Raw genomic sequence first — 83644 nt, forward strand, 5'->3', positions numbered from 1 at the left:
GATTCGGCTTCACCAACTTCAACAACTACAAAACCAGAGTCCTCCTCTACGCCGGCAAACCCCACTGGAAAACACTCGACTCAATCACCATCCCCTAACCCACACCCCACCAAAGTCCGAAGAGCCGGTTTAGTCGGGGGGATAGTTTGTGGAGTGTGTTCAGAAACGAAGCTGAGCCCGCGGCCTGGGCGATGTGGTAAGTGCCTGGGCGGTATAAGTCCCGGTGTACAGTTTTATGACCCCGTACGCGGCGGAGATGAAATGGAGCCCCCTAAGGGATTCGAACCCTTGACCTGCCGCTTACAAGGCGGCTGCTCTGGCCAGCTGAGCTAAGGAGGCGCGGCACCTATCTTGCCTTGGAAGATAGGTGCCGGTCAAACTGAATCCGTTACTTTTCTTACGACTGTGACGAATTACCTGTCTGAGCGTCTGCAATCTGTTGCATTGCAGTTGTGATGTTCTGGTACATCTCAGAGGGAGTGTTCCCTGTCCACGGGATTACTGTTCCCATGAATACCATTTCCGGCGTTGCAAGTCCGTCGCGTCCTTCGGCCGGGAAGTTACGCCAAATCTCTTGTGAAGCGGCGATGTATTCTGTTGCCTCGTCACCGAACTGGTCAATGATGTCTTGTGGTACGCCGACCTCTTTAGCCATTTCCGCAACTTTTTCTTTGGAACTGGCAATATTTTGGACGATAGTTCCGTCTTTCTTGACGTTTACTTCTTCGTTGAGGAAGAGCATGAGCGCCCTGTGGAATGCAACAAAGTTCTCAGGATCTTGTTCAGCTACGATAAGGGCCGCATTGGTTGCTGGCCCTTGGAATGCCATAGTCGCAGTATCCACTGGATGAAGTACCAGGTTGTATTGGCCGTCTAAAGCATCCTTGGTAAGGCTGTCGCCAACGGCTTCTTCCAGTGAGGCACACGCGTGGCATGTGTATGAGAAGAACAAGTCAAGGTTCGGGACGTCTGGATTCGCTTTCCCAACCCCAAGGTCAGAGATTACGATCGGCCCTCCATTTGCGATGGGAAGGATTTCTCCTGACTGAGCTCCAGACTGCGCTCCAACAAATCCACTCTTCGTGCGGTCTTTATCTACAGTCGTGATGACAATAATCAGCGTTGCGATGACCGCTACCACAATTACGGAAACGATTGCGATGATAAGGTTCCGCACGCGCTTTTCTTTTTTCTGCTGAGCCTCACGCATAGCTTTCGCTTTGTCGCGAGTGCTGCTCGGCTGGTTCTTAGCCATACAACTCCTTGGGTTTTAGCTGAACTTAGTCTAGTGGCGTTTCTTGAGAAGAACCTGAGAACGCTCAAATGAGAAACACTACAATTCCCGCAAGAATGAAGGATCCCAGAACGAAGGTGCTCCAAATGCGAAGGCGAGTCCTAAGGAGCGCACGAAAAAGGTAACTTGGTGAGTCGCGAAGCGGTGATGAAAACGGCATTATATACACGACAAGAAGACCAATAAATGAGGCTAGCCACGTTGTTTTCCGGTCAAGAAATGGATCCCACAATGCCCACACGCCATAAGCTGCAGCGCAAGCGAGTGCCAGTCCGGGGAGTAGACGTGCAGCAGCTAACAGAATGTTAATAGGAATTGCGACAGTGCGGAGCAAAGGGTGCTTATGCTTCCAGGCTTGAGCTTCTGACACGGTAGCAAGCGCAACTATGAAAACTAGAGCTGCAGCCAGGCCTGGCCACTGGAACAATGCAGGTAGTAGGGCAACGAACCCGAGTGTAAGGATCCCGATTTGCGGCATCCGTCGCAGAGAAGTCGGAGGCTTGTGAGCTCGCGTGGCTTCAAGATGGTCTAAGACCGTGCCAGGGGAGAGCCGCGCGGAAGGATCTGGATGCAGAGCTTGACGCATTACGGTGGCAACCTCGTCCGGAATAGAGCCAACCACTGGCTCGCCCCGAAAGACTCGATCCAGCACGCCTTGCGTAGTGCCCGAACCGAAAGGGGCCTCTCCGGTCATGGCTGATAGGAGGAGCGCGGACCACGCCCACCAATCGCCCAATCTCCAAAGTTCAAAGGATGGGGTCGTGGAAGAACTCAGCAGCTCTGGACTGACATATCCAGGTGTGCCATTTACCACACCCGTTTGTGTGAGACGCTCGTTTCCGTCACCTTGGGCAATACCGAAGTCGATCAGGACCGGCCCCTCGTCTGAAAGAATGACATTGGACGGTTTCAGATCACGGTGCACAATGCCGGATGCGTGTATTCGAGAAAGAATGGTGCGTAGTTGTTGCCCTAGGAATAATGCCTCATCTAGAGACAAAGGTTCCTGTCGGATAATGTCTTCAAGGGTTGGCCCTTCAATAAGCTCGGTAACAACGAAAGGTTCTGCTGCATCTGCTTCGAAATCGAGGACTCGTGCTATCCCTTCTCCGGGAATTTGGTTGACGAGGCGGGCTTCGCGAATGAGACGAGCTCGGCTTGATTCTGTGGCGGCAATAGCAGGATGTAATAGTTTGAGCGCGCATATGTTTCCCGCTCCGTCGCGGGCTTTCCATACAGTTCCAGAACCGCCGATGCCGAGGCGGCCTATTAGTTCGTATCCGCCGACGGTGTGTGCCATAGGGTCAGCTTAGTGCTATTCTGGTGGAGGTTTCGCGCGTAGAGGCGTAGACCCGAAAAAATCGAAGATGATCTCTACAACGGATCGTCCGGCACGTACCTGCCGGTGGAGGGAAATATGGCAAGTGTAACTTTTGATAAGGCCACCCGGATTTACCCTGGGGCGGATCACCCCGCTGTTGACCAGCTTGATCTCAAGATTGAAGACGGCGAATTTCTTGTTCTTGTTGGCCCATCGGGCTGTGGTAAATCCACATCGTTGCGTATGCTGGCAGGACTTGAAGATGTCAATGCGGGCCGGATTTTCATTGGTGACCGTGACGTCACTGATGTGCAGCCAAAGAACCGCGATATTGCAATGGTTTTCCAGAACTATGCGCTCTATCCTCACATGACTGTGCGCGACAATATGGGTTTTGCCCTCAAGATCGCTGGCAAGCCAAAGGATGAAATCAAGCAGCGTGTTGAGGAAGCAGCCAAGATCTTGGACCTCACTCCCTACTTGGATCGGAAGCCAAAGGCTCTCTCTGGTGGTCAGCGCCAGCGTGTAGCAATGGGACGCGCCATCGTGCGTAAACCCCAGGTATTCCTCATGGATGAGCCGCTGTCGAACTTGGACGCGAAGCTGCGTGTGCAGACGCGTACTCAGATCGCATCTCTGCAGCGTTCTCTTGGTGTTACCACCGTGTACGTGACCCACGATCAGACTGAGGCTCTGACAATGGGTGACCGTATTGCAGTGCTGAAGGACGGTTTGCTGCAACAGGTTGGGACACCTCGCGACATGTATGATCGTCCCGAAAATGAGTTCGTAGCTGGATTTATTGGATCTCCTGCCATGAACCTCGGGAAGTTCACTATTGACGGCGATGTTGCAAAGCTAGGAACCGCGGTAGTACCTCTCAAACGGGAGACACTTGACGCCGTCGTTCCAGAAGACGAAGGCAAGATTACTATTGGCTTCCGTCCTGAGGCCCTCCGTTTGGTTGACTCGTCGGTTGCTGGAACGATCCCAATCGAGGTTCAGCTGGTTGAGGAACTTGGCTCAGATGCTTACATTTACGGCAAGCTAGCTGGGGCCGCTGAAGGTCACGGTTTGGGTTCTGGTGTTGAGGGCGGCGGAGAGCAACTTGTTGTTCGCGTCCCACCGAATTCGGCACCCGCGATCGGTTCCGTGATCTACGCTGAGATCAAAGAGGGGCATCAGCATAACTTCTCTTACTCGACAGGCAAGCGCTTGCCAGACTGAAGCTAGACGCTGAAAATGGCTGTTGTCTCTTATGAGATGACAGCCATTTTTGTATCAGGATTGAGCATGCGCTGCGCTGGACTAGATGGCAATTCCAATGATGCCAAGAACAAGAGCCGCAATCGCTATGACGGCTCCGGGAATTGCGACGCTGAGCGCGGCAATAGCCGTGCGTGAAGCCCGGGGGCGATCTGACGTTGGAGGGAGTTCACGTTCTGAAATCAGGCTGTTGAAAAGGAGTTCCTCTTCAATATCCATGTCAGCAGCAAGATAGGGGATGGTAGACCCTAGAGTCGAAACAAAATCGGCTGCAGCGCGGGGAGAATCAAATCTCACGTGTATCTCATCCTCCGTAGTGGCAGTGATTTCGCCGGGAAGCTCACCTAGCAAGGTGACAATACCCTCCTGTGACAAGGTCACAGTGGCAGGCATACCCTCAAGACGGAAGGATTGGGGGAAACGAATAATCATGAGTACCTCTTTTCTACAGGAAGTATAGGCGCAACTATGTCTACCCGGGAGTTGACTTCTGCAAAGTGTCTCGACACTCTCAACAGACGACGTAGCATGACTGCCAGAAAGAGCCGCGTGACAGGTCAAACCTTCGCGACCGCGCGGCACAAAGGTATGGTGAGTCTATGACGACTGGTGCAATTTGGTTGGCTGCAACTCCTATTGGCAACTCCGACGACGCCTCACCTCGGCTTCGCCATCTGTTAGAACATGCGGATCTGATAGCGGCTGAAGACACACGGCGGCTCAGGGCATTATGTTCTCGGCTAGGTGTATCGCCAACAGGTGAGATCATTGCCGTCCACGACCACAATGAAGCTTCCAAGGCCGAAGGCATAGTGAGTCAAGCAGCTCAGGGATCCACAGTGCTACTGGTATCTGATGCGGGTACTCCCACAGTGTCTGATCCAGGATTCCGCGTTGTCCAGGCGGCAATTGGTGCGGGAGTAGCTGTTCATCCACTGCCCGGTCCCTCAGCGGCGTTAGCGGCTCTTTCAGTGTCAGGTCTGCCATCGGATCGTTTCGCTTTCGAGGGGTTTTTGCCGCGCAAAACAGGAGAAATACTACGCAGACTTGAATCGGTTCGCGACGATCCCCGTACCCTCATTTGGTTTGAGTCCCCAAAGCGCCTGCGCGCAACCTTGGAACATATGGGTAACGTTCTGGGGGCGGATCGACCCGCGGCTGTGTGCCGGGAACTCACTAAAACCTACGAAGAGGTTGTGCGTGGCAGCCTGGAAGAAGTTCTTTCAACCATGCCCGAAGAGCCCAGAGGAGAAATCACGATAGTCACCGCTGGGTATCGAGGGCATATGTCGGTGGACGAGGCGTTGCCTGAAGTCCAAGAACTAGCCGAAGAACTGGGGCTCAAAGAGGCATGTGCTCAGGTTGCACAGCGCACGGGCCTTCGCAAGAATGCTTTGTATAAGGCCGCTCTCAAAGAGTTGGCGTGACTTCTGCACCTTTGAGAAATTGGGTGGGGATCAAGCAGCTGAACCCACTAAAGTCACTCCAGACTTGCGCATAGCTTCAATGGCTTCTTGCCCGGATTCGGGTGATACGGGTTCAGTGAGGTCAAGAAGGACCCTTACGCGGACGCCTTTGAGTCGCACCGCATCGAGGGCCGTCTCTTTGACGCAGTGAGAGAGGGCTAGCCCAACGACATCAACCTGGTCGACCGCCTCGTCCATGAATACTTCTGCAAGTGTCGTCCCGTCGGGAGTTTCACCTTCAAAGCCAGAATATGCCGCTGCGTATGCTCCCTTTTTTACGCAGTAGTCGCGGGGGATTCCGTTGATTGCCCGGTGCAGCTCTGCTTCTTCTGTTCCGGCCACGCCGTGCGGGGGCCACGTGTCCTTGTAGTCGGGGTTATCTGAAAAATGACTTCCGGGATCAATATGCCAGTCTTGAGTAGTGATAATGAGGTCATACTCGTCACCGTGGCGGGCCACATAGTCAGCGATTCTTTCCGCGCACGCGTTCCCTCCATCGATGGGGAGCGCGCCCTCTTCGCAGAAGGTTGGTTGGACATCGACAATCAGCAATGCTCGACTCATGAGACCACCCTAATGCCTCTTCGGTTTCCGCACTAACGATTCGGGGAACTATCCTTAGAGTATGAGCACAATCCTCTCCGCAGTTGCATGGCCGTATGCGAACGGTCCTAGACACATTGGACACGTTGCAGGCTTCGGCGTTCCCTCTGACGTATTCTCTCGCTATATGCGTATGGCCGGGCACGATGTCCTCATGGTGTCAGGAACGGACGAGCATGGTACACCCATTTTGGTGGCCGCCGATGCGGAGGGAACCACCCCTCAAGACCTCGCCGATCGCAACAATGAGCTCATTGTTGACGACTTGGTGAATCTGGGTCTGTCGTATGATCTTTTCACCCGAACAACTACGGGGAACCACTATGAGGTGGTTCGGTCAATGTTTGACGTTGTTCGTGATAACGGATACATGATCGAAAAGACGACCTTGGCGGCTATTTCTCCCTCGACAGGAAGAACGTTGCCTGATCGCTATATTGAGGGAACCTGTCCCATTTGCGGATACACCGGAGCGCGCGGCGATCAATGTGATTCTTGTGGAAATCAGTTGGATCCCACTGACCTGATTGATCCTCGCTCCAAAATCAACGGTGAAACCCCTGAGTTTGTTGAGACGACACACTATTTCTTGGATCTGCCAGCATTGGCCGATGCCCTCACCCAGTGGCTGGATGGTCGCGAGCAAGCTGGATGGCGCCCGAATGTGATTCGCTTCTCGAAGAACTTCCTAGAAGAGATTCGCCCGCGAGCTATGACCCGCGACATTGACTGGGGTATTCCTGTGCCTGGATGGGAAGATCAACCCAGCAAGCGCCTCTACGTGTGGTTCGATGCTGTCGTAGGGTACTTGTCGGCATCGATTGAATGGGCCCGGCGCAGCGGCGATCCTGACGCGTGGCGCAAGTGGTGGAACGATCCAGAAGCACTCAGCTACTACTTTATGGGTAAGGACAATATTGTCTTCCACAGTCAGATATGGCCCGCGGAGCTTTTGGCATATAACGGCGAAGGAGACAAAGGCGGGCAACCGGGCGCATACGGCACACTCAATCTGCCAACGGAAGTTGTCTCTTCAGAGTTCTTGACCATGGAAGGCAAAAAATTTGCTTCTTCTAGGGGGATTGTCATCTATGTGCGGGACATGCTTTCCCGCTATCAGCCCGATGCACTGAGGTACTTCATCTGCGCTGCGGGCCCTGAAACCTCCGATGCGGACTTTACATGGGAAGAGTTTGTGCGGCGCACCAATAACGAACTTGTGGCGGGCTGGGGAAACCTGGTTAACCGAACAGCTTCCATGATCAATAAGAGATTTGGTCATATCCCTGAGCCGGACGCTCTTGAAGAACTGGACCAGGTTCTTCTGGACCAAATCGAGGCAGGTTTCGTGGAGGTGGGTGATTTGATTCGCTCTCACCATCAAAAGGCTGCTTTAGCGGCGGTTATGCGCTTGGTGGGAGAAGCAAATACTTACGTCACTCAGACAGAGCCTTTCAAGCTAAAATCCGAAGAGCAGCAGCCACGTCTGCGAACAGTGCTGTGGACGCTGGCTCAGGTAGTTGCCGATCTCAACCTTATGATGTCGCCGTTCCTTCCGCATAGCGCAAACGCTATCGACAAGGTGATGGGTGGTGATGGCCACGTTGCCCCCATGCCGAGGGCTGAATGGGTTGACGACCTGGACATTCCAGGACGGCGATATCCGATCATAGTAGGGGACTATACGAATGTTCCCAGCTGGGGAAGACACAGCATTGAAGTTGGCCGAGAGATTGCCAAGCCTACCCCGGTTTTCCACAAACTAGACGCCGCCATTATTGACGAGGAACTGGCCAGGTTCTCGGGACAGGCCCAGTAAGGCGCTCACATAAGCAAATGTCCCAGGGTGATCATACCCTGGGACATTTGCTTATCTGCGTAGAAAGTTAGGAGTCTTTCTTCATAGCCACTGCAATAGCCCCGACGATGAAAATGATTCCAAAAATTCCCAGGAGACTAGCAAGGGTGATTCCTACACCTGCACCGGGGAAAGCCAAGAGAAACACTATCCACAGCCCGCCAATGATCAGCAAACCAGCCCAGATCAACAGGCCAACTCGCACGCGGCTTCCCTTAGACACAGGCGCCGGGGCTGGCGTGGCTGGAGGATTTGCATCCCACACCGGAGGAGCTGGTTGCTCGTGGTATTCAGTATGGGGCAGAGGCTGGGTGGAATCATTGTTCTCTGCTTCCCGCCAGTTCTGTTCTGGAGAAGGTATAGATTCTTCACGAGGCGAATCTGAGATAATTTCTTTGAGCTCAGCGAAAAGCTCTTCAGTAGTCGGTTGAGATTTGTCGTTGCGTTCCATCATCAGTTATGTCCCTCGGATTGCGAGATTTCGGGTGTGTGCTTATCGACGACCTGCCAGTCAACGTTCGAGGCATCCATGTCGATTTCCAGACGGATTCCTTCCCCGTCATATGTGGGTGACTCGCCAGACCAGGTGAAGAAACCTGCCAGCCGTGACGGCGCGTCATTACCCCATATAGGTACGCCTTGTTTCTGAGAGGAAAAATTAGAGATACTGCCGTCCAGAGTAAGCGATATGGGTTGGTCTTTTCGAGTTATTACTGTCAGATTTGAGGCATCAAGATCAACATGAATATCATGGTCATACTCTTTCGGAGCATTCGATAGGTCAAGAGTGACACTTGAAGCATCGGCGTCAATCTCGCTATCGGTATGGTCTGCGTAGATGACCCCAGCTTCGTTGAAGTTATACCCAAACGCGGTGAATGGAAGGTCGTAGAAGGGGCCGTTCACCACGGCTGCAGAACCTGCGCCAATGGGAAACAAGACCATCGCTGCGACAATGCTGAATCCTAGAAACCAGCCTCCGCGCCTTCCCCGTAGGGCTCCGACCGCTAGAACGACTCCCATGATGATGAGAGCTGCGGCAGCCCAGATTGCCCATCCGACCCCCGCAAAAGCATTGAGGGCCGGCCAACCAGTTACATGAGCCAAGACCAGTGCAGCACCTAAGAGAAAGAGTACCCCCAAGACGGCTAGACCAACAGCACTTGATATGGGTTTTGACTGCTGGGTGGGTGGTTGAGAATAGGGGCGTGGAGGTACCGGTGCGTAGGTGTATGCACCCTGATATGGAGCAGTGTTGGCAGTGGGGCGAGGTTGAGGTTGAGGATGCGGCGGTGTTGCCGGAGATGGTGGTGGGACCGGAGGTGTGCTCATCTGATCGGGTCCTTTCTGAGCCTGATGAGAAGTCTTATTATTACGGTTTTGACTGATAAGGATGACAGCTGCGATGATCGCGACAGTAATCACGCCAAAGGTCCAAAAATGCCATCCGAAGGGGGGCATAGGATTTGCGACGCCTACAATGATCGCAATGATTGCGCCTACCTGGGCACCCTGAAAACGCCCTCGCATGAGTTCTTCTGCGAGGATTTCCCCATTTCGTGCGTCGGGAAGGAGAAACCAAGCGGCACCGTAGAGCGCTAACGGAAACCAGAAGACAAGCGTCGCGATAACCACAAGCCCGCGGATAAGTGAAACATCCCAGCCTGACTTTCGGGCCAGCTCAGCGCACACACCGCCAATCCAACGGTCTTCTGGGCGTACCCATCCAGTGCGTCGGATTCCTGTGAAGAAGGGGTTTTCTTTCATATTTCTACTGTGCCTGTCTTTTGTAGCAAAAGATATGAGGGTTTCCCCTGAACCCTCCCTGATTTGACTATTCCTTCCCCGATGCATCTGAGACTATAGATGGGTGGAAATGAAAACGACGCCTCGTCCAGGCACTCCCAGGCCGCCTCTTGTGCGAGCACGCCAGGACACCTCAGACATGGCTAGTCCTTGGGTGGCAGGCGTTTGTTCTGGGCTTTCCTTGCATCTAGGCATTCCTGTTGCCTGGGTGCGCGGCCTCATCGTTGCTGGCACGTTTCTTTTCGGTATGGGAGCGTTGCTCTATGTCTGGCTGTGGGTTACCGTTCCCCAAGAATCGGCGGTACGTGAGCGTGTAGGATCCCTCGCTGCGCCACAGGCAAAGGTGCAGAAAAAGCGCTCTTTCAAGACTGTTTCTGGGCAAATGGTTCTCACGGGAGCAGCCTTCCTTATGGTCGCATTCGCCGTGTTCACCTATCAATGGTGGGGGCCTCTCGACGGATACGCAGTATTTCCCGTGGTCGGGGTCGTCACTGGTCTGGTTATGGTGTGGACGCAGGTTCCAAACTTGGCTCACTGGAAAACACCCAAGGTTCTCTCGCTCATTGGGTCGGGCACAGCCATCGTTGTCATCTCAGCCGTATTCCTTGTGGCGCGAAATGACCCAACCGATGTGCTTCTTAGAGGTGCGTTGATAGGAATAGTGGTTTTGGCTGGGGTCGGGCTAGCTCTTGCACCCATCTGGCTTGGACTATTGCGGAACCTTTCCCAATCGCGAACTCGTGAGGCACGTGAGACCGAAAGAGCTGATATTGCCGCACACCTCCACGATTCGGTCCTGCAAACCCTCACCCTCATACGCGCCGCCGCCGACGATCCGGCACGGGTGCGATCTTTAGCACTCACGCAGGAAAGAGAGCTGAGAGCGTGGCTTTACACCGGGCATGCCGACGCTGGAGAATCAGTTGCGCAAGCATTACGCGAGCAGATAGAGACCGTCGAATCCGTATACGGTGTAGAAATAGACGTGGTCACTGTTGGGGATCGTGTCCCAGGTCCCGGTGACTTAGCCGCGATAGCTGCTGCAGGAGAAGCCGCCACAAACGCGGTGCGTCACGGAGAACCACCAGTATCGGTCTATATGGAACTCACATCAGACGAATTGCAGATATTCGTTAAAGACTCTGGCCTGGGATTTGACGTGAACGAGGTGCCAGAGGATCGTCACGGTGTGAAAGACTCAATCATAGGACGGGTTCAACGAGTGGGAGGAACCGTGCGCTACCGCACCCGCGAGGACGATTTTATCGGTACTGAAGTGCGCATTTCGGTGCCACTAAATAAGGCTAGTGAGGACAACAATGACTGATATTTCGGTTCTAATAGTTGACGATCATCCGCTGGTGCGTGCCGGTGTCCGAGGAGAACTTGAAAATGCTGGTCTACAAGTTGTGGGGGAAGCCGCCGATGTTGACCAGGCAATCGCGGCCGTCCGGGCGCTTCAACCCGACGTAGTATTACTCGACGTACATATGCCTGGAGGCGGCGGGGGAGGCGGCGCCGAAGTGGCTGCAGCCTGTCAGGATTTGAAGAACACCAGATTCTTGGCTCTTTCAGTGTCTGATGCCGCCGAGGACGTTGTTGCGGTTATTCGCGCAGGTGCTCGCGGATACGTGACTAAATCCATTGCGCCCAAAGAACTGGTAGAAGCCATCAGCCGCGTTGCAGAAGGCGATGCTGCCTTTAGTCCGCGCCTAGCGGGATTTGTACTCGACGCATTCGGTACCGGACAGGTGGCACCCGCCGACGCCGAGGACGAACTAGATCTGCTCTCAGCGCGCGAGCAAGAAGTTATGAGATTGATCGCGCGCGGATACGCGTATAAAGAGGTAGCCTCTGAACTCTTCATCTCTATCAAGACGGTAGAAACCCATGTTTCTGCGGTTTTGCGGAAGCTGCAGCTGTCCAACCGACACGAACTTACGCGGTGGGCAACACTTCGCAATATTGTCTGAGAGAAGCTGCAAGTGCTACACTTCCTCAAGTACCTGGGGCTATGGCGCAGTTGGTAGCGCGTCTCGTTCGCAATGAGAAGGTCGGGGGTTCGAATCCCCCTAGCTCCACTCTAGTTTTGTTATGAGAACCCCCGTCATGGGTTATTTCTGCTGGTTGTCCGGTGTTTCTTTCGTTTTGTATTGCTTCTTGGTGTTTGACAAGGGCGTGCATGGGGTCTTGGTAGATGGGGACCATCGGCGATGGGTACGACAACGCGCTCATCGAATCCTTCTGGGGCAAAATGCAAGTCGAACTCCTAAACCGGCAGGAATGGACCACCCGCACCGAACTAGCGAACGCAGTATTCGACTACATCGAGATCTACCACAACCGATGGCGACGACACTCAGCCATCGGCAACCACACCCCCGCAGAATACGAACAGCAGCACCCGAAACTACAAATCGCGTCCTAACCTCTCACAAACCAGAGGAACCAAACCCGGACCCCGTCAGGAACAAAACCTGGACCGCTTCAACTAGCGAGATGTTGGGCGGACGCTTGGACTCGTGGGATCAAGCTTAGAGGTCAATTCTTCATCCGAAGTAGCTCTCGACGGTCGGCTAGACGTGGATTGTTCGAATACCAAAGAATGACGTCACATACCCTCAGTGGAGTCACCTGGTCAGGCAGATTCAGCTTGATCTTCAGGTTACTAAAGTGCTCATGCAGAGGCGTTCCATTCAGTTCCGTCAGTACTAGGTCGCGGTAAACGGTCCAATAATGGTTTGCATTCTTTCGTCCTAAGGCTTTTGCTACCCATTTGTCGTAGACCGGAAACAGGCTTGGACGTTTCCTGGCCATGAGTTTGCTTGCTTTGGTAGATCCGATGCCGTTGTTGTCGGGGGTTTTGAGTAGTTCCCATAGGCGGTTTCCTGGGCTTCCGGCTTCCTCAATTTTGACTTGGTCATCGGCCCACAGCTTAGCGTCTGGCTTCATGTTAGGGTCATTCAGGATCTTGGCAATATCTGTCTTCTTTTCCTCTATCAGTGCAATACATTGATCACCAGTGAAGCCGACGCCAAGACATTGCACTGCAACGATATCTTCCGCCGTGATTTCAAAGGCGTGCCGGGCATTGTGATCAGAGCCGAGCGACTCGAAACAGGCCCCGGAAAAGAGAGGCGTATTGCCAGTCTTCTTGGTTGTGAAGAAATAATCCTTCAGCAGCTTCGCTGCGAATGATTCCTCGGACAGATCCAAGAGGATATCTGGAACCTTAATCTCAGTCATTTTGAAACGACCTTTCTGGATTCATGTTAGTTTTGCGGCTCCCACAAGCTTATGCCCGGCCCATGACAAGTGTTATGGCTCAAGGAAAATTCCTCGCCACAAGAGGGCAGCTCTCCTAGATGTGCGCCGGAGGGTTCTCCATGATTCTTGTACTCAGGACGTGAACTGCGGGGTATGGAATACGTCTTGACTGGATGTGGCTACCTCGAGTCTATTGCTGCCCTCTGAGGTCATAGCAGCTAGAGTCTTGGGGGTTAATCGATAGCCATATTGGCCGCAAAACCCTCCGCGTTCCCGATGCGAGAGCAAAAGCCAGACGGGGAAACTACCGGCCGATAATCCGAGCATAGGTTTGCCACATGATCAGGCGGTATCTGTGGCCTGGGTTCTGTTGGATACGGAACTTTGATCACTGAATCGCCCTGGGTTTGGTGGGGGGTTTGATTTCACGAAGGGATGATGGCTGTGCCAGTACCGAGGGAGTATTCAGATGAGTTGAGGGATCGGGCTGTTCGTCTTGTGTGTGAGGCCTAGAAGGAAGACTCCGGGTTGTCGCTAAGTAAGGCCATGGCCTGTATTGGGATGCGGGTGGGGGTCAATAAAGACACTCTGCGTGGCCGGGTGAAAAGAGCCCGGATTGACGCGGGGGAAGCGTCTGGGATTACGAGCTCGGAGGTGAAACGGATCAAGGATTTAGAGTCCGAGAATCGTGAGTTGAAGAGAGCCAATGAGATCCTTCTTGCGGCTTCAAGTTTCTTCGCGTGGGAGCTCGACTCGCGTTTGCCGTGGTAGTGACTTTTGTGGATGACTATCGTGACTGGTTCGGGGTCGAGCCGTTTTGTCGTGTGCTCACTGAGTATGGGATCAAGATCGCTTCGTCTGGCTATTATGCGTTCAAGAAGCGCCCGCTATCGCAATGAGCAGTACAGGACGCGTGGCTGATGGAAGAGATTGAGCGCGTGTTCTGGGACCGCAGTCTTGGGCGAGGGGTCAGTGGGGCTAGAAAAGTGTGGTGCTTTCTGAGCCGCGAAGGAGTGCGGGTGGCTCGCTGCAGGGTGGAGCGGCTCATGAAAGAGCTAGGTCTTCAAGGAGTGCGCCGCGGAAAGACCTTCAAGACCACCGGGTCGGATGAGTCGATTCTAAGGCCCCTTGACCTAGTGAAACGCGACTTCCACGCTTGGGGGCATAACGAGTTGTGGGGCGTTGATTTCATCTACGTGCCGACTTGGTCTGGGATGGCATTCACCGCGTTCGTCACCGGCGTGTTCTCCCGGAGGATCGTTGGCTGGCGAACCATGAACCGAATTCCTACCGGCCTGCCCTTAGACGCCCTGGAAATGGTGTTATGGGTGCGAGATGAAGCAGGCCAGGACGTTACTGGCTTGGTTCAACATTCCGATGCGGGAAGTCAATACACCGCGATTCGGTATGCCGAAAGGCTCGCCCAGGCAGGGGCACTGGCCTCGATCGGAACCGTCGGAGATTCGTATGACAATGCTCTCGCAGAGACCGTGGTCGGCCTATACAAGACTAAGTGCGTCAAGACGGACGGGCCGTTCCGCACCGCTGATGAACTCGAGCTGGCGACCCTTTCCTGGGTGCACTGGTTCAATCACGACCGCCTCCATTCCGCGATCGGATACCGGACACCAATCGAATGCGAAACCGACTACCAGTACCTTCAAAACAGCACCCAGGCCGCAATGGCCTCAGGATAAACAACCCCCCCACCAAACCCGAGGCGATTCACTTCCGGTGATCGATGGCTTCCGCACTCTTCGGCGGGAGTGGCAGCCGGGAAACGAGCGGGTGTCGGATCTGATTACTCGAAGACTGAGCGAGAAGCCGCAGAGCCTACGTGAAGCAGCCCAACTTATCGCTGTGCTTGGGGAGGTTTCCCGCGACGTAGCTGAGCGACTGATCGGCATCGAGGCGCTCGACCAGGCCATTGATGACGGTTTGCTGCTGATCACCGACGCCGTTCCCGTGTTCGACATCGCGCAGAGCTTTGATGGCCCAGGTGCCGTGGCTGATCTGCGGTCGGAGTCTGATCTTGTCAGACTGGGAGCCGAACTCACCCCACATCTAGTGCTCGCTGCAATGGGGCGAGCGGAGTTGCGTGAGCGCGCCGCGCACATCCGCAGCGAGCTTGGCCGGGAAGAACTTTCGGCCACTGCACGCCTTCACCTGAGCTACCACCTGCATCGTCTCGGAGAGCGAGCCGATCTCTTAACCTTGAGAGAGGACGCGGAGGTCGCAGCAGCCGCAGGGATGAGCGATGCCGTGGTCGCGTTCACCGACGATCTACCGACCTTTGACCCGAATGCCAAAGACCAAGAGATCATAGCCGAGCTACTGTGTATGCGCGCCGACGCGCTCTCAGAGCTCGGCAGACCTGAGGAGGCACTCAGAGTCCTTGCACCGTTGCTTGGCATAGGTGATCCTGAGGCCGCCCTGCGCGCGGCGCGCATCGACGTTGACTGGCTTGGTGAGATCGAGAGGTCAACAGAGCGTCTAGCTGCCCATGATCAGGCGGTGCCCGAGGCAGCCGCCATGCGACATCTCATCATCGCGCGAACCTCCTCTCGAACAGAGATTGAGCCGCTGCGGACGGCAGCTGCCGACGACCGAGTTACTCCGGCATTGAGGCTGTCCCTGCTCGCACAACAGATCGTCGAGGAAGTACGCCGCGGGGATCCGCAAGCGGGTGTCAGAATCTTTGCCGAACATGTCGAGGGGCCGCTATGGCACCTTGCACCGCCATCTGCACGCGGCGAACTTGTGTACAGGCCATGTTCCATGCGATGCTCGGTGAGGGGGCGCCGCTGGCCGATTTTGACCGTTACTTTTCCACGATCGATTGGGCCAGCCTCGCCCTCGACCATGCGTTCTTCCTTAGCGGTCGAGGGCTCATGTTTCTCGATGCAGGTGATGCGACGGAAGCGACAGACCTGCTTGGGCAAGCCTCGGCGCTGCTCGCCATGAGGGATTCGACGAACTTGGCAGGTTTCACCGCTGCCCTCGACTCGGTTGCCGCGACGATGACGGGCAACCTTGAGCGGGCACGGGAGCGTTATCAGGCCTGGCTTGCCGCCAGTTCGACCTCGGGGAGACTATCGCGGCCGGAGGCCGACAGATTAACACTGCACACGATTCTCGCATTGGACGGTGAACAGGCTGCGAGAGAGCGTTTCGAAGAGCTTGTTGCGGAGGCGGAGCATGCCGAGTACTGGCACTCGCTGATGCGTCTGCTGCACGACGGCTGGCGTCTGCAGTTGGTGCCCCCAGAGCACGACCGATGGGGTCTGCCGCGCCTTGCGGAAGTAGCGGGTCGGGTGCAGGGAACCCTCGCAGGTCTGCTGCGTGTTTATGATGCCGCATTTTCTGAGGTGAATGGGCAAGGCGGGGTTGACGATGTTGCGGGTACCCCACGTACGGCCGAGATGTTGATTGCCGATCATCTGCGGACTGGCAGGCCTTTGTTTGCGGCCGAGGTTGCCGCACGTGCGGCTGAACTTGCAAGTGAGGTTGGCGCTAAGGGGCGTGCCTCTCGCCTGCTTGATCTTTGTGCCGAGGCTGTTGCGCCCCTGGGTGAAGTGAACACCCCGTCGCTTGGCCGGGTGAGGGTGCGCGAGGCGCCGCTGAGTGAGCGTGAGCTGGAGGTCTGTGAGCTGGCCGCCACAGGGATGAGCAATGGTGCTATCGCAGAACAGCTGTTTCTTTCCCCTCGCACAGTCGAAGGGCATCTTCAGCGGGCGTACATGAAGCTCGGAGTAACTGATCGGCGCCAACTCATCGCATAGCTGAAAGCACCGGCGTGGCTGTAAGACCCAGGGGCCTGGTCACTGCAGAACACGTTTTGTATCGCCAGATCAACCGAACATCGCTTGGGTTTTGGTTGGGTTTGTTGGGAATATCCTCTTCCCACGTACGGTGTCATAAAACCGTGCACTGGGCCGTATACCGCCCCGGCACACACCACATCGCCCAGGCTGCTGCATGAAGCTGCTTGGGGGATCGTGCGCCAGCTGGTCATACAAGGGTGTCCGGGCAACTGGCATCGCGGAAGAGCATGAGCTAAGGCATTTCCGCGAGTGACTGTTTCTTTTAGCATTTTTCCTTGATCCAATCAATAAAGACGAGCACTCACCGGTTGAGAGAATGTAATGTGAGCAAACTTCACCGCAAAGCTGTGGGCTAAAACGCCTCCACATCGGGCCAAAGTCTGAGGAGCCCGGCTACTGCGTCTCCCATAGTTAGTGCGGCAGGCTTACGCTTCCGGTCTTGATCTCACTGGTTCGGATGGGTTGTTGAAACGGTTCTGATATGCAGGAGACTGCGAACTCGAGGAACGCGCAACATCAAAGACATCGGAGACTGATAGTGCTTGAGAGGCTCAGATCGAGGTTCCTTAGGACCGTGAAAAGACGTCCAAAACTATGGTCGTGAGGACACGGCAAAGCAAATGGAGTGATGTTGACGAGGTGGTGCGCTCGCTTCATGTCAAAGGTTCCTACCACGGAGGAGATCAGCGGTCACTTCCAGAATATTGACGAAGCCAGCATTTCACGAGAGACGATTAGTCAGAGCACAAGCTGGGTCGTGGAGGAAATGCGCAGGTAACCAGTCGCCGTTTGGACGCGGCAGATGCCAGAGACCATCTCATTAGTCAGGGCAGCAAACTCTGACGGGCAATGTGTATCGCACCGTAAATCTCTGAGCGCTGATGTAAAGCTGGGAGGGTAATCTGTACAGATTCTCCGTTAGGTACGATCGCTGTGTTCTGTACAACCTGGGTGACAGTGTCGGTAAAATCGTTGCCAATGGTTGGCATTCTTCCTCCCAAAATGACCATGTCAGGGTTGAGCAGGTTGCACATCATGGATACCGCCTTGCCGATTTCTCTTGCCGCCTCGTGTACTGCCCGCACGACGGAACGATTGTCTCGTCTGTATTCGTCGAATAGCATTTGAGGTGTGGGGTTGTCTCCCAGCACTAAATCCAGTGATGAGAGTACTGCAGGGATAGAAGCGACTGTTTCTAGGCAGCCGCGGCATCCACAGTGGCAGATTCGTCCATGAGGGTCTGTGGGAATATGGCCGATTTCTCCCGCCGTTCCGCGACCACCCATGTATACGTGTCCTTGTGTCAAAATGCCAGCCCCAATGCCGGTAGACACCTTGAGATAAATGACGTTCTCAATGCCCTGCGCCACGCCATAGTTAGCTTCACCAATCAGACCCAAGGTGGCGTCATTGAGAACATGGAGCGGGACAGGAAACTCCCTGTGAACCATTTCTAAATAGTCCACTCCAGCCCACTCAGGCAGCACGCTTTTTGCGGTAACGATACGTGAGGAGGTATCAATGGGTCCAGGTAGCCCTAGCCCGATACCAAGAATACTTTCTATTGTGCCGGAGTTTGTGGTGAGGAGATCGTGGAGAAGACGATTACCGCGAGCTGCGATCGCGCCCGCCGTTTCTCCTAGAGCTACGGCTTCTTCACGGGTTTCTATCAGCTCCCCGTTCGCATTAGCTAACCCGGCACAAATGTGGCGGCGCCCCACGGTAATGCCCCCGAGAAACCCCGTAGGAACTCGCAGGCGGTAGAGCAGAGACGGGCGTCCGCGCACAGGTGAGTTTCCTTGAGTACCGGGAAGCTGCTCAATCAAGCGCAGCTTCTGAAGTTTCTTCAATGCGCCAGCGACTGTGGTGCGTGTGAGGCCAAGATGAAGCGCTAGAGCGTTGCAGCTGAAGGTGGCATCGGTTTTAAAAGCGTCGAGAACTCTTCGCTGACTGCGTGTGAGCGGAAGACTATCTAAGGATCTATTTTCGGGCGAGATCACATACACATTATAGTAAATTTTGATCAAAAATCTGACGTTATTGTGGTTGATTTTGCATAATCTATCGCCTAAAGTCAGACAGTAGTTGGGCGCACAGCGCTCAACGTGCAACGTAACAGTATTAACAGGCCTCAAAGGAGATGGTCTTACTGCGAACGACACCTATTGAATCGGATTTTGCGAGTGACTGGGACGGCGTCCCGTATCTGTCCGCTCCCAACAACATAAACAACGCTGCGACCTTCGACTATGTCAATCCCTAACCGACGAAACATTATTGATGGCACTCTCTCGGTGCAAGGCAATTCTCCCCGCGCGTAAGCCGGGGCTGCAGACAACAGAATCTGGCAACAAAAGAAGGAAAAGAGAATGAGAGAAACAGGGTACCGAAAACGATTCCCCAAAGCTGCAATCGGAACACTTGCTACGGCAGCTATTGCTATGTCAGGCATGGTTATGGGAGCTCCCGCCAGCTATGCTACGCCCTCGAACGAATGGTCAACATCCTTCGAAGAAGGTGAGCCTCAGATCGATGGAGGTCGGTATTCGGATCCTGAAAATATCACTGGCGAACGGGCTAGGCCCGGTTCTCTGCTAAGGAAAATCGTCTCTGTGGCCGCCTCGGGAGAAAATGCGCCCAACGAAACGAAAGAAATGCTGGCAGACGGTGATAAGAGCACAAAATGGTTGGTCTTTTCTGGAGCTGACCAATGGGTGAGCTACACACTTGATGAGCCGGCGTCCATCGCCAGTTATACTCTGACGTCAGGCGGTGATGCCCCGGAGCGCGATCCCAAGCATTTTCGCGTAGAAGCTTCCAATGATGGAACCAATTGGGAAACTATTGATGAACAGACCAACGCCAGTTGGAATGGTCGCGGAGCCACCAATGAATATGAGCTAGGTACGCCTTCGGCCGCGTTCCCGTATTGGCGAATATATGTTGTCAGCAATAGAGGCGCCTCCATTATTCAAATCGCAGATTGGGAGCTATTTACACCCTCTGACGACGAACCAGAGGCTTCAGATCTCGCGTTGGAGACCTCTGATGGCCCTACAGCTGCGCTCAATGCCAAAACAAGAGTGGGGTTCACCGGCCTTAAATCAGCGAAGTATTCTGCGCGACACTTAGCAGATGGACCCGCTAAATCTGAAGTATTTGTACACAAAGATGTCAACGTCACCCTTGATGGTGACTCGGAGCTGTCCTATAAGATCTTTCCCACGCTCGATGCGAACCTCGACAATGCCTCCACCTTCGTAGGGGTGGATCTACTCTTCAATGATGGCTCTCGTTTGTCTGAGTCTGGACTCAAGGACATATACGGATATGATGCCAACGCCAAGTCATGGGGTGGCAGTAATCTGTTGGTTCCTGCGGAATGGAACTCAGTGCGCGTGGACGTGAGTTCTTTGGCTGGTAAAACCGTGAAAGACGTTATCTTCGTCTATGACAATGACTCGGGCAGTAGCGACAGCCAGATCCAAGGGTGGCTTGACGATGTTTCAATTGCGCCAGCAGACCGCCTCGACAGGAGTAACCCTGACGGCCTAGTTTCCTTCGTCGATACGCGCAGAGGTACAAATGCTTCAGGTGGTTATTCGCGGGGACTCAATATCCCCGCTGTCAGCGTGCCCAATGGCTTCAATTTCGTGACGCCAATGACGCAGGGCAGCTCAACCGGGGAACTTTACAAGTACCACAAAGACAATAATGTCAATAATCGTCCTGCTTTAGTTGCTATCGGAGTGTCACATGAGACATCCATCTGGATGGGCGATCGCAATCAGTTGGCAGTCATGCCTTCACTGCAAAGCGATCCGTCGGCGTCTTTTAATGATCGGCGTCTGAGTTTCAGTCACGACAATGAGACCGCACGTCCGGACATTTACGAGGTCACATTCGACAACGGTCTCAATGCCAAGGTGACCCCAGATGACCATTCAGTCATTTATCATTTTGACTTCGGACAGGACTTTGGATCTGTCATTCTCGATCAGGTCGGTGGGCAAGCAAACGAAGCAAATCTCAACATCGATGCGGGTAGTGGTGCGGTGACAGGATGGGTTGACCACGGCTCCGGTCTGTCTGTGGGCCGCTCACGCATGTTCGTCTATGGCGTTTTCGATCAGCCAATTTCTTCAAGTGGAGCTGGGAACGGGCGGGAGAACTCGGTGTCTGCAAGCTTTACAGACCTACCAGAGAACACCGTTGAGCTGCGTTTGGCAACCTCGTTCATCTCCCAGGATCAAGCACAGCGAAATCTCGAGTTGGAGGTGGCACAAGCATCATTCGATCAAGTCAAGGCCCAGGCAACCAAAGCGTGGAATAAGCGACTCGGGGTCGTAACTGTTAACTCTGATGCGTCCGATCATGAGCTGGTAACTCTCTACTCGAACCTCTACCGCCTCAACATGTACCCCAACTCTCAACACGAAAACACCGGCTCTGCTGACAGTCCGGTCTGGATGCACGCCAGTCCTGTCGCAGCCAAGAACGGGCAGGCCTCTGATACGCAGACAAATGCTGCTGTTGTTGAAGGAAAAATATACGTCAACAATGGATTCTGGGATACCTACCGGACTGCCTGGCCCTTGTACTCGCTGCTGTATCCTGAGATCGCCAACGAACTCATAGATGGGTTTGTGCAGCAATATCGCGAAGGTGGATGGATATCGCGGTGGTCTTCTCCAGGATATGCCAACCTGATGACTGGCACCAGCTCTGATGTCTCTTTTGCGGAAGCCTATATTACTGGTGCATTGGATCCTGAACTGGCTTTAGAGGCCTACCAGGCAGCGCTGCGTAATGCCACCGTGTTACCGGTTAAGTCTGAGAACGTGAGTGACGCGGGTGCGGTGGGACGCAAGGGGATAGACACCGGAATCTTCTTGGGATATACCAGCTCCGCTACAGGACAGAGTGTCTCATGGGGCATGGAAGGCTTCATCAACGATTTTGGCCTTGGACATATGGCAGAGAAGCTGTCGACTGATCCGGCCATAATTGCGGCACATCCTGAAATGGTGGGCCAGCTCAAAGAGGAGGCAGCGTACTTCCAGGATCGTGCAACCAATTACGTCAACATGTTTAATCCGGAGGTTGTGTTACCCAATCCTCATGGCGAAGATCTTCATGGAGCATTCGCATCGCGAAATGCCTCTGGTTCATTCGAGCAGGGTGAAGACTTCGACATCAAGGATTGGGGAGGAGCCTATACGGAAGGTAGTGGCTGGACCTTCGCTTACCACGCGTTCTTCGACGTGGATGGGATGGCGGCCTTGTATTCAAAGGCTAACGGCTACGACGAAACGTCCAATGAAGCAATCTTGTCTACATTGGATGCATTCTTTGGCCAGCCGGATTGGCATTCGACCAACAACTCTTCAGGTATTCACGAGGCGCGAGAGGCACGCGATGTGCGCATGGGGATGCTAGGCATTTCCAACCAGATTGCCTATCACATTCCTTATATCTATGCTGCTGCCGGTCGTCCCAGTTCAACGCAAGAGATCGTGCGTGAAGTGCTGCAACGCATATTTCAGGGAGCCGATATAGGTCAGGGATACATTGGCGACGAGGACAACGGAGCATACAGTTCGTGGTACGTTTTTTCAGCTCTCGGATTTTATCCACGTCAGGTCGGTTCGGGCGAATATACTATCGGATCGCCATTATTTGACTCCGTGACGTTGTGGAAGGGAAGTGAACGTGAACTGACCCTCAATGCTCCAGGAACTCACGCGGGTAATATCTATGTTGCTGGAGTCAACGCCAATGGAACCGAACTCAGAGATGCTGTTCTTCCAGGAGAACTGGTTCGCAGTGGTGGCTCTATTGATTTTGCGATGTCTGCGACACCAACGTCTTGGGGTGAACGCGTGATTAGTGCGGAAGTTCCCCAGCCGATGAAAGACGTTTCCGGCGCAGGTCTGGGAACACTCACTTCTGAGGATGCTACGTCAGTCGCAGCATTAGTAGACAATACCTCGCGTTCTACAGTGACCTTTAATTCCTCTGAAGCAACCCTAGTGTGGAAATCGGCAGTTGGTCCCGTGGCTCTAAAGGGCTACACCATTACCAGTGGCACGGGAAACAGCCCTTCGTCATGGACACTAGAGGGCTCGAATGACAACGGCCTTACCTGGACGCAAATTGACTCACGGTCGAATCAGTCATTCACCTGGCAAACTCAAACCCGGCCTTTCATGCTGGCAGATACGGAGTCCGAATCTCACGCGTGGTACCGATTGGTGCTTTCATCTGTGGCAGAAGACTTCTCTTTAGCAGAGATAGAGCTCTTTGGCGCAGCAGCGGCCGGTGATTTGACGGTCAGTCCAGCGTCGACAATTAGTGTTCGCACTGACCAAGAGATTTCAGATGCTCTTGCGAACATTTCGGGCGGAAGTGGCGACTTTTCTGTCGAACTTACCTCACCAGGGATCAGCGAACTACCCGGTGCTGCTGTCAATCCAAACGGAGTAGGCGGATGGCACGTCACTGCACCTGGCCTCCGATTCGCTGAGCCCGGTGTCTATGACATCATCATCACTGTGACAGACAATGACGGTGGCGTAGTTGCTAGCGAGAAGGTCCGGATCGAAGTTCAGCGAGTGAACTCCTTTGAAGGAAGCTTCACACACACCTGTATCACTGACATAGGTGCAGGGCAGGCGAACTGCGACGGACAAGGGTGGCAGTTTGGACGTGAAGACCTGGTGAATGCCGGTTATCGTGCTGGCGAAACTGTCCTCATCAACGGACTTCACTTCGCTTTGCCAGCTCCGGAACCCGGAACGCCGGATCACGTGACAGATGAGGGGCAGGACGTCTACTTGGATATTCCAGAAGGCGCCACTCAACTAGCGTTGCTTGGAACAGCTACCGAGTCCAAACAAAGCGGATCGGTAACAGTGGTCTATTCCGATGGAACGCAGCAACAATACGATGTGGAATTCGCCGACTGGGTCGGAGGAGCACAGCAAGAGGGTGCGTTATTCCAGGTGCCTGGCCGTTACAATGGCACCTCAGAGTCGCATGACGGCAAGAAATCTGCCATGTACATGTCGGCGGTACTCCCATTACTAGGTGAGAATGCGGAGGGTGAAACAATTCATCCAGTCAAAATAGTGATGCCGAAGTCGGAGAATGGAGAATATATACGAGGTCGCATGCATATATTCGCTTACGGTACGGACGTAGAACCCGTCTTAATCAAACCGCTTGACGTGGTTGGTGCAGACTCTGCCGAAGCGGTTGCCGGCGAAGAATCGGAATTCGTTTTAGCTAATGCCAGCGGCGGCTCACTTGACCAGGGCAGAGGTATCGCCTTGGTCAATTGGGGTGATGGAAGCGCACTGTCTTCGGCACAGTTAGTGGCAGAGGATGGAGTGACGGAAGTCCAAGCTACGCACCGGTATGCCGAAGCAGGCGAATACGAGGTAGCTGTTGTTGTTGATGACGGACGCATGTCGAAGACGGTATATGTTCCGGTAACAGTGAAGAACGCAAGTGGTCCGGTCTACAGTCCGGCGATCGAAGTCCCGGCTTCAATATTGGCCGGTGAGACCTTTGCTGTCATCGGTGTTGGATTTGCTCCAGGTGAGAACGTCACAGTTTCTTTGGGAGGTGGAGAACAGCTGGCGCAAACACAAGGAATCGCTGACTCTAATGGGAATCTGCCAGCTGTGAATCTCACTGTTCCAACGGATACCAGCGAAGGAACATATCCAGTTGAGGCTATTGGAAACGTGTCCCAAATTGTGGCTCAGGGCCAAATCGCAGTAACTGTGCCAGTGAGCTACACTCCGACCATTTCAGTGCCAGCAGTCGTCGCAGCCGGTGATGCCCTTGCAGTGGATGGCTCTGGGTTTGCTTCTGGTGAGAGTGTCACCGTGAGTATGGTGAAATCTCAGTCGCGTACCGGCGGTGAAGAAATCGTCACTGTTACAGCGAACGCTGATGCGAATGGCGCATTTAGCAGTGTCATGCTTGACGTTCCGCAGACTCTCGAAGCTGGCGACTACACAGTGATTGCGGTAGGTGCGCAGTCGCAGATCCCTGTACTGGCAGATGTCAGCGTGACCGTTCCCGGTGGCCCCGTAGATCCCGATGACCCAGATAATCCGGGCAGTGGAGGAAATGCGCCAGATCCTGGTGAGACGAACAAACCTGGCGGCGAATTGTCTAGCACGGGTGCCACAATTGGAATAGTTGTCGGACTCTCAGTGTTGGCGGCACTCGCGGGCGTAGCGGCTCTACGGAGTCGAAAAAGGTTGAACTAGCAGGACAAAGGCTGGGGGCACACGCGTGCCCCCAGCTTCACTTAGCTCATGTTTCTTGTCTGTAACCAACGAAGGAGTCGATTGCGCAACTGCGAAGAAGATCTAGGTTCCACTACGGCATAGGAGGAGCAGCTGGCACAGTCGTCGCGTTAGTGCATGCATGTGCATGTGTACTCCAGCCACAGCAGAAGGCACCGATTTCGTCGAGGAAGGCGCATCCTATGTTGATCCGTTCATTGGAACGTCCCGCAGTACGACGACTACGGTAGTATCTGAAATTAACAACTTTCCTGGCCCATCAGCCACGTTCGGTTTGGTCCAGTTTTCTCCAGACCCCCGCGGGTCATATGCCGGATACTCGTATGATTCTCATGAGATGACGGGTTTCAGCCCCCCAATTTCATTTCGAAGTGCAATGGGGTACACCCGTATTCAATGTGGAAGTGCAACGAGGTGGCTTGTTGATTGTAGCTCTTGGTGGAAGGCTTCGTTTGGGGTGTGCCAGTCGAGGCATTTTCTGGGTTGGTTGTTGATTTCGGTGATGATTTCTTGGAGGTTGGTGTCGGTGATTTCGTCGAAGTGACTTCGTTTGGGTAGGTAGCGGCGGATACGACCGTTGAAATGCTCGTTTGGTCCGCGTTGCTAGGATGAGTATGGGTCAGCGAAGAATGTTTTGATGCCTTCGGGATGTAGTCCGGCGTGGTCAGTGAACTCTGAACCGTTATCCGTTGTCACGGTCTTTCTGGCATACTCTGGCAGGGCTGTGAAGAGACTTAGCTGGGCAGCCAGGGTCTCTTTAGCGCCGTATCTGGAGAGTAGAACAGCGGACAGGTAACGGGTCTTTCGTTCCACTTCGGTGTGGATTGCGCCGCTATGCCCACCTCCGATCACAGAATCCCCTTCCCAGTGGCCGAACTCGAGGCGGTCTTCTACCTCTCCTGCGCGTTCGTGGATACTGGTCCTGTCAGGAATCCGTGTTTTGCTGTGGACCTTTCTGCCACCACGTTTACGTCTCCTTTTGTGTCCTTTTGGTAGGTATTGGGCGAGTTCACGCCACTTCTGAGGTGTGGAGCACACCCACTGGTAGATGCTTTCTGCACAGATCCGCATCCGCCTATCGAGGGGATAGTCAATCAGGAGACGACCAGCGATCATCTCAGGAGTCCATCCTCGGCGTAAGTGTTGAACAACGTAGTCAACTAGGTCGTCCTGGCTCATTCGCCAGGGCATATGCGAGCGCCCTGATGCCGTTTCTGCTTTGCCCTGGGCGATACTGGCTCGGTACTGGAACCGCGTGTATGGGCCGCATTTCAGTGACGCTGGCCGGTAAGGAACATACGCCTGGGACGTGGAAGATGGTCGCCACCCATTACGCCTCACTTCCCGACAGATCGTTGACGGTGCTCGTCCCAAACTAGCCGCCACCTGACGTATAGATATCCCCTGATCAACCAACTTTTCTATGTGGAAGCGTACATCAAGACATAAATGCCGATACCCTGTACTCACGGAAGTGCAACCCTTTCAAAGTGATGACTTAGACACCACCACCCTAAAAGACGTTGCACTTCCAACTAGAACACGGGGCATTACCAGCAACTGGGAAGAGCCGCTAAACTAGTAGATGTGGCATAGCCAAGCGCAACGTTCCAGCAAAGAAGCCGGTGAATACGAAGTGACTTACGCAGATTCGAAAAAGGAATTTGTTGATGGGTATCGTTCCGTGATGCGGTTTGACCTGCAGCCGGGTGAGACGATTCTTTCTATTACTGAAGGCTTTGTACGAGACTGGTTACGCTCTCGAAAAGAAGGCGTCGATAAAGACACCTTGGATCTGTGGGATGGACAGACTCACATTAGCCTGCCGGGCGGAACACATGTTGAACGCACGCTCTTTACGGATCCTAGAAGCAAGACAACGGCGGTCCGCTATGTCATGACTGACACGGGGATAGACGCCGACTATCGAGTGAGTATCTCGGCTGCCAATGACACATCAGCAAAGAATTCCCGTGCGCTGATGGTGATTTCTGTTGCGCGTAACGAAGGAACTCTAGAGTCAATTATTGACGCCACGCACCCCCCACGAATCGTGGCAAATATTCTCAATGACCGGCATGTCTTTGATGGGGCGGTTCGACTTCAAGGACAGCCGGTAGTGATTCGTGAATCAGACTTGTGGGAATTGCGTGATGCAATAGCCGATCAGGATCGCCAAGTGTCGCTCATAGTTGCATCCTCAGTTTCTACGCAAGCTGACGTGCGATGGCGGCAAGTTGTTGGGGCTCTCACTAGAACCTCTATAGGCACTGCGGCTGTGTATTCCGTCGATGCCGCAGCCGTGGGACTGCTCAACGATGAGCTCCCGCCTGCTCTGCGTGTGCAACCGGGGCACTTGCGGGTAATTGCTCCGCGTGTTGACATGGACAATCCGGATTCGCGGCGACACCCGTTGATAACACCAGATACCATCACAACTTTTCTTGGCCGTAGAGGAAGGCCAACGGAAGAAGCACTGGCCGAGGTTGCGCGGTCACCCCGCCGCCAGCTTCTGGAAACAGCACTCCCCGCAGAGGTTCGTCGAGTGTTGGAACTACTTGACCAGGAAGCACGAAAAGCAGAACTGGTTCGAAAAGTAGAGCAACAGGTGGAAGATTTTGATCTCAGCCGGGTGGAGCTGGAAGCAACGCCAACTAAGGGCCGACAAGAAAAACGCATCTTCCCTCGACGAGCTGACAGGCATCGGGAGATGCAAAGTGGTGGTGATTTTTGGCAGGTTTTTCGGGCTTCTTTGGGACGCTGGCTGGATAAACCAGCATCAGAAATCTCTGAAGCCAGCATCGAAGAAGACATAGTTCTTCTAGATCGCAGAATCATCCGTGACCGTAGCGCACTTGAAGTACAGGAAGAGTTCCTTTCTTCTGCCGAGGCTGAACGCAACTCTCTCAATGTCGAATTAGCGGTGCTACGGGAAGAAAAAGACTCTCTTGAAGCTTTGCTTGAATCAACACGCAAACAGTTGACGGATGCTCACACTGAGATTGAGTCTCTGCGCGAACAGCTCGAACACTATGGCGTTCGGCCCATCGAACCGGAGGCTCTTGACGAGGGAGACGATCAGGCAAAACAAGTACGACTACTGGCCGAAATCCTTGGCAATGGTATAGATGCGGTAGACGGAAGGGTCGAAGTTGGAAGGGCATTAGACCTGTTGGCTAGCCGCTTGGATTCCCTTATCCAAGCCACCCTTGCTAATAGGCTATGTGGGAACCACTGGGTCAAAGTGCTCGAACAACTTGATAGGGCGCGGGGACGAGCGCCGGGTATGTACAGTGCAGATGACCCATCGGCACAGCTGCGGATGCTCACAGAACGGTTAGGGGATTGGGGCTATCCCTTTGATACCGGAAAGACGCGAGAAGTCTCTGCCGTTGCACAACAACTACGCACGCTGCGTCATGGCTGGGCCCACTATGCCACATTCGATCAATGGGATGGATTGCGCGCTCATGATGCCGCGCACCGCTTGTTTGAGTTGTTGGGTGATCGGGAAGGCGCCGCGCAGGCTGAGGCAATGAGGGTAGAAGTAACGGTGCGTCTCGGGTTGGACATGTTGGATAGTGAACGCGACGCGGAAGAAACGGGTAACGAATCAGATCGATAACCGCTACTGCGGGAACATGAGTGATCTAACCGTGTGCTAGAAGGCCGCCTTGAAAAGTCTTTCTGCTATGGAGGAATGTTAAGTTCAGTCTTGGTACATGCCAGTGATTTATTTCGAAGCAAACTTGAGCCCCAGTAGTTTCATACATGAGAGCAGATTCCAGGAGTGTCTAGCGGCGCCTGCGCGCCAAAACGACTCCATCAATCAACGTGCTGACCTGGCCAGACGGAGAGGTCCCTTCACGTTCGCGTATTTCGCATGACACGACAGACCAGTCATTGGGATTTAGATTCAAAGCTGCAAGGTCAGCTTCTGGTGTGGGAAAGACGTGACCCTTCGCCATCTCGGGGTCAGACCACGAGGGGGCAGCTGCGTGGGAAGTGACCAGGATGTGTCCGCCACGGGTTACCGCGAATGGAGCTTTTCTCAAGATATCCTCGCGCGGCATGGACACCGGCCACGAGTGCAGGAAGGAACAGGTGACAAGATCAAATGATTCTACTGGTTCCCAGGTTGCCAGATCGGAGGCTTCAAGGTGAAGCCGAGCCTCCGTGATGCCCTGATTGGTTGCAGCTTGACGCGCTCGGCGCAAAGCCGTGGGGGAGAGGTCAATGCCAGTAACTTCCCAGCCTTTGCTGGCAAGCCACACTGCGTCGCCTCCCTCACCGCACCCTAAATCGAGGGCACTCCCAGGAACGAGTCGCGACACTACATCAGCTAGAACCTGGTTGACCCGACCCGACCACATGTGGTCCATTTCCGCATAGCGTGACTCCCAATATTGAGCGAGGCTCTGGGTAGTTTCAGTCATGATAAGTCCCCATTGCTCGAGAGAAATCCTCATTTACTAGTACCCCGTTCACCGCACTCCCGGTGAAGGCTCCTGCCCCGACAGACATAGGAACGTTGGCGAAAGGGGTCACCAATTGCCAATAGCCCATATCCTGGGGTGCCTTGTTTTGCCGGTTGGGTCGACTTCCAAGACGGACCCAGATGAAAAAGGAAGTTCCGTCCGTGAAAGAGCTAGGTCATCCAGGAACTCATTGCGAGGGATCGTTTGGGGCGCGAGCAATATGGCGTCAAGGTCGATTTCTTGCCCTGTGGATGTTCGGACGAAATCGATGGTGTTACCTTGTCCTACGACGTGTGTCACTTTCGCGGATACGAGGCGAATGCCGCGTGAACGTAGCTTCTTTTCTTCGTCGGGATCAAGTGGCCCAAGATTCGCAGTAAAAACGGTGACCTGGTCGCTCCATTGCCGCGCGAGCTGAGCGTGGTGAAGGGAGGCTGGTGAGGTTGCGAGAACACCAATGTGCTGGTCTTTGACTTCCCACCCGTGACAGTAGGGGCAGTGGAAAACTGCCGAGCCCCATCGTTCCTGCAAACCAGGAATTGCTGGGAGTGCGTCATCTACTCCTGTTGCCACTATGAGGGCTCGCGCAATATACGTTGATCCGTCGGCAAGAATTACCTTCACACCACCGTCACAGTCACTGACAGACTCTACGGTCGGGTTGATAACGCGGCCTCCGTAGAGACGAATTTCTTCTCTTCCTGTGCGTAGTAGTTCTCCCGGTGGGGTTCCTTCGTTGCCAAGGACGCCATGCATATGCGAGGCGTAGCGATTTCTCGGTTCCCCTGAGTCAATCACAAGGACTTTTCTTCTGGCGCGGGCCTAGTAGCAGGGCGGCTGATAGGCCGGCAGCTCCGCCGCCAGCAACAATAACGTCCCAATCGTTGGGGAGTGACTCGATCTTCATGAGAACCATTGTCAGGGACCTTGGTCTCATCAGCAAGAGCTCTTGCTATTTTGGCAAACCGGTAGTGGTGTGTATTCCTCATTTGTTGAAAACACTGTTGGTGACGTACTCTCAAGGCGATGTCGGATAACGTAACAGCAGGAGAAACATCCCAACAAAGTCGCGGTGGATTAGCCGCAGGTCTCGGAGCCTATCTTCTGTGGGGATTCTTGCCACTGTACTTCTTGGTGCTTGCTCCTTCAGGGGCACTGGAGATTGTGGCGCATCGAATAATCTGGAGTCTGGTGTTCTGCCTGATTCTCGTGACAGTAACCCGGTCGTTTTCTCAGGTCTGGAAGATATTGCGCAACGGGAGACTTCTAGGTCTTTTCGTTGTCGCCGCGATACTCATAGCAGTTAACTGGGGAACCTATGTCTGGGCGATAGAGACCCACCATACGGCTGATGCGGCACTCGGCTACTTCATTAACCCCATCGTCACATCACTACTGGCGGTGGTGGTGCTCCGTGAACGACTACTACCCGCTCAGATAGTTGCCCTGTCACTCACGGTCGTGGCTGTCATCGTGATTGCTGTTGGCTACGGACGCCTGCCGTGGATTTCACTAGTTTTAGCTTTTTCCTTCGGAATATATGGATTGGTGAAAAATCGCGTCGGCTCGCACGCTCCTGCGATTGCGGGACTCACCATGGAGACTCTTATCCTTACCCCACTCGCCGCGTGCTATTTGGGCTTTCTTGCATTTCAGGGAGCAGCAACATGGGGGGCAGCAGGGGAGTACGTCAATGCTGGATGGTTGATAGTGTTACTCACTCTGTCCGGGCCAATCACCGCGGTCCCGTTGCTTCTTTTCGCCGCAGCGGCGCGCAGACTGCCATTAGCGACATTGGGCTCCTTGCAATACTTGGCCCCTATTATGCAGCTGACTATTGCCGTGGTGGTGATGAAAGAACCGATGCCAACTAGCCGCTGGGTAGGTTTCATTCTGGTGTGGATAGGGCTCATAGTATTGAGTTCAGATGCCATTATGCGCGCTCGCCGAAAAAATAGAGAACAAGCCGGTCTGGCAAACCCGTCAGTGCGAGCCGAGAAGTCGTAAAGCGTCGCGACAATCACGACTCGCACCCACAAATGGACGTTAGCCTTCCGAGGGAACTCCACCATTCATCCATACAGACGAAAAAGGCGCATGCGACGAAACAGCATTTCTCACTGCATTGGTGACAACCTGCTTTGCCACGGCAGCGGCATCGTGAATGTCTGTTCCTTTAGCAAGCTCAGCGGTAACAGCCGCAGCGAATGTGCAACCGGCCCCGCTGACTCTTTCTTCACCAATTTTGGGCTCGCTGAGAACCATCATGGTCTCGCCGTCGTAGAGAACGTCGATGGCGTCGGGACCGGGGAAGTCCATGCCTCCCTTGACAATGACGTAGCGAGGACCCAGGGCGTGGATCCTACGTGCGGCCTCCTCCAGATCCTCAATAGTATTTAGCTCGTCCATATTCGCTAGGGTGCGTGCCTCAAAATTGTTGGGAGTGATGACCGTGGAGAGGGGAAGAATCTTCTCGCGCAATGCGGTATCGGTATCTAATGCGACACCGGGCTCTTGGCCTTTACAGATGAGTACTGGGTCGAGTACAACGTGTCTCCACGCTTGCTTGGTCAATGCCGTGGCAACAGTATCAATTGTCGCGGGTGTTCCCAGCATCCCAATTTTTACGACATCAAGGTCATGACAGGCCGTAGCAGCCTCAATCTGATCTGCGATTACTTGTGGATCAATGGGAACAAAACGGTGAGCCCAATTGTTGTTGGGATCAAAAGACACGATGCATGTGATGGCACCGATTCCATACGTCCCTAGACGCTCAAAAGTCTTAAGGTCGACCTGGATGCCTGCGCCTCCAGTTGCCTCTGATCCTGCGATTACATATGCCATATGAGTCATTCAGTAATAGTATGACGGCTTTCGTAGTATGCCTAGTGCGTCCTAGTCGATGGAACGAGTAAAAATGACGATGTTCTAAAAAGCCTGTTGAAAGAGAGTTGAACCTCAAGGCAAGTAGTTAAGGATCGTTGATCTGGACTAATCTAGAATCTCTAAGCTATCACCGCACCAGAAGTGGAATAGAACGGAAAAATTTCATGCCCCACATGCAGAGCGCCGGCGCGACCATTGCACCAGAAGGCGACGGAAAACTCAGACGCGACCTGAAAAACCGGCACATTCAAATGATTGCTCTGGGGGGAGCGATCGGAACAGGTCTTTTCTACGGATCAGCGTCTTCAATCCAGCTAGCTGGCCCATCGGTACTTGTTACCTACCTCTTCGGAGGTTTGGTGATTTTTTTGGTGATGCGAGCTGTGGGGGAGATGTCTGTTCATACACCTGTTGCGGGGGCATTTAGCCACTATGCCTATCAGAACTGGTCCCCGCGCGCCGGGTTCATCTCCGGATGGAACTACTGGTTCAACTATGTGTTAGTTGCCATGTCAGAGCTGTCAGTGGTTGGAATCTACATCAACTATTGGTTTCCAGCGGTTCCCACGTGGCTTACTGCAGCCTTCTGCATCTTTTTTATTACGGTAATTAACCTGGTCAGCGTCAAAGCCTTTGGTGAATTTGAACTTTGGTTTGCTTTAGTCAAAGTTGCGGCAATCATAGGGATGATTGTTTTGGGTGTTTTTGTGGTCATCAAGGGCACAACCTCTAATCCCGATCTCCCGCCACCCAGCTTCACGAATCTGTGGGAGTTCGGGGGATTCTTCCCCAATGGGATCAGTGGAGCGTTCATGGCTCTGGTCGTCGTAATGTTTTCTTTCGGTGGGATCGAACTCATTGCGATCACAGCGGGAGAAGCCCAAAATCCTGCACGCACGATCCCTAAAGCAATCAACCAGGTGATCTACCGCATTCTCCTCTTCTATATCGGGTCGTTAGCAGTCATTATGGCGGTCATTCCATGGACAAAGATTGACGGAGAACTCAGTCCATTTGTACAGATATTCGACAGTGCAGGCATTTCTGTTGCCGCTCACATTCTCAATTTTGTTGTGTTAGCCGCAGCCCTATCCGTGTATAACTCTGGCCTCTACTCGAACGGCCGAATGTTGTATTCCCTTGCTGGGCAGGGCAATGCGCCCAAGGCCTTCACAAAGGTTTCGTCACGAGGAACGCCGTATGTTGGGGTATTGGCATCTTCGGCAGTGACAGTTATTGCGGTCATCGTGGTCATGATTTGGCATGACTTTGCATTCAACTACATGCTTTCTATTGCTCTTATTGCAGGCATCATCAACTGGATGATGATCATGATTACGCAGTGGAAGTTTCGACGCAGGATTGGGCCTGACGAAGTCAAGAAACTCACGTTCCGTTTGCCAGGCGGCACTTTCAGTACCGTATTCGTGATGGTGTTCCTTGCGATTGTCGTAGTACAGATGGCACTCTCACCCAACTACCGCATGGCTGTCATTATTGGTCCACTATGGCTCATCCTTTTGGCAGTCTCGTATGAGGTCAAACGCAAAAGGAACGAAAAATCAGAGAGAGTTGTTTCGCAGTCTGCAGAATCGGAGTCTTAGGATTCCGCGTCAATTTCTTGCAAAACCCGTAGGGCGACAGTGGGTTCTAACTGCTCTACATAAGCCAGCACGGCAGGGCGCAGGCCATCTGCGTGCGAAGTTCCCAATGCCACATTGACTGTATGTCCGCCTGCTACTTGGACAAGGTGAATGCCAGCGGCAACATCCCAAGGTGCAAAGCTGACTCCCAGCACGCACGAGAGTCGACCAGCGGCGACATGTGCAAGGTCAACCGCACCCGCCCCTAGTCGCCGAATTGCCATATATGCGTCGGATAGCTCTATGAAACGCCTGGAAGCTGCGTCCTTGTCACCTAGAAAAGCGCGGGGCCCCGGATAGTAGGTGGAAATTGCTGCCTGAGATTCAAAAGCGGGCCCACTGGACCGCAGCGGACTGCGCCTACCCTCCGCATCGATGAGCCACGCCTCCTCCAGATTTGCAGCAAAAATTTCGGAGGTCATGGGTGTAGAGATCACTCCGGCAACTACCTGGCCATCTAGCTCTACGCCTATGGAAGTGCCAAAATAGTGGCTTCCCGAGGCGAAGTTCGCGGTTCCATCGATAGGATCAACGATCCACCGCACCCGATTAGCCAGGTAAGTGGCCCCTTCACCAAGTGGCTCAGAACCAGACGAACCCGGCAAAATCTCTTCACCCATTTCTTCTCCGAGAAATCGCGACCCAGGAACTGTAGCGCCTAAGAAATCTTTGAGGAGGTTTTCTACAGCACGATCGTGAACCGTTACCGGGTCGTGGAGGTCTCGTTTTGTGTTGAATTCACTCACGGTGCCTGCGGCTGCCCGTAGATAGGGAACTACACTTTGAGCCGCCTCGACAGCGAAATTTGCCAATTCATCTGCTAAAAATGCTTTAGTTGTAACCACAGTCCTATTGTAGGGGGACATAACTGAGTGAGAAATAACAGCTTCTCTCTTTGGATGATTGGGCTCAACGTGGCACAATAAGTTCTTGTACTCAAACTATGCGGACCCTCTCGCTGCATAAGTTTGCGTTCCGGGAACAATCTGCTGATGAAACCCACCATGAGCCGGTCAAGTACCAACACAAGTTAGCTAGGAGTTCCACAACAGTGGCAGTAAGAATTCGTTTGAAGCGCATGGGAAAAATCCATGCCCCCTTCTACCGTGTCGTTGTCGTCGATTCACGCAAGAAGCGTGATGGTCGTGTGATCGAAGAGATCGGTACCTACGACCCGATGCCCAATCCCTCAAAGATTCATATTGAGTCAGATCGTGCACTGTACTGGTTGGGTGTTGGCGCACAGCCCTCTGATACGGTGCGTAAGTTACTGGTCCTCACCGGAGATATTGCACGTTTCAACGGCAAAGAAGACGCCGTGAGCCGTGTAGAGATTTCTGAGGTTGACCGTGCGGCTGCCGCCAAGGAAGCTATCGAAGCTGCCGAGGCGACTGCTGAAAAGAGCAAAGCTAAGTTTGCTGAAGAAAAAGCAAAGACTGAAGCTGCTGAAAAGGCTGAGGCTGCAACCGATGAGGCTGCTGAGTCTGATGCTGCAGCAGAGGAAGCTGGAGAGTGACCCATGCTGGCTGATGCCCTAGAACACCTGGTGGGCGGGATCGTTGATCATCCGGATGATGTTCGTGTCACGCAGCGTAAGCAGCGTCGCGGCCAATTGTTGGAGATTCACGTTAATCCCGAGGACCTAGGCCGAGTGATTGGCCGTAACGGCCGCACCGCGCGGGCATTACGGACCGTCATTTCTGCTATCGCATCGCGCGGCTATGTCCGCGTCGACGTTGTCGATAGCTAAAAGCCGCGTATAGATGCGCTGAGCGGACTCCAGATTTCTTCTGGGGTCCGCTTTGCTATGTCTAGCGTTCTTAGGGAAGAAGGTAATCTGATAGTCATGGAAAATATGGTGATTGCGGCGCGCGTTGGAGCTCCCAAGGGACTCAAAGGAGAAGTATCTCTTCATATACGCACCGATCGTGTCGATGAAGTTTTCGCTGTGGGCGCGCAAGTGCACTCAACCTGCGCAGATTTTCCGGTTCTTACCGTGGAACGCCTCACCTGGGGGAAGGATAAGGCCTTGGTCTTTTTTGAGGAGGTTCGCACCCGGAATGATTCAGAAACACTGCGAGGCGCGGACATTATTGTTCCAGCCGAAGTTGAAGATGACGCGTGGTATTCGCACCAGCTGGAAGGCCTGGCGGCGATTTCCTCAAGTGGTGAGCGGTTGGGGACAGTGAAGAAACTAGATTTTGGCTCTGCGCAGGATCGTCTGATTGTCGATACTGAATCGGGCGAGGTAATGGTGCCCTTTGTGGAAGAAATCGTCCCGGAGGTCGACCTCGGCAATGGAACAATAACTGTCGATCCGCCAGAAGGGCTATTTGAGTGACACTGTGCTTTGATGTCATCAGTATTTTCCCCCAGTACTTCCAGCCACTTGACCTGTCATTGCTTGGCAAAGCGCAAGAATCTGGGCGGGTACAGATCAACGTCCATGATTTGAGGAACTGGGCTGAAGGGACTCACCGCAGCGTCGATGATTCGCCGGCAGGTGGCGGAGCTGGCATGGTGATGCGTGCTGATGTGTGGGGGCGAGCCATTGATACCGTTCGCAAGCCCGGGAGGTCTGTCCTAGCTATCCCTACCCCCAGTGGCCAGCTGCTCAACCAGCGCCTGGTGGAACGCCTCGCCCAGAGTGAACAGGTCGTTGTCGCATGTGGCCGATATGAAGGAATCGACGCCAGAGTTGCAGAATACTATGACAATGTCGTGGAGTTTTCGTTGGGTGACTATGTGCTCAACGGTGGGGAAGTAGCAGCATTGGCACTCATTGAGGCGACAGCTCGTCTTCAAGAGGGTTTCATGGGAAATGCGCAATCGCTGATGGAAGAATCCCATTCAGAAGAAGGCTTGTTAGAGTATCCCGCTTACACAGCCCCCCAACAGTGGCGCGGCCACGAGATTCCCGCGGTGCTCAAATCTGGAGATCACAAAGCGATTGCCAGGTGGCGCAGAGACCAATCATTGCGGCGCACTGCGCGGCGCCGTCCCGATCTCCTTGCGTCGCTGCAAGGACTTGACTCTCGCGACCGACAAATTCTTGCGGAAGAGGGGTGGCTACTGGTTCCGCAACTGGCCCCTGTTGTCATTGAAGAAGCGTCGGTTAGTGACATTCCTGACCTGGCGGAACTAGCCGCACGTACCTTTCCAGATGCGTGTCCTCCGGGAATCCCAGATAAAGAAAACAATCGTTTCTTAGAAGAAAACCTCAGTGAGGACGCATTCACTCGGTACTTAGAGCACCCCGATGAGTGGAGAGTATTAGTGGCTCGTGTCCCTCACGGGATTGTCGCTTATACACTTACTGGAATGAACGCCCCGGAAGAATTTCACAGGCCGGGGGCAGCCTATCTCTCGAAATGCTACACCGACAGAGAGTACCGTGGATCAGGAGTCACCAGCGCCTTGGTGGAAAAGACGGTCCAGCTATGCCAGGCGGATGCGATTGTCCTTGCCACAAACATTGGCAATAAGCGCGCCGCTAAATTCTACCGACGGATGGGATTTCGCAAAGCGGGGCGCCGAAAGTTTTTCATCGGCAATTATGAAAACACCGATGATACTTTCGTGCGCGATCTCACGCACAAAAGTTAGGTCGAATGGCGCAGGTATGGCAAACTAAAACTCTGGAAACCAGGTGTATCCTGCCGCAGGGGGACACCATGAGGGGACCAGAGACGATCGTAGCGGGAATTCCCGCATAACTGACGCAAATGACCTGCGGCATGTGTGTCTTGGAGCTGAAATGCAAAAGCTAGATGTAGTAGACGCAGCTTCTCTGCGTGAGGACATTCCTCCTTTCCGTGCCGGTGACACCGTCAAGGTTCACGTGAAAGTTGTTGAAGGTAACCGCAGTCGTGTCCAGATTTTCCAGGGCGTTGTAATTGCCCGTCGTGGTCACGGTGTTTCTTCTACTTTCACCGTTCGTAAGATTTCTTTCGGTGTTGGTGTTGAGCGTACTTTCCCGGTGCACTCTCCTTCAATCGAGACAATCGAAGTTGTTACCCGCGGTGACGTTCGTCGCGCCAAGTTGTACTACTTGCGTGATCGTCACGGCAAGGCAGCCAAGATCAAAGAGCGCCTCGATCACTGACCGGCGCTGTGAACTGAGCCCCCTGCGTGCGCGTAGGGGGTAACTTTTTTCTGTAGCGAGTAAGGTGGGACTGATGGAATACGACTCGCCCGAAGAAATACGACTGCCTAAGCGCTCCGAGATTGGCAAGAGGCCGCGCAGAACAGCGACAAGCCGCATTGGTAGAGGACTCATGGAAGTCCTCATTGTCTTAGTGTTAGCCACTGTGACATCCATGGTCATACGGTTCTTTGTTCTGCAAGTCTATTCCATTCCATCTTCCTCAATGACGACGACGTTGCAGGTTGGAGATCGTATTGTAGTCAACCGGCTTCCCGTATTGGGAAAACAAATCGAACGTGGGGATGTCGTTGTTTTCTCTGACGACAACCACTGGCTCAATAACGACGGCTCCCCCCTAGGCATGTGGCAGCAAGTTGGACAATTTATGGGCATCGTTCCAGCCAATGGCGAAGATGTCCTTGTCAAGAGAGTGATTGGTATGGGTGGAGACACCGTCGAATGCTGCACCGATGCGGGTGAAATCACTGTTAATGGAGTGCCGATCACCGAAGATTATCTGATTGAGGGGGCAAGACCCGCTGATACGGAGTTCTCTGTTGTAGTCCCAGAAGGAAAAGTCTGGGTCATGGGGGATAACCGCCAGCATTCTGCCGATTCGCTGTATCACTTTAATAACGGCGGTGATGCTTTCGTTGATGAGTCTGCGGTAATTGGCCGTGTGTGGGGAGTTGCCTGGCCCTTGAATCATTGGTCGAGTGTTGGCAGCCGCAAGACCTTTGACGATGTCCCCTGATCGCGCTGTTGAACAGGATCTTGCACGCGTGTGGGGACGCATCGCAGGAATGGACGAGGTGGGTCGCGGGGCGCTGGCTGGGCCGGTATGTGTGGGCGTTGTGGTCGTCGAAGAGGAAATGCCGCCCCCTCCTGAAGGATTGACTGATTCAAAACTCCTCACCCCCTCGAAAAGAAAAACTCTAGTTGAACCCGTACAGGAGTGGGCATCATCGTGGGCGGTGGGGATGTCAAGCGCCGAAGAAATCGATCGCTGGGGTTTGACCGAGGCACTCCGAGTAGCGGGAATGAGAGCATTAGAACATGTTGGGTCCGTCGGGTGCGTATTGCTTGATGGGAAACATAACTGGCTGGGGACGCGAGACCTCTTTGATCACAATACGTGTGAGGTTCCCGTAGTGACCCAAGTGAAAGGTGACCTTCTGTGTACCGCGGTCGCCGCTGCATCTATTGTTGCAAAAGTCGCTAGAGATGCGCTGATGGAGCAACTGCCTGATCCCGGGTACGATTGGGCCCGTAACAAAGGATACGGCTCCTGGGCTCACCGGCAAGCATTGGTAAGGTTGGGACCCAGTGAGTATCATCGCAAGAGCTGGAAGTTGATCTGAGGAGCGTCGTGAGTATTGACGACATTGAATCGTATGAGAACTCCCGTGAACTGGAGCTTTTTCGCGAATACCGGGACGTAGTTGGATTATTCAACTACGTGGTAGAAACTGAGCGTCGCTTCTATCTATGTAATTCCGTGGACATTCAAGCCCGGCCAGCTGGCGGTGACGTTTTCTTTGAGCTTTCACTTACCGATGCCTGGGTGTGGGACATTTACCGTCCTTCACGTTTTGTGAAGTCTGTTCGGGTGGTGACCTTCAAAGACGTCAACGTGGAAGAGCTTTCAAAACCCGAATACGAACTTCCCTGAAAAACGCACATCCACAGTGCCTCAATAGCGGCTTATCCACAGAAATAGCAAAGCCCATTTTCGCTACCTAACTAGCACCTGCCACAGTGTCTTCATGAACACTACTGTGAAATTGGGAAGGTGCGGGGAACGCATCGCCGCAGAATTCTTAGGTGCGCATGGGCTGGTTCTCCTCGACTCCAACTGGCGCGCCGGACGCTTGGGCGAGCTGGACCTCGTATTCAAAGACGATACTTCCATTATCTTTGTTGAGGTGAAGACGCGGCGCTCTGATAGCGCATCGGAAGCTGTCGACTACCGAAAACTGGCGCAGCTGCAACGACTTGCTCAGCTTTGGTTACAACGTCACACATGGGGTCACACCTATCGAATCGACATGGTATGCGTGACTATCGCGCCTCGGCTGGGCCGAATTCTCTGGCATCAAGGAATCGACCGATGAACCAGGTTGCGCGGGTGCACGCGATTTCATTGGGAGGACTCCAAGGAACTGTCGTGTGCGTGGAAGCACACGTGGGCCCGGGACTAGTCATGACACGGATAGTCGGTAACGGAGACTCCTCGCTACGTGAAGCATCTGATCGTGTGCGCGCCGCATTCCTCAACTGCGATATTCCTTTCCTAGACCAGCGGCTCACCGTCAACCTTTCGCCTGCAGACCTTCCAAAAACTGGGGCCTCGTTTGATTTAGCTATTGCTGTGGCAATACTGGTGGCTAGGGAGATTCTGGATCAGTCCATTGCCTGGAAAACAGCATTTGTTGCCGAGCTGGCATTGGACGGAAGCCTCAGACCAGTACGTGGCACCTTAGCTCTGGCTTGGGCAGCGCGCGAACATGGTTTCACGCACCTCGTTGTCGCGAGGGAAAGTGCGGGAGAAGCCGCATTAGTCGAAGGACTATCGGTACAAGGATGCGGACACCTCAACGAAATTCTTCGAGCCTTCCCGGTAGGAGCACCTGCAGGCTGGCCGCACCCATGCACACCGTCAAAGCAGCATCCAACCAGGACCTCGCAACGGACCGACTTAGCAAACGTGCGGGGACAACCTGAAGCACGTTATGCACTCCTTATTGCCGCAGTGGGCGGCCATCACATGCTTCTTCACGGTGAACCGGGAGCTGGAAAATCCCTACTCGCGTCCTGTTTGCCATCTGTCCTACCTGATCTATGTGCGGAAGACATGATGACTGTTGCAGCGATCCGGTCGCTTGCAGGTTTCCAACCGACTCTCGATATGCAACCCCCATGTGAGTCTATTTCTCCAGGCACATCAGTTGCTGCACTTGTTGGGGGCGGTAGCAGGCAAGTACGGCCGGGTGCGGTTTCGCTGGCTCATTGCGGGGTGCTCATTCTTGATGAGGCACCCGAATTGCCGCGCCGGCTTTTAGAGTCTCTTCGTACCCCTTTAGATGAGGGGCAGGTTTCGACTCGCAGGGCTCATGCGATTGTGACTTTTCCAGCCAGATTCCAGTTGGTGATGACAGCGAACCCCTGCCCATGCGGTTTGCGCGAGTGCAGGTGCGCGCCACATTCACGTCGGCTTTACCGTCGACGTTTGTCGGGGCCGATCCTCGATCGAATCGATATTGTCCAGGCAATGACTCAGCCCTCAGAATCTAGCCTGGCAGTCGATGAGGGGCTGAGCTCCACGCAGGCGCGTGCAATGGTGGTGGAGGCACGCCGCAGGAGTGTGAAACGGTGGCCGCAATGGCCCAGTAACGCATATGCGGAGGGAGAATTACTTCAGGTCGGGGTGCCCTCAGGGTGCTTAGATGCGATGCGAAGAGAAGTAGAGCGGGGCCGATTGTCAATGCGTGGTCTCGATAGGGTACTGCGGGTTGCATGGTCGATAGCCGACCTGGAAATGCATCCGGAACCTACGGTAGAAGACCTTGGATTAGCCATGGACTTACGAACAAAAGACTCCTGGGAGTAACGTATGGATGAACGAGAATTAGCGGCTGCCTGGTCGGGAATTATAGAGCCTGGGGATCGTGCTGCTGGCGACCTATGGAATGCATTAGGGGCCGAAGTAGGCCTGGAGTGGATGCGGTTACCATCAGCGCAACCACTTGTGCAGGTACAGGGGTGGAAGGCACTTCACGCCCGTACTCATCCGCGGGCGTTGGCAGTGGAACCGAACATAGAGTTGTCCAGAGCTAAGGCGTTAGGGGTTGACGTGATGTGGCGCGGACATGAGGACTGGCCGGGGCAGCTTAGCTGTCTTGGACCTGCTGAACCGCTTGTCTTGTGGACCAAGGGCAATACCGATCTTCTATCTCGCCAACAGGTTGCCATTGTGGGAGCAAGAGCTTCAACAGCATACGGCAACCGCATTGCCCAGGATATGGCGTGGGAACTGGGAAAACAGGGAATTGTTGTTACCTCAGGGGGTGCTTATGGAATAGATGCCGCCGCACATAAGGGGGCACTGGAAAGCGGACAGACTATCGCAGTATTGTGCGGTGGTCTCGGCAATCTGTATCCACGGGGAAACGTGGACCTGTTCAATCGCATTGGCTGTGAGGGGATCCTTGTATCCGAAGTGCCACCTGGATGGAGACCTGCCCGGTGGAGATTTCTCGAAAGAAATCGGGTGATAGCCGGGCTTGCCCAAGCACTCGTTGTGGTTGAAGCGGGAATGCGTTCAGGCGCGTTGGCGACAGCATCTCGCGCAGCAGATATTTCCTGTGAGGTTGGTGCTGTGCCAGGGCCTGTGACGTCGGCCGCCTCAGCCGGGTGTCTTCATTTGATCAGAGAAGGGGCAGCCCTTATCCGCAGCGTGAACGATATTCTCGAAATGATCGGAGAATTTGTTTCCCATGAGGCGATAGTGGAGATGGCAGTGGACCCATATGAGCAAAGGGTGTGGGAGGCATTCCCCGTTTCGCGAGTATCTACAACTGATGAACTAGTACTTGCAAGTGGATTGAGTAGGGAAGTGACAGAAGCTGCTTTAGTGGGGTTGAAACTGCGTGGGGTCATTGCTTTAGATGAACACCAATGGCGAAGGCTGTAGCCTGGCTGTGTGGAAGAACAGATCGAAGTCTGGGCTGAGTACTTGGGGCAGCGCCGGGGGTTTTCGGCAGCAACAGTGCGTGCCTATGTTAGTGATCTCAGACTATGTATGGGAAGTGTGAAGAGTTTTACGTCTCGAGAGCTCAGGTCTTGGCTGGCAAGCCGGGCCGCAGAAGGCGCGTCGAGGGCGACGGTGGCACGAAATGCCGCAGCGCTTCGTGCTTTCGGTTCATGGGCCTTGGCACAAGGAATAGTTGACGAAGACCCAGCCGTCGACATTGAGACGGCACCGGTGAAATCTCGGTTACCTCAGGTGCTAGACACAGATGCGGTTACTGCGCTGCTTGAAGGTGCCAAATGCGAAGCTGACACGCCTATTGGAGTAAGAGATTGGGCTTTTTTTGAGCTTCTGTACGGCTCGGGGCTTCGTGTAGGGGAGGCCTGCAGTCTTGACGTGGATGACCTTAACCTCGATCAAGGATTTCTTCGAGTGCTAGGTAAAGGGAATAAAGAAAGAGTTGCGCCGGTTGGCACGCCTGCTGCTAAGGCACTTATGCAATGGCTGCAAGAACGTAGTGACGTGGCAAAACCTGGAGAGAAAGCATTGTTCGTCGGTCAGAGAGGGAGCCGGGTTGATCCGCGGGTGATGCGGGGTCGACTACACCACCTGGCAGCTAGACAAGGAGTCCCCGATATTGCTCCGCATGGATTGCGCCACACATCTGCTACCCACATGCTCAGTGGTGGAGCTGACTTACGATTTGTTCAAGACTATTTGGGTCATGCGTCTTTAGCTACCACTCAACGGTACACGCACGTGGACTCGGAAAGGCTCGGCCGCGTGTATCGCCAAGCCCATCCGCGTGCGTAGTGCCAACATTCGAGAGGACATCACTAGCAATGTATTTCAAATCCTGTAATATCTAGTTCGGTACTTACAGGAGGAATAATGACAACAGTTGCACTAGCGAGAACGAAGACAGTCTTTCAGAGCATTCCAGCGCAGATGCTATCGGGTGTTTTGGCACTCACGCTCTTATCCCAAGTGGTCATTCCACTACCGTTTTCGCCAGTCCCGCTGACGCTCTCTACGTTGGCGGCAATGCTTCTTGGTGTCTATCTGGGTCCAATTCGAGGGATGGCCGCAGCCGTTCTGTATGCAGCAGCGGCAGCAGTGGGTGCACCAATACTTGCGGGCTTCACCGCTGGAGTCATGGTTGTGTCATTTGGCTATGTTATTGGTTACATTGTTGCGGCGGGAATTGTTGGCGTATATGCATCCCGTCTAGGAAAGGCAAATCCGTTAATAGCCTTTTTCGTAGCTGGAGCTGCCAGCCTTTCTGTCTACATCCCCGGAGTTATCTGGATGATGTTGGCGACAGGAATGGACCTCAGGACTGGAATCGCAGCAGGTGTCGTTCCATTCCTTATTGGTGATGCACTCAAGTCGATTGTTGTTGCAGGCGCTCTCACTATGGTTCGGCGCTAGTCCCAATCCTGCTAAACTAGCTGAGGTTAGGCCCCGATAGCTCAGTGGATAGAGCGTCCGCCTCCGGAGCGGAAGGTCGCAGGTTCGAATCCTGTTCGGGGCACTTTTGTTAATTTGTTAAGTGTAGAGCCTTGGGTTTCCCTTTTCCCACGTACGGGGTCATAAAACCGTGCACGGAGTCGCATGCCGCACAGGCATTGAGGCTCTTGGGGTTTTGGTGGGGTGTGGTTGGTGTTTGAGGTGGGGATTTGCTGGCATAGAGCTTTCTTCACTGGTGAGTGCTTGATTTTTACCGATTTGCGCGAAGAAAAACGGTAAAAAGCAGACACTCACAAAAGCACCCACAGACTTAAACGCTTTCCCACACCAGTTGTGCGGCCAACTCTCACAAAAACCTGGCACCCTATTCGCCCCGGGGGACTTCCCGTACAACAGCCTGGGCAATGTGGCTCTTCTTAAAAGGGGCTGTAATGGTGTGACCCTCTGGCTGACAGAATGTAGGTATCTGAGTCTACGTTTGTTGCCCGGAGGGTCTGTGTTTGAGTTTAGCAAGCCGTGTTTGGAGTGCGCATTTCGCCTTGATTCTGCCGTGCTGCGGGTCACGGGTCAGGCTCAGGTTCGCCAGAGGGGCCGCGAGGTTCTGGTTTTCGAGGTGCGTCTGGTGGAAGCGGGTCGGTGGTGTGCTTCGTGTGGGGCCCAGGGAAGTGCTCGGGGAAGCCGTTCTCGTCTTCTTACGCATTGCCCATGCGGGTCTCGCCCAGTACGACTGTTAATACGACTGCGGTGTTTCACCTGCGGGGACTGCGGACACTATTGGTCTGAGCAGGTCTCGGATGTTCTTGCCGCTCCCCACTCGAAACTGACCCGGGTAGCGGTCAACTGGGCTCTAGTATCAGTGGTCTTGGACGGGATGAGCATCAACGCTGCCGCCCGGAATCTAGGGGCCTGATGGAACACGGTGAACACCGCCGTCCTGGAAGCCGGGTATACGCATTTGATGAGTGATCCCACATGGTTTGACGGGGTGAAAACCATTGGGGTTGATGATTCCCCTACATCAAACGCAGCCTCCCCCACACCAGAGGATTCAAACACCAACTACAGCCCCTTTCATGAAGAGCCCTTTTAGATGAAATTGAGCCAGGGTAGTGAGCACCGCTGCATATGCGTCAAGTTCCGAAGGGGTTGCCATAACTCACCAGTCTAGAGGACATAAAGATCGCAATATTGTAGAGGACACCTGTGTCCATGTAGGTTGTGGCACGTGAGTTCCCTTTAGGGATGGCCATAATTGAGTTGAGGAGTGTGTGATGGCTGAACGGCGTGATGACCCAGCAAAAATGGAAGCAATGCGCGAATGGCTTTGCTTGGTGGCGAAAGAACTGGAAGTACCAGTCCAGACAATTACCGACGTCGAGGCTGAACTCTTAGATTTAATCGGGACTATTGCTCACGGGCCATCGCGTCCAGGAGCACCGCTGACCGCCTACCTGGTTGGATATGCTGCTGGCCGAGGCGCCGCACCGCTAGAAGAGATAGCAAAGATAGACAACATCGCGAAGTCATACCAAAAAGATTCTTCCAACTAGACTGGGGGAACATTGTTGACAAACCCAGAGGACACGATGCACAGGTACTGAGAGCCTTCAGGAAAGCTGTTGCGTGGGGGACGTTCTGTCAGTGCGAAACTTCGTGAGGAATCGGCCATCGACCTCTCTGGGACGGGTTTAGAACAGCTCAATCTTGATGGGCTTGATCTGCGACAATACGATCCACGTCAGATTATCCGCCAGGCGGTTCAAGAAGAAATGGATACCTGGATTGAACAAGCTCAATCCAGGGGGTCAACCTATCCGATGCGCCAGGTAGACCGACACCGAATCAAGTTGAAAAAGAAAGCCCCTCATCGCCGCCACTAGGTCGGCCCCTCGACGATAGAAAAAACCGTAGCTACCCAAGAAGGTCCCAGACACACCAAGAGAAAGGCATATTGCATGTGACCTAGCCACTGGATCATTGTGATCCTTGTTGTGATCGTCATTTTCGGCGCTTCAAAACTTCCCGACATTGCCCGCAATTTGGATAAATCAGCAAAGAAACTCAAGAAAGAAATGCGTGAGTTGAACGAGGATGACTCAGCTCAAAGCCCTCAATTACAGGAACCGCCAGCCCAGCAAAACTCCGCTGAGGACCGTGGAAACAGTAGCGACGATAACCCACATCCGCGGGAGTGATAAAACTCGTTGTGAAAGATAAACAGGCACACAATCCAGATAAGAAGATGAGCCTTATGGCTCACTTACTAGAACTTCGTAAACGCATCATTTGGGCGTTGGTGGGAATAGTAGTGGGGAGCCATTGCAGGCTGGTTTCTCAGCCCTGTGGTCCTCACCTTCATTCAGAAGCCACTTATGAGCATTAGCGACCAAAGTGCGCAACTGAACTTTCAAACGATTGGTGCCGCTTTTGACTTGCGTATGCGTCTTGCCTTCTGGATAGGAACCATCATTTCTAGCCCATGGTGGATAACGCAGATAGGCATGTTTGTTTGGCCAGGGCTTCGTCGAAAAGAGCGCCTCTATGTGGCGGGATTTGGTCTTGTGGGGATTGTCCTCTTCGCTGCAGGCACCGTTGCCGCAGTAGTAGTTGTACCACAAGCCGTCTCCATCTTGGTGAGTTTTGTTCCCGCTGATGCGCAGATGCTCCTGCGTGCCGATTCCTAGCTTTCCTTCTATATGACCCTGGTGTCGGCTTTCGGACTCTCCTGCCTGCTCCCTGAACTTTTAGTCGCACTCAATTTCTCTGGAGTCCTCAGCGTAAGGACGTTACTAAAAGCGTGGCGTTGGGCGGTTGTCCTGTGTTTTGTTTTTGCTGCAATAGTGAACCCCATTCCCAATCCTCTACCAATGATTATTCAAGCAGCAGCATTAATTGCCCTGTACTTCCTTGCCGTGGGAATCTGCGCTTTGCGGGAACACATGCTAGCCAAACGGCAGTCGAATTCTTCACGAGGCTGATTAGACGTTCAGAATCGGTGCTGATTGCTTCAGTCGGTGGTCCCCGCTACCATCGGGGAAGTAATCGGCATGTCTACAGTGAACAGAAAAATGATACTCAGCGCAGCATGACTGTTGGGTAACTTCGTGGAAAATGAGATAGATCCTGGGAGGAGACACAATGACGACGGTGGCGCTCTATGCTGGTGCGGCAGCTGCTGCGGGCACCGATAAGGTGCAACTAGATACATCCCCTAGGACCATTGGTGATCTTGAAGATGCACTTATGGCATTGCCCTCGGCAGATGCCACACTAGCCAGCACGTTGAAAGCTTGTAGCTTCCTGGTCGATGGTGTGGCCACAAAAGATCGCGCGCATCGCATTACCGATGCGCGCACAATTGATGTTTTACCTCCTTTTGCAGGTGGATGAGGGAAATGACAGAAGTAGATTGTTCCAAGTGCCATGAGGTAAGAAAGCACAGCGGTATTAATGACCGCCCTCTGGATCGAGATGCTATCGAGCAGCGTGTTGTTGATGATCGGGCGGGCGCTATTGTCGTGTTTTCTGGTGTGGTGCGCAACCATGACACCGGCCAGCACGTCACGGGCCTTGAATACTCGGCCCATCCTAGCGCGGGGGAGACCCTCGCCCAGATTGTTGAAGAAATCGCCCACACATATCCCCTGTACTCTATTGCGATTGAGCATCGCGTTGGACGAGTCGATGTTGGTGGGCTTGCAATGGTGGCTGCCGTTAGTGCAGCGCACAGATCGGAAGCTTTTGCAGCGAACGCGGCACTGGTGGATTTAGTGAAGGAAAAACTTCCCATCTGGAAAGAACAGTTTTATGTGGACCAGACCAGCGGCTGGGTTGGCTTAGAGCAATCGTAGGAGACTAATGACTCACTTGACCCACTTACGGGGCGACGGTACGGCATTCATGGTTGATGTTACGGAGAAGTCACCAACTCGCCGTGAAGCAACTGCGGTTGGCTCAGTTCTTTGTAGTCCTGACACGACATTGCGGCTGTCGCAGGGGATGCTCCCCAAAGGAGACGCCCTGGCTGTTGCCCGTATTGCAGGAATAGCTGGAGCAAAAAAGACTGCAGACTTGCTTCCGTTAGCTCACATCATCGGAGTTCACGCAGCAGAAGTTGATATCAGCATTGGCGAAGGAAACATTGACGTCAGTGCGACTGTGAGAGCCTTTGAACGAACCGGGGTTGAAATGGAGGCACTGACGGCTGTGACACTGGCATGTTTAGCCTTAGTTGACATGCTCAAAGGTATCGACCGAACAGTGATGATTTCAGATTGCAAGATAGTCCACAAGTCAGGTGGTCGAAGTGGAGAATGGCATCGAGAAGAGCCGCAGACCGGTGAGTAGAGATGAGTGATTGCGGTGGCTGCGATGGCTGAAATGATGAGTGTTGAGGACTACCGAGAGTTTCTATTGAACCAGGTGGCGCCAACGGAGACGATTAACTTACCGATAGCGCAGGCTCACGGCTTAGTGAGCGCCGAACTGGTCGAGGCTTCCTGTCCTTTACCGCCTTTCGACTCTTCTGCGATGGATGGCTTTGCTGTCACGGCGCAGGACACTGCATTTGCTAATGCGACTATGCCCGTTCGATTAACGGTCATCGACGATATCCCAGCGGGAGGATACGGTCGGGAGAGGGTCACTCCGGGAACATGTGCACGGATCATGACCGGTGCCCCGATTCCGCAGGGTGCAGATGCCGTGGTACGTGTGGAAGACACGGACGTTCCTGCTGGCGCGACTCCTTTACGAAAAGAGATCAGCGTCTATGCACCGGTTTCTTCCGGGAAGAATATTCGCGCCATGGGAGAAGCCGCCAACATTGGTGAGCCTGTCATAGCTCCCGGATCGTTTTTCGATGCCCGGGCAGTTGCCGCTGCAGCATCTGTGAACACCTCGCACGTCCGGGTATATCGCAAGCCCAAAGTTACTGTCGTTGCAACAGGCAGTGAACTGGTTGATCCAGGAACATCGCTGGTAGACGGACAGATTCCTGACTCTAACTCGCTTCTTCTTGCAGGACTATTGCGCGAGTGGGGGGCCGATGTTGAATGTGTCAGACGTATACGTGACTCCGTGGAAGATCTTAGGGCAGTCCTTGAAGAAGCATCGCTTAGCTGTGATCTCATTGTCACCTCAGGGGGAGTCTCAGCAGGAGCCTTTGACATTGTGAAGGATTACGGGGAAACACGCGGGTTCTCGTTTCCAAAGGTTGCTATGCAACCGGGTAAGCCGCAGGCATGTGGAAAAGTCGGTAATGCACTTGTGATTGGATTGCCAGGCAATCCCGTGAGCGTGTGGGTTTCCGCGCTACTATTCGTGAGGCCTGCTCTACAAAGCATGGCTGGAATGCGCCCTGAAGCTCCTCGTATATTCGATGGAGTCGCCGGTACAGGGTGGAAGAGCCCCACCGGAAGACGCCAGTATGTGCCAAGCACACTCAAAGTTGAAAGGTCCGGGAACAGGCCTGTAGTTATGCCTGTTCATCGCTTGGGCTCAGGAAGTCATGTGATAAACGCTGTACAATTGGCAGATAGTCTATGCGTGGTCCCCGCAGAAGTTGAGTGCGTGGAAAGAGGCGATCGTGTTCAGTTCCTGCAAGTCTAGCCAAAGACTTAGACCCACGTTGGAAACTCGATTGTAGTGGCTGTGTCATGATCTTAGACCAGCGTGCGAAAATGCAGCGTGCACTTGTGGATCCAGCACCGGTCCTTAATTCACAGCAACAAAGTCGATATAGTCGGCAAATCCGAATTCCAGAGTTTGGCGAGGTGTCTCAGCGTAGGCTTGTAGCCGCAAAAGTATTGGTTGTGGGAGCCGGAGGTCTTGGCAGTCCTGTTCTACAATATCTTGCGGCTGCTGGAGTTGGCACCATTGGTATTATCGACGATGATGTCGTCGAAATTTCCAATCTTGGGCGGCAAGTGATTCACCGCGAAGACGCGATAGGTGTGTCGAAAGTGTTTTCGGCACACCACATGGTTGCGGCCCTTAACCCACATGTGAATGTGGTCGACTACCCCTATCGATTGACGGCCAACAATGCTGAAGAAATCATCAGAGAATACGATTTAGTCGTCGACGGAGCAGACAATTTCCCCACACGATATTTGGTTGATGACACGTGCGCACACCTCGACAAGCCAGTAGTGTGGGGTTCTATTTTGCGTTTTGATGGGCAAATGAGTGTGTTTTGGGTGGGAGCACCCAAGTATGCGCAGATCCCTACTTTTCCCGCAGGTGGGCGTGGCCCGCGGCTTAGGGATGTATTTCCAAGCCCGCCCCCGGCGGGCACGGTTGCCTCCTGCGCAGAGGCTGGTGTGCTTGGTGCCCTATGTGGACAGGTAGGTTCGGTTATGGCGATGGAAGCCATTAAAGTCATCACCGGCATGGGACAGGTGAGTTTGGGCGCAATCACAATTATTGACGCTTTGAGTGGAACCCTTGATCATATTGCTTTTTGTCCAAGCTATATCGAGCCAGAATTCAGTGAAAACACGGCCCACTACCAAGAGACCTGTGCGCTACTTTTGAGCGAGGGAACCGGTGAAATCACGGCCGAGACGCTGGCAGCATGGATGACTCAGGGGCGGAACCTCAGCATTGTTGATGTGCGTGAACCAGATGAGGTGGCAAAAGGTGTAATTCCCGGTGCGTATACCTTGCCATTAACGCAGTTACAGCTGGCACGTAGTCTGGAGGACCTTCCTTCATGGATTCAACATAAGACAGGGCCACTGGTGGTCAATTGTCGCTCGGGTGCCAGATCAGCGAAAGCTATCGAGATTCTTCGCAGCCTAGGAGTGACACAGCTTCTGAATCTATCCGGAGGCTTTCTTCAGTGGAGCGCAACTGAGAAATCTGCATAGTCTTGCTACTTTGTAGTGATGCCGATTCTTCGCCGTGTCTATCAGGCAGTCTCACCGTCGGATAAACGGATAGACGAAGGAGGCCATCTATGTCAGATTCTCCATATGCGGCGGCAGCAGAAGGTGTACGTGGCAGTGCTTTGGCACAACGTGAGCACGGCAAGCGTGCACGAAACGCCATTACGCGAGGTGAACTAGGCCAATACGTGCACGTTGACCGTGACGCAGTAGCTTTGATTGAGAAACAAAATGAAAGCCGGGTCCCTGACCTTGTGTCATTGCGACGGGAACGAATGGGAGAGAGTCCTTTCGCATTCTTTCGGGGGACCGCAGGCCTCATGGCTCACGATTTGGCACACCAGCCAAGTACCGAAGTGCAGGTGGTGATATGTGGAGATGCGCATATCGGCAACTTCGGGCTGTATGCATCTCCTGAACGCCGAATCATCTTTGATCTCAATGATTTTGACGAGGCAGCTCCCGGCCGTGGGGAATGGGACCTGCGTCGCTTGGCGACAAGCGCATTCCTTGCCGCTGAAGAAAATGGGGCGTCGAGTGATGAAGCGACCTCTGTTGCCGTTCATACGGCTAAAGCATATGTGAAGCAGCTGCGTGGATTCTTAAAAATGCCGCCTACCACACGACATCATGTTGCTCTTGATGAGACTCTTGCCGTGCAGACAGTTCCTGCGGCAACAATGCCGCTATTCGACGCCGCGGTAAAAAGGCACGACGGCGGACCTCAGCAAGAGTGATCAGTAAGCGTATGGGCCCAGATGCTTTAGGGTTTCTGCGTTTCTATGAAGACCCCGGTGACGACTCACGTAGATGAGGTACTTCGTGGCAATATTGCCGGGGTATTTGAGGACTATCGTTCAACCACCAGTCCAGACATTTCACTGCTGCTATCAACTTACTCTTTGACCGATATTGTCCGCCGGGTCGTCGGCGTTGGTTCCGTTGGTACCAACTGCTTCTTGGTTGCACTATCAAGCGAGGAAGGTGACGGTCTAGTCCTGCAAGTAAAAGAGGCAATGACATCGGTAGTGCAAGACTACTCATCACCGAATCTCACGACTCCTGGCACGCTTGGCCGACAAGATAGTCCGGGTAAAAGGGTTGTTGACCACCAGCGTATCTTGCAGGCATTTTCTGATCCTTTCTTGGGATTCATGTCCGCGCAAGGACGGAGTTATTATGTGCGGCAGTTTCAAGATTCCAAAGGGAGCTTCGATCTTGCTGCAATGAACCTGAACGAACTAGATGCATACTGCCGCGTATGTGGTGCGATGCTTGCGCGTGCACATTAAATCTCGCTAGGCACAATCCCCTAAGAGTCTCTCCGTCTTGGATGGTCAACTTTTGAGGAACCGGGTAAAGAAGAATCAACACTGCCGGAGAAGCCAAATGTCCCACCTATGGGTGAGCAACAAAGTGGCATCGCACCGAAGGGCGAGACTGAAAGTGCTGCGGCTGCGGTACCTGAGATTGCCACCACAGGTGCTGACACTTAGTGGGCGCTTGCGGCAGGCCTGGTCACTATCGTTGTAGGCCTGAGCGTTTTGGCGATTCGCATGTGAAAGAACTAGATTCTGACTCTTTATGTGGGCTTTGCGCAGCCGGTGTAAGACTGGAATGCGTAAACCCCACAATGCTACATGGAGATGGTGGGACTATGAAACTAGCGAAGAAGAGAACTTACGTTTTGTACTAACCAAACGCTTCGCTTCCATACGCAATTACCCCTAGATGGGTACGCAAATATACTGGTGAAGTAGGTTTTGAAGGTATGCTATGATCGATTTTTTTGAGCGTCAAAGATAGAGACTCTAGTGAAATAGGTTTGTACTTCTGTGGTAATCCCCCGGCTATTGTAAAAGTACAAACGACTCTTCCTGCGTCGGCTAGAGTGAGACTACCTCCACTGACCGTCATTTCTTAATGTCGATGACAACCCGTGCAGGGGCATCGAGCAGACCAATCTGAAACTCTCGTTCTTTGTCCATCCCAATTGCAATGTGTGTTTGGTCCTCAAAGGTTCCATTCTGTACTACTTCGATGGGGGAAATCATAAGAGAATTGGGGCCAGAATAGTACTTTTCTAGCTGTCCCTCCATGATGGGCATCATCGTGCCAGTGACATTGACGTCAAGAAAGGCCTTTCCTGAAATATCCAAAGGAAGCCCCCTACCTTGTTCGACGGGTTGATCCACCCACCGCACAAACCAACCGGGAGTGTCTTCTCCAGCAAATTCGACTACAACTCGGTAAAAGCCGTCATGTTCGGCCAGACGAAGATCGTGAAAGATAAGTCCTTCTGTATCGGATGAGACGGCGGGTTTTCGTGATTGTTCTTCCGCCAACCATGTATCTCCATTGATGGGAGAAACACTTTCGGATCGTTGCATGTCAGATGATTGTGCCTCACGTGAGGGGTGCACTTTATCGGACTGGGGAAGTGACTGGGGGGCTGAGTGTACGGAAGTATCGTCAGACTGGACTGGCGAATCCGAACTAGGACTTACTGTTCCCTGTTCGATGCTGCATCCGGCAAATAATAATGTCGACGCGAGAAGTGCCACTGCACCTTGGAACAGCGGTAATCTACCGCCAGTTGAACACTTGCGGTTCATGAATTCTCCTCGAAGTCAGGGTGATAGGAAATCCTCTAATATTCTAGCGACGCCATCGCTCCACAGCTTTTCTGCGCATTTGTATATTCGCTATTGCAAATCCCGCGGTTGGTTGACCACATTGATATTGTCAGAGCATCCTTTGAAAGTAGAGAACACGACAAGGGGGACGAAGCGTTTATGTGAACGGTGATGATGAGGACGGCTCCGTAGATATTGGCGAGGAGGCCATGTGAGGGCATTACGGAAGATAGGACCCCAACCGGGTCTTGAACTAATAGAGATTGACGAACCCAGGTTGGATGGGGAGAAGTAAAGATTAGGGTGCTGGCAACGGGTCTGTGTGGAACCGACTTGCATCTCTATGCCTGGGATGGAGGTGCGCCTGGTGATATGGAATTTCCTCAAACTTTGGGCCACGAGTTTTATGGCCAGATTGTGGATATTGGCCCAGGCATCGATGCAAATGGAGGTCCCTATGATCTTTCTGTAGGTCAATATGTGAGCGTGGAGGGGCATATAGTCTGCGGCAGGTGCAGAAACTGCAGGGCTGGTCGCAAGCACATGTGCGTCCAGGCTAAAGGAATCGGAGTTAACCGTGATGGGGCATTTGCCGACTATGTGGTGGTGCCTGCTGTGAATGTGTGGGTTCAGCCCGATGCCATCGATGCAGAACTGGACGCACTCTTCGACCCCTTCGGCAACGCGGTACATACGTGTCAGCAGGTGGATCTGACGGGTCAAGATGTTTTGGTGACAGGTGCGGGTCCTATCGGAGTTATGTGTGTGGCACTAGCTAGGCATGCCGGGGCGCGACATATGGTTGCTACCGATATGAATGGAGAGCGATTGAAACTCGCTATGAAAGCCGGTGCGGACTGAGCCATCCTGCCACAAAAAGAACTTCTTGCAGAGGCAATGTCGGACCTGAATATTCGCGAAGGTTTCGATGTCGGACTTGAATTATCAGGTGCACCCCAAGCATTGCAAATGCTCATTGATGTTTGTAACCACGGGGCCACACTTTCCCTACTGGGATTGCCGAGTATTTCATTTCCTGTCGACTGGAGCCAAGTGATCACACGGATGCTCACGATCAAAGGAGTCTATGGTCGCCAAATGTTTGATACATGGTATTTGGCGACATTTATGACTGAGACGTCACCACAGTTGCGAGAAACACTGCGTAGTGTCATTACGCACCGCTTCTTGCCAGATCAATGGGAAGAAGCGTTTAGTGTTGCTGCTTCAGGAAATGCGGGGAAAGTAATCATCCGTTGGGATGGGGAGGAGACAGCTAATGTTTAGCAATCGAGTAGAACTGCGTAAGAGACTCGACGGAATTCGTGAAGCTGGTCTCTATAAGAATGAGCGCCAACTACTCAGTCTCCAAGGACCTTCAGTACGGACTAAACAGGGGACTGCCCTGAATTTCTGCGCAAATAATTATTTGGGACTCGCTGACGATCCGCGCCTAGTACAAGCTGCGCACGAGGGGTTAGAACAATGGGGGTACGGGTTATCTTCGGTACGTTTTATCTGTGGCACGCAAGAGCTACATCGCAGACTTGAAGAAGACATTGCGCGATATTTGAGGCGCGACGATGCGATCTTGTTTTCGAGTTGTTTCGATGCCAATGGAGGCATCTTTGAGGCACTTTTCTCCGCAGAAGATACTATTATTTCTGACTCACTCAACCATGCGTCCTTGATTGATGGCATACGTCTATGCAAAGCTAAGCGAATGCGGTACTCCAACCGTGACGTGGGGGAACTAGAACAGTGCTTGCGCGATGCTAAGGAAGCTGATTCACGATTCACGGTGATTGTGACTGACGGAGTCTTTTCTATGGATGGGTATTTTGCACCATTGCCACAGATTTGTGATTTGGCTGATACCTATGATGCGTTAGTGATGGTTGATGATTCGCATGCAACCGGATTTGTTGGCCCACAGGGACGCGGAACTGCTGCTTTGATGGAGGCGGAAGATCGCGTCGATATCCTCACAGGTACCTTGGGTAAAGCAATAGGTGGAGCTTCTGGGGGATACGTAGCGGCGCATCAAGAGATCGTCGATATGCTTCGCCAAGTCGCCAGACCCTATTTGTTTTCCAATACGCTAGCTCCAGCCTTGGTGGCTGGGAGTATTGAAGCGTTGCGAATCGCCCGCGAAGCTGATGAAGAACGCGAACACCTACGGAAAATGACTGAGCGATTTCGAAATAGTATGAAGGATGCAGGATTCGAAGTACTTCCTGGAACTCACCCTATTACTGCTGTGATGTTTTCAGGTGAGAACGGTGCACAAGAAGCTACCACCATTGCACGCGAGATGCTCGGTTTGGGAGTGTATGTCACAGCATTCACCTATCCGGTTGTGCCTCGCGGAAAAGCGCGGATACGCGTGCAGGTTTCTGCGGCGCATTCGGCCGATGACGTTGACACGTGCGTAGAAGCTTTCACCGTGGCGCGGGAAAGAATCTAGGTAGACAGTTATTGGTGAAGGGTAGGGAAACAATAGCTGAAGTTTCGACAGGATAACGCACCTGAACAGCATATCGTTGGTATGTTAGGAGAGGTGCCTCTCAGGGAATCCACCGTGATTTCTCGCGAAACACAAGACTGAAGAAAACCAGCTAGCCCAGTGGGAACCTCTACAGGTGAAATACATGAGACTGGTTCCACGCTGGTCGTCAATCGCGACGATCGCGTCAGCATCCGCACTATCACTTGGGGCATTGAGCACAGCAGCTTTTGCCGCCACAGCCTACGAGAATGAAATAGAAGACCCAACAGAGACTTCAAGCCAATCTGGGGAGTCGTCCCCTATGTCGGGCGATGTACCAGCCGTCGATGAAATCAGCCAACAGTCCGGTGTTGTGCCCCAGAGTCATGTGGTAGATCCCAAGCAGAAAATTGCGCCGGCGGACATTGTCGAACTCAACTTGTTGAACGTCAACGACTTTCACGGACGAATTGATGGTGAGCTATCAGATGATAATACCTCACTAATCAAGAGCTCAACTGTAGATTTTGCGTGGACCATTGAGCAATTGCGCGCCGAATACGGGGCGTCCAATACTGCATTTTTGTCGGCCGGTGACAATGTTGGTGCGTCGCTTTTCGCATCGTCCATAGATAAAGATGTCCCCACCATTAAACTACTCAACATACTAGGACTGCAGGCCAGTGCCATCGGAAACCATGAGTTTGACGGTGGCTGGGAAGACGTGCGGCGAATCCAAAATCTCATGGACGCACCCATTCTTGGGGCAAATGTGTACGAGGCGGGAAGTGATGTTCCTGCTCTTCCAGAATACACGGTGCTAGACGTTGCAGGTTTGCGTGTAGGCGTCATCGGTGCCGTCACCCAGGAAACACCATCACTGGTCAACCCAGCCATGATTGCGGGACTTGAGTTCCGCGATCTGGTCGATGCCGTCAATCGGGTTGCTCAGCAGCTAGAAGCGGATGATCGTGCCGACATCATTGTTGCTGAGTACCACGATGGCGCTGCGGAAGGCAGTAGCGAGTCAAATCCTGAAGCGCAGGTAGCAGCATCGGAAACCTTCGCGCGAATCGTCAACGATACTTCGTCCAATGTCGACGTAATCTTCACAGGCCACACCCATAAGGAATACGCATGGGCAGTCCCAGTACCTGGAAGTACCGATGCAATGCGACCGATTGTCCAAACGGGCTCATATGGTGAATACATCGGCCAGGTGGTTCTGTCTGTCAACGCGCAGACTCACGAGGTTGAGGCATTTGACGCACGGAACGTGTCTGTAGCAGCAATGGTGGGGGAGACCCCTATGGCTACGTTGCGGGAAAACTCGGTGGTTGAACAGGCTTACCAAGTTATTCTTGCCGCCCTTGTCAAAGCTGATGATGAAGGAAATCGCCCCACCGGTCTCTTAGGTGCCCCCATTACAAGGGGCTACCCAGAAGGCGGATATTGGCTTCCATTTGAAGAATCTGGTGATAGCAGGGCAGAAGCATCCGCCTTGGGAACACTGGTTGCTGATTCCCTGCGGGACTCACTCAATGGTCTTGAATCTGCTCCCGATTTGGGCGTGGTAAACCCGGGTGGCTTACGCACAGATCTTGTACCGAATGACGACGGTGTAATCACAGTGGCTCAAGCACGTGCGGTCTTACCGTTCAATAACGAGCTCTCTATCGCTTCGCTGACCGGTGAACAACTCATCACCATGCTGGAACAACAATGGCAGAGGAACGCAGATGGAAGCCTTCCTAGCCGCCCATATTTGCAGTTGGGTCTTTCTGACAACGTTTCATACACCTATTCAGAAATCGTTGATCCCGGATATGACGACGGTCGCACGGTCGGTGTCATCAACTCATTGACCATCAACGGACATCCTGTTGATCCCGAGCAGACCTACAGGGTGGGAACATTTGCATTCCTTGCAGCTGGAGGCGACAATTTCCGGGTATTCAATGAAGCTTCATCAGTCCTCAACACGGGGTTCTTGGATTGGGAAAGTTGGTTGGCCTACCTAGCTTCCACTTCGAAGACCTCGCCGATTGAGCCAGATTTCGCCCGGCAAGGAGTAGAAACCGAAGGGCTGACCGACACGGTATGGACGGCAGGAGAGACCCGTACGGTGACGTTTTCACGAATGAACATATTCTCTTATGGCGCTCCTGAGAATACTGAAGCCGTACTAAACCTTGGGGATACTGAAATTGCTACTGCTCCTGTGGTTGAGGGGAGCGTAAGTTTCGAGTTTAAAGTTCCTGATGATTTAGAGGGTGAAGTCGAACTCTGGGCAGAAGTTAATCCCTCTGGAACGAGGGTGTCTGTGCCAGTCAATGTGGTGACTCCAGCAACTGAACCCGCAATTACCGTTACGGCAGCAAAGGCTGGAAACAAGGAAAAGGGTAAGAACCTTGCTGCAACTGGAGCATCTGTAGCCATGATGCTTGTCCTAGCTGGCGGTGTCGGTGCAGGTGGCTATCTGTTGGTGCGTCGTTCACACACCATCTCATAGAACTCACTACGTAAGGAGGGAGGTGGACTCGTCGGCCCGCCTCCCTTTTATGACGGGTCCAAAAGATTCTCAAGGTATACTGCCACACCTGCATTGGCGCAGCTGGTAGTTGTGGAGTTAGCTAAGGTCCGTAGCTCAGGGACAGCATTGCTTACTGCAACGCCGTGACCTGCCGCCTCCAGAAGTGGAATGTCATTATGTTGGTCACCGAAAGCCAGAGTTTCTTCTTTGCTGGTGTTGGTGTGCTTCTGCAGGGCTCGCACGGCTGTGCCTTTAGTTATCCCGTAGGGTGTGATGTCAGCCATTCCTTCCGCAGAGAATGTCGCTTCAAACTGGTGTCCATAGTCGGTGCGCACAATATCAATGGCATGGCTCAAGGCGTCTAGTGATCCACCAATGGTGATCTTGTTGATGCTGTGATCGGGGCTAAGTATTGGGGGAATAGCTTTGATTTCTGCCTTGTTTACAGCCTTTTCAAACACCGCAATTCGGCCCTCGGGAGCATTTGTGTAGACGATTCCGTCGGCAAGCATCAGAACCTCGATACCTATGGAATTGAGAACCGGGAGAAGATTTGCAGTGGCATCGATATCCACGAAATGCTGATCCAGGATGGTCCTGTCCCATGCTTGGATTGTTTTCGCACCATTGAACCCGGAGATATATAGCCCATCTAGTTCCAGGCCGTCCCTCTTCACAATTGAACGCAGATTTGAGGGGGCCCGCCCAGAAATAATCGCAACAGTGGCACCACGACGGCGAACTTGGCTAAAGGTCTCGCGTATCGAGGAAGGAATCGCGGTGGTGAGTCCCTCGCTGAGAGTTCCATCAAAATCGGTAGCAATCAGGGAAAAAGGAAACATCCCCTCAGTCTATTGGCACCGCTACTGATTGCAGATCCATCTCAACCTGCGTCCAGTGTGACGTGTTTGTCTCGCCGGGCATGCGCATCAAGATAGTACGGGGCAGAATATGGATAGGGAGGCGATGATATGTGCACGCGCATTGTGTATCACGGTGTAGAACAGCGGTATTTGACCGCTCGCTCGATGGATTGGAACGATAATCCTGACGCGCAGTTATGGATATTTCCGCGTGGAATGGAACGCAGTAGCGTCCAGGGTCCCGATGGCTTTACGTGGACATCACGGTTTGGCTCAGTTATCGCCTCGGCATACGGAATCTGCACTACCGATGGCATGAATGAAGCGGGATTGACAGCCAACGCTCTGTGGCTTGCTGAATCGGAGTATCCGACGCCTACTGATACTCGGCCGCATATGACTTTAGCAATTTGGGCCCAGTACTTTCTCGACAATTTCGGTACAGTAGCCGAAGCCGTTGAGGAGGCGAGAAAAGAACGCTTCATCATCACCACGCTTCAGGTACCGGGGCAGGATCGTTTGGCGACGTTGCATTTAGCGCTCTCCGACGGTACTGGGGATTCAGCCATCTTGGAATACCTCGAAGGCAAACTGACCATTCACCATTCTCGCGACTACAAGGTTATGACGAACTCGCCTCCTTTTGACCAACAACTCGCAATCAACACGTATTGGGATGGGATCGGCGGTACAGTCATGCTGCCAGGTACAAACCGAGCCGCCGATAGGTATGTGCGGGGCTGTTTTTACGTCGATGCAGTACCCAAATTTGCCGACCAGGTGAACGCTGCAGCAGCTACCTTTAGCGTCATACGCAATACGTCCGTTCCATTCGGGATATCGACGCCAGGTCAGCCGAATATTTCATCGACGTGGTGGCGCTCGGTATGTGATCACAAGGAACGCCGCTACTATTTCGAATCTGTACTGGCGCCAGCGGTCTTATGGATTGACTTCGATACTGTGGACTTTTCTTCAGATCAGCCGTCGCGCTGTCTACCACTGGGACAGCGTATGACATGGCTGTCAGGAGGTCCAGCACTCGAATCCTTCGAAATCGCAGAGCCCTTTGCCTTTGCACAATAGGACCGTGGAAGCCCAGATACGTCGAGCGATCTGGGCTGTACTCAACTTAGATGCGCGTGACTGTATTACGCAAAGGGCTATCTTCAATGAGTGCGCGGATATTATCCTCCAGTAGCTCTTTCACTCCGCGGGGGCGCCCGCCTGCTGCGTGCGGAGTAATCATGACATTGGGCATATCCCACAGGGGAGAATCGACAGGAAGCGGTTCAGGGTCAGTGACGTCGAGTGCCGCACCGCCAAGAGTTCCTTCCCTCAATGAATCTACCAAGGCATCGTGGTCAACCGTCCGGCCACGCCCGACATTGATAAGCCACGCATGGTGAGGTAACGCCTCGAGAATGTCGGCGTTCAATGCTTTCACAGTATTTGGAGTGTCAGGCAGAATCATCACCAACACATCTGCGGAAGGAAGAATTGAGGGAAGAGACTCAGCAGTTTTTACTGCCACGCCATTTTCAACCCTAGTTGAAGTGGCTATACCGGTGACTTTTGCTCCCAGGTTGAGGAGATAGTCACCAAGGGTTCTGCCGATACTTCCATATCCCCAGATCACCACATGTGCATTTTTTAAGGTGGTGAAACGGCCAGGATATGGCTCGGGCAAGTTGCCGCCAAGTTCATCTGCCCAACGGTGTCCGATTTGTGCCCTCACCAAGAGATTGATACTCCTTGCAGCGGCAAGGATTAGTGCCAGTGAGTGTTCTGCGACCGTTTCATCGTGTAAGCCCCGACCTGAACATATCGCCACATCCGCCCCAAAACCGGCTTTTTCCACCACGTCGGTTCCCGCTGTCAATGTTTGTACCAAACGAATGTGGGGTAGCTCGGTGGGAAGCTGTGCAATGCGGTCGGCAGGTACATCCCATATAACAATCGCATCGGCATCCCTATGTTCTTGCGGAATGGGTGCCGTTGGGTTGAAAGTGACTATGTGACAGTTGGTGAAACTGGGAATGTCCGTGACCGTTTGAGGAATGAGAACTTTGACCATGATGAGTGAATCCTCTCTGAACCGGAATCGTCCGTCTTTTCCAAGAGGGACGCAAATCGCACAGTAAACAGTGTAATGAGTAAAACCCTCCTCGAGTTGAATCCGATGCTAGTTTGGGGGAATCACACCATGTCGAAAAGTAGAGCAAAAGGATATAGGCGGATCACTATGGGGCGCGATGCAGACAATGTTCTGGTGCGAGTAGAGAATGTATCGAAGTATTTTGGTAGCTTTCAAGCACTTGATGACGTAAGCCTTGATGTAAACCGGGGGGAAGTAGTCGTTATCATCGGCCCTTCAGGATCAGGGAAGTCTACTCTGTGTCGGGCAATAAACCGTCTGGAAACCATAGACTCTGGTGTCATTTCTATTGACGGAGAGCCGTTGCCTGCGGAAGGAAAAGCGCTGGCTGATCTGCGGGCCGAAGTGGGCATGGTCTTTCAGTCGTTTAACCTTTTTTCCCATAAGACCATCCTCGATAATGTCACTTTGGGACCGATTAAAGTGAAGAAAATGAAGCCCGCGGAGGCCCAGGAGCTTGCACGCGGGTTACTGGCGAGGGTTGGACTTGCTGACCAAGCAGAGAAGTTTCCAGCTCAACTATCTGGGGGACAGCAGCAACGTGCAGCCATCGCACGGGCTCTAGCGATGGAACCTAAAGTCATGCTCTTCGATGAGCCGACATCGGCATTGGACCCGGAAATGATCACCGAGGTTCTTGATGTGATGGAGAGCCTTGCCCGCGGCGGTATGACAATGATTGTTGTCACTCATGAGATGGGTTTCGCGAAGAAAGCAGCCGATTCAGTGGCATTCATGGCGGATGGGAAAATTCTTGAGCGACAGAGTCCCGAAGACTTTTTCGCGCACCCACACACTGAGCGTGCACGCGATTTTCTGAACAAGATTCTCACTCACTGAGATGGAGGCTTGTCCCGCATCTCGGACTTCGACGAGAAAGACTCACGTGCAGAAGCTAAGTTCGAGACCATGGTTGCACAGCGAATTTCCAGGCCGACACTACTCGTGTCCGGGGTATCGGAAAACCGCTCGGCAAATCCGCGAGAAACCGAACTCACGAGACGCCTTGTAGGAAGAGTCCTGCAAGTAGCCAATGACTCATGGAACGTTGTGGTCAGCTGGGCTGAAAAAGACGGAGTTGATGGAGTCTTGGCTCATCTTGACGATGCTGATGCTGTAGTTGTGTTGGGTGGTCCGGATATAGCACCTGAGCACTACCAGGGAACCTCACCGTATCCTCATGAAGATTCCCACTATCCAGTGAGTGATAATGCCCAGCTGGCACTAGTGCGCACCTCTATTGAACGTGACATTCCCATTATGGGAATCTGTCGAGGCTTACAGGTTATGAACGTGGCCTTAGGGGGATCCTTGATTCAACACTTAGACAGTGGTGGGCATATGAATCCTCGCCTCCTAGAGAGTTTTTCTTTTGCCAGGCACGAAGTTACTTTTGATTCCTCTGTGGCACTCGGGGCGGCATTACGGGAAGCGTCCGGTTCTGATCGTGCAACCATTCATAGTGCTCACCATCAGGCAATTGGAACCTTGGCGGACTCCCTTGTTGTAGCTGCCCGCAGTGACGACGGAATAATTGAGGCCATACAGCACCGCAGCGCTGCGGCTGTTGCTGTTCAATGGCACCCAGAAGACCCTGATGCAGATGACACGATTCTTCGTGCTCTATTGGTTTATCTAGGTCAGGGTTGTTGTATGTGTATGTCAAACTCCCGCATGCTTGCAGTTGCCTGATCTTCACATATCTGGTTTCCGCATTCGGGGCCAGACGTGGAGCACAGTCTATGTTCGGCCTGGGGGAAGCCAACTCGCATTAAACGAATAATCTCTACCCTTAGGAGAAAATCATGAAACCAATCGTGAAACATGGACGTGTAAAGTTGCTTAGTGCCCTCACAGTCGCCGTATTTGCCGGAGCCCTGACGATGACAGCATGTTCATCAGGTACGGATGCTCCAACCAGTGCAACCGCTTCAGGCGGAGATACACAAACCAGCAGCGGAGAAGGCTTTACGAGTGGAGACGAGGCGTACGATTCTCTTGTCAATGCGGGACCGGTAGCCGACGATGCCACTATCGCCGCGAGTGAGTGGGCCACAAAGATAAAGGAATCAGGTGTTCTTCGTGTAGGCGGCACTGAAACATCTGAACTCTTCTCTCACCTGGATCCAGCTACAGGTGTCGTCACTGGCTTTGACGCGGGTTTATCACAGCTCTTGGCCCGATATATTCTTGGCGATGCATCGAAGATTGATCTGACTCAGGTCAGTGTCGATACACGCGAAGAGCTCTTAGTCAATGGTCAAGTAGACGTAGTCTTTGCTACATACTCCATTACACCTGAGCGTCTGGAACGCATAGACTTTGCTGGACCTTATTACTCTTCGGCCGCAGCCATCTTGGTCAAGAAAGACAACGAGGACATCAAAGGGCTTGAGGACCTGGCAGGCAAGAATGTTGCCACTCAAGCGGGATCCACTGGGGTCACCACTATTGAGACTTTTGCGCCCGAAGCTGCTATTGTTGCTCTTCCCGATCATGCTCAGGCAGTCCAGGCCGTCCAACAGGGGCGTGCTGATGCTTATGTTGTCGATCAAACCTTACTTCTCAATGCCGTCGTCCAAAATGACGATTTAAAAGTTGTTGGAGAGCCTTTCGGCGACGAAGACCTTTACGGAATTGGTATCCAGTCGGACACGGATGGTGCGGAATTTGTCAATGAATGGTTGCAGAAGGTGGTCGACGACGGAAGCTGGTTGAAGCTTTGGCAGCTCACCATCGGTGATCGTACTGGTGTGCTGTCTGAGCCAACACCTCCAGTCATCGGTGCTCAGAGTAAATAACAGGTAATGTAGCCCAATCACACCATGGAAGCGGTGATGCAATGAGTCTGTGGGAGTACCGAGACCAGTTTCTCTCGGGTTTAGGAGTTACGGTTGAGCTCACTGCTTTTGCCTTCCTAGGGGCAGTGCTGATTGGTACTTTCATGGCGACGTGCAGAATCAGCCCGATTGCGCCATTGCGCGTGGTCGGGCTGGTGTACGTTGAAATCTTCCGCAATGTTCCTCTCATGAGCCTCATCATCGTTGTCGTGTACGCACTGCCTGAGATCGGAATTGTCTGGAGCTACAAGACATGTGTCATTGTCGCTATGCTCCTCGTAGGCGGTTCATTTCTGTGCGAGGCGATTAGAAGCGGAGTGGCAGGTGTCCCTGCGGGCCAGATAGAAGCAGCACGGTCACTGGGCATGACTTTTTATGGGGTGATGTCCAATGTGGTTCTACCACAAGCCTTTCGTTCCATGGTGCAGCCGATGGTGACCGTCTTTATCGGTATTCTTCTCAGTTCGTCTCTCGCTGGAGTGGTCGGTGTCAATGACCTCACGGCCACCGTTTCCTATATCAACAACCGTGAAGCCAAGGGCCTTCTAACTTTCATGGTTGCAGCGGTTGTTTACCTGATTCTGTCACTTTTGGCGGGCTTGGTGGGGGACCGGCTTGAACGCAGATTGCGGGTGTTGCGATGACGGCGACTGTACTTTTTGACGCACCGGGGCCCAAAGCACAACGCCGTATACGGGTACTGACAGTTCTCTCATCTGTGGCGATTGTTGCTTTGATTGCGTATGCTATCTATCTTTTTGGTGCGAATGGACAACTGGCCCCCGATAAGTGGGACGAGTTCACTCAGTGGCCTATTATCCGTTTTCTTCTGGGTGGGTTAGGTCATACGCTTCTTGCCGCTTCGGTAGCAGCAGCAATAGCGCTGCCGCTGGGCTTGTTGTTGGCATTGGCACGCCTCAGCACTCTTAAACCACTTCACTGGCTTGGAGTGACGCTCGTCGAGTTCTTTCGCTCCATTCCGCTTCTGCTTCTTATCTACATTTTCTTCATTGCGCTACCCAAATATGGGATTAACCCTGATCTTTTTTGGAAACTCGTGATTCCTATCGGATTGTGCTCCGGTGCGACCATCGCCGAAGTCTTTAGAGCTGGAGTATTGGCTTTGCCCAAGGGGCAGAGTGAAGCAGCTGAGGCGATTGGTATGACTCGCGCTCAAACATTCCGTTATGTTGTATTTCCTCAAGCGGTCCGCTTAGTACTACCGTCTCTTTTGGCTCAAGTAGTCATTCTTCTCAAAGACACGACCTTAGGTTACGTAGTAAGCTACTCTGAACTGCAATTCAGCGCAAAAGTTCTTGTGTCATCAACCGGAAACTTGATTCAAACGTACTTGGTTGTGACTGTCGTGTACATTCTGGTCAACCTTGCGATTTCCCGTACTGCCGAGCTATGGAGTAGACGTCAGGAACGCCGGTATCTTAAAGCGGGCCAAGGATTGCCACTCGAGGCAACAACTCAATAAATGATATTTTCCTTTTGACTCCGTTATTCGCTGCGTAATGCCTCTACAGGGTCACGCCGTGATGCAGCGGATGAGGGGATGAGTCCGGCTAGGAATGTAAGTCCCATACTCACCGCGATGAGAATGGCCCCCGCTGCAAAGGGAAGTTGTGCAACATTCGCAATACCGAATTTTGCATAGACAATTGTATTGGCGGGTATAGTCATCAATAGGGTGACCAGAATCCCTATTGCCCCCGCGACGAATCCTACGATCAGAGTCTCAGCGTTAAAGACACGTCGAATATCACGTTTTGAAGCACCGATCGATCGCAGGATTCCAATCTCTTTCTTTCGCTCAAGGACCGAAATATAGGTAATTACACCGATCATGATAGAAGAAACCACTAATGAAATAGCTACGAAAGCTACCAGAACATAGCTGGTGACGTTGACGATTGTGGTGACTGAAGACATGAGGGTTCCGACAATGTCGGTGTAAGTGATGACTTTGTCATCATCCCCCGATGACTCCATCTGTGCGTTGTAATCATCAAGGATTTCAATGATTTTGCCTTTGCCTTCAAAATCTTTGGGGTAAATGTCGATATTTGAGGGCTTGGCTAGATCTGCATAGTTGAGTTTGGCTAGGTTTGTGTCGAGAGAAGCTGGCTCAGTTACCATCATCGAGGCCATGAGCTCCGCCAACTGCTTCTCATCCATATTGAATGAGAATGCAGCTTGGAAGGCTTCTTCGTCAATCCCCATTGCCGACGACATATTTGCTGCAAGTTGCCCCATGGTCTGCTCCATAGCACCACCAATTTGGGACTCTAAAGCGGGAACCATTTGGCTAGAAATCTGCGATGAGATTGCTTCCATAGCTTGGCTCATATACTGACTCATTGCCGCCTGCATCTGGCTAGCCATGGCGGCTGATCGAGTCTGTAACTGTTGTGATATCTGTTGGGAAATGCTGGCGACCAACTGGTCAACAAGAATACCGCCAGCACTCTCGAGGTCTGCAATGATAGGTGCAGCAGCATCTTCAGCGCCTTTTAGCAGCTCTTGTCCTTCCGGCGTTTCTAGATAAAGCGGGAAATTGGTTGCCGGATCCAATAAGCAGGCTGGCCCACCGGTTACCGGAGACGCGCAATAGGCTCTATATCCTTTAAGTAATGCTTGTGATGCGTCGCTTATTGCTGCTTGATCAGTCTCACTGATATCGATTCCCTGTGCGGCGGCCTCGAAATCTAAGCTGGCAAGAATCTTGTCAGTGTCAATGGCTCCAGCCATGTCACCCAGGTCCATCGAAGAGAAGAGGTCTTCCATCTTAAGCTCGGGAAGTGAGGTTGGGTCTAACGTTAGGTTCGGCATGGAAAACTCCAAAGCCGAAGTATCGATACTCAAAGCTGACTCATCAAAGGTGAAAGCATTGGCAATTGCATCTTCATCTATCGTCATGAGTGACGACATATCAAAGTTTTCACGGGCCGGATTAGCTTCCTCATCGGCAAAAGAGCGTCCTGTGAACACATTGATGCGCGGATGCGCCAATTGCTGCTTGACAATGGGGGTCTGTGCAGACTGCTTGATGAGATGATGGGTGAGTGCAGAAGTGTAATAGATACCAGGGGATAGCGCAGTTGCAGTGACGCCTTCTTTCGCCTTAACGATCCCAGAAACCCGAAGGGTCTCGCCCTTTTCAACAAGGTTGTTGACGTATTTTTCATCGGCACTTTTGTCTGTCCACACCTTGTAAGTGGGGTCGTATTCAAAGTAGTCAGCTGAATTTACCAGGGTAAAGGAAACGCCCATGACATCTTCGTACGATAGTGGTGCTCCCACCTCGGGAACCTCCACAGGATCCTTATTGACTATCTGCTTGACCATCGCATCCAGCTCTGCGCCATCGCGCAAACCCATTGCATACATCATAAAGTCGCTCATACCGCCGCTGGAAGTCAAAACAACAAGCACTTCATCAGGTTCACTAGGCCAGTCACCGGCAACAACATCATATTGAGCAGAAACAACGCTGGTGTCATCGACTAGAGGGTAGAAGACACTGGTGCTCATCGCCTCGGACATGAAAGAAGCCGAACCCGCGCTTCCAATACCTAGCGAAGCAAATGATGAATCGGGATTAACCTTTCGTATTGCATTGGACGGACTCTTCACATAGATCTGAGGAGTCACATTGTATGAGTATTGGATGGCATTGGTGTATTGATCAATTCCGTCGCCATCAGCATCCAGGAACTGTTTGAGAGCTGCAAGATCATTAGAACCGATCGAATCAAACATTTTCGCAGCCATTTGAATCTCGGTGACCTCGCCTTCACTGGCGTCGCTGTCGCTATCTCCCATATCGGTGGCTGTGGCCATGAGAGATGTGAGATCAAGACCCTGATTGCGAATGCTCAAAGGGTAGACGGAGAGGGTGTCTTCTTCGATCGACTTAATGTAGTTATTCACCCCGTTGGCGAGTGCCAAAATCGCTGCAATCCCAATGATTCCGATGCTGCCAGCAAAGGCCGTCATTAGAGTACGGCCCTTTTTTGTCATGAGGTTGTTGAAAGAAAGGGCAATCGCAGTCAAGAAAGACATTGAAGTCTTCCGCGAAGACTGGTCGGATGTGTTTAACGTTTCCGTATCGAGTATTACCGGATTGGAATCAGACGAAATATGACCGTCTTTGAGGCTAACGATGCGGGTGGCATATTCTTCAGCTAACTCAGGATTATGCGTCACCATGACGACGAGTCGGTCTTGCGCGATCTGCGTGAGTAGATCCATGATCTGTTCACTAGTTTGTGAATCTAGTGCGCCTGTTGGCTCATCGGCTAAGACAATTTCGGGATCATTGATCAGAGCGCGTGCGATCGCCACACGTTGCATCTGGCCGCCAGAGAGCTGGCTTGGTTTCTTGTTGACATGATCAGCCAAGCCGACTTCTTCCAATGCCTGCATAGCCCTAGCGCGGCGCTCGCTGCGAGATACTCCAGAAAGCGTTAGTGCTAGCTCAACATTAGCTAAAACCGTTTGGTGGGGGATGAGGTTGTAGCTTTGGAAGACAAAACCAATACGATTATTGCGGTAAGTGTCCCAGTCACGATCTCTATAGGCAGATGTCTCAACCCCATCGATTATAAGATTTCCAGAATCATAGTGGTCTAGTCCCCCGACAATGTTGAGTAGGGTCGTTTTTCCCGATCCTGATGGGCCAAGGATGGCTACGAACTCATTGTCGCGAAAGGTGATCGAAACATTATCAAGTGCAACTTGCGTAAAGTCGCCGGTTGAATAGGACTTTCGCACATTGCGCACTTCCAGCATAAAACCCCCATTGATGCGTTGATGCGCCTGAATCGGAGTAGGAAGAACGCGGTGTGGGATCAAACGCGAACCTCAGGCTGCAGATATTGGCTAGGTAAAAACTTTAGCACGCCTTATTAACTAAGTTTTCTGGGAGTCATCTTCCGAATTCTATTCGGAGGTTTAAGCTCCTTCTGCCAAGAGGCCGTCGTCGAGGTCTGGCTCAAGTGGAAGCGATAGATTTACCGCTTCTAGCTCCTCTTTACTCAGCGGCGGCACCATCACTTGGTTGACATATTCAGCTAAGGCCCCGGAGATAGAAGTATCCTGTTTCAGTGCCCAGCGAATTTGTGCGCCATCCCATACAGCCGACCATAACCGTCCCTGAATAATAGGGTCGAGATCAGACCGTAGTTCTCCAACTTCGGATAGTCCTTCAAAGATGAGGTCGTTGATCGCGAAAAGTGAGTTCTTGCGTTCCGTGAAGAACTCGTGAAATGGTGTATTGGTCTGGAAAGAGCGCGTCATGAGGGAAGTAAACAGGCGGATGAGACCAGGAATCTCCATGGACTGCTGGGTGTGGATAAGGCCGTCAACGACCGCTGCTCGCGGAGTGGGGGGTACCCCCAGTGCTGTGAGTACCATGTCACGGCGTTGAAGTACTGCTTTGAGAAGGTCATTTTTTGAGGGGAAATACCTCAGTAGAGCTGGGTGGGTGATTCCTAGCGTCCCGGCAATGCTGCGTAGGCTTCCACCTACGTATCCTGCATCCCCAAATACTTGCATGGCTGCATTGAGTATTTTTCGCTGGCGAGGATCTTCTGGCACTCGTCCCGCTTCGAAACGTTCGAGTCCTTGGAATGCTCTGGGGGCATCTTCGTCCCATGTTGGAGGAGCCTTTTCGCACACGCCAGAGAGAGCAGGAAAGTCATTGACATCAGCCAAAGCTAAGTATGCGTCTTTGAGCATGAGCGGCACATCAATGCGAGCGTTGTAAAGCCAGTCTACGGAAAGTCCTTCCCACGCATCGGCCATGAGCTGAGGGAAACGGATTTCTGGAAGAGCTTTTTGAATACCTTCTTTTAGATCGTTCAGTGTCTGTTCGGCCTGTTTGCGAGTTGGGTGACCGATGGTGGATGCTTCGGCGGTGATGACTGCTCGCATCGCAATGTCTGTCCTGATACGAGCCTGGGCACGCCAAATCTTATAGAGTCGAGTAACCGAATCTGAGCCCTCACCGATGGCAAAAGTATCTATGACCCGTTTGCATGATTGTTCGAAAGCGGCGAGAAGGAGGTCAGCTTTTGTGGCGAAATAGTGGGCAATTCCAGCTTGTGAATATCCCGTGTACTCGGTGATTGTGCGCATGCTGGCACCGTCATAACCGAAAGTGATGAATGCAAGCGTGGCGCCGTCAAGGATGCGTTGTCGTGGTGATGTCGCATCCGTTTCCTGCACCGCCATAGTGACTGTCTCCTCTTCGTCGTGTCCACCGCCCCGCAACAGTTACTACCTCCGCGCAAGAAGTAGTCAATAGCATTCTATCCATCGAACTGGACAAAAGAGTTGTGAATATTAGTGAACTTTGACTATTTGTGCCGGTGATGAGTTTGTTAACGGTGTTATCTGAGGTGTTCAGTGGCTCTGGTGGAAGCTAGAGCACTCAATAGGCCATCGATAATGATTGTGTATAGCTTTCAGATCGCTTTCAAATTGGTACATTCTACTTTCAAATATGTGTATTGCGAGCCATGGTACAGAAAGAAACAATCAATCCATCGATTGCAGGATGAACGCCCGTAGAAAGACAAATACATGGGAACAGCATCTTTTTTAGGCGAGGTACTCGAGTCAATATCACCTGCCATTCGTCGTCTCAACGACATTGGTGCGGTTTGGGTCGGAGCTGGCAACATTTCTCCGGTTTTTGACTGGAATGTTGATCTCAGCGACTATTTTCCGCAGCAAGAAGAAATAGAACTCCCATTCTTGTTGCTAGCTTTGACGTCACAGGTTCAAGATTGCGCTTACGTGATCTGGCTTGAAATCTCCAAAATAATTCGGGTGTGGTAAGTAGTCCATGAGGGAGGGGAAACAGGAACACTCCATTTTCGGCGAACAGGTAATTTAGACGACCACATCAGAATTTAACTTGCTTTGGTAGTCCACGAAGACCAGATTTAGGCTATGGGAATTCCCTTACGTTCTGTGATTCACACTCAGCTGTCCCGCCTGGTGATGGAGTCACATATCCCTAAGTATGCGTCGACACAAGCAATCAATAAAGCAGTACTTCGCTACGATCCCGAAACTATAGTGCAAGTGCGTGAGGGAGTAGGCTTTTTACCATTCATGATTCAGAGTTCGGATGAGCTGATGCGTGCCAATGTTGAAGGTTTGCGTGAGTGCCGAATCGTTTGGGGGCAAAATGTGGGGTGATGGCTCGGTCGGATGCGCCTCCACCGCACGCATGCGGCCGCGTCAAACATGCGGATACCGTTGCAATGTATGAGTCTATGAATCTTCAGGTTGGTGGGAATGGACAAGGTTTCACTACTATTGAAACCAGGTCTATTGAGTAGGTGCTGCAGTTTCTCTTCTATGCCTATCACAGTGTTCTAAATCCTGTGGCAGTGAGAAATATGTCGCCGGGACACTGTTTTATTCGAGGGGATGCGTAGGGGGCTGAGGTGATGAGTAGAATAAAACAATGGCAGAACCACAGAGGATTCTGAGCGTTGCAAGAGAAGCAATCCGCAAACAGCCGCGACTCAACCAGGCCTATCGGGCATCCGTTGGGATGATTGGCGGAGGAACCGTAGCGCTGGGCGTGGTACTAATGCCTTTGCCTGGTCCTGGTTCGCTTATCGCACTAGGTGGTCTTGGAATCCTCAGCAGTGAGTTTGAAAGTGCAGCCAAGGCGCGCCGTTTTGCCATAAAAACAGGTAAAGCTGCGATACGGCAGGGAAAGAGATTCTGGGAATCTCGTTCTACGCGGTAGCCTTCTTGTGATGACCTGCGGGTGGCATTTTTCTGGTAGTGGCTTTCGACGGTTGTGATTCACTGGGAAATAAGCCCAATAAGAGCAGTGCAAAAATACCCACCATTGCTGGTACTAGCACTTGAGGGCGCAGAAGATATGCGGCGACGTATCCACCGCCAGATACGGTCAAAGCAGGGGTCCAGGCGATGTCGCCCCGTTCGTACACGTAGGGGAAGGGGTCTTCGACTGCGTTGGCATCTCCCTTCATCTGAACGATGACGGAATCATCACTGACGTCGACGGATGTCACTCGGTGCGTGACATATTCTTGCTTTTGCAAGCCCACCAGTGAAGCAATATCCCCGGCTTTCAGATCTTCCACATGCTTTGGAAGTGCAAAGATGAGGTCGCCAGTATTAATCTGTGGTGACATCGAACCCGACACGACAATGAGTGGCTGGACCAGTCGAAAATAATGAGCTACCCACAAAGTTCCAGCACAAAGGCCAACTACTCCAAGAAATAGTAGCGCTGCATTTGCGAGTGAACGGACAAGCCGCATGACAATTTCTCGATTCTCACATGTTGATAGGGACGCAGGAAAATGTTCTGCATCCATAGTGCTACTACGGAGCGACGGTTGAACCGACTATCTTGACGATGATATTTCCCTTTTCCCCTTGTGCGGCGGAAGTAAGTGAATCATCAGCAGCTACAGTTATTTTGATGGTAGCTGTCTCATTGGGACTGAGAACTTGAGTGCCTGCAGAGCTGAGAGATGCATTGACAGTGAGTTCTTCCCCGCCGACCGTAAATAAGTCACCCTTCCCCTGAGCGGAAACATCCAATAAAGCGTCGTTGGCCGAGAAGTTTTTCACCATCAGATCGGTTGTGTATGTTCCTCCGGGGACGATGTTACTAAAAACATTAGGATCTACTGCAAATTCGATTGCTGAGTCTGCAGTTTGGCCTTCATGCCAAGTGACTCCATCAACAGATCCTTTAAGGTCAAAATCTTGTGTATCTGCTTGAGCAGAAAACCACACGTTGTCGGTCCAGGCGGCTGTGGTTACTGCAGCACCGATCCCGGTTACGGCAAGCCCTGCTAATGCAAAACGCCACCAGAGTACACGCTTCTTATTCTTATCCTTTTTGTCGACATGCTTTGCCATAGCGCAACCCAACTTTCCCCGAAAATTCCCCAGAACACGGCTCCTCTTAGAACCACGTCCCTACGCAGATAATCATGGCGAATGTTATTCGCTCACGCAGAGTATTCGACTTGCTCGTGCTCAAGATCATGAAAGTATTTCAAGTTTTGAGAGTTTATAACAAAAAGACGCAGAGCTGGGACCGGCTATAAGTAACTGCCCTTCCCGAGGGGATTTGATTCTTGAAATGGGAGAGAGCGCTCAACAGTTGAAATTAAAAATGTATTAGATAACGATTTTGGTCTTGTTTTTTTAACATTACTGGTGTGTTTAGCCGTCAGAAATAACGACGTTGTGGCGGTCGAACTCATTCTCAGTCTGCATTAATCGATTCGATTCCAGCAGCTTGGGCCAAACTAGTGACGATAGTTTCTTCGGAATGCTCAGTGAGTTCGGCAGTGGCGAGCTTCCTGCGGATTTGTCGGGTCCGAACTCCTGCGTTCTTCACTGTATTTTGGGCTGTCGCTAGTTGGCGTTCGAGCTTTTCCCAAACATGGCTATATTTCTCGAATTCGTCTTTTGCAGCTTCCAGTACCTTCCACACTTCTGAGGAACGCTTCTCAATGGCAAGGGTTCTAAAGCCCATTTGGAGACTGTTGAGCAATGCCATGAGTGTCGTTGGGCCAGTAATCATGACGCGGTGTTTTTGTTGAATTTCGCTTGCAAGGCCGGGAATCCGCATAGCTTCGGCAAATAGACCTTCTGTAGGTAGGTACATAAGAGCAAAATCTGTCGAATACGGATGACAGATGTATTTTGAACTGATGATCTTGGCTTGAAGTAAGAGTGCTGCTTTTAGCTCAGTGGTTGATGTTGCCACATCGTCCAACTGGGCATTTTCCTGGGCCTGAAGGAGTCTTTCGTAGCTTTCCTGAGGAAACTTTGAGTCTATTGGGAGATAGAGCGGACGTTCATCATCTTTTCCTGGCATGACGATAGCGAACTCCACCCGTTCACGAGAATGCGGATCTATCGCAACATTTTCAGCGTATTGTCCTGGGCTGAGAAAGTCTTCAAGCTGGCGGCTTAGCTGAACTTCTCCCCACGTGCCGCGACTCTTCACGTTAGACAGAACCCGTTTGAGCCCCCCTACATCGCTGGCAAGAGTCTTCATTTCTCCCAGTCCTTGTTGGACTTGCTCAAGGCGTTCGCTGACCAACTTGAATGACTCGCCGAGTCTTCTTTCCAAAGTACTTTGGAGTTTTTCGTCGACAGTAGCGCGCATTTTTTCGAGTTGAGCTTCGTTATTGACACGCACTTTCTCCATCTCTCCATTTAAAGATTCTTTGACCTCATTGAGGCGGCGGCTGGTCTTTTCTGCCATCTCTTCAACTTGCTGGGAGTTGCGTGTGAGGGCTTCGCTCAAGCTGGTCTGTAGCTTTTCCCCGACTTCTGTGCGAATGCGTTCAAGTTCAACCGCATTGGCTGTGCGCAGCTTATCCAGGCTCTCAGCCAATGTGGCTGCTAACTGCGTGTGTTTTTCGGCGGTAGATTCTGAAAGCGCTTGGAGGCTCTTATGCAGTTCGATGGATAGGTTACTGTGCTGCTGCATCAACGATTTTCGTAATTCGGTACTGGATAGATCGAGGCGTTCCAATCGGTCTGAGAGAATTGCTAGGAGTTCTTGGCGAGTTTGCGCCTCGCTTGTTGCTCTTCGGCCGCGTTCTTGAGCTTCTGCTTGGGTGAGGGAATCCAGCCGCATTGCCACAGTTCGCTCTAAGGATTCAATCCGTTCTCTTTGCTGCGATGCGGCGGACTCGATGCGCATATGTATGCCGGTGAGTCCGGTGGTATCTGCAGTGCTATAGGCACGATCAGAACTATTGCGACGCATAATGATGAGAGCCGCGATAGTGGCAGCCAAGTTGGTTGCTGCCAGGATAGTGATTAGAACTAACATTGCGCTCCGTCAGTGAATTGTCGTATATCTACTTGCTGCAAACATGGTAAGTGGTAGCTGCGACAAGTGAAGTGAGTGAGCTTGAGGCTATCCTGGGGTGGTGGTCAAACGCGGGCGGATGAGACTGTGGCGAATTGCCGTATTGATATGTGTGGGAATACTGGTGGCGTCCTTAGGTTTAGCACAATGGGTAATCTGGAATCCCCGTATCGATAGGCCCGGTAGTGCGGACGCGATCCTTGTTTTGGCCTACTCCGATGACCGTCAACAAAAGGGTCGCGAGGTTGCGGCTGAGGGAGTATCTGAAAACCTTGTGGTGTCACAATCGCGTTTGGTTCGCCGCATGCAAGATCCCAACGAACCCAAGAAATTCCCTTCCGGTGCGTGGTTTGAGGAATGCGGAAAAGAATATCAGGACTATACGGCGCATTGCATAGAACCTCATCCAAACACTACAGCAGGTGAAGTCGCCGCATTCGTAGAACTGGCCAAGAAACATGACTGGGATTCAGTAGTGGTCGTCACCGAAAGGTCGCATCTCACGCGAGCGCTTCTCGATATGGAACGCTGTTTTCCCGGCACCGTGTACGGTGTTGCCAGTGAGCCTCATACTTCCTGGCAACACACGGTATACCGCAGTTTCTACGAAATGGGAGCATTCCTCAAAGACTGGATCGTGAGTCCCACCTGTGAGGTCTACTAGCTTCCCACTGCCTCGGCAAGAATATCCTCACGCTGGGCGCGATGCACCCACGCAAGGCCGGTCGAAGGAGAAGCGGAGGCAGGACGCGAAACCAGCTGCACCCGCAGCCCCAGCTCGGGGAAAAGATTCAGCGCCAAGAAAGGCCACGCACCCTGATTGGCAGGCTCATCTTGAACCCAGAAAAGATCAGCGTCACCAAATGGCTCCAGAGCATTGCTGATTTCATCAAGTGGAAGCGGATAGAACTGTTCCAACCTGATAATTGCAATATCATTGATCCCTAGCTCTTTGCGTCTAGCAGCCAAATCGTAATAGATGCGACCCGAACAGAGAATCACGCGGCGCGCCTGCTTCACCTCGTTCTCAGCCAACACAGGTTCAAAAGAACCGGTGGTAAAGGATGAAATATCTGAAGCTGCCGCAGACAAACGCAACAGTTGCTTAGGTGTGAACTCAATAAGAGGTTTTCGAGGTCGCTGATAGGCCTGTTTGCGCAGTAGATGGAAATGATTGGCTGGCGTCGAAGGCTGACAAATTCGCATATTGTCTTCAGCCGCAAGCTGCAAGAACCGTTCGATTCGAGCTGAAGAATGGTCAGGGCCTTGGCCCTCATAACCATGCGGAAGTAACATGACCAGTGAAGTTAGCTGTCCCCACTTTTGTTCCGCTGAGGAAACGAACTCGTCAATAACAGTCTGTGCACCATTGACAAAATCGCCAAATTGGGCCTCCCACAGCACCAGAGCATCAGGGCGTTCTACCGAATAGCCATATTCGAATGCAAGCGGTGCATACTCAGAAAGAGGAGAGTCAAAGATTTGGAAAGGAGCCTGGTCTTCTGTCAAAAAATCGAGGGGAGTGAACTCACGTCCGTCCTTTGAATCATGCAAAGTGGCATGCCGCTGAACGAAGGTGGCGCGGCGTGCGTCTTGCCCAGAAAAGCGCACAGGAACACCGTCCATCACCAAGGTTCCCAATGCAAGGAGCTCGGCAAAACCCCAATCGACAGGAACTTCACCTCGAGACATTGCGAGACGTTTATGAGCAAGCTGGCGGAGCTTCTTGTGTGGGGTGAATCCCGGAGGGAATGAAGTATATGCCTCTCCGATACGCTCAAGCTGCGTGGCAGGAGCCGCCGTCGACCAACCGATCATCATCCCATGTCCGGGGCGCTGGGATTGCGGTATCTCTAATCCATGACGGTCACGTTCATCAGGGGTATACCCATATTCGCGCGTCTCTTCGAGGATCGCGGTGAGATCGTCTTGATATTGTTGCTGGAACGTTTCGGCTTCTTCAACTGTGATGTCGCCTCGTCCAACAAGATTACGCATATACACTTCGCGGGTTGATGGGAGCCGATTGATCAGCTCATACATTACCGGCTGTGTCATGGACGGATCGTCCCCCTCATTGTGTCCTCGACGCCGGTAACACACCAGGTCAATGAGTACATCCTTGTTGAACTCTTCACGATATCGGAATGCCAAGCTTGCCATCCGCCAGACCGACTCGGGGTCATCGGCATTGACATGGAAGATGGGAATCTGCATCCCCTTAGCGAGATCCGTGGGGTAACGAGTCGAACGCCCCGAGGTGGGTCCAGTCGTGAAGCCTATCTGGTTATTGACTATCACGTGGAGAGTCCCACCAGTACGGAAGCCTTCTAGCTGACTCATATTGAAAGTCTCATAGACAACGCCCTGGCCGATAAACGCAGCATCGCCGTGAATCAATATAGGAAGGACAGGAAAGGAGGGATCGCCAAGTTCATCCTGTTTGGCCCGGACAATGCCTTCTAGGACACCATCGGCAGCTTCAAGGTGAGACGGATTAGCGGCCAGATAGACTTTTGTTGCAACGCCATCATCGAGTGAGTACACACCTTCAGTACCGAGGTGGTATTTCACGTCGCCTGATCCTAGCTGCACACTAGTTTGCTGTCCTTCAAACTCGGAAAAAATCTGAGCGTAGGACTTTCCAGCGATATTGGCCAACACATTGAGGCGCCCACGATGAGCCATGCCGATGGCAACCTCATGCAAGCCCGCGCGCGCGGCAGATGCCAGAACCTCGTCGAGAAGAGGGATCAGTGATTCTCCACCCTCAAGTGAGAATCGTTTCTGACCAACGTACTTGGTTTGCAGGAACTCTTCGAAAGCTTCTGCAGCAGTGAGAGTGGAGAGAATCTGCTTTTGTTGCTCAGAACTTGGCTTTTGGTAAGGCAATTCGATTTCTTTTTGAAGCCACAGGCGCTGAGCAGGGTCTTGAATGTGCATGTACTCGATACCGACACTGCGAGTGTAGGTATCACGCAAGCGGCGCAGTATTTCTCGAAGCCGCATTTGGGGAACGCCGCCGAACCCTCCGGTAGGAAAAATCCGATCCAGGTCCCAGACAGAAAGACCATACCGTCCAATCTCCAAATCAGGATGTTGACGTACCCGATATGAAAGAGGATCAGTGTCGGCCGCCAAATGTCCGCGTGAGCGGTACGCATGGATCAGCTCGACGATACGAGCGGGCTTCCCCTTTTCTCGTTCGGAGTCGTAGAGGCGATCCTTCTCCCAATGATACGGAGGGTAAGGAACCTGAAGTGCCTCAAAGACGCGGTCGTAGAATCCGTCCTCGCCAGTAATCTTCCGAGCGAAAACACGCAGGAACTCACCCGAACCAGCACCTTGGATAACCCGGTGATCATAAGTGGACGTGACGTACATAGTTTTGCCGATTCCTAGCTCTGCTAGGCGATCGAGAGGCACACCTGCCCAATCTGCCGGGTAGTCAGTCGCGCCGATCCCTACAATAACTCCCTGTCCAGGCATCAAGCGAGGAACAGAATGAGTGGTTCCCAAAGTGCCTGGATTTGTCAGGCTCACCGTAACTCCAGAAAAGTCTGCGGCCTGGAGTTCTCCGCGCCGAGCCCGCGAAATCAAATCGTCGCATGCTGCGCGAAATTCGGGGAATGTCATCGTGTCTGCTTCTTGGATCACAGGAACCATGAGGGATCGCGTTCCGTCGCTTCGAGGAACGTCGACAGCCATGCCTAGACCAACATGAGCAAATTTTTCGATAGAAGGTTTACCGTCGTTATCGAGGTAGCGAACATTCATCGACGGCGACTCGACCATCGCCTCGACCAGGGCATACCCCAGCAAGTGTGTGAAAGATACCTTGCCGCCAACCGTGCGCTCCAAATGAGCGTTAATCACAGCCCGGTTTTCGATCAACAATTTAGCCGCAACTTGGCGTGCTGAAGTGGCGGTTGGAACGGCAAGTGAAGCCTCCATGTTCTTCACAACTGCGCGTGCCGCGCCCTTAAGTCTTTCTACCTGTGCATCTTGTTGGCCTTGCGCGAGGTCGGCGGCTACCTGCAGGGTGCTATGCCGAGTATAAGGAGATGTGGCTGCTTCCAGCCGTGTGGGGGGAGCAGGCGGTAGATCTGATCTTTCCACAGACACCACGTTCGCTGTTGGAGGTGAGGCAGCTGCTGGGTCGTGATCTTCGGCGCTAAAACTTGTTTCGACCGCTGGGGTTGCCTTGCCAGGTTGGAAATCTGAGAAATACTGTGCCCACGAAGGGTCAACTGATTGTGGGTCTACCTGATAGGCCTCGAACATTTGCGTAACATACCATTCGTTGGGGCCCCACTGCTGGGAATTTGCTGGCACCTGCTCGTCTCCTCTGAATCGCTGGGCCTAACGAAGACAAGTCTAGGCCTCTTGTCCCATGTCGGCCACCGGATCTGGCACGTGTCCTTACTAATAGAGGCGTAAAGTGGCCTGAGAAAGCCAAAGCGAGTGGATCCACCGACATTGATGAAATAAGTAAGTAAGATTCTTCTTGAAATAACGTGCACGCGTGTCCAAGGTACATGTATTATGTCCGATCATGGACTACGACAGTAGATGCCCCCGATCAGAGGGGGACCCGCCACATGCTGGCTGACATATTGCTCATTATTCTGGGGATATTACTTACTTTTGGAACTGCCGTATTTGTTGCAGCAGAGTTCTCTCTGGTGGCTTTGGATCAGGCCAGCGTTGAACGAAAAATCCAAGATGGAGACAAACGCCTCGGGTCGGTAATGAAAGCGCTCAAGTCGTTATCGACACAGCTTTCTGGCGCCCAGGTGGGAATTACCCTCACGACAATTCTGTTGGGCTACACCACGCAAGTTGCACTCAATGATCTCTTCACTTCACTCTTTGGTAGTTGGGGCCTGGCGTTCGCGGCATCGGTGACCGTCGCAACGCTCTTTTCTGCCATCCTTGTCAACGGCTTTTCAATGCTGTTCGGTGAGCTGGTTCCAAAGAATATGGCGCTTGCGGATCCGTTGCATGCGGCGCGCCTGGTTGCTCCTTTGCAGATGGGATTCACCTGGCTTTTCAAACCCGTAATTGTCGTCCTCAACGGCACAGCCAATGCGATCTTACACATGATGGGGATCGAGCCTAAGGAAGAGATTTCGTCGGCACGATCTGCATCTGAGCTTGCCGCCCTAGTGCAGCATAGTGCGGAGGAGGGCACTCTTGACGCCGTGACTGCCGAGATTTTCACGAAGTCAATCACGATGGAAGAGCTCACTGCGGTAGATGTCATGACAGACCGCGGTCGGATGGTCTATCTGCCCGAAGATGCTACTGCCGCCGACCTGGTTGACCTAGCGAGGACCACAGGCCATTCCAGGTTTCCGGTAATCGGAGAAAACAGCGACGACGTAATCGGGCTGGCTTCTGTGCGCAGGGCCGTGGGAGTGCCATATGACAAGCGTTCTGAGGTTCCGGTTACCTCATCGTCTCTGAGTATCGAACCTGCAAGAGTCCCTGAAACGATGCGTTTGGCGCCGCTACTTGTTCAACTTCGTGATGAAGGGATGCAGATGGCGGTGGTTGTTGATGAATATGGCGGGACCGCTGGAATCGTCACGTTAGAAGATGTTGTTGAAGAAATTGTAGGAGAGGTTTCTGACGAACATGATCGTAGGCGGCTGGGCATCAAGAGCCTGCCTGACGGAACCTTTCAGGTCCCCGGTACTCTGCGTCCAGATGAGCTGCAAGCACAGACAGGAATCAAAGTTCCTGAGGACGGTCCGTACGAGACGATAGCTGGGCTGGTAATGGAACAGCTAGGACGAATCCCAGCAGTAGGAGACACCGTCGAAATATCGGATGTGACACTGGAAGTGACAGGCATGGTGGGGCGCCGCATTTCCCGAGTTACGGTGAAAGGCGGTCAGGAATGAGTCCTGCATGGGGTCTTACAATCACCGTGCTGCTATTGGCGGTTAATGCATTCTTTGTTGCTGCAGAGTTTGCTGTTACTTCTTCAAGGCGCTCACAGATTGAACCGCTGGTTGAGGAGGGCAAACGGGGTGCAAAGCAGGCCATGTATGCTCTGCAACATGTTTCTTTGATGCTGGCGATCTGTCAGCTGGGTATCACAGTCATGTCCACCTCACTGGGCGTCATTGCAGAGCCAGCACTTGCACACCTCCTGGAGGTCCCCTTGGCTGCGCTGGGTTTTTCAGCTGCTGCCGTCCATGCAGTTGCCTTTATCGTTGCATTGCTGATCGTGCTTTTCCTTCACGTCGTTTTCGGTGAGATGGTGCCCAAGAACATTTCTATCGCCTCCTCGGCCAAGGCTTTACTGTGGTTGGCACCGCCCTTGGTGTCCATCGGTCGACTACTTCGGCCCATCGTCAGTGCCATGGACCACATGGCAAACTGGTTCCTGCGTCTTTTTGGAATCCAACCCTCGTCAGAGATTGCCGCTACCTTCACAGTTGATGAGGTAGAAAATATCGTCAAGCTTTCTCAAAAGGAAGGCAAGCTGCAGGACGAATTGGGGTTGCTTTCCGGCACTCTGGAGTTTTCCCGGGAACGGGCAGGGGATGCAATGGTGTCATTAGAGGATTTGCGGACACTGCCGGTAACCTCGACCCCGGCGGAAATCGAATTGGCTGTGGCACGCACTGGTTTTTCCCGGTTCCCCTTAGTTGATGAGGAGGGAGAACTAGCTGGCTATATTCACCTCAAAGATGTTCTTTATGCCGAGGGGGATGAGAGAGATCGTCCGGTGACGTCATGGAGAATCAGGCCTCTAGAGACGCAACCTGTCGATGCGGAGATCGAAGATACTATGAAGTTCATGCAAGTTTCCGGTCTTCATATGGTGAAGGTCATTGATGACGGAACCGTGCGTGGCGTGCTGTTTTTGGAAGATATTCTGGAGCAGCTGGTGGGTGAGGTGAGGGATTCTTTGCAAAGGTCGTCGTCGTAAGTGATAATCTCGATCTAGATTCTCTATTGGGAGGTGCCTGTGATTCCAGTCGCTGCCGATCCGTATCCTCTTGCCATCGCCCATAGGGGCGGGGGGCAGGAAGCTGCAGAGAACTCTTTTACTGCTTTCACCCACATGCGATCATTAGGGCTGCGTTTCCTTGAGACAGATGCTCAGCTAACAGCAGATGGTGTCGTTGTCCTCAATCATGATGAGACTCTTGACCGCACGTTCGATGGCGAAGGCAAGATCGCTGAAATGACCTATGGGGAGATTCTTCGGTATCGAAATGAAGCGGGGGAACAAATGCCGCGCCTCGTTGACGCCCTAGAACAATACCCCGATATGTATTTCAACATTGACGCCAAGTGCGATGAGGTTGTTGATCCGCTGCTAGAGACTCTCACCGATCTTGATGCTTTTGGTCGAGTACTCCTTGCGTCTTTTTCAGAAAAACGTCTCAATCGGATTCGTGCGGTAGGGTCCCCAGAACTCACTACTTCACTAGGCGTGCCTGCAGTGGTACGACTGATGCTAGCTTCAGAGACTGTATCTGCAGCAGATACGTGGCGTGTTGACGGCCCTGCCCAGCATGTTCGCGCGGTCCAAGTCCCTGAAAAAATGCGTGGAATTAGGGTAGTCAATCCACGGTTTGTTGCCACAGCGCACACGGCAGGACTGGCCGTCCATGTGTGGACGGTCAATGATCCTGATGCGATGGTGCGTTTGCTCGACTGGGGGGTCGACGGCCTGATTACTGATAGGCCTACGATGTTGCGGGAAATTCTCAGAGCTCGCGGCCAGTGGCAGGAATAGCTGTCGCTATTTTCTCGCGATAGGCCAGGCCTGACTTCTGACGCGGCTAGTGCCCCGGTTCGGTCTTGAGGTAGTGGCGGAACTCTTCGGGGATATGGCTGGGTAGCGTTTGCTGGGTCCCGGCGATCTCGATTGTGACATCGCATAAGGGTTTGA

Annotated in this window: 72 protein-coding genes, 3 tRNA genes and 5 pseudogenes; 57 read left to right on the forward strand and 23 right to left on the reverse strand. The window is 52.7% G+C overall.

Annotated elements, in window-relative coordinates; translation table 11 throughout:
* Nucleotides 1–262: 262 nt before the first annotated feature.
* From FYJ24_RS10450 to FYJ24_RS10460, 3 genes are all read right to left on the reverse strand, one after another.
* Nucleotides 263–339 (reverse strand) — tRNA-Thr (locus FYJ24_RS10450).
* A 58-nt stretch (nt 340–397) separates the two neighbouring features.
* Nucleotides 398–1255, reverse strand: coding sequence for a DsbA family protein (locus FYJ24_RS10455; protein ID WP_154546171.1), 858 nt, complete (start codon nt 1253–1255; stop codon nt 398–400).
* Between the two features lie 64 nt (nt 1256–1319).
* Complete coding sequence (locus tag FYJ24_RS10460) at nt 1320–2594, reverse strand: serine/threonine-protein kinase (protein ID WP_154546173.1); 1275 nt, start codon at nt 2592–2594, stop codon at nt 1320–1322.
* A gap of 117 nt (nt 2595–2711) precedes the next feature.
* Between FYJ24_RS10460 and FYJ24_RS10465 the strand changes: the two genes are divergently transcribed.
* Nucleotides 2712–3842: an ABC transporter ATP-binding protein gene (locus tag FYJ24_RS10465; RefSeq protein WP_154546175.1), complete on the forward strand. Its 1131-nt coding sequence runs from the start codon at nt 2712–2714 to the stop codon at nt 3840–3842.
* Between the two features lie 81 nt (nt 3843–3923).
* On the opposite strand, the gene FYJ24_RS10470 is transcribed toward FYJ24_RS10465, so the two are convergent.
* Nucleotides 3924–4313 carry a hypothetical protein gene (locus tag FYJ24_RS10470; RefSeq protein ID WP_154546177.1) on the reverse strand — a complete coding sequence of 130 codons (390 nt, stop codon included), beginning with the start codon at nt 4311–4313 and terminating at the stop codon, nt 3924–3926.
* Nucleotides 4314–4480: 167 nt separating this feature from the next.
* Between FYJ24_RS10470 and rsmI the strand changes: the two genes are divergently transcribed.
* The gene (rsmI, locus tag FYJ24_RS10475; RefSeq protein ID WP_154546179.1) at nt 4481–5308 is read left to right on the forward strand and encodes a 16S rRNA (cytidine(1402)-2'-O)-methyltransferase; all 828 of its coding nucleotides are present in this window, start codon (nt 4481–4483) and stop codon (nt 5306–5308) included.
* 30 nt (nt 5309–5338) lie between these two features.
* Here the strand turns inward: rsmI and FYJ24_RS10480 are convergent, their stop codons facing one another.
* Entirely contained in the window at nt 5339–5911 is a 573-nt protein-coding gene (locus FYJ24_RS10480; RefSeq protein ID WP_154546181.1) for an isochorismatase family protein, read from the reverse strand.
* Nucleotides 5912–5972: 61 nt separating this feature from the next.
* Here FYJ24_RS10480 and metG point away from each other — a divergent pair, with 61 nt between their 5' ends.
* On the forward strand, nt 5973–7769 hold the full coding sequence (gene metG / locus FYJ24_RS10485; RefSeq protein WP_154546183.1) for a methionine--tRNA ligase: 1797 nt from the start codon (nt 5973–5975) through the stop codon (nt 7767–7769).
* 67 nt (nt 7770–7836) lie between these two features.
* On the opposite strand, the gene FYJ24_RS10490 is transcribed toward metG, so the two are convergent.
* On the reverse strand, nt 7837–8262 hold the full coding sequence (locus tag FYJ24_RS10490) for a hypothetical protein (RefSeq protein ID WP_154546185.1): 426 nt from the start codon (nt 8260–8262) through the stop codon (nt 7837–7839).
* Entirely contained in the window at nt 8262–9575 is a 1314-nt protein-coding gene (locus FYJ24_RS10495) for a PspC domain-containing protein (protein WP_206192656.1), read from the reverse strand. The genes FYJ24_RS10490 and FYJ24_RS10495 overlap by 1 nt, the downstream gene beginning before the upstream one ends.
* Before the next feature lie 109 nt (nt 9576–9684).
* Between FYJ24_RS10495 and FYJ24_RS10500 the strand changes: the two genes are divergently transcribed.
* The 4 genes and pseudogenes from FYJ24_RS10500 to FYJ24_RS10515 all read left to right on the forward strand — a co-directional run.
* A complete protein-coding gene (locus FYJ24_RS10500; RefSeq protein WP_154546189.1) occupies nt 9685–10941 on the forward strand; it encodes a PspC domain-containing protein in 1257 nt (418 codons plus the stop codon).
* The gene (locus FYJ24_RS10505; protein ID WP_154546191.1) at nt 10934–11587 is read left to right on the forward strand and encodes a response regulator; all 654 of its coding nucleotides are present in this window, start codon (nt 10934–10936) and stop codon (nt 11585–11587) included. Before FYJ24_RS10500 ends, FYJ24_RS10505 begins: the two co-directional genes overlap by 8 nt.
* Nucleotides 11588–11622: 35 nt before the next feature.
* Nucleotides 11623–11695 (forward strand) — tRNA-Ala (locus FYJ24_RS10510).
* A 119-nt stretch (nt 11696–11814) separates the two neighbouring features.
* A pseudogene (locus FYJ24_RS10515) lies at nt 11815–12042 on the forward strand (IS3 family transposase); the annotation flags it as partial.
* Nucleotides 12043–12155: 113 nt separating this feature from the next.
* Here the strand turns inward: FYJ24_RS10515 and FYJ24_RS10520 are convergent.
* Nucleotides 12156–12860, reverse strand: coding sequence for a DUF6308 family protein (locus FYJ24_RS10520; protein WP_154546195.1), 705 nt, complete (start codon nt 12858–12860; stop codon nt 12156–12158).
* Nucleotides 12861–13319: 459 nt separating this feature from the next.
* Here FYJ24_RS10520 and FYJ24_RS10525 point away from each other — a divergent pair.
* The 3 genes and pseudogenes from FYJ24_RS10525 (at nt 13320) to FYJ24_RS10530 (ending at nt 16663) form a co-directional block, all read left to right on the forward strand.
* Nucleotides 13320–14578 (forward strand): annotated as a pseudogene (locus tag FYJ24_RS10525) (IS3 family transposase).
* Nucleotides 14579–14615: 37 nt separating this feature from the next.
* Complete coding sequence (locus FYJ24_RS12680; RefSeq protein WP_206192657.1) at nt 14616–15845, forward strand: hypothetical protein; 1230 nt, start codon at nt 14616–14618, stop codon at nt 15843–15845.
* Nucleotides 15773–16663, forward strand: coding sequence for a helix-turn-helix transcriptional regulator (locus FYJ24_RS10530; RefSeq protein ID WP_206192658.1), 891 nt, complete (start codon nt 15773–15775; stop codon nt 16661–16663). The genes FYJ24_RS12680 and FYJ24_RS10530 overlap by 73 nt, the downstream gene beginning before the upstream one ends.
* A gap of 866 nt (nt 16664–17529) precedes the next feature.
* On the opposite strand, the gene FYJ24_RS10535 is transcribed toward FYJ24_RS10530, so the two are convergent.
* Nucleotides 17530–18705 carry an ROK family transcriptional regulator gene (locus FYJ24_RS10535; RefSeq protein WP_206192659.1) on the reverse strand — a complete coding sequence of 392 codons (1176 nt, stop codon included), beginning with the start codon at nt 18703–18705 and terminating at the stop codon, nt 17530–17532.
* A 369-nt stretch (nt 18706–19074) separates the two neighbouring features.
* Here FYJ24_RS10535 and FYJ24_RS10540 point away from each other — a divergent pair, with 369 nt between their 5' ends.
* Both FYJ24_RS10540 and FYJ24_RS13575 read left to right on the forward strand, forming a co-directional pair.
* On the forward strand, nt 19075–24990 hold the full coding sequence (locus FYJ24_RS10540) for a GH92 family glycosyl hydrolase (protein WP_154546201.1): 5916 nt from the start codon (nt 19075–19077) through the stop codon (nt 24988–24990).
* Nucleotides 24991–25156: 166 nt separating this feature from the next.
* A pseudogene (locus FYJ24_RS13575) lies at nt 25157–25369 on the forward strand (hypothetical protein); the annotation flags it as partial.
* 263 nt (nt 25370–25632) lie between these two features.
* On the opposite strand, the gene FYJ24_RS10545 reads toward FYJ24_RS13575, so the two are convergent.
* On the reverse strand, nt 25633–26499 hold the full coding sequence (locus FYJ24_RS10545; RefSeq protein ID WP_154546203.1) for an IS30 family transposase: 867 nt from the start codon (nt 26497–26499) through the stop codon (nt 25633–25635).
* Nucleotides 26500–26614: 115 nt separating this feature from the next.
* On the opposite strand from FYJ24_RS10545, the gene FYJ24_RS10550 reads away from it, so the two are divergent.
* Nucleotides 26615–28654, forward strand: a complete 2040-nt coding sequence (locus FYJ24_RS10550; RefSeq protein ID WP_154546205.1) for a Swt1 family HEPN domain-containing protein — start codon at nt 26615–26617, stop codon at nt 28652–28654.
* Nucleotides 28655–28823: 169 nt separating this feature from the next.
* Here FYJ24_RS10550 and FYJ24_RS10555 read toward each other — a convergent pair whose 3' ends face one another.
* Nucleotides 28824–29465 carry a class I SAM-dependent methyltransferase gene (locus tag FYJ24_RS10555; RefSeq protein ID WP_154546207.1) on the reverse strand — a complete coding sequence of 214 codons (642 nt, stop codon included), beginning with the start codon at nt 29463–29465 and terminating at the stop codon, nt 28824–28826.
* A gap of 108 nt (nt 29466–29573) precedes the next feature.
* A complete protein-coding gene (locus FYJ24_RS10560; RefSeq protein WP_206192662.1) occupies nt 29574–30305 on the reverse strand; it encodes an NAD(P)/FAD-dependent oxidoreductase in 732 nt (243 codons plus the stop codon).
* Nucleotides 30306–30533: 228 nt separating this feature from the next.
* On the opposite strand from FYJ24_RS10560, the gene rarD reads away from it, so the two are divergent.
* Nucleotides 30534–31514: an EamA family transporter RarD gene (gene rarD / locus FYJ24_RS10565; RefSeq protein WP_154546209.1), complete on the forward strand. Its 981-nt coding sequence runs from the start codon at nt 30534–30536 to the stop codon at nt 31512–31514.
* A gap of 39 nt (nt 31515–31553) precedes the next feature.
* On the opposite strand, the gene thiD is transcribed toward rarD, so the two are convergent.
* Nucleotides 31554–32363, reverse strand: a complete 810-nt coding sequence (thiD, locus tag FYJ24_RS10570; protein WP_154546211.1) for a bifunctional hydroxymethylpyrimidine kinase/phosphomethylpyrimidine kinase — start codon at nt 32361–32363, stop codon at nt 31554–31556.
* Between the two features lie 206 nt (nt 32364–32569).
* On the opposite strand from thiD, the gene FYJ24_RS10575 reads away from it, so the two are divergent.
* Nucleotides 32570–34000: an amino acid permease gene (locus tag FYJ24_RS10575; protein ID WP_225872127.1), complete on the forward strand. Its 1431-nt coding sequence runs from the start codon at nt 32570–32572 to the stop codon at nt 33998–34000.
* On the opposite strand, the gene FYJ24_RS10580 is transcribed toward FYJ24_RS10575, so the two are convergent.
* The gene (locus tag FYJ24_RS10580) at nt 33997–34884 is read right to left on the reverse strand and encodes an inositol monophosphatase family protein (RefSeq protein WP_206192664.1); all 888 of its coding nucleotides are present in this window, start codon (nt 34882–34884) and stop codon (nt 33997–33999) included. The two genes, FYJ24_RS10575 and FYJ24_RS10580, sit on opposite strands and share 4 nt — an antisense overlap.
* 206 nt (nt 34885–35090) lie before the next feature.
* Between FYJ24_RS10580 and rpsP the strand changes: the two genes are divergently transcribed.
* The 25 genes and pseudogenes from rpsP (at nt 35091) to FYJ24_RS13580 (ending at nt 52588) form a co-directional block, all read left to right on the forward strand.
* On the forward strand, nt 35091–35555 hold the full coding sequence (gene rpsP, locus FYJ24_RS10585; RefSeq protein WP_318656667.1) for a 30S ribosomal protein S16: 465 nt from the start codon (nt 35091–35093) through the stop codon (nt 35553–35555).
* Nucleotides 35556–35558: 3 nt separating this feature from the next.
* Nucleotides 35559–35789: an RNA-binding protein gene (locus tag FYJ24_RS10590; RefSeq protein ID WP_154546217.1), complete on the forward strand. Its 231-nt coding sequence runs from the start codon at nt 35559–35561 to the stop codon at nt 35787–35789.
* 96 nt (nt 35790–35885) lie between these two features.
* Nucleotides 35886–36380: a ribosome maturation factor RimM gene (gene rimM / locus FYJ24_RS10595; protein WP_154546218.1), complete on the forward strand. Its 495-nt coding sequence runs from the start codon at nt 35886–35888 to the stop codon at nt 36378–36380.
* Nucleotides 36377–37645 (forward strand): tRNA (guanosine(37)-N1)-methyltransferase TrmD, encoded by a 1269-nt coding sequence (gene trmD / locus FYJ24_RS10600; RefSeq protein WP_318656660.1) that lies wholly within the window; start codon nt 36377–36379, stop codon nt 37643–37645. The genes rimM and trmD overlap by 4 nt, the downstream gene beginning before the upstream one ends.
* Nucleotides 37646–37796: 151 nt before the next feature.
* A complete protein-coding gene (gene rplS, locus FYJ24_RS10605; RefSeq protein WP_154546220.1) occupies nt 37797–38144 on the forward strand; it encodes a 50S ribosomal protein L19 in 348 nt (115 codons plus the stop codon).
* Nucleotides 38145–38217: 73 nt separating this feature from the next.
* The gene (gene lepB, locus FYJ24_RS10610) at nt 38218–38940 is read left to right on the forward strand and encodes a signal peptidase I (RefSeq protein WP_154546222.1); all 723 of its coding nucleotides are present in this window, start codon (nt 38218–38220) and stop codon (nt 38938–38940) included.
* Nucleotides 38930–39547 carry a ribonuclease HII gene (locus FYJ24_RS10615; RefSeq protein WP_154546224.1) on the forward strand — a complete coding sequence of 206 codons (618 nt, stop codon included), beginning with the start codon at nt 38930–38932 and terminating at the stop codon, nt 39545–39547. The genes lepB and FYJ24_RS10615 overlap by 11 nt, the downstream gene beginning before the upstream one ends.
* Nucleotides 39548–39555: 8 nt before the next feature.
* Complete coding sequence (locus FYJ24_RS10620; RefSeq protein WP_318656661.1) at nt 39556–39858, forward strand: DUF2469 domain-containing protein; 303 nt, start codon at nt 39556–39558, stop codon at nt 39856–39858.
* A gap of 94 nt (nt 39859–39952) precedes the next feature.
* A complete protein-coding gene (locus tag FYJ24_RS10625; protein WP_154546228.1) occupies nt 39953–40300 on the forward strand; it encodes a YraN family protein in 348 nt (115 codons plus the stop codon).
* Nucleotides 40297–41796, forward strand: a complete 1500-nt coding sequence (locus FYJ24_RS10630; protein ID WP_206192665.1) for a YifB family Mg chelatase-like AAA ATPase — start codon at nt 40297–40299, stop codon at nt 41794–41796. Before FYJ24_RS10625 ends, FYJ24_RS10630 begins: the two co-directional genes overlap by 4 nt.
* 3 nt (nt 41797–41799) lie before the next feature.
* Complete coding sequence (gene dprA, locus FYJ24_RS10635; RefSeq protein ID WP_154546232.1) at nt 41800–42879, forward strand: DNA-processing protein DprA; 1080 nt, start codon at nt 41800–41802, stop codon at nt 42877–42879.
* Between the two features lie 9 nt (nt 42880–42888).
* The gene (locus FYJ24_RS10640; RefSeq protein ID WP_318656662.1) at nt 42889–43749 is read left to right on the forward strand and encodes a tyrosine recombinase XerC; all 861 of its coding nucleotides are present in this window, start codon (nt 42889–42891) and stop codon (nt 43747–43749) included.
* A gap of 78 nt (nt 43750–43827) precedes the next feature.
* On the forward strand, nt 43828–44367 hold the full coding sequence (locus tag FYJ24_RS10645) for a biotin transporter BioY (RefSeq protein ID WP_154546234.1): 540 nt from the start codon (nt 43828–43830) through the stop codon (nt 44365–44367).
* Nucleotides 44368–44397: 30 nt separating this feature from the next.
* Nucleotides 44398–44470: transfer RNA gene (locus tag FYJ24_RS10650), tRNA-Arg, on the forward strand.
* 894 nt (nt 44471–45364) lie between these two features.
* Nucleotides 45365–45496 (forward strand): hypothetical protein, encoded by a 132-nt coding sequence (locus FYJ24_RS13215; protein ID WP_263970233.1) that lies wholly within the window; start codon nt 45365–45367, stop codon nt 45494–45496.
* A gap of 181 nt (nt 45497–45677) precedes the next feature.
* Complete coding sequence (locus FYJ24_RS10655; protein ID WP_154546236.1) at nt 45678–45956, forward strand: DUF6457 domain-containing protein; 279 nt, start codon at nt 45678–45680, stop codon at nt 45954–45956.
* Between the two features lie 69 nt (nt 45957–46025).
* Complete coding sequence (locus tag FYJ24_RS10660; protein ID WP_154546237.1) at nt 46026–46286, forward strand: hypothetical protein; 261 nt, start codon at nt 46026–46028, stop codon at nt 46284–46286.
* A gap of 93 nt (nt 46287–46379) precedes the next feature.
* Nucleotides 46380–46601, forward strand: coding sequence for a twin-arginine translocase TatA/TatE family subunit (locus FYJ24_RS10665; protein WP_318656668.1), 222 nt, complete (start codon nt 46380–46382; stop codon nt 46599–46601).
* Between the two features lie 177 nt (nt 46602–46778).
* A pseudogene (gene tatC, locus FYJ24_RS10670) lies at nt 46779–47384 on the forward strand (twin-arginine translocase subunit TatC).
* Nucleotides 47385–47544: 160 nt separating this feature from the next.
* Complete coding sequence (locus tag FYJ24_RS10675; protein ID WP_154546239.1) at nt 47545–47796, forward strand: MoaD/ThiS family protein; 252 nt, start codon at nt 47545–47547, stop codon at nt 47794–47796.
* A gap of 5 nt (nt 47797–47801) precedes the next feature.
* Nucleotides 47802–48257, forward strand: coding sequence for a molybdenum cofactor biosynthesis protein MoaE (locus FYJ24_RS10680; RefSeq protein WP_154546241.1), 456 nt, complete (start codon nt 47802–47804; stop codon nt 48255–48257).
* Nucleotides 48258–48264: 7 nt separating this feature from the next.
* Entirely contained in the window at nt 48265–48753 is a 489-nt protein-coding gene (gene moaC / locus FYJ24_RS10685; protein WP_154546243.1) for a cyclic pyranopterin monophosphate synthase MoaC, read from the forward strand.
* A 6-nt stretch (nt 48754–48759) separates the two neighbouring features.
* Nucleotides 48760–50016, forward strand: coding sequence for a molybdopterin molybdotransferase MoeA (locus tag FYJ24_RS10690; RefSeq protein ID WP_154546245.1), 1257 nt, complete (start codon nt 48760–48762; stop codon nt 50014–50016).
* A gap of 71 nt (nt 50017–50087) precedes the next feature.
* Nucleotides 50088–51278 (forward strand): ThiF family adenylyltransferase, encoded by a 1191-nt coding sequence (locus FYJ24_RS10695; RefSeq protein WP_206192666.1) that lies wholly within the window; start codon nt 50088–50090, stop codon nt 51276–51278.
* 89 nt (nt 51279–51367) lie between these two features.
* Nucleotides 51368–52588 (forward strand): annotated as a pseudogene (locus tag FYJ24_RS13580) (DUF2252 domain-containing protein).
* Nucleotides 52589–53209: 621 nt separating this feature from the next.
* Here FYJ24_RS13580 and FYJ24_RS13035 read toward each other — a convergent pair.
* Nucleotides 53210–53911 (reverse strand): AMIN-like domain-containing (lipo)protein, encoded by a 702-nt coding sequence (locus FYJ24_RS13035; RefSeq protein WP_225872128.1) that lies wholly within the window; start codon nt 53909–53911, stop codon nt 53210–53212.
* A 324-nt stretch (nt 53912–54235) separates the two neighbouring features.
* Here FYJ24_RS13035 and FYJ24_RS13040 point away from each other — a divergent pair, with 324 nt between their 5' ends.
* The 4 genes from FYJ24_RS13040 to FYJ24_RS10725 all read left to right on the forward strand — a co-directional run bounded on the left by FYJ24_RS13040 (nt 54236) and on the right by FYJ24_RS10725 (nt 58932).
* The gene (locus FYJ24_RS13040) at nt 54236–54793 is read left to right on the forward strand and encodes an alcohol dehydrogenase catalytic domain-containing protein (protein ID WP_318656663.1); all 558 of its coding nucleotides are present in this window, start codon (nt 54236–54238) and stop codon (nt 54791–54793) included.
* A 36-nt stretch (nt 54794–54829) separates the two neighbouring features.
* Nucleotides 54830–55219 (forward strand): MDR/zinc-dependent alcohol dehydrogenase-like family protein, encoded by a 390-nt coding sequence (locus FYJ24_RS13045; RefSeq protein WP_225872129.1) that lies wholly within the window; start codon nt 54830–54832, stop codon nt 55217–55219.
* On the forward strand, nt 55212–56399 hold the full coding sequence (locus tag FYJ24_RS10720) for a glycine C-acetyltransferase (RefSeq protein ID WP_154546253.1): 1188 nt from the start codon (nt 55212–55214) through the stop codon (nt 56397–56399). The genes FYJ24_RS13045 and FYJ24_RS10720 overlap by 8 nt, the downstream gene beginning before the upstream one ends.
* Nucleotides 56400–56583: 184 nt before the next feature.
* Complete coding sequence (locus tag FYJ24_RS10725) at nt 56584–58932, forward strand: bifunctional metallophosphatase/5'-nucleotidase (protein ID WP_154546255.1); 2349 nt, start codon at nt 56584–56586, stop codon at nt 58930–58932.
* Nucleotides 58933–58979: 47 nt separating this feature from the next.
* Here FYJ24_RS10725 and FYJ24_RS10730 read toward each other — a convergent pair whose 3' ends face one another.
* Nucleotides 58980–59795 carry a Cof-type HAD-IIB family hydrolase gene (locus FYJ24_RS10730; protein WP_154546257.1) on the reverse strand — a complete coding sequence of 272 codons (816 nt, stop codon included), beginning with the start codon at nt 59793–59795 and terminating at the stop codon, nt 58980–58982.
* Nucleotides 59796–59924: 129 nt separating this feature from the next.
* On the opposite strand from FYJ24_RS10730, the gene FYJ24_RS10735 reads away from it, so the two are divergent.
* Nucleotides 59925–60902, forward strand: a complete 978-nt coding sequence (locus tag FYJ24_RS10735; protein ID WP_154546259.1) for a linear amide C-N hydrolase — start codon at nt 59925–59927, stop codon at nt 60900–60902.
* 46 nt (nt 60903–60948) lie between these two features.
* Here the strand turns inward: FYJ24_RS10735 and FYJ24_RS10740 are convergent, their stop codons facing one another.
* Entirely contained in the window at nt 60949–61893 is a 945-nt protein-coding gene (locus tag FYJ24_RS10740; protein ID WP_154546261.1) for an NAD(P)-dependent oxidoreductase, read from the reverse strand.
* Nucleotides 61894–62061: 168 nt separating this feature from the next.
* Between FYJ24_RS10740 and FYJ24_RS10745 the strand changes: the two genes are divergently transcribed.
* The 5 genes from FYJ24_RS10745 to FYJ24_RS10765 all read left to right on the forward strand — a co-directional run bounded on the left by FYJ24_RS10745 (nt 62062) and on the right by FYJ24_RS10765 (nt 66297).
* A complete protein-coding gene (locus FYJ24_RS10745; RefSeq protein ID WP_318656669.1) occupies nt 62062–62814 on the forward strand; it encodes an amino acid ABC transporter ATP-binding protein in 753 nt (250 codons plus the stop codon).
* A gap of 9 nt (nt 62815–62823) precedes the next feature.
* Entirely contained in the window at nt 62824–63666 is an 843-nt protein-coding gene (locus tag FYJ24_RS10750; protein ID WP_154546265.1) for a gamma-glutamyl-gamma-aminobutyrate hydrolase family protein, read from the forward strand.
* A gap of 113 nt (nt 63667–63779) precedes the next feature.
* Nucleotides 63780–64775: a glutamate ABC transporter substrate-binding protein gene (locus tag FYJ24_RS10755; RefSeq protein WP_154546267.1), complete on the forward strand. Its 996-nt coding sequence runs from the start codon at nt 63780–63782 to the stop codon at nt 64773–64775.
* Between the two features lie 41 nt (nt 64776–64816).
* Nucleotides 64817–65458 carry an amino acid ABC transporter permease gene (locus tag FYJ24_RS10760; RefSeq protein WP_154546268.1) on the forward strand — a complete coding sequence of 214 codons (642 nt, stop codon included), beginning with the start codon at nt 64817–64819 and terminating at the stop codon, nt 65456–65458.
* The gene (locus FYJ24_RS10765) at nt 65455–66297 is read left to right on the forward strand and encodes an amino acid ABC transporter permease (RefSeq protein WP_154546270.1); all 843 of its coding nucleotides are present in this window, start codon (nt 65455–65457) and stop codon (nt 66295–66297) included. Before FYJ24_RS10760 ends, FYJ24_RS10765 begins: the two co-directional genes overlap by 4 nt.
* Before the next feature lie 23 nt (nt 66298–66320).
* Here FYJ24_RS10765 and FYJ24_RS10770 read toward each other — a convergent pair whose 3' ends face one another.
* Both FYJ24_RS10770 and FYJ24_RS10775 read right to left on the reverse strand, forming a co-directional pair.
* Nucleotides 66321–69677, reverse strand: a complete 3357-nt coding sequence (locus FYJ24_RS10770) for an ABC transporter ATP-binding protein/permease (protein WP_318656664.1) — start codon at nt 69675–69677, stop codon at nt 66321–66323.
* Nucleotides 69678–69776: 99 nt separating this feature from the next.
* A complete protein-coding gene (locus tag FYJ24_RS10775) occupies nt 69777–71057 on the reverse strand; it encodes a TetR/AcrR family transcriptional regulator (RefSeq protein WP_154546272.1) in 1281 nt (426 codons plus the stop codon).
* A gap of 351 nt (nt 71058–71408) precedes the next feature.
* Here FYJ24_RS10775 and FYJ24_RS10780 point away from each other — a divergent pair, with 351 nt between their 5' ends.
* The 3 genes from FYJ24_RS10780 to FYJ24_RS10790 all read left to right on the forward strand — a co-directional run bounded on the left by FYJ24_RS10780 (nt 71409) and on the right by FYJ24_RS10790 (nt 72594).
* Nucleotides 71409–71666, forward strand: a complete 258-nt coding sequence (locus FYJ24_RS10780; RefSeq protein WP_154546274.1) for a hypothetical protein — start codon at nt 71409–71411, stop codon at nt 71664–71666.
* 114 nt (nt 71667–71780) lie between these two features.
* On the forward strand, nt 71781–72032 hold the full coding sequence (locus FYJ24_RS10785; RefSeq protein WP_154546276.1) for a class II aldolase/adducin head domain-containing protein: 252 nt from the start codon (nt 71781–71783) through the stop codon (nt 72030–72032).
* Between the two features lie 271 nt (nt 72033–72303).
* Nucleotides 72304–72594 (forward strand): PGPGW domain-containing protein, encoded by a 291-nt coding sequence (locus FYJ24_RS10790; protein WP_154546278.1) that lies wholly within the window; start codon nt 72304–72306, stop codon nt 72592–72594.
* Here the strand turns inward: FYJ24_RS10790 and FYJ24_RS10795 are convergent.
* From FYJ24_RS10795 to rmuC, 3 genes are all read right to left on the reverse strand, one after another.
* Nucleotides 72584–73195, reverse strand: coding sequence for a signal peptidase I (locus tag FYJ24_RS10795; protein ID WP_154546280.1), 612 nt, complete (start codon nt 73193–73195; stop codon nt 72584–72586). The two genes, FYJ24_RS10790 and FYJ24_RS10795, sit on opposite strands and share 11 nt — an antisense overlap.
* A gap of 7 nt (nt 73196–73202) precedes the next feature.
* A complete protein-coding gene (locus FYJ24_RS10800; protein WP_154546282.1) occupies nt 73203–73748 on the reverse strand; it encodes a hypothetical protein in 546 nt (181 codons plus the stop codon).
* A gap of 352 nt (nt 73749–74100) precedes the next feature.
* Complete coding sequence (gene rmuC, locus FYJ24_RS10805; protein WP_206192668.1) at nt 74101–75687, reverse strand: DNA recombination protein RmuC; 1587 nt, start codon at nt 75685–75687, stop codon at nt 74101–74103.
* A 100-nt stretch (nt 75688–75787) separates the two neighbouring features.
* Between rmuC and FYJ24_RS10810 the strand changes: the two genes are divergently transcribed.
* A complete protein-coding gene (locus tag FYJ24_RS10810; RefSeq protein WP_154546284.1) occupies nt 75788–76390 on the forward strand; it encodes a YdcF family protein in 603 nt (200 codons plus the stop codon).
* Here the strand turns inward: FYJ24_RS10810 and FYJ24_RS10815 are convergent.
* Nucleotides 76387–80061 carry a multifunctional oxoglutarate decarboxylase/oxoglutarate dehydrogenase thiamine pyrophosphate-binding subunit/dihydrolipoyllysine-residue succinyltransferase subunit gene (locus FYJ24_RS10815; protein WP_318656665.1) on the reverse strand — a complete coding sequence of 1225 codons (3675 nt, stop codon included), beginning with the start codon at nt 80059–80061 and terminating at the stop codon, nt 76387–76389. The genes FYJ24_RS10810 and FYJ24_RS10815 overlap by 4 nt on opposite strands.
* 269 nt (nt 80062–80330) lie before the next feature.
* Between FYJ24_RS10815 and FYJ24_RS10820 the strand changes: the two genes are divergently transcribed.
* Genes FYJ24_RS10820 through FYJ24_RS10830 form a run of 3 tightly spaced genes read left to right on the forward strand, consistent with a single transcriptional unit; the run spans nt 80331 to nt 83488 of the window.
* A complete protein-coding gene (locus FYJ24_RS10820; protein ID WP_154546300.1) occupies nt 80331–81635 on the forward strand; it encodes a hemolysin family protein in 1305 nt (434 codons plus the stop codon).
* Nucleotides 81632–82672 carry a hemolysin family protein gene (locus tag FYJ24_RS10825; RefSeq protein ID WP_154546286.1) on the forward strand — a complete coding sequence of 347 codons (1041 nt, stop codon included), beginning with the start codon at nt 81632–81634 and terminating at the stop codon, nt 82670–82672. Before FYJ24_RS10820 ends, FYJ24_RS10825 begins: the two co-directional genes overlap by 4 nt.
* Nucleotides 82673–82711: 39 nt before the next feature.
* Nucleotides 82712–83488 (forward strand): glycerophosphodiester phosphodiesterase family protein, encoded by a 777-nt coding sequence (locus tag FYJ24_RS10830; RefSeq protein WP_318656666.1) that lies wholly within the window; start codon nt 82712–82714, stop codon nt 83486–83488.
* Nucleotides 83489–83644: the final 156 nt, after the last annotated feature.

The organism is Scrofimicrobium canadense (genome assembly GCF_009696615.1).
In the GTDB taxonomy this organism is placed as follows: domain Bacteria; phylum Actinomycetota; class Actinomycetes; order Actinomycetales; family Actinomycetaceae; genus Scrofimicrobium; species Scrofimicrobium canadense.

What these genes read in the sequence shown, in the direction of transcription:
- FYJ24_RS10735 (WP_154546259.1), top strand. Translation starts at nt 59,925, where the DNA reads ATGTGCACGCGCATTGTGTATCACGGTGTAGAACAGCGGTATTTGACC.
- rplS (WP_154546220.1), top strand. Translation starts at nt 37,797, where the DNA reads ATGCAAAAGCTAGATGTAGTAGACGCAGCTTCTCTGCGTGAGGACATT.
- FYJ24_RS10765 (WP_154546270.1), top strand. Translation starts at nt 65,455, where the DNA reads ATGACGGCGACTGTACTTTTTGACGCACCGGGGCCCAAAGCACAACGC.
- FYJ24_RS10630 (WP_206192665.1), top strand. Translation starts at nt 40,297, where the DNA reads ATGAACCAGGTTGCGCGGGTGCACGCGATTTCATTGGGAGGACTCCAA.
- rarD (WP_154546209.1), top strand. Translation starts at nt 30,534, where the DNA reads ATGTCGGATAACGTAACAGCAGGAGAAACATCCCAACAAAGTCGCGGT.
- FYJ24_RS10540 (WP_154546201.1), top strand. Translation starts at nt 19,075, where the DNA reads ATGAGAGAAACAGGGTACCGAAAACGATTCCCCAAAGCTGCAATCGGA.
- FYJ24_RS10530 (WP_206192658.1), top strand. Translation starts at nt 15,773, where the DNA reads ATGTTTCTCGATGCAGGTGATGCGACGGAAGCGACAGACCTGCTTGGG.
- FYJ24_RS10775 (WP_154546272.1), bottom strand. Translation starts at nt 71,057, where the DNA reads ATGGCGGTGCAGGAAACGGATGCGACATCACCACGACAACGCATCCTT.
- FYJ24_RS10645 (WP_154546234.1), top strand. Translation starts at nt 43,828, where the DNA reads ATGACAACAGTTGCACTAGCGAGAACGAAGACAGTCTTTCAGAGCATT.
- FYJ24_RS10720 (WP_154546253.1), top strand. Translation starts at nt 55,212, where the DNA reads ATGTTTAGCAATCGAGTAGAACTGCGTAAGAGACTCGACGGAATTCGT.
- FYJ24_RS10725 (WP_154546255.1), top strand. Translation starts at nt 56,584, where the DNA reads ATGAGACTGGTTCCACGCTGGTCGTCAATCGCGACGATCGCGTCAGCA.
- FYJ24_RS10500 (WP_154546189.1), top strand. Translation starts at nt 9,685, where the DNA reads ATGAAAACGACGCCTCGTCCAGGCACTCCCAGGCCGCCTCTTGTGCGA.
- moaC (WP_154546243.1), top strand. Translation starts at nt 48,265, where the DNA reads ATGACTCACTTGACCCACTTACGGGGCGACGGTACGGCATTCATGGTT.
- FYJ24_RS10825 (WP_154546286.1), top strand. Translation starts at nt 81,632, where the DNA reads ATGAGTCCTGCATGGGGTCTTACAATCACCGTGCTGCTATTGGCGGTT.
- FYJ24_RS10675 (WP_154546239.1), top strand. Translation starts at nt 47,545, where the DNA reads ATGACGACGGTGGCGCTCTATGCTGGTGCGGCAGCTGCTGCGGGCACC.
- FYJ24_RS10740 (WP_154546261.1), bottom strand. Translation starts at nt 61,893, where the DNA reads ATGGTCAAAGTTCTCATTCCTCAAACGGTCACGGACATTCCCAGTTTC.
- FYJ24_RS10785 (WP_154546276.1), top strand. Translation starts at nt 71,781, where the DNA reads ATGGGAATTCCCTTACGTTCTGTGATTCACACTCAGCTGTCCCGCCTG.
- FYJ24_RS10780 (WP_154546274.1), top strand. Translation starts at nt 71,409, where the DNA reads ATGGGAACAGCATCTTTTTTAGGCGAGGTACTCGAGTCAATATCACCT.
- FYJ24_RS10680 (WP_154546241.1), top strand. Translation starts at nt 47,802, where the DNA reads ATGACAGAAGTAGATTGTTCCAAGTGCCATGAGGTAAGAAAGCACAGC.
- FYJ24_RS13215 (WP_263970233.1), top strand. Translation starts at nt 45,365, where the DNA reads ATGAGTGATCCCACATGGTTTGACGGGGTGAAAACCATTGGGGTTGAT.
- FYJ24_RS10790 (WP_154546278.1), top strand. Translation starts at nt 72,304, where the DNA reads ATGGCAGAACCACAGAGGATTCTGAGCGTTGCAAGAGAAGCAATCCGC.
- FYJ24_RS10460 (WP_154546173.1), bottom strand. Translation starts at nt 2,594, where the DNA reads ATGGCACACACCGTCGGCGGATACGAACTAATAGGCCGCCTCGGCATC.
- thiD (WP_154546211.1), bottom strand. Translation starts at nt 32,363, where the DNA reads ATGACTCATATGGCATATGTAATCGCAGGATCAGAGGCAACTGGAGGC.
- FYJ24_RS13045 (WP_225872129.1), top strand. Translation starts at nt 54,830, where the DNA reads ATGTCGGACCTGAATATTCGCGAAGGTTTCGATGTCGGACTTGAATTA.
- FYJ24_RS10625 (WP_154546228.1), top strand. Translation starts at nt 39,953, where the DNA reads ATGAACACTACTGTGAAATTGGGAAGGTGCGGGGAACGCATCGCCGCA.
- FYJ24_RS13035 (WP_225872128.1), bottom strand. Translation starts at nt 53,911, where the DNA reads ATGAACCGCAAGTGTTCAACTGGCGGTAGATTACCGCTGTTCCAAGGT.
- FYJ24_RS10490 (WP_154546185.1), bottom strand. Translation starts at nt 8,262, where the DNA reads ATGATGGAACGCAACGACAAATCTCAACCGACTACTGAAGAGCTTTTC.
- FYJ24_RS10730 (WP_154546257.1), bottom strand. Translation starts at nt 59,795, where the DNA reads ATGTTTCCTTTTTCCCTGATTGCTACCGATTTTGATGGAACTCTCAGC.
- metG (WP_154546183.1), top strand. Translation starts at nt 5,973, where the DNA reads ATGAGCACAATCCTCTCCGCAGTTGCATGGCCGTATGCGAACGGTCCT.
- FYJ24_RS10755 (WP_154546267.1), top strand. Translation starts at nt 63,780, where the DNA reads ATGAAACCAATCGTGAAACATGGACGTGTAAAGTTGCTTAGTGCCCTC.
- FYJ24_RS10455 (WP_154546171.1), bottom strand. Translation starts at nt 1,255, where the DNA reads ATGGCTAAGAACCAGCCGAGCAGCACTCGCGACAAAGCGAAAGCTATG.
- lepB (WP_154546222.1), top strand. Translation starts at nt 38,218, where the DNA reads ATGGAATACGACTCGCCCGAAGAAATACGACTGCCTAAGCGCTCCGAG.
- FYJ24_RS10495 (WP_206192656.1), bottom strand. Translation starts at nt 9,575, where the DNA reads ATGAAAGAAAACCCCTTCTTCACAGGAATCCGACGCACTGGATGGGTA.
- FYJ24_RS10550 (WP_154546205.1), top strand. Translation starts at nt 26,615, where the DNA reads ATGTGGCATAGCCAAGCGCAACGTTCCAGCAAAGAAGCCGGTGAATAC.
- FYJ24_RS10795 (WP_154546280.1), bottom strand. Translation starts at nt 73,195, where the DNA reads ATGGATGCAGAACATTTTCCTGCGTCCCTATCAACATGTGAGAATCGA.
- FYJ24_RS10480 (WP_154546181.1), bottom strand. Translation starts at nt 5,911, where the DNA reads ATGAGTCGAGCATTGCTGATTGTCGATGTCCAACCAACCTTCTGCGAA.
- rmuC (WP_206192668.1), bottom strand. Translation starts at nt 75,687, where the DNA reads ATGTTAGTTCTAATCACTATCCTGGCAGCAACCAACTTGGCTGCCACT.
- FYJ24_RS10505 (WP_154546191.1), top strand. Translation starts at nt 10,934, where the DNA reads ATGACTGATATTTCGGTTCTAATAGTTGACGATCATCCGCTGGTGCGT.
- FYJ24_RS10470 (WP_154546177.1), bottom strand. Translation starts at nt 4,313, where the DNA reads ATGATTATTCGTTTCCCCCAATCCTTCCGTCTTGAGGGTATGCCTGCC.
- rsmI (WP_154546179.1), top strand. Translation starts at nt 4,481, where the DNA reads ATGACGACTGGTGCAATTTGGTTGGCTGCAACTCCTATTGGCAACTCC.
- dprA (WP_154546232.1), top strand. Translation starts at nt 41,800, where the DNA reads ATGGATGAACGAGAATTAGCGGCTGCCTGGTCGGGAATTATAGAGCCT.
- FYJ24_RS10800 (WP_154546282.1), bottom strand. Translation starts at nt 73,748, where the DNA reads ATGGCAAAGCATGTCGACAAAAAGGATAAGAATAAGAAGCGTGTACTC.
- FYJ24_RS10590 (WP_154546217.1), top strand. Translation starts at nt 35,559, where the DNA reads ATGCTGGCTGATGCCCTAGAACACCTGGTGGGCGGGATCGTTGATCAT.
- FYJ24_RS10615 (WP_154546224.1), top strand. Translation starts at nt 38,930, where the DNA reads ATGTCCCCTGATCGCGCTGTTGAACAGGATCTTGCACGCGTGTGGGGA.
- FYJ24_RS10465 (WP_154546175.1), top strand. Translation starts at nt 2,712, where the DNA reads ATGGCAAGTGTAACTTTTGATAAGGCCACCCGGATTTACCCTGGGGCG.
- FYJ24_RS10575 (WP_225872127.1), top strand. Translation starts at nt 32,570, where the DNA reads ATGCAGAGCGCCGGCGCGACCATTGCACCAGAAGGCGACGGAAAACTC.
- FYJ24_RS10760 (WP_154546268.1), top strand. Translation starts at nt 64,817, where the DNA reads ATGAGTCTGTGGGAGTACCGAGACCAGTTTCTCTCGGGTTTAGGAGTT.
- FYJ24_RS10555 (WP_154546207.1), bottom strand. Translation starts at nt 29,465, where the DNA reads ATGACTGAAACTACCCAGAGCCTCGCTCAATATTGGGAGTCACGCTAT.
- FYJ24_RS10655 (WP_154546236.1), top strand. Translation starts at nt 45,678, where the DNA reads ATGGCTGAACGGCGTGATGACCCAGCAAAAATGGAAGCAATGCGCGAA.
- FYJ24_RS10745 (WP_318656669.1), top strand. Translation starts at nt 62,062, where the DNA reads ATGGGGCGCGATGCAGACAATGTTCTGGTGCGAGTAGAGAATGTATCG.
- FYJ24_RS10695 (WP_206192666.1), top strand. Translation starts at nt 50,088, where the DNA reads ATGCAGCGTGCACTTGTGGATCCAGCACCGGTCCTTAATTCACAGCAA.
- FYJ24_RS10520 (WP_154546195.1), bottom strand. Translation starts at nt 12,860, where the DNA reads ATGACTGAGATTAAGGTTCCAGATATCCTCTTGGATCTGTCCGAGGAA.
- rimM (WP_154546218.1), top strand. Translation starts at nt 35,886, where the DNA reads ATGGAAAATATGGTGATTGCGGCGCGCGTTGGAGCTCCCAAGGGACTC.